General features: G+C 72.6%; 92 protein-coding genes, 3 tRNA genes and 3 pseudogenes (1 of these 98 running past the window's edge). 45 read left to right on the top strand and 53 right to left on the bottom strand.

Going from position 1 to position 115,343, the window contains the following annotated elements:
* On the top strand, window positions 1-175 hold the end of the coding sequence (locus tag ACWCP6_RS01925) for a response regulator transcription factor (protein WP_450930344.1). Its footprint begins 482 nt before the window's first position; only the last 175 of its 657 coding nucleotides appear in the window; its start codon lies off the left edge, out of view; it ends in the stop codon at window positions 173-175.
* Window positions 176-213: 38 nt separating this feature from the next.
* On the opposite strand, the gene ACWCP6_RS01920 is transcribed toward ACWCP6_RS01925, so the two are convergent.
* Complete coding sequence (locus ACWCP6_RS01920) at window positions 214-1,653, bottom strand: MFS transporter (protein WP_450930343.1); 1,440 nt, start codon at window positions 1,651-1,653, stop codon at window positions 214-216.
* 111 nt (window positions 1,654-1,764) lie between these two features.
* Here ACWCP6_RS01920 and ACWCP6_RS01915 point away from each other — a divergent pair, with 111 nt between their 5' ends.
* Entirely contained in the window at window positions 1,765-2,679 is a 915-nt protein-coding gene (locus tag ACWCP6_RS01915; protein WP_450930547.1) for a helix-turn-helix transcriptional regulator, read from the top strand.
* Between the two features lie 81 nt (window positions 2,680-2,760).
* Here ACWCP6_RS01915 and ACWCP6_RS01910 read toward each other — a convergent pair whose 3' ends face one another.
* On the bottom strand, window positions 2,761-4,224 hold the full coding sequence (locus ACWCP6_RS01910; RefSeq protein ID WP_450930342.1) for an MFS transporter: 1,464 nt from the start codon (window positions 4,222-4,224) through the stop codon (window positions 2,761-2,763).
* Window positions 4,225-4,304: 80 nt separating this feature from the next.
* On the opposite strand from ACWCP6_RS01910, the gene dusB reads away from it, so the two are divergent.
* Window positions 4,305-5,444, top strand: a complete 1,140-nt coding sequence (dusB, locus tag ACWCP6_RS01905) for a tRNA dihydrouridine synthase DusB (RefSeq protein ID WP_450930341.1) — start codon at window positions 4,305-4,307, stop codon at window positions 5,442-5,444.
* Window positions 5,445-5,602: 158 nt separating this feature from the next.
* Window positions 5,603-6,103, top strand: a complete 501-nt coding sequence (locus tag ACWCP6_RS01900) for a dirigent protein (protein ID WP_450930340.1) — start codon at window positions 5,603-5,605, stop codon at window positions 6,101-6,103.
* Here ACWCP6_RS01900 and ACWCP6_RS01895 read toward each other — a convergent pair.
* The 3 genes from ACWCP6_RS01895 to ACWCP6_RS01885 form a co-directional block, all read right to left on the bottom strand.
* The gene (locus tag ACWCP6_RS01895; protein ID WP_450930339.1) at window positions 6,096-7,070 is read right to left on the bottom strand and encodes a nucleoside hydrolase; all 975 of its coding nucleotides are present in this window, start codon (window positions 7,068-7,070) and stop codon (window positions 6,096-6,098) included. The genes ACWCP6_RS01900 and ACWCP6_RS01895 overlap by 8 nt on opposite strands.
* A 361-nt stretch (window positions 7,071-7,431) precedes the next feature.
* Window positions 7,432-9,366 carry an amylo-alpha-1,6-glucosidase gene (locus ACWCP6_RS01890; RefSeq protein ID WP_450930338.1) on the bottom strand — a complete coding sequence of 645 codons (1,935 nt, stop codon included), beginning with the start codon at window positions 9,364-9,366 and terminating at the stop codon, window positions 7,432-7,434.
* Window positions 9,359-10,927, bottom strand: coding sequence for an MGH1-like glycoside hydrolase domain-containing protein (locus ACWCP6_RS01885; protein WP_450930337.1), 1,569 nt, complete (start codon window positions 10,925-10,927; stop codon window positions 9,359-9,361). Before ACWCP6_RS01885 ends, ACWCP6_RS01890 begins: the two co-directional genes overlap by 8 nt.
* Before the next feature lie 129 nt (window positions 10,928-11,056).
* Between ACWCP6_RS01885 and ACWCP6_RS01880 the strand changes: the two genes are divergently transcribed.
* The 3 genes from ACWCP6_RS01880 to ACWCP6_RS01870 all read left to right on the top strand — a co-directional run bounded on the left by ACWCP6_RS01880 (window position 11,057) and on the right by ACWCP6_RS01870 (window position 16,545).
* Window positions 11,057-12,286 carry an ROK family protein gene (locus tag ACWCP6_RS01880; protein WP_450930336.1) on the top strand — a complete coding sequence of 410 codons (1,230 nt, stop codon included), beginning with the start codon at window positions 11,057-11,059 and terminating at the stop codon, window positions 12,284-12,286.
* A gap of 531 nt (window positions 12,287-12,817) precedes the next feature.
* Window positions 12,818-15,538: a pyruvate, phosphate dikinase gene (ppdK, locus tag ACWCP6_RS01875; protein ID WP_450930335.1), complete on the top strand. Its 2,721-nt coding sequence runs from the start codon at window positions 12,818-12,820 to the stop codon at window positions 15,536-15,538.
* Window positions 15,539-15,870: 332 nt separating this feature from the next.
* Window positions 15,871-16,545: a hypothetical protein gene (locus ACWCP6_RS01870; RefSeq protein WP_450930334.1), complete on the top strand. Its 675-nt coding sequence runs from the start codon at window positions 15,871-15,873 to the stop codon at window positions 16,543-16,545.
* Window positions 16,546-16,587: 42 nt separating this feature from the next.
* On the opposite strand, the gene ACWCP6_RS01865 is transcribed toward ACWCP6_RS01870, so the two are convergent.
* The 4 genes from ACWCP6_RS01865 to ACWCP6_RS01850 all read right to left on the bottom strand — a co-directional run bounded on the left by ACWCP6_RS01865 (window position 16,588) and on the right by ACWCP6_RS01850 (window position 21,864).
* On the bottom strand, window positions 16,588-17,520 hold the full coding sequence (locus ACWCP6_RS01865) for an oxidoreductase (protein WP_450930333.1): 933 nt from the start codon (window positions 17,518-17,520) through the stop codon (window positions 16,588-16,590).
* Between the two features lie 161 nt (window positions 17,521-17,681).
* Window positions 17,682-18,038, bottom strand: a complete 357-nt coding sequence (gene nirD, locus ACWCP6_RS01860; RefSeq protein WP_450930332.1) for a nitrite reductase small subunit NirD — start codon at window positions 18,036-18,038, stop codon at window positions 17,682-17,684.
* On the bottom strand, window positions 18,035-20,623 hold the full coding sequence (nirB, locus tag ACWCP6_RS01855) for a nitrite reductase large subunit NirB (RefSeq protein WP_450930331.1): 2,589 nt from the start codon (window positions 20,621-20,623) through the stop codon (window positions 18,035-18,037). The genes nirD and nirB overlap by 4 nt, the downstream gene beginning before the upstream one ends.
* A gap of 2 nt (window positions 20,624-20,625) precedes the next feature.
* Window positions 20,626-21,864 carry an NAD(P)/FAD-dependent oxidoreductase gene (locus ACWCP6_RS01850; protein WP_450930330.1) on the bottom strand — a complete coding sequence of 413 codons (1,239 nt, stop codon included), beginning with the start codon at window positions 21,862-21,864 and terminating at the stop codon, window positions 20,626-20,628.
* A 277-nt stretch (window positions 21,865-22,141) separates the two neighbouring features.
* On the opposite strand from ACWCP6_RS01850, the gene ACWCP6_RS01845 reads away from it, so the two are divergent.
* Complete coding sequence (locus tag ACWCP6_RS01845) at window positions 22,142-22,924, top strand: sulfite exporter TauE/SafE family protein (protein ID WP_450930329.1); 783 nt, start codon at window positions 22,142-22,144, stop codon at window positions 22,922-22,924.
* A gap of 28 nt (window positions 22,925-22,952) precedes the next feature.
* Here ACWCP6_RS01845 and ACWCP6_RS01840 read toward each other — a convergent pair whose 3' ends face one another.
* From ACWCP6_RS01840 to ACWCP6_RS01825, 4 genes are all read right to left on the bottom strand, one after another.
* A complete protein-coding gene (locus ACWCP6_RS01840) occupies window positions 22,953-23,591 on the bottom strand; it encodes a class F sortase (RefSeq protein WP_450930328.1) in 639 nt (212 codons plus the stop codon).
* Between the two features lie 34 nt (window positions 23,592-23,625).
* Window positions 23,626-24,141, bottom strand: a complete 516-nt coding sequence (locus tag ACWCP6_RS01835) for a hypothetical protein (RefSeq protein WP_450930327.1) — start codon at window positions 24,139-24,141, stop codon at window positions 23,626-23,628.
* Window positions 24,142-24,291: 150 nt separating this feature from the next.
* The gene (locus tag ACWCP6_RS01830) at window positions 24,292-25,776 is read right to left on the bottom strand and encodes a sensor histidine kinase (RefSeq protein WP_450930326.1); all 1,485 of its coding nucleotides are present in this window, start codon (window positions 25,774-25,776) and stop codon (window positions 24,292-24,294) included.
* A gap of 380 nt (window positions 25,777-26,156) precedes the next feature.
* Complete coding sequence (locus ACWCP6_RS01825; protein ID WP_450930325.1) at window positions 26,157-27,809, bottom strand: M4 family metallopeptidase; 1,653 nt, start codon at window positions 27,807-27,809, stop codon at window positions 26,157-26,159.
* A 487-nt stretch (window positions 27,810-28,296) separates the two neighbouring features.
* On the opposite strand from ACWCP6_RS01825, the gene cutA reads away from it, so the two are divergent.
* Both cutA and ACWCP6_RS01815 read left to right on the top strand, forming a co-directional pair.
* Window positions 28,297-28,632 carry a divalent-cation tolerance protein CutA gene (gene cutA / locus ACWCP6_RS01820; RefSeq protein ID WP_450930324.1) on the top strand — a complete coding sequence of 112 codons (336 nt, stop codon included), beginning with the start codon at window positions 28,297-28,299 and terminating at the stop codon, window positions 28,630-28,632.
* A complete protein-coding gene (locus ACWCP6_RS01815; protein ID WP_450930323.1) occupies window positions 28,629-29,039 on the top strand; it encodes a gamma-glutamylcyclotransferase family protein in 411 nt (136 codons plus the stop codon). The genes cutA and ACWCP6_RS01815 overlap by 4 nt, the downstream gene beginning before the upstream one ends.
* Window positions 29,040-29,076: 37 nt before the next feature.
* On the opposite strand, the gene ACWCP6_RS01810 is transcribed toward ACWCP6_RS01815, so the two are convergent.
* Window positions 29,077-31,296: a molybdopterin oxidoreductase family protein gene (locus ACWCP6_RS01810; protein ID WP_450930322.1), complete on the bottom strand. Its 2,220-nt coding sequence runs from the start codon at window positions 31,294-31,296 to the stop codon at window positions 29,077-29,079.
* 153 nt (window positions 31,297-31,449) lie between these two features.
* Complete coding sequence (locus tag ACWCP6_RS01805) at window positions 31,450-32,061, bottom strand: SanA/YdcF family protein (RefSeq protein WP_450930321.1); 612 nt, start codon at window positions 32,059-32,061, stop codon at window positions 31,450-31,452.
* A gap of 357 nt (window positions 32,062-32,418) precedes the next feature.
* Here ACWCP6_RS01805 and ACWCP6_RS01800 point away from each other — a divergent pair, with 357 nt between their 5' ends.
* From ACWCP6_RS01800 to ACWCP6_RS01780, 5 genes are all read left to right on the top strand, one after another.
* A complete protein-coding gene (locus tag ACWCP6_RS01800) occupies window positions 32,419-33,324 on the top strand; it encodes a sirohydrochlorin chelatase (protein ID WP_450930320.1) in 906 nt (301 codons plus the stop codon).
* 54 nt (window positions 33,325-33,378) lie between these two features.
* Entirely contained in the window at window positions 33,379-34,728 is a 1,350-nt protein-coding gene (locus tag ACWCP6_RS01795; RefSeq protein ID WP_450930319.1) for a deoxyguanosinetriphosphate triphosphohydrolase, read from the top strand.
* 182 nt (window positions 34,729-34,910) lie between these two features.
* A complete protein-coding gene (locus tag ACWCP6_RS01790; RefSeq protein ID WP_450930318.1) occupies window positions 34,911-36,173 on the top strand; it encodes an NAD(P)/FAD-dependent oxidoreductase in 1,263 nt (420 codons plus the stop codon).
* A 140-nt stretch (window positions 36,174-36,313) separates the two neighbouring features.
* Window positions 36,314-38,224 (top strand): DNA primase, encoded by a 1,911-nt coding sequence (gene dnaG / locus ACWCP6_RS01785; protein WP_450930317.1) that lies wholly within the window; start codon window positions 36,314-36,316, stop codon window positions 38,222-38,224.
* 477 nt (window positions 38,225-38,701) lie between these two features.
* Window positions 38,702-39,880 carry an RNA polymerase sigma factor gene (locus ACWCP6_RS01780; protein WP_450930316.1) on the top strand — a complete coding sequence of 393 codons (1,179 nt, stop codon included), beginning with the start codon at window positions 38,702-38,704 and terminating at the stop codon, window positions 39,878-39,880.
* Window positions 39,881-39,883: 3 nt separating this feature from the next.
* Here the strand turns inward: ACWCP6_RS01780 and ACWCP6_RS01775 are convergent, their stop codons facing one another.
* The 4 genes from ACWCP6_RS01775 to ACWCP6_RS01760 form a co-directional block, all read right to left on the bottom strand.
* Window positions 39,884-41,809, bottom strand: coding sequence for an ABC transporter ATP-binding protein (locus ACWCP6_RS01775; RefSeq protein WP_450930315.1), 1,926 nt, complete (start codon window positions 41,807-41,809; stop codon window positions 39,884-39,886).
* Window positions 41,809-43,542, bottom strand: coding sequence for an ABC transporter ATP-binding protein (locus ACWCP6_RS01770; protein WP_450930314.1), 1,734 nt, complete (start codon window positions 43,540-43,542; stop codon window positions 41,809-41,811). The genes ACWCP6_RS01775 and ACWCP6_RS01770 overlap by 1 nt, the downstream gene beginning before the upstream one ends.
* 318 nt (window positions 43,543-43,860) lie before the next feature.
* Complete coding sequence (locus tag ACWCP6_RS01765) at window positions 43,861-45,315, bottom strand: xylulokinase (protein ID WP_450930313.1); 1,455 nt, start codon at window positions 45,313-45,315, stop codon at window positions 43,861-43,863.
* Between the two features lie 87 nt (window positions 45,316-45,402).
* Entirely contained in the window at window positions 45,403-45,705 is a 303-nt protein-coding gene (locus tag ACWCP6_RS01760) for a YtxH domain-containing protein (protein WP_450930312.1), read from the bottom strand.
* 158 nt (window positions 45,706-45,863) lie between these two features.
* Between ACWCP6_RS01760 and ACWCP6_RS01755 the strand changes: the two genes are divergently transcribed.
* From ACWCP6_RS01755 to ACWCP6_RS01745, 3 genes are all read left to right on the top strand, one after another.
* Window positions 45,864-45,936: transfer RNA gene (locus ACWCP6_RS01755), tRNA-Asn, on the top strand.
* A 5-nt stretch (window positions 45,937-45,941) separates the two neighbouring features.
* Window positions 45,942-46,014, top strand: a tRNA-Asn gene (locus tag ACWCP6_RS01750).
* 197 nt (window positions 46,015-46,211) lie between these two features.
* Window positions 46,212-46,288: transfer RNA gene (locus ACWCP6_RS01745), tRNA-Ile, on the top strand.
* A 513-nt stretch (window positions 46,289-46,801) separates the two neighbouring features.
* On the opposite strand, the pseudogene ACWCP6_RS01740 reads toward ACWCP6_RS01745, so the two are convergent.
* Window positions 46,802-47,188: pseudogene (locus tag ACWCP6_RS01740) on the bottom strand (SRPBCC family protein); the annotation flags it as partial.
* 105 nt (window positions 47,189-47,293) lie between these two features.
* Here ACWCP6_RS01740 and ACWCP6_RS01735 point away from each other — a divergent pair.
* From ACWCP6_RS01735 to ACWCP6_RS01725, 3 genes are all read left to right on the top strand, one after another.
* Entirely contained in the window at window positions 47,294-47,623 is a 330-nt protein-coding gene (locus tag ACWCP6_RS01735; RefSeq protein ID WP_450930311.1) for an ArsR/SmtB family transcription factor, read from the top strand.
* Window positions 47,620-48,045 (top strand): SRPBCC family protein, encoded by a 426-nt coding sequence (locus ACWCP6_RS01730; RefSeq protein WP_450930310.1) that lies wholly within the window; start codon window positions 47,620-47,622, stop codon window positions 48,043-48,045. Before ACWCP6_RS01735 ends, ACWCP6_RS01730 begins: the two co-directional genes overlap by 4 nt.
* 91 nt (window positions 48,046-48,136) lie before the next feature.
* Complete coding sequence (locus ACWCP6_RS01725; RefSeq protein WP_450930309.1) at window positions 48,137-48,760, top strand: TetR-like C-terminal domain-containing protein; 624 nt, start codon at window positions 48,137-48,139, stop codon at window positions 48,758-48,760.
* Window positions 48,761-48,773: 13 nt separating this feature from the next.
* On the opposite strand, the gene ACWCP6_RS01720 is transcribed toward ACWCP6_RS01725, so the two are convergent.
* Together ACWCP6_RS01720 and ACWCP6_RS01715 are read right to left on the bottom strand one after the other, a co-directional pair.
* Window positions 48,774-50,411, bottom strand: coding sequence for a GAF domain-containing protein (locus tag ACWCP6_RS01720; protein ID WP_450930308.1), 1,638 nt, complete (start codon window positions 50,409-50,411; stop codon window positions 48,774-48,776).
* A complete protein-coding gene (locus ACWCP6_RS01715) occupies window positions 50,408-51,445 on the bottom strand; it encodes a rod shape-determining protein (RefSeq protein ID WP_450930307.1) in 1,038 nt (345 codons plus the stop codon). Before ACWCP6_RS01715 ends, ACWCP6_RS01720 begins: the two co-directional genes overlap by 4 nt.
* A 236-nt stretch (window positions 51,446-51,681) precedes the next feature.
* Here ACWCP6_RS01715 and ACWCP6_RS01710 point away from each other — a divergent pair, with 236 nt between their 5' ends.
* The 6 genes and pseudogenes from ACWCP6_RS01710 (at window position 51,682) to ACWCP6_RS01685 (ending at window position 62,021) form a co-directional block, all read left to right on the top strand.
* Complete coding sequence (locus ACWCP6_RS01710; RefSeq protein WP_450930546.1) at window positions 51,682-53,028, top strand: MFS transporter; 1,347 nt, start codon at window positions 51,682-51,684, stop codon at window positions 53,026-53,028.
* Between the two features lie 577 nt (window positions 53,029-53,605).
* Window positions 53,606-57,311 (top strand): annotated as a pseudogene (locus ACWCP6_RS01705) (S8 family serine peptidase).
* A 1,175-nt stretch (window positions 57,312-58,486) separates the two neighbouring features.
* Window positions 58,487-58,714 (top strand): hypothetical protein, encoded by a 228-nt coding sequence (locus ACWCP6_RS01700; RefSeq protein ID WP_450930306.1) that lies wholly within the window; start codon window positions 58,487-58,489, stop codon window positions 58,712-58,714.
* The gene (locus ACWCP6_RS01695) at window positions 58,714-59,283 is read left to right on the top strand and encodes a DUF6879 family protein (protein WP_450930305.1); all 570 of its coding nucleotides are present in this window, start codon (window positions 58,714-58,716) and stop codon (window positions 59,281-59,283) included. The genes ACWCP6_RS01700 and ACWCP6_RS01695 overlap by 1 nt, the downstream gene beginning before the upstream one ends.
* A gap of 37 nt (window positions 59,284-59,320) precedes the next feature.
* A complete protein-coding gene (locus ACWCP6_RS01690) occupies window positions 59,321-61,468 on the top strand; it encodes an ATP-binding protein (RefSeq protein WP_450930304.1) in 2,148 nt (715 codons plus the stop codon).
* The gene (locus ACWCP6_RS01685) at window positions 61,440-62,021 is read left to right on the top strand and encodes an N-acetyltransferase family protein (protein ID WP_450930303.1); all 582 of its coding nucleotides are present in this window, start codon (window positions 61,440-61,442) and stop codon (window positions 62,019-62,021) included. The genes ACWCP6_RS01690 and ACWCP6_RS01685 overlap by 29 nt, the downstream gene beginning before the upstream one ends.
* A gap of 27 nt (window positions 62,022-62,048) precedes the next feature.
* On the opposite strand, the gene ACWCP6_RS01680 is transcribed toward ACWCP6_RS01685, so the two are convergent.
* Both ACWCP6_RS01680 and ACWCP6_RS01675 read right to left on the bottom strand, forming a co-directional pair.
* Window positions 62,049-63,437, bottom strand: coding sequence for a carboxyl transferase domain-containing protein (locus tag ACWCP6_RS01680; RefSeq protein WP_450930302.1), 1,389 nt, complete (start codon window positions 63,435-63,437; stop codon window positions 62,049-62,051).
* A complete protein-coding gene (locus tag ACWCP6_RS01675; RefSeq protein ID WP_450930301.1) occupies window positions 63,430-64,959 on the bottom strand; it encodes an acyl-CoA synthetase in 1,530 nt (509 codons plus the stop codon). Before ACWCP6_RS01675 ends, ACWCP6_RS01680 begins: the two co-directional genes overlap by 8 nt.
* Window positions 64,960-65,274: 315 nt before the next feature.
* Here ACWCP6_RS01675 and ACWCP6_RS01670 point away from each other — a divergent pair, with 315 nt between their 5' ends.
* Window positions 65,275-66,180 (top strand): ATP-grasp domain-containing protein, encoded by a 906-nt coding sequence (locus ACWCP6_RS01670; RefSeq protein ID WP_450930300.1) that lies wholly within the window; start codon window positions 65,275-65,277, stop codon window positions 66,178-66,180.
* A gap of 19 nt (window positions 66,181-66,199) precedes the next feature.
* Here ACWCP6_RS01670 and ACWCP6_RS01665 read toward each other — a convergent pair whose 3' ends face one another.
* From ACWCP6_RS01665 to ACWCP6_RS01610, 12 genes and pseudogenes are all read right to left on the bottom strand, one after another.
* Complete coding sequence (locus ACWCP6_RS01665; protein ID WP_450930299.1) at window positions 66,200-68,083, bottom strand: asparagine synthase-related protein; 1,884 nt, start codon at window positions 68,081-68,083, stop codon at window positions 66,200-66,202.
* Complete coding sequence (locus tag ACWCP6_RS01660; protein ID WP_450930298.1) at window positions 68,068-68,220, bottom strand: hypothetical protein; 153 nt, start codon at window positions 68,218-68,220, stop codon at window positions 68,068-68,070. Before ACWCP6_RS01660 ends, ACWCP6_RS01665 begins: the two co-directional genes overlap by 16 nt.
* A gap of 280 nt (window positions 68,221-68,500) precedes the next feature.
* Complete coding sequence (locus ACWCP6_RS01655) at window positions 68,501-69,103, bottom strand: hypothetical protein (RefSeq protein ID WP_450930297.1); 603 nt, start codon at window positions 69,101-69,103, stop codon at window positions 68,501-68,503.
* Window positions 69,075-69,884, bottom strand: coding sequence for an FkbM family methyltransferase (locus ACWCP6_RS01650; protein WP_450930296.1), 810 nt, complete (start codon window positions 69,882-69,884; stop codon window positions 69,075-69,077). The genes ACWCP6_RS01655 and ACWCP6_RS01650 overlap by 29 nt, the downstream gene beginning before the upstream one ends.
* Window positions 69,881-70,153 (bottom strand): Trm112 family protein, encoded by a 273-nt coding sequence (locus ACWCP6_RS01645; protein ID WP_450930295.1) that lies wholly within the window; start codon window positions 70,151-70,153, stop codon window positions 69,881-69,883. Before ACWCP6_RS01645 ends, ACWCP6_RS01650 begins: the two co-directional genes overlap by 4 nt.
* A gap of 4 nt (window positions 70,154-70,157) precedes the next feature.
* A pseudogene (locus ACWCP6_RS01640) lies at window positions 70,158-71,072 on the bottom strand (hypothetical protein); the annotation flags it as partial.
* A gap of 17 nt (window positions 71,073-71,089) precedes the next feature.
* Window positions 71,090-71,821, bottom strand: coding sequence for a class I SAM-dependent methyltransferase (locus ACWCP6_RS01635; protein ID WP_450930294.1), 732 nt, complete (start codon window positions 71,819-71,821; stop codon window positions 71,090-71,092).
* Entirely contained in the window at window positions 71,815-73,119 is a 1,305-nt protein-coding gene (locus ACWCP6_RS01630) for a condensation protein (RefSeq protein ID WP_450930293.1), read from the bottom strand. Before ACWCP6_RS01630 ends, ACWCP6_RS01635 begins: the two co-directional genes overlap by 7 nt.
* The gene (locus tag ACWCP6_RS01625; RefSeq protein ID WP_450930545.1) at window positions 73,116-77,579 is read right to left on the bottom strand and encodes an alpha-(1->3)-arabinofuranosyltransferase domain-containing protein; all 4,464 of its coding nucleotides are present in this window, start codon (window positions 77,577-77,579) and stop codon (window positions 73,116-73,118) included. Before ACWCP6_RS01625 ends, ACWCP6_RS01630 begins: the two co-directional genes overlap by 4 nt.
* Complete coding sequence (locus ACWCP6_RS01620) at window positions 77,576-78,337, bottom strand: class I SAM-dependent methyltransferase (RefSeq protein ID WP_450930292.1); 762 nt, start codon at window positions 78,335-78,337, stop codon at window positions 77,576-77,578. The genes ACWCP6_RS01625 and ACWCP6_RS01620 overlap by 4 nt, the downstream gene beginning before the upstream one ends.
* Window positions 78,338-78,344: 7 nt before the next feature.
* A complete protein-coding gene (locus ACWCP6_RS01615; protein WP_450930291.1) occupies window positions 78,345-79,532 on the bottom strand; it encodes a glycosyltransferase family 4 protein in 1,188 nt (395 codons plus the stop codon).
* Between the two features lie 265 nt (window positions 79,533-79,797).
* A complete protein-coding gene (locus ACWCP6_RS01610; protein WP_450930290.1) occupies window positions 79,798-80,802 on the bottom strand; it encodes a DUF3068 domain-containing protein in 1,005 nt (334 codons plus the stop codon).
* A 281-nt stretch (window positions 80,803-81,083) separates the two neighbouring features.
* On the opposite strand from ACWCP6_RS01610, the gene ACWCP6_RS01605 reads away from it, so the two are divergent.
* From ACWCP6_RS01605 to ACWCP6_RS01595, 3 genes are all read left to right on the top strand, one after another.
* Window positions 81,084-81,236, top strand: coding sequence for a hypothetical protein (locus tag ACWCP6_RS01605; protein WP_450930289.1), 153 nt, complete (start codon window positions 81,084-81,086; stop codon window positions 81,234-81,236).
* A complete protein-coding gene (locus ACWCP6_RS01600) occupies window positions 81,233-82,507 on the top strand; it encodes a PucR family transcriptional regulator (protein ID WP_450930288.1) in 1,275 nt (424 codons plus the stop codon). The genes ACWCP6_RS01605 and ACWCP6_RS01600 overlap by 4 nt, the downstream gene beginning before the upstream one ends.
* A 360-nt stretch (window positions 82,508-82,867) precedes the next feature.
* Window positions 82,868-83,920 carry an SCO2400 family protein gene (locus ACWCP6_RS01595; RefSeq protein WP_450930287.1) on the top strand — a complete coding sequence of 351 codons (1,053 nt, stop codon included), beginning with the start codon at window positions 82,868-82,870 and terminating at the stop codon, window positions 83,918-83,920.
* Window positions 83,921-84,099: 179 nt separating this feature from the next.
* On the opposite strand, the gene ACWCP6_RS01590 is transcribed toward ACWCP6_RS01595, so the two are convergent.
* Entirely contained in the window at window positions 84,100-84,549 is a 450-nt protein-coding gene (locus tag ACWCP6_RS01590) for a MarR family winged helix-turn-helix transcriptional regulator (RefSeq protein ID WP_450930286.1), read from the bottom strand.
* A 103-nt stretch (window positions 84,550-84,652) separates the two neighbouring features.
* Between ACWCP6_RS01590 and ACWCP6_RS01585 the strand changes: the two genes are divergently transcribed.
* From ACWCP6_RS01585 to ACWCP6_RS01575, 3 genes are all read left to right on the top strand, one after another.
* Window positions 84,653-85,681 (top strand): NADP-dependent oxidoreductase, encoded by a 1,029-nt coding sequence (locus ACWCP6_RS01585; protein WP_450930285.1) that lies wholly within the window; start codon window positions 84,653-84,655, stop codon window positions 85,679-85,681.
* A gap of 133 nt (window positions 85,682-85,814) precedes the next feature.
* Window positions 85,815-86,240 (top strand): organic hydroperoxide resistance protein, encoded by a 426-nt coding sequence (locus tag ACWCP6_RS01580; RefSeq protein WP_450930284.1) that lies wholly within the window; start codon window positions 85,815-85,817, stop codon window positions 86,238-86,240.
* A gap of 69 nt (window positions 86,241-86,309) precedes the next feature.
* Window positions 86,310-87,158 (top strand): EI24 domain-containing protein, encoded by an 849-nt coding sequence (locus tag ACWCP6_RS01575; protein WP_450930283.1) that lies wholly within the window; start codon window positions 86,310-86,312, stop codon window positions 87,156-87,158.
* Here ACWCP6_RS01575 and ACWCP6_RS01570 read toward each other — a convergent pair.
* The gene (locus ACWCP6_RS01570; protein ID WP_450930282.1) at window positions 87,139-88,482 is read right to left on the bottom strand and encodes a pyroglutamyl-peptidase I family protein; all 1,344 of its coding nucleotides are present in this window, start codon (window positions 88,480-88,482) and stop codon (window positions 87,139-87,141) included. The two genes, ACWCP6_RS01575 and ACWCP6_RS01570, sit on opposite strands and share 20 nt — an antisense overlap.
* A gap of 147 nt (window positions 88,483-88,629) precedes the next feature.
* Between ACWCP6_RS01570 and ACWCP6_RS01565 the strand changes: the two genes are divergently transcribed.
* On the top strand, window positions 88,630-89,445 hold the full coding sequence (locus tag ACWCP6_RS01565; RefSeq protein ID WP_450930281.1) for an NAD(P)-dependent oxidoreductase: 816 nt from the start codon (window positions 88,630-88,632) through the stop codon (window positions 89,443-89,445).
* Between the two features lie 134 nt (window positions 89,446-89,579).
* Complete coding sequence (locus ACWCP6_RS01560; protein ID WP_450930280.1) at window positions 89,580-90,596, top strand: hypothetical protein; 1,017 nt, start codon at window positions 89,580-89,582, stop codon at window positions 90,594-90,596.
* 68 nt (window positions 90,597-90,664) lie between these two features.
* Here ACWCP6_RS01560 and ACWCP6_RS01555 read toward each other — a convergent pair whose 3' ends face one another.
* Both ACWCP6_RS01555 and ACWCP6_RS01550 read right to left on the bottom strand, forming a co-directional pair.
* Entirely contained in the window at window positions 90,665-91,648 is a 984-nt protein-coding gene (locus tag ACWCP6_RS01555; RefSeq protein WP_450930544.1) for an aldose epimerase family protein, read from the bottom strand.
* A 47-nt stretch (window positions 91,649-91,695) separates the two neighbouring features.
* The gene (locus ACWCP6_RS01550) at window positions 91,696-92,610 is read right to left on the bottom strand and encodes an SGNH/GDSL hydrolase family protein (RefSeq protein WP_450930279.1); all 915 of its coding nucleotides are present in this window, start codon (window positions 92,608-92,610) and stop codon (window positions 91,696-91,698) included.
* Between the two features lie 259 nt (window positions 92,611-92,869).
* On the opposite strand from ACWCP6_RS01550, the gene ACWCP6_RS01545 reads away from it, so the two are divergent.
* Window positions 92,870-93,364: a DUF3145 domain-containing protein gene (locus ACWCP6_RS01545; protein WP_450930278.1), complete on the top strand. Its 495-nt coding sequence runs from the start codon at window positions 92,870-92,872 to the stop codon at window positions 93,362-93,364.
* 142 nt (window positions 93,365-93,506) lie between these two features.
* Here the strand turns inward: ACWCP6_RS01545 and ACWCP6_RS01540 are convergent, their stop codons facing one another.
* From ACWCP6_RS01540 to ACWCP6_RS01520, 5 genes are all read right to left on the bottom strand, one after another.
* A complete protein-coding gene (locus tag ACWCP6_RS01540) occupies window positions 93,507-94,769 on the bottom strand; it encodes a beta-ketoacyl-[acyl-carrier-protein] synthase family protein (RefSeq protein WP_450930277.1) in 1,263 nt (420 codons plus the stop codon).
* Between the two features lie 79 nt (window positions 94,770-94,848).
* On the bottom strand, window positions 94,849-95,097 hold the full coding sequence (locus ACWCP6_RS01535; RefSeq protein ID WP_004931691.1) for an acyl carrier protein: 249 nt from the start codon (window positions 95,095-95,097) through the stop codon (window positions 94,849-94,851).
* Between the two features lie 66 nt (window positions 95,098-95,163).
* Window positions 95,164-96,165 carry a beta-ketoacyl-ACP synthase 3 gene (locus ACWCP6_RS01530; RefSeq protein ID WP_450930276.1) on the bottom strand — a complete coding sequence of 334 codons (1,002 nt, stop codon included), beginning with the start codon at window positions 96,163-96,165 and terminating at the stop codon, window positions 95,164-95,166.
* Between the two features lie 18 nt (window positions 96,166-96,183).
* Window positions 96,184-97,104, bottom strand: coding sequence for an ACP S-malonyltransferase (locus tag ACWCP6_RS01525; RefSeq protein ID WP_450930543.1), 921 nt, complete (start codon window positions 97,102-97,104; stop codon window positions 96,184-96,186).
* A gap of 89 nt (window positions 97,105-97,193) precedes the next feature.
* Window positions 97,194-98,393, bottom strand: coding sequence for a PucR family transcriptional regulator (locus ACWCP6_RS01520; protein ID WP_450930275.1), 1,200 nt, complete (start codon window positions 98,391-98,393; stop codon window positions 97,194-97,196).
* A 195-nt stretch (window positions 98,394-98,588) separates the two neighbouring features.
* Between ACWCP6_RS01520 and ACWCP6_RS01515 the strand changes: the two genes are divergently transcribed.
* Window positions 98,589-99,248 carry a pirin family protein gene (locus tag ACWCP6_RS01515; protein ID WP_450930542.1) on the top strand — a complete coding sequence of 220 codons (660 nt, stop codon included), beginning with the start codon at window positions 98,589-98,591 and terminating at the stop codon, window positions 99,246-99,248.
* 121 nt (window positions 99,249-99,369) lie between these two features.
* On the opposite strand, the gene ACWCP6_RS01510 is transcribed toward ACWCP6_RS01515, so the two are convergent.
* Window positions 99,370-100,194 carry a serine hydrolase domain-containing protein gene (locus ACWCP6_RS01510; protein WP_450930274.1) on the bottom strand — a complete coding sequence of 275 codons (825 nt, stop codon included), beginning with the start codon at window positions 100,192-100,194 and terminating at the stop codon, window positions 99,370-99,372.
* Between the two features lie 64 nt (window positions 100,195-100,258).
* Window positions 100,259-100,750 carry a GNAT family N-acetyltransferase gene (locus ACWCP6_RS01505; protein WP_450930273.1) on the bottom strand — a complete coding sequence of 164 codons (492 nt, stop codon included), beginning with the start codon at window positions 100,748-100,750 and terminating at the stop codon, window positions 100,259-100,261.
* A gap of 97 nt (window positions 100,751-100,847) precedes the next feature.
* Between ACWCP6_RS01505 and ACWCP6_RS01500 the strand changes: the two genes are divergently transcribed.
* Both ACWCP6_RS01500 and ACWCP6_RS01495 read left to right on the top strand, forming a co-directional pair.
* Window positions 100,848-101,357, top strand: coding sequence for a MerR family transcriptional regulator (locus ACWCP6_RS01500; RefSeq protein ID WP_450930272.1), 510 nt, complete (start codon window positions 100,848-100,850; stop codon window positions 101,355-101,357).
* A gap of 7 nt (window positions 101,358-101,364) precedes the next feature.
* Window positions 101,365-102,378, top strand: coding sequence for an aldo/keto reductase (locus ACWCP6_RS01495; protein ID WP_450930271.1), 1,014 nt, complete (start codon window positions 101,365-101,367; stop codon window positions 102,376-102,378).
* Between the two features lie 147 nt (window positions 102,379-102,525).
* Here the strand turns inward: ACWCP6_RS01495 and ACWCP6_RS01490 are convergent, their stop codons facing one another.
* The 5 genes from ACWCP6_RS01490 to ACWCP6_RS01470 all read right to left on the bottom strand — a co-directional run bounded on the left by ACWCP6_RS01490 (window position 102,526) and on the right by ACWCP6_RS01470 (window position 107,920).
* Window positions 102,526-103,203 (bottom strand): response regulator, encoded by a 678-nt coding sequence (locus ACWCP6_RS01490; RefSeq protein ID WP_450930270.1) that lies wholly within the window; start codon window positions 103,201-103,203, stop codon window positions 102,526-102,528.
* A gap of 32 nt (window positions 103,204-103,235) precedes the next feature.
* Window positions 103,236-104,525 carry a sensor histidine kinase gene (locus tag ACWCP6_RS01485; RefSeq protein WP_450930269.1) on the bottom strand — a complete coding sequence of 430 codons (1,290 nt, stop codon included), beginning with the start codon at window positions 104,523-104,525 and terminating at the stop codon, window positions 103,236-103,238.
* 259 nt (window positions 104,526-104,784) lie between these two features.
* Window positions 104,785-105,711, bottom strand: a complete 927-nt coding sequence (locus ACWCP6_RS01480; protein WP_450930268.1) for a DUF4429 domain-containing protein — start codon at window positions 105,709-105,711, stop codon at window positions 104,785-104,787.
* A gap of 175 nt (window positions 105,712-105,886) precedes the next feature.
* Window positions 105,887-107,101, bottom strand: a complete 1,215-nt coding sequence (locus tag ACWCP6_RS01475; RefSeq protein WP_450930267.1) for an alpha/beta hydrolase — start codon at window positions 107,099-107,101, stop codon at window positions 105,887-105,889.
* A 180-nt stretch (window positions 107,102-107,281) separates the two neighbouring features.
* Window positions 107,282-107,920 (bottom strand): TetR/AcrR family transcriptional regulator, encoded by a 639-nt coding sequence (locus tag ACWCP6_RS01470; RefSeq protein ID WP_450930266.1) that lies wholly within the window; start codon window positions 107,918-107,920, stop codon window positions 107,282-107,284.
* Window positions 107,921-108,033: 113 nt separating this feature from the next.
* On the opposite strand from ACWCP6_RS01470, the gene ACWCP6_RS01465 reads away from it, so the two are divergent.
* Window positions 108,034-109,650 carry an MFS transporter gene (locus ACWCP6_RS01465; protein WP_450930265.1) on the top strand — a complete coding sequence of 539 codons (1,617 nt, stop codon included), beginning with the start codon at window positions 108,034-108,036 and terminating at the stop codon, window positions 109,648-109,650.
* Between the two features lie 191 nt (window positions 109,651-109,841).
* Window positions 109,842-110,252, top strand: coding sequence for a peptidase inhibitor family I36 protein (locus ACWCP6_RS01460; protein ID WP_450930264.1), 411 nt, complete (start codon window positions 109,842-109,844; stop codon window positions 110,250-110,252).
* Between the two features lie 139 nt (window positions 110,253-110,391).
* Here ACWCP6_RS01460 and aceE read toward each other — a convergent pair whose 3' ends face one another.
* Complete coding sequence (aceE, locus tag ACWCP6_RS01455; RefSeq protein WP_450930263.1) at window positions 110,392-113,139, bottom strand: pyruvate dehydrogenase (acetyl-transferring), homodimeric type; 2,748 nt, start codon at window positions 113,137-113,139, stop codon at window positions 110,392-110,394.
* A gap of 375 nt (window positions 113,140-113,514) precedes the next feature.
* Here aceE and ACWCP6_RS01450 point away from each other — a divergent pair, with 375 nt between their 5' ends.
* From ACWCP6_RS01450 to ACWCP6_RS01440, 3 genes are all read left to right on the top strand, one after another.
* Window positions 113,515-113,937, top strand: coding sequence for a DUF3052 domain-containing protein (locus tag ACWCP6_RS01450; protein WP_450930262.1), 423 nt, complete (start codon window positions 113,515-113,517; stop codon window positions 113,935-113,937).
* A gap of 162 nt (window positions 113,938-114,099) precedes the next feature.
* Window positions 114,100-114,558, top strand: a complete 459-nt coding sequence (locus ACWCP6_RS01445) for a peroxiredoxin (RefSeq protein ID WP_450930541.1) — start codon at window positions 114,100-114,102, stop codon at window positions 114,556-114,558.
* Window positions 114,559-114,694: 136 nt separating this feature from the next.
* A complete protein-coding gene (locus tag ACWCP6_RS01440; protein WP_450930261.1) occupies window positions 114,695-115,270 on the top strand; it encodes a TerD family protein in 576 nt (191 codons plus the stop codon).
* Window positions 115,271-115,343 lie beyond the last annotated feature (73 nt).

The raw sequence follows: 115,343 nt of genomic DNA, 5'->3' as shown, positions 1-115,343 counted from the left end.
TCTCGCGTCGATGGCGGAGGGGCGGTCGAACGCCGGGATCGCGGAGCACCTGGTCGTCAGCGAGAGCGCGGTGGCCAAGCACATCAACAACATCTTCACCAAGCTCGGCCTGCCGCAGGCCGACGGCGACCACCGGCGGGTGCTGGCGGTGCTGCGGTACCTCGGGAAGGCGTGAGGGGGGCGGCGGGGGCGCCGCCCCGGGACGGGAAGGGGTCAGCTGATCGTCCGGGGCAGGCGCACACTCAGGAGTGCCGTCAGGGCTATGCCGCCCAGCTGGGCGAGGAGCGTGACGACGAACGCGTCGCGCATCCCCATGCCCGGGGCCAGGGAGAGGAAGAGCGACCCGAGCGTCGCGACCCCCAGGGCGAGGGCGGACTGCTGCGTGGTGATCATGACGCCGCTGCCCACCCCGGCCCGGGGCCCCGGCACCTCGGAGAGGATCACCCGGAAGAGCACGGGAAGCTGCAACGCCTGCCCGAGCCCCGCGAGCGACGCCCCCGGCAGCAGCGGGACGATTCCGAGGTGCGGCCAGTCCCGCAGCGCGGCCAGCGCGATGAGGGAGATGCCCACGCCCTGGATCAGACCGCCCGCGGTGACGACCCGGGTGCCGTACCGCGCGACCAGACGCGGACCCGCCAATGACGTCGCGAAGAAGACCGCCGCCATCGGCAGCAGCGTGAGACCCGCCGCGACCGGACCGAGCCGCGCGCCCTGCTGGAGCACCACGGCGATCACGAACATGAAGCCGCTGAACCCCATGGAGAACGGGACCACCAGGACCAGACCGCGCCGCAGCGACTTCAGCGCGAACAGGCTCGGCGGCACCAGCGGCGTACGGCCCTGCCGGTCGGCGCTGCGCTCCACGCGGTAGAAGGCGTACGCGGCGACGGGGAAGACCGCCAGGGCCACCCAGGTCCACAGCGGCCAGCCCGCCGCACGGCCCTCGGTCAGTGGCGCCAGGAGCGCCAGCAGCGTGACACCGAGCAGCACCGTGCCGGGCACGTCGATGGGCTCCGGGTGCTGGGAGCGGGTCTCCGGGACGGCGCGCGCCGCCAGGACGAGACCCGCGATCACGAAGGGGACGTTGACGAGGAACACGCTGCGCCAGCCGGTGCCGGCGATGTCCGCCGCCACGAGGACGCCGCCCAGGATCTGGCCGGCGACCATGGACAGGCCGGCCGTCGCGCCGTACAGGCCCATCGCACGCGCCCGGCGGGTCCCCTCCGTGGCGGACTGGATGGTGGCGAGCACCTGCGGCAGCATCAGCGCCGCCGCGGCGCCCTGCGCCACCCGCGCGGCCACCAGCGACCACGCGTCGGGCGCCAGGCCGCAGGCCAGCGAGGTCACGCCGAAGGCTGCCATCCCGGCGAGGAAGAGCCTGCGGCGGCCGAACATGTCGCCGAGCCGGCCGCCGAGGACCAGCAGCACCGCGTACGAGACGCCGTAGCCGGCGATGACCAGTTCCAGCAGCGCCTCGCCTGCGGCCAGATCGTGGCCGATCGTCGGCAGGGCGACGTTGACGATGAAGAAGTCGATGAGGGGCAGTGCCGCGCCGAGCAGCACCGTGAACAGTCCGAGCCCACCGAGGGCCGGAGCGGCGGTGCGGGCCGGGGCGCGGACCGCGAGGGTTTCGAGAGTTCCGGTTTCACTCACGTAGGTCAGCCTGCTGGTTCGCTCAGACTGGTACCAGAGTCTCTTTATCCTGGTAGAAGAAGTACCTGGAAACAGGCTCGGTGATACGGCACGCTGGGGGGCATGGCCACGATGACGGATCGGACGGGGACCGTGCAGAGCCCGACGGCGCGGGGCCCGGCGGCGCCGGGTGCGGAGCACCGCGCGGCGGTGGGCGCGGACCGGCGGCACGAGCTGGCCGCCTTTCTGCGCAGCCGCCGCGAGCGGATCAGCCCCGAGCAGGTCGGCCTGGAGCGGGGGCGGCGCCGGCGCACACCGGGGCTGCGCCGCGAGGAGGTCGCCCAGCTCTCCGCCGTCGGCGTCACCTGGTACACCTGGCTCGAACAGGCCCGGGACATCCAGGTCTCCGTCCAGGTCCTCGACGCCCTGGCCCGCACGCTGCTGCTCGACACCAGTGAGCGTGCCCATCTGTTCAACCTCGCGGGTGCCGCGGACCCGGCGCCGAACACGGCCTGCCCGTCGGTCACACCGGCGCTGCGGCAACTCCTGGAGCAGCTGGAGCCGCTGCCCGCCTGCATCCAGAACGGCCGGTACGACATCCTCGCCCACAACCGCACCTACGGCCGGCTGCTCTGCGACCTCGACCAGGTGCCGTCCGAGGACCGCAACTGCATGCTGCTCTGCTTCACGAACGAGCAGTGGCGTTCCACGATCGTGCTGCTGGAGGAGACCCAGCGGCTCATGGCCGCCAAGTTCCGCGCCGCCATGGCGGACCATCTCTCCGAGCCCGCCTGGAAGGTGCTCCTCCAGCGGCTCCAGACGGCGTCGCCGGAGTTCTGCGAGGCCTGGGAGCGGCACGAGGTGGTGAGCGCCCGCAGCAAGACGAAGAAGTTCAACAACGCCCATGTGGGGCTGCTCACCCTCGACCACACGGACCTGTGGCTCGGGCCCGTCAACGGACCGCGCATGGTGACGTACGCGCCGTCCGACGAGGTCTCCCGCGAACGCCTCGAAAAACTCCACGCCCTCGCCCTGACAGCGGTCTGACCCCCCGGCCCGGGGCGCCGCGGTGCCGGCTGGCCCGGAAGGTGACGCTCGGCCGCACCGGCGCCGGGGTACCCGGTGAGGTCAGTTCCGCGTACCCGCGGTCTGCCGTACCTCCGGCTCGGCGAGCCGCTCGGCCGTGCGCTCGGCCGTCCCCCGGGCCCACGCCCCGGTGGTCACCGCCCCGAGCACCAGCACGGCCACACCGCATCCGGCGATCACCCACCATGCGGGCACGCTCGCGTCGACGAAGCGCTCCCGGTACGTGCCCGCCGCCACTCCGGAAGCCAGCACCGCGCCGATCACGGCCACCCCGAGCGTCTGCCCGATCTGGCGGCTGGTCGAGGCGACCGCCGCGGCGACCCCGGCCTGGGCGCGCGGCATGCCGGAGACGGCGGTGTTGGTGATCGGGGCGTTCACGAAGCCGAACCCGAGGCCGAAGAGGACGTATCCGAGGGCCCGCGTACCCGTCGAGGTCTCGGCGTCGAACGCCGCGAAGAGCACCCCGCTCGCCGTCATCGCGACCCCCGCGATCAGCAGCGGCAGCCGCGGTCCCCGGCTGCCGACCAGCCGCCCGGACAGCGGCGCGCACACGAAGGTCATGGCCGCCATGGGGAGCATCCACAGCCCGGCGTGCAGCGCGTTCAGGCCGCGTACGCCCTGGAGGTACAGCGTGGCGAGGAAGAGGAAGCCGCCGAGCGAGGCGAACGCGCTGATCGCTATGCCGGTCGCACCGGAGAACGGCGCGCTGCGGAAGAAGCGCAGGTCGATCAGGGGCTCGGCGCGGCGCGGTTCGTACCGGCACAGGGCGATGAGCGAGAGCGCCGCGACCGCAGCGAAGCCCGCGGTCCTCGGCGAGGTCCAGCCCGCGTCCGGCGCCTCGATGATCGCGTACGTCAGGGAGCCGAGCAGCGCGATCACCAGCAGCTGGCCCACGGGGTCGGGGCGGCGCGGCTTCGGGGCACGGGACTCGGGGACGTACCGCATGGTCAGCAGCAGGGCGGCCAGGCCCACCGGCAGATTGATCCAGAAGATCGACCGCCAGCCGACCGCGTCCACGAGCAGGCCGCCCACGAGCGGTCCCGCGGCCATCGATATCCCGACGACACCGCCCCACGCGCCGATCGCACGGGCCCGCTCCCGCGGGTCCGTGAAGGTGTTGGTGATGATCGACATGGCGACCGGGTTCAGCATCGAACCGCCCACCGCCTGCACCATGCGGAACGCGATCAGCGAGTTCAGACCGGGCGCGAGGGAGCAGAGCAGGGAGCCGAGGGTGAAGACGACCAGACCCGCCTGGAAGACCCGGCGGCGTCCGATCCTGTCGGCCGTCGAGCCCGCCAGCATCAGCAGCGAGGCCAGGACGAGCGTGTAGGCGTCGATGGTCCACTGCAGACCGGCGACGTCCGCGTGCAGGTCCCGCTGGATCGACGGCAGCGCCACGTTGAGGACGGTGTTGTCGAGGCTCACGAGCAGCAGGCTCATGCAGCAGATCGCCAGGACCAGCAGACGTCGCCGCGGGCTGAGCTCGGGCGGCATGTCACGCATCCATCAATAGTACGCCTAACTAACGACTGTCGTGGGTCGGGTGGGGTCCGGCACGCCCGGCGGTACGCGACAATGGGGGAATGCCCATGCCCTCGTCGACCCTGACCATCGGACCGCACGCCGTCACGCCGCCCGTGGTGCTCGCACCCATGGCGGGTATCACCAACGCGCCGTTCCGCACCCTCTGCCGCGAGTTCAGCGGCGGCAAGGGGCTGTTCGTCAGCGAGATGATCACGACCCGGGCGCTGGTCGAGCGCAACGAGAAGACCATGCAGCTGGTCCACTTCGACCCGAGCGAGACGCCGCGGTCGATCCAGCTGTACGGCGTCGACCCGGCGACCGTCGGCAAGGCGGTCCGCATGATCGCGGACGAGGGCCTCGCCGACCACATCGATCTGAACTTCGGGTGCCCGGTGCCGAAGGTGACCCGCAAGGGCGGCGGGTCGGCGCTCCCGTACAAGCGGAACCTGCTGCGCGCGATCCTGCGGGAGGCCGTCACCGGCGCCGGTGACCTGCCCGTCACCATGAAGATGCGCAAGGGCATCGACGACGACCACATCACCTACCTCGACGCGGGCCGCATCGCCGTCGAGGAGGGCGTCACGGCCATCGCCCTGCACGGCCGCACCGCCGCCCAGCACTACGGCGGCACCGCCGACTGGGACGCCATCGCCCGGCTCAAGGAGCACGTCCCGGAGATCCCCGTGCTCGGCAACGGCGACATCTGGTCCGCGGCGGACGCGGTGCGGATGGTGCGCGAGACCGGCTGCGACGGCGTCGTCGTCGGGCGCGGATGCCTGGGCCGGCCCTGGCTCTTCGGCGACCTGGTGGCGGCCTTCGAGGGCGAGGGCCTGCCGGCGGCGCCGACGCTGCGGGAGGTCGTCGCCGTCATGGTGCGGCACGCCACCCTGCTCGGGGAGTGGATCGGCGACGAGTCGCGCGGCGTCATCGACTTCCGCAAGCACGTGGCCTGGTACCTGAAGGGCTTCGCCGTCGGCTCCGAGATGCGCAAGAAGCTCGCACTGACCTCGTCGCTGGCCGGTCTGGAGGAGGGGCTCGCCGAACTCGACCTCGACCAGGCGTGGCCCGTCGGGGCGGACGGCCCCCGCGGCCGCACGTCCGGCAACAACCGCGTGGTGCTGCCGGACGGATGGCTGAAGGACCCCTACGACTGTGCGGGGGTCGGCGAGGACGCGGAGTTGGACACCTCCGGCGGCTGACCCGGCAGCGGTCGCGCCCGGTCATCTCCCCCGACCGTGCGCTGATGTGGAAACCACACGAATGGCCTGGCGGGGCGGCCCGGCCGCCACGACGGCGGGTGCTCTACTCGTTGCACACAGTGATATTCCCCCCTTGTGCACGCAGAGGAGACATCCCCATGCGCCGTCTGACGCTGTCCGCCCTCGGTGTGGTGACCGGACTCGGTGCTCTCGCCACCGGCTTCGCCGCCCCGGCCTCGGCCGCGGACACCGCCTCCGGTCCCGGCCCGTACCACGAGACCGTCTTCAGCCTCACCGCCCACCAGACCCAGGTCAACTCCCTGGACCTCGACGGCGCGGGGACGACCCAGGGTGACGAGATCGTCGTCAGCGGGGAGCTGCTGCAGAGCAGCACGCAGGTCGGTACGTTCGGCGAGGTCTGCACCCTCACAAGGACCGCGCCCGGCGACGAGGCCGACCTCCTGTGCCAGGGTTCCCTCGCCCTGCCGCAGGGGCAGCTCACCATCCAGGGACGGTTCACCATCACCGGCAGCGGCCCGGGCAACATCGACCTGGCGATCACCGGGGGCACGGGCCTGTTCCGCAGCGCGCGCGGATACATCCACGCCGTGAACACCGACGCCACGCACACGAATCTCACCGTCCACCTGCTCACCTGACGGACCGCGCGGGCCCCGGTGCGCCGGGGCCCGCGTCAGCCGTACGAGGCGATCGCTCCCACGACCAGGTCCCAGAAGCGGTCCTGGTCCAGCTCCATGCCGACGGTGGCGTTGTCCGCGCGGCCCGTCCGGTGGTGCAGTCGACCGCGGTGGCGCCGCTCGTGTACGTACCCGCCGTCTCGATCGCCACCGGGGCCCGGACCGTCGTGGCGACGGCGGGGTCGATGACGTACGCCACCGCCACCGGATCGTGCAACGGCGGCGCGGAGAAACCGAAGTTGGCCCGGTAGGCGTCGGCGAAGAAGGTCATCAGACCGACGCAGGTCCGGGCCAGCGGCGTGCCGAGGGCGCGCAGCCGCTCGGTGATCTCCGGTGTGACCAGCGCCTGGTGGGTGATGTTCAGGCCGAACATCGCCACGGGAAGCCCGCTGGAGAAGACGATGTCCGCGGCCTCCGGGTCGGTGTGGATGTTGAACTCCGCGTAGGGGGTGGTGTTTCCGCGCCCCGTCGAGCCGCCCATCAGCACGATCCGTTCGATGCGGTCGCGTACATGCGGGTGGTTGTGCAGCAGCAGCGCCACATTGGTGAGCGGGCCCGTCGCGACGAGGGTGACCGGGCGGTCGCTGTCGTGCAGCACCGCCCGCATCAGATCCACGGCGTGCCGCCCGTCCACGTCCACCGTCGGCGCGGGGAAGTCGGCGCCGTCCAGCCCGCTCTCCCCGTGCACATCGGCCGCCACGACGAGCGGCCGGCTCAGCGGCGCCTCGGCGCCCGCGCCGATCGGCACGCCTTTGATCCCGGCGACCGTGCACACGCGACGGGCGTTGAGCGTGGTCCTGGCGACGACGTTGTTCCCCGCGACCGTGGTGATGGCCCGCAGCTCCACGGCGGGATGGGACGCGGCCAGCAGAATGGCGATCGCGTCGTCGTGCCCCGGATCGCAGTCCAGCATGATCGGTACGGCCATCCCCTGCCTCCGTCCCCGGCCTCCCGGCCCGCCCGTCCATGGCGGGCGCGTTCGGCCGGCTCGTCCGCGGTCGTCGTGTTGTGCGGTCGTCGTGTGGTGTCGTCCCCGTGTCGCTCGGTCGTCGCGTGCGCGCCCCTCGTGGGGCGCGGACCCGTGGTGTGCGGCCCTCGTGGTGCGCGGTCGTCCGACGGTTCCGCCGCTCGCCCGTGCCGTGGCCGGGCGCTTCCATCGTCCATCCGTCCGCGGCCGGGTGCGAGACCGTCCCGCCGTACGGGTGGGGATCCGGTCACGGCCGCCCGGCGTCACCCGGGCGGTCCCCGCGGACCGTCGCCCCGCCACCGCCGGGCAGGACGCACGCTCGCTACGTCCCGCCCACGGCGGTGAGCAGGGCGAGCGGCGCGGCCGCCGAACGGGCCTCACGGGTGCAGGCGTGCGGATACGGCACCGGCGTGGGATGGGTGTCGCGCGGATAGCCCGCGAGCACCTCCGGCAGCCGGTGCGCGTCGGCCGCGGCCGCGTCGACCAGGGCGCGGGCGACCGTCCGTGCCTCGTCGTGCAGGCCGTAGCGGGACAGTCCCAGCGCGATCAGCGCGTTGTCGTGCGGCCACACCGAACCCCGGTGGTAGGAGAGGGGGTGGTACGCGGCCTGGCCCGACGCCAGGGTGCGTACTCCCCAGCCGGAGAAGAAGTCCGCCTCCAGCAGCCTCCGGCCCACGGCCTCCCCGTACTCCTTGTCCAGCAGCCCCGACCACAGCAGATGGCCGGCGTCCGAGGCGAGCGCGTCCACATGACGGCCTTCGCCGTCGAGCGCCAGCGCCGGGAAGTTCCGGCCCGCCATCCAGAAGTCCCGCTGGAACCGGTCCCGCAGGTCCGCCGCGGTCTGCGTCAGCAGATCCGCGTAGACCGCGTCGCCCCACACCGTCCGCGCCAGCCATGCGGTGCGGCGCAGCGCGTCGTACGCGTACCCCTGCGCGCCCGCCGCCATCACCGGGCCCGACGGGCGTTCCCCGTCCGCCGAACAGATCGCGCCCGGCGAGTCCTTCCAGTTCTGGTTGGCGAGCCCGCCCTCGTCCGCTCGGTAGACGAGATAGCCCCGCGCGGTGAGACCGCCGTGGTCCAGCATCCAGCCGACGGCGGCCCGGGCGTTCGGCTCCAGCCGGGTGGCGAGCGTGGTGTCGCCGGTCCGCTCGGTGTACGCGCCGAGCAGCACCAGGAACAGCGGGGTCGCGTCGACCGAACCGTAGTAGCGGCCGAACGGCACCTGGCCGAAGTGCGCCAGCTCGCCGTGGCGCACCTCGTGCACGATCTTGCCGGGCTGGGCCACGGGGCCCCGGGTGCCCTCCGTCGCCTGGGTCGCGGCGAGCGCGGGCAGCGTCGCGGCGGCCAGCCGGGGCAGGTACGGCAGCGCGAACAGCGAGGTCAGCAGGGCGTCGCGGCCCAGCATGGTCAGGAACCACGGCACGCCGGCCGCCGGCACCCGCAGCCGCTCGCCCTCCGGCCCCGTCGCCGCGACCCGCAGCACCGCCAGATCGGAGAGGCCCAGCGAGCAGGCGGCGGCGAGCTCCGGCCAGCCGGACGGCAGCGGCACCGCCTCACTGAACTCCTCTTCCAGAGCAGCGAGTTCGGACGCGGCGGCCTCGGGCGACGCGGGTACGTCGGCCGGCGGAGCGCCGTGCGGCCGGGCCGTCACGCGCAGTGTCAGTTCGCTGCGGCCGTGCGGCGGCAGCCGCAGCGTCCAGACCAGCCGCCGGGCGCCCGTGCCCGTCTCCTCGACGTGGTCCGGGGCGGGGTCGGCGGTCACGGTGGTGCAGGAACGCCACTCACCGCGCCGGTAGCCGAACTCCACGCCGTCGTCGCGGATCTCGCGGGAGCGCACGGCGCCCGCCTTGCTGTACGTACGGTGGTCCGAGCGCAGCTCGAACTGGTCCGTGAAGTCGGCGTCCGCGGTGACGGCGATCCGCACCTCGGTCGGCACGGGCCGGTTGCCCGCCACCCGCAATGTCTCCACCAGGCCGCTCTCCGCAACGGCCTGCTCCCGGAACACCGTGTACGCGGGCGGCTCCTGCCGTCCCCCGCGCGGCACCAGCACGCAGCGCGCGGTGCTCCCCTCGGCCACCGGCGTCAGCACCTCCGGCACGGCGCCGTCCACGGTCAGCTGCCACCGGCTCAGATGCCGGGCGTCGCGGACGAACAGCCCACCGGGCACGGTGTTTCCCCGTGCTCCGGTGATGTCGCCCCCGGCCCCGAGGGCCGCGAAGGTCCCCCCGTACACGAACACGCAGTGCCGCTCACTCATCCCCGTATCCCTCCCTGGCGGTGCCGCCGCCCCGACTGTGGTGCGCGGCGCCCGGCCGCGCCTGCCGATGACCGCCGCGGGCGGCCGTACCGCCGGAGCGATCCGCGTCCGCGCCGTGCGCATCGCTCCCGGCCCCCGGCAGCGGGTGGTCCCCGCCCCCGCTGCCGGGGGCCCCGACGTGCATGTCCGGCTCCCGCGGCGCCGGGCCGGCCGGGTCCGCCGGGTCGTCCAGCAGATCCAGGACGAGGGCCGCGGTCCAGCCGAACCCCCGGGCTCCGCACCCCTCGCCCGTGTACGGGTGCACGTACTCGGCGAAGTCCGAGGACGCCGCGGTCGTCAGCATCGCCGCGCGCAGCGTCCCCGCGAGCGCCCGCTCCCCGTGCAGCCGCAGACCCCGCTCCAGCAGCCAGTTGATGTTGAACCAGGCAGGGCCCCGCCAGTACCGGTGCGGATCGAAGGCCCGCCCTGTGAGGTCGTAGCTCGGCACGAGCCGGGCCGGACCGCCGAGCCCGAAGCGGGGCCCGCACGCCGTGCGTACCAGCGCCGCCGCGATCCCGCCCGGCAGCGCGGGCAGGATCAGCGGGACCAGCCCCGCGACCCCCCGCTCGGGAACGAGCCGCCCGGTGTTCGCGTCCCGGCAGAGGAACATCCCGTCGGCGGGATCCCAGAGCCGCTCGACCAGCGCCGCCGTCAGCCGTTCGGCCCGGGCGTGCCGGGCCGTACCCGTGGCTCCCAGCTCCCCGGCGATTCGGGCCAGTGCGTGCTCGGACGCGATGAGCAGCGCGTTGAACGCGGGGTCCTCCACCGCGAAGGACGTGAAGGCCGCGGCCCCGTCGGCGTACCCCCGCTCGCGGTAGTCCGTCGCGAGCCGTACGTACCGCCCGTAGTCCAGGTCCGTCGGCCTGTCGCCGGCCGAGCCGTGGTCGAGGTCGGCACGGCGGAAGGAGTGCGGCGCGGCGGGCCGGACCCGCGCGAGCGGCGCGTCCCAGCAGGGGCTGTTGTCCATGCCCTGCTCCCACGGGTGCACGATCGACGCGAGGCCGTGCCCGCCCGCGTCGCGCCGGTGCAGCAGATAGCGGTGCCAGGCCGCGAGCCGCGGATGGACCCGGGCCAGGAAGGAGCGGGCGCGGGAGAGCTCGGGGTCGGCCCGGTGCACGAGCCATGCGGCCAGTGCGTGCACCGGGGGCTGCACGATCCCCGACGTCTGCACCCCGCGCGGCGACCCGGCAGCGCGCCCCGCAACGGACGACCGCCAGAAGTCGGGGCTCGGGAAGTAGGCGTCCAGCGGCACGGCGGGGTTGAACACGATGTGCGGCACGCGCCCGTCGCCCCACTGCGCGTCGAGCAGCGTCTCCAGCTCGATCTGGGCCCGCAGCGGCGACACATGGCGCAGCCCGATCGCGATGAACGCCGAGTCCCACGACCACTGGTGCGGGTACAGGCCGCGGGACGGCACCGTGGACGATCCCGTCCAGTTGGCGTGCAGCACCCGGGCGGCCCGCTCGTGGAGCGGGGTGCGCCGGGCGGTGCGGCGCCGGGGATGATCGGTGGTGCGGTGCACGGAGGTCTCCCGTGAGTCTCCCGAGTGGCGACATCCCGTCAGTTCCGCACTCGGCACTGTGGAGTTACGTCTATTTAACACGCACAACTCACTATGTAACGTGGGTTCGGTCGACACAAGGGGGTAGGGATGGCCGGGAATCAGGGAGTACGGTCGGCCGGGGTCCCGGCGAGCGCCGGGGATCTGCTCCATCTGGTGCGCAGTGGACGCGCGACGACACGCGGGGCGATCCAGCAGGTCACCGGACTCTCCCGGGCCACCGTCGGCCAGCGCCTCGACCGGCTCTTCCGCGCGGGCTGGCTGCGCGAGGGCGCCGCGGGCCCGGTGGACTCGCCGCTCGGCGGCCGTCCCGCCGTCCACCTCGAATTCGACGACGCCCACGCGGTGGTCCTCGCCGCCGACCTCGACACCCGGCACGCCCGGGCCGCCCTTCTCACGCTCACCGGTGATCTCCTCGCCGAACACGCGGGCCCGCTTCTCGTCGAGGACGGTCCCGAGGCGGTGCTCGGCGAGCTCGGCCAGTGGTTCGGCGCGCTGCTGAACGAGACGGGGCGTGCCCCGGACACGGTCTGCGGGATCGGCCTCGCGGTGCCGGGCCCGGTCGACAGCGCATCGGGCCGTGTCGTGCAGCCGCCGATCATGCCGGGCTGGGACGGCTACGACATACGGGGCCGAGTGCGTCGCGCCTTCGCCGGGCACACGCGCGGCGCCCGCACCGAGGTCCCGGTGTTCGTGGACAACGACGCCAACCTCATGGCGTACGGCGAGCAGCGCACCGGATTCCCCGGCTGCGCGGCCTTCGCGCTGGTCAAGGTCTCCACCGGCATCGGCGCCGGCGTCGTCGTGGACGGCGCGATCTACCGCGGCATCGACGGAGGAGCCGGCGACATCGGCCACATCCGGGTCCCCGAGGGCGCCGGGGCGCTGTGCCGCTGCGGCGCGTACGGCTGCCTCGCCGCCGTCGCCAGCGGGCGCGCCCTCGCGCGGCGGCTGACGGAGGCCGGTGTCCCCGCGGCGTCCGGCTCCGATGTGCGCGGGCTGCTCGCGGCCGGGCATCCCGAGGCGGTGCGGCTGGCCCGGGAGGCGGGGCGCACGGTCGGCGAGGTGCTGGCCACCGTCGTCACGCTCCTCAACCCCGGCGTGCTGATGATCGCCGGGGACCTCGCCGGGACCCCGTTCCTCACCGGTGTGCGGGAGCTGCTGTACCAGCGGGCCCTGCCGCGCTCCACCGCTCATCTGGAGGTCGTCACCTCACGGCTGGGGGAGCGGGCCGGGCTGATCGGGGCGGGGGCCCTGGTCGTGGAGCAGCTGTATGCACCGGAGCGGGTGGAGGAGCGGCTGCTCGCCCTGGGCGTCTGAGCAGGGACCTTCCGCGGCGCCGAGGGCGGTGAGGGCCCCGGTGGACACCGCGGGACCGGCGTCCCGGGCATCCGCCGGTCCTCGCTCAGGTGAGCGCCGGTGACCTGCCCCGGTGTCGCCCGCGGCAATGTTTCGCGGACCGTCGCGGGCGTCCGTATGGTGAAATTCAGCCGGTCCCCCCGGCGTGATTCTCGCCACCCTTGATAAGGGTTGCGCTCAGATGAGCGGAAGGAGGGCGATTGCACTTCTCCAAGTCGTGGCACTCAGTGCCACCTCTCTCGCATTCAAAAACTGAACACACTTGCGTGACACCTCCGCTCAGATGAGCGCGTAGGGGCGTCTACGGGCGTTGATTCATTCAAGTAATGAAGATCGCGGGATGTTCGGCGACGAAGCCCGTCGACTTTCGATCCGGTGGCTGACGGTTGGTTACGGCCGTATGACGCGCAAGTGGACGTACCCAGGTGCCTTCGATCTGGGTATGTTCCTCGCCGTCAGGGCAGCCACGTCGTCCTCGAGGAGTCGAGACCCGTGTCGGAAAACAAAGAACCCCACGTAGCGAAGTTCGTTTACGACTTCACCGAGGGCAACAAGGACCTCAAGGACCTCCTCGGCGGCAAGGGTGCGAACCTCGCCGAGATGACCAACCTCGGTCTCCCGGTGCCTCCGGGCTTCACCATCACCACCGAGGCCTGCAAGGTCTACCTCGACAGCGGCGAGGAGCCCGCGGCACTGCGTGACGAGGTGAGCGCGCACCTCGAGGCACTCGAGACGAAGATGGGCAAGAAGCTCGGCCAGGCCGACAACCCGCTGCTCGTCTCCGTCCGCTCCGGGGCGAAGTTCTCGATGCCGGGCATGATGGACACGGTCCTGAACATCGGCCTCTCCGACAAGTCCGTGAAGGGCCTCGCCGACCAGGCCGGCGACGAGCGCTTCGCGTGGGACTCCTACCGGCGCCTCATCCAGATGTTCGGCAAGACCGTCCTCGGCGTCGACGGCGAGCTCTTCGAGGAGGAGCTGGAGAAGGCCAAGGCCGCCAAGAAGGTCACGGTCGACACCGACCTCGAGGCCGCCGACCTCAAGAAGCTGGTCACCCGGTTCAAGAAGATCGTCAAGACCGAGGCCGGCCGCGACTTCCCGCAGGACCCGCGCGAGCAGATGGACCTCGCCATCGAGGCGGTCTTCAACTCCTGGAACACCGACCGCGCGAAGCTGTACCGCCGCCAGGAGCGCATCCCGCACGACCTGGGCACGGCCGTCAACGTCTGCTCCATGGTCTTCGGCAACCTCGGCCCGGACTCCGGCACCGGTGTCGCCTTCACCCGCGACCCCGCCTCCGGCCACCAGGGCGTGTACGGCGACTACCTGCAGAACGCACAGGGCGAGGACGTCGTCGCGGGCATCCGCAACACCGTCCCGCTCGCCGAGCTGGAGCAGATCGACAAGAAGTCGTACGACCAGCTCATGCAGATCATGGAGACGCTGGAGACCCACTACAAGGATCTCTGCGACATCGAGTTCACGATCGAGCGCGGCCAGCTGTGGATGCTCCAGACCCGCGTCGGCAAGCGCACCGCGGGCGCGGCCTTCCGCATCGCCACGCAGCTCGTGGACCAGGGCCTCATCGACGAGGCCGAGGCGCTTCAGCGCGTCAACGGCGCCCAGCTCGCGCAGCTGATGTTCCCGCGCTTCGACGAGAAGGCCAAGGTCGAGCAGATCGGCCGCGGTATCGCCGCGTCGCCGGGTGCCGCCGTCGGCAAGGCCGTCTTCGACTCGTACACCGCCGTGAAGTGGTCCCGTTCCGGCGAGAAGGTCATCCTGATCCGCCGCGAGACCAACCCGGACGACCTGGACGGCATGATCGCCGCCGAGGGCATCCTCACCTCCCGCGGTGGCAAGACCTCGCACGCGGCCGTCGTCGCGCGCGGCATGGGCAAGACCTGTGTCTGCGGCGCCGAGGAGCTGGAGGTCGACACCAAGCGGCGCCGGCTGACCACCGCCGACGGCACCGTCGTCGAAGAGGGCGACCTCGTCTCCATCGACGGCTCGACGGGCAAGGTGTACCTGGGCGAGGTCCCGGTCGTGCCCTCGCCGGTCGTCGAGTACTTCGAGGGCCGTATGCACGCCGGCGCCGACGACGCCGACGAGCTGGTCGCGGCCGTGCACCGGATCATGGCGTACGCGGACCGGGTCCGCCGTCTGCGGGTGCGTGCCAACGCCGACAACGCCGAGGACGCGCTGCGGGCCCGCCGCTTCGGCGCCCAGGGCATCGGCCTGTGCCGCACCGAGCACATGTTCCTCGGTGAGCGCCGTGAGTACGTCGAGCGGCTGATCCTCGCCGACACGGACGAGGAGCGCGAGGAGTCCCTCAAGGCGCTCCTGCCGCTCCAGAGGCAGGACTTCGTCGACCTCTTCGAGGCGATGGACGGCCTGCCGGTGACGGTCCGCCTGCTGGACCCGCCGCTGCACGAGTTCCTGCCCGACATCACCGAGCTGTCGGTCCGGGTGGCACTCGCGGAGTCCCGCCAGGAGCACCACGAGAACGAGCTGCGTCTGCTTCAGGCGGTGCACCGCCTCCACGAGCAGAACCCGATGCTCGGTCTGCGCGGCGTCCGCCTCGGCCTGGTCATCCCCGGCCTGTTCACCATGCAGGTCCGTGCCATCGCGGAGGCCGCCGCGCAGCGCATCACCGCCAACGGTGACCCGCGTGCCGAGATCATGATCCCGCTCGTCGGCACCGTCCAGGAGCTGGAGATCGTCCGCGACGACGCCGAGAAGGTCATCGCCGAGGTCCAGGCCTCCACCGGCGTCGAGCTGAAGCTGGCGCTCGGCACGATGATCGAGCTGCCGCGTGCCGCGGTGACCGCGGGCCAGATCGCCGAGGCCGCGGAGTTCTTCTCCTTCGGCACGAACGACCTGACCCAGACGGTCTGGGGCTTCAGCCGGGACGACGTGGAGGCCTCGTTCTTCACGGCGTACCTCGAGAAGGGCATCTTCGGCGTCAGCCCCTTCGAGACCATCGACAAGGACGGCGTGGGCGCGCTGGTCCGCAGCGCCGTGGAGGCGGGCCGGGCCACCCGGCCCGACATCAAGCTCGGCGTCTGCGGCGAGCACGGCGGTGACCCGGAGTCGGTGCACTTCTTCCACGAGGTGGGCCTCGACTACGTGTCCTGCTCCCCGTTCCGCATCCCCGTCGCCCGCCTCGAGGCGGGCCGGGCGGCGGCCCAGTCGCGGGGCAGCGACAGCCGCTGACGCACTGGTCCGCCGGGCACGAAACCGGCGGACCGCAGCGACAGCAGCTGACGCGTCGGTCCACCGGGCACGAAACCGGTGGACCGGCCCCGATCCGGGGCCGTTGCCGATTTACCCTCACCGACCCGGCAACGGCCCCGGCACTTGAAGAAGGACGGCACCCTGTGCGGGGGTGTCGTCCTTCTTGTGTTCGGGGGCTTGTGCGAGGGGCGCCGGGGCGGCGCGCCGGGCAGGGCCCCGGGTATCAAAGGTGCGTCAACGCGGTGCCTGTTCCGGTCAGGGGGGTGTCAACGCGGGGGACCGGGCGGCGGGGCGGCGATACCGTGCGGCTCATGGGACGCGACAGGCGCGAACGGGCAGGGCGGGACGTCGGCGGCGCGGCGCGGGAGGGCGTACGCGCCGCGGGCGGGAGCGAGGGCGTGAAGGCCGCGGGCGGGAGCGAGGAGCGGGGCGCCGTCTCCCGGGACGCCGGCCGGGGGCCCGCACTCCCGGGGGCAGCGGCCGGGCGGGACGTCGCGGTGGACCGGCGGTGGGCGTCGGACCTGCGGTCCGCCCTGTTCTGCGCGCTCGCCCTCTTCGCACTGATCGTCCTCATCGACCGGGCCAACGGCACGCTCACCCCGGCGCGCACCGTGCTGTGGGCCGCGCTGTCGGTGCTGCTGTACCTGGTGCTGCACCCGCCCCGGGTGACCGCGGGCCGCGGCTGGCTCGAGGTCCGGGGCGTATGGCGCACCCGCCGGGTGACGACGGGGCTGCTCACGGCCGTACGGCACAGCGAGGGCGTGGCGCAGCGGCTCACCCTGCGCGACGCCCTGGGCAACCGCGTGGAGCTGGACCCCAGGGTGCTGGTGGACAACCCGCTGCTGTGGCACCGCCTGGAGACGGGGGCCCGTACGGCCCGGGCGAACGGGTTCCTGCGGACAGGCGAGGAGACCCTGCGCCGTCTCGGCGAGCGGATCGACACGGAGACCACGCGCGCGCTGTTCGAGGCCTCGGACCTGCGCTGACGGCGTGACACGAGGGCGGCGTACGGCTCGGCCGCCCTCGCCTCACACCTTCAGCGCGTCGTACGTCACCCCGGTGAGCCGCTCCGACTCCGTCCACAGCCGGTCGCCCGCCGTGTCGTTCAGCGTCCAGGCGGCGCGCCACGACGGCGCCGGGGCGCCGCGCCAGCCCTGGAAGCGGGGTCCGGTGAAGGAGTCCGGGCGGACGCCGGGCGCGGTCGCCGCGTACAGGGTGGGCAGCGCACCGTCCTCGGCCGACTGGGCGAGTACGCGGTTGCCGAACTCCGCGACCCGCTCGGCGAACCGCCGGCCCTCCATGCGGACGCCCGCGGTCTGGAGGTTCGTGGCGGCGTAGCCCGGATGCGCCGCCGCGGCCACGACGTCGGCGCCCGCGGCGTCGAGCCGGCGCGCCAGCTCGTGGACGAAGAGCAGATTCGCCGTCTTGGAGCGCCCGTACGCGATCCAGCGGCGGTAGCGCCGCTCGCTGTTGAGGTCGTGGATGTCGATGTTGGCGAGCGCGTGGAACCCGCTCGACACGCTGACCACACGCGCACCCGGAGTGGCGAGCAGCGCGGGCAGCAGCAGCCCGGTCAGCGCGAAGTGCCCCAGGTGGTTGACCCCGAACTGGGTCTCGAACCCGTCCTCGGTCGTCCCGTACGGCAGGGCCATCACCCCGGCGTTGTTGACCAGCAGGTCGAGCGAGCCGTGATCACGCGCGTACGAGGCCGCGAACTCCCGTACGGAGGACAGCGATCCCAGGTCCAGTGGGGCGAAGGCGACCTCCGCCCCCGGCACCTCGGAACGGATGCGGTCGGCCGCCGCCGTGCCGCGTGCCTCGCTGCGGCAGGCGAGGACCACCGTGGCGCCCTTGCGGGCCAGCTCGCGTGCCGTGACCAGACCGATGCCGCTGTTGGCGCCGGTGACGACGGCGGTACGGCCCTTCTGGCCAGGGATGTCGCTCGCGTTCCAGCCCGTCATGACGGAACTCCCTCGGGAGACTGCGGATACCGCACAGTATGCCGTCGGGACCCGGCGCCCGTACGCCCCTCCCGGCAGGGCACCCGGGCACCGCACCCCACGTCCGCCTGCGTCCGCCCTCACCGACCGGTACGCGAGCACCGCAGGGGCCGGGGACCCCGTCACCCCTGGGACAGGCTCACCCGGTAGGTGGCCACCGACACCGACTCGTCGTCCAGGCAGCGCCCCGTCGCCAGGTCGAAGCGCTGCTTCAGCAGGGGCGACGCGACGAACGGACGGCCCTCGTGGCTGCCCATCAGGCCCCGTGCCAGCACCGCGGCGCCCGTGAACGGATCGCGGTTGTCCACGGCGTACAGCCCGCCCGCGCGGTCCTGGAAGACCGCCGCCTGGCTTCCGTCGGGGAGGAGGGCGGCGACACCCCGGCCGGGGGTGAGCCGGGACGGGTCGCACACGGGGATCCAGGCGTTCTCCACCAGGACCTTCACCACAACAGCGGTCTTCTCGACGGCCATGGTCATCGGGACGGGGTTCCTTCCAGCAGACGGGGGGTGCCGAGCGTGAGCAGCGGCAGGTCCGGCTTGATCTGGTCGCGTTCGGGGACGAACCTGACCAGCGGGTCGGGTGTGTCGGGTGCGTTGACGAAGGAGACGAAGCGGGCCAGGCGCTCGGGGTCCCGGACGGTGTCGGCCCACTCGTCGCGGTAGTTCGCGACGTGCTCGGCCATCAGGGCCTCCAGCTCCGCGCAGATGCCGAGGCTGTCGTGGACCACCACGTCCCGTACGTGGTCGAGACCGCCCTCGATGCGCTCCAGCCAGGCCGACGTCCGCTCCAGGCGGTCCGCCGTACGGATGTAGAACATCAGGAAGCGGTCGATCAGGCGGACCAGTTCGGCGTCCGACAGGTCCTGGGCCAGCAGGTCCGCGTGGCGCGGGGTCGCGCCGCCGTTGCCGCCGACGTAGAGGTTCCAGCCGCCCGCCGTGGCGATGACGCCGAAGTCCTTCGACTGGGCCTCCGCGCACTCGCGCTGGCACCCGGAGACCGCCGACTTGAGCTTGTGCGGGGAGCGCAGGCCCCGGTAGCGCAGCTCCAGGTCGATCGCCATGCGGACCGAGTCCTGGACGCCGTAGCGGCACCAGGTCTCGCCCACACAGGACTTGACGGTGCGCAGCGCCTTTCCGTACGCATGTCCCGACTCGAAGCCCGCCTCCACCAGGCGCGCCCAGATCAGCGGCAGCTGCTCCACCCGGGCGCCGAACATGTCGATGCGCTGGCCGCCCGTGATCTTCGTGTAGAGGCCGAAGTCGCGGGCCACCTCACCGATCACGATCAGCTTCTCCGGGGTGATCTCACCGCCGGGCACCCGTGGGACGACCGAGTACGAGCCGTTCTTCTGGAGGTTGGCGAGGAAGTGGTCGTTGGTGTCCTGGAGCGCGGCCTGTTCGCCGTCCAGCACATGGCCCTCCGCGCCGATGCTCGGGGCGAGCGAGGCGAGGATGGACGCCACGGCCGGCTTGCAGATCTCGCAGCCGTCGCCGCCGCGCGCCGCGTCACGGCCGTGCTCGTCGAGGAGCGTGCGGTACGAGGTGATGCGCAGGGCGAGCACGATCTCGTACAACTCCTGCCGTGTCTGCGCGAAGCAGCCGCACAGGCCCTTGTCGACCTCGACGCCGGACGCCTCCAGCTCCGCGTCCACCAGCTGCCCCAGCACCTTGACGCAACTGCCGCATCCGGTACCGGCCTTGGTGCACTTCTTCACCTCGGGAACCGTCGTGCAGGAGTGCTCCGTCACCGCCGCGCGGATGGTGCCCTTGGCGACGTTGTGGCACGAGCAGATCACCGCCGAGTCCGGCAGCGCGGAGGGGCCGAGGGTCACGGGCGCGCCGGCGCCCGCCGGGAGGACCAGCTGCTCGGGGGAGAGCGGCGGCACCGTGCCGGTGAGCGGGCGCAGCGTGCCGTACGCCTCCGCGTCACCGACGAGGATGCCGCCCAGCAGCTCACCGCCCGGGCCGATGACGAGCTTCTTGTACGTCCCCGACCGCGAGTCCGCGTAGACGACGTCCAGGCAGCCATCCGCGGTGCCGTGCGCATCGCCGAACGACGCCACGTCCACGCCGAGCAGCTTGAGCTTCGTCGACAGATCGGCGCCGGTGAAGGCCGAGGCCTCGCCGGCGATCGCGGCGGCCGCCGTCTCGGCCATCTCGTAGCCCGGCGCGACCAGTCCGTACACCCGGCCGTCGGACGCCTGCGCGCACTCACCGATCGCGTACACGTGCGGGTCGGCGGTGCGGCACCGCTCGTCCACGGTGACGCCGCCGCGCTCCCCGACGGGCAGCTCGCAGGCGCGCGCCAGGGCGTCCTGGGGGCGCACCCCGGCCGAGAACACCACCAGATCGGTGGCGAGTTCGGAGCCGTCGGACAGCTTCACACCGACGACCGTGCCGTCCTCGCCCGTCACGACCTCCTGGGTGCCGGTGCCCGTGTGCACGGTCAGACCGCGCTCCTCGATCGTCCGCAGCAGCGCCGCGCCGCCGCCCTCGTCGACCTGCACAGGCATCAGACGCGGCGCGAACTCGACGATGTGCGTGCCGAGCCCGAGGCCCTGCAGCGCGCCCGCCGCCTCCAGCCCCAGCAGTCCGCCGCCGACGACCACACCCGTGGTGGCACGCTCCCCGGCGTACCTCTCGATGGCGAGCAGGTCCTCGATCGTGCGGTAGACGAAGCAGCCCTCGGCGTCCTTGCCCGGCACGGGCGGCACGAAGGGGTACGAGCCGGTCGCGAGGACCAGCGTGTCGTAGCCGACGACGTGCCCCGAGCGGGTTGTCACCGTCCGCGCCGCGCGGTCGATGTGCTCGGCCGGGTCCCCGAGCCGCAGTTCGATGCCGTGCAGGGCGAGGAAATCCGGGTCGGTGAGGGAGAGGTCGTCCGGCGTCCGCCCCGAGAAGTACGAGGTGAGCGCGACCCTGTCGTACGCGGGGCGGGGCTCCTCGGCGAGCACGACGATGTCGTGCGTCGCGGTGAGCCCGCGATCGGCGACGGCTTCGAGGAAGCGCTGGCCGACCATGCCGTGGCCGATCAGGACGATGGTGGGGGCGGAGACGGCCATAGTCAGGAGCCTTCCTCGTGGGTGAGCAGGTGCAGCAGGGGGGCGCCGCCCGGCGGCAGCGGCTCGGCGTCCTCCCAGGCGCGGGCGAGCGTGCCCACGGTGCCGAGTTCGCCGAGCAGGACGCCCCCGACGAGCCGGTCCCCGCGGACGACGACCTTCCGGTACGTGCCGCGGGTGGCGTCGGTCAGCCGGACGACGTCGTCGCCGGGGCGCTCGTCCGGCTCGCCGAAGACGGCGAGGTCGAGCGGGTCGGTGCCGGCCAGGGTCAGCCGGGTCAGGGCGCGGGTGCCGGCGTAGCGGCGGCCGGAGCCCTCCGTGAGCAGGCCGGCGACGACCTCGGCCTGTTCCAGGGCGGGTGCCGCGAGGCCGTAACTGCGGCCCGCGTGCTCCGCGCAGTCGCCGACCGCGAAGATGTGCGGGTCCGAGGTGCGCAGTTCGTCGTCGACGACGACACCCGAGCGCACCCGGAGACCGGCGGCCTCGGCGAGCCCGGTCCGCGGGCGCACCCCGCAGGCCAGCACCACCAGGTCGGCGCCGAGGAAGTAACCGTCCGCCAGTTCGACCGAGCGGACCGCGCCCTCGACGCAGCGCACGCCGCGCACCCGGCACTCCGTGTGCACCTCGACGCCCAGGGACGTCAGATGCCGGTGCACCAGCCGGGAGGACGCCGGGTCCAGATGGCGCTCCATCAGGCGCTCCGCCTGCTGTGCGAGCACCACCGAGGCGCCGCGCAGCGCCAGCGAGCGCGCCGCCGACACCCCGAGGAGACCGCCACCGATGACCAGGGCGCGGATCCCCGGACGTATCGCGTCCGACAGCGCCAGGCAGTCGTCGAGCGTGCGGAAGGCGTGCACACCGCCCGGCAGCGCGGTGGCTCCCGGGCTGAGCAGGCCGCGCAGGGGCGGCAGCACCGGGTTGGAGCCGGTCGCCAGGACGAGTTCGTCGTACGGCACTTCGGTGCCGTCGGCGCAGTGCACCACGCGGGCGGAGCGGTCGACGGCGACGGCGCGCGAGGCGACGTAACGGCCGGGCGGGACCGGCAGGGCGATGACGTCGGGGCCGTAGCGTCCGGCCAGGACCTCGGCGAGCAGGACGCGGTTGTACGGGGGGTGCGGCTCGTCGCCCACGAGCACCGCTGCGGTGCCGCGCGCGGCGAGCCGCTCGGCGACACGCGTGCCGGCGAGGCCTGCGCCGATCACCACGACGCGGGCCGACCCGGTGTTCGAGGCGGAAGAGGTCATGCACGGCAGCGTGCGCGGTGGGTGTTACCCGGTCGCATCCGATCCGTTTCTCCCGGGGAACGCTGCCCTCAGCGGGGGACGGGGGGAGGTGTGAGGGTCCGCGCCACGCCCACGGTGCCGCCTGTGCGTGCCCCGGGCACCGCCGCGCGCCCGCCCCTGTCCGAGGCCGCCCGCCCTCTTGCCGCCCCGGCCTCCGGGCCGCCCCAACCTCAGAAGTCACTCAACTCCGACAGAGATGGATGGACGGCGCACACATCTTGTCCTTAGGGTCGCGGCCATGCCCGACATATCTCTGACCACGGTGATTCTGCTGTGCCTCGCCGCGGCCGCGGCCGGCTGGATCGACGCCGTGGTGGGCGGCGGGGGACTGATCCTGCTGCCCGCGATGCTGCTCGGCCTGCCCCCGAGCACGCCCGCCGCGTACGCACTCGGCACGAACAAGGCCGTCGCCATCGTCGGCACCACCGGCGCGGCCGTGACCTATGTGCGCAAGGCCCCCGTGGACCTGTGGACGGCGGTACGGATCGGGCTCGCGGCGCTCGCCGGTTCCATGGGCGGCGCGTTCTTCGCGGCGGGCATGAGCAGCGCGGTGCTGCGGCCGGTCATCATGGTCGTCCTGCTCGGAGTCGCCGCGTTCGTGATCCTCAGGCCCGCGTTCGGCACCGCGCCCGCGCCGGGGCCGGTCACGCGCCGCCGTGTCCTCGCGGCGATCGGCCTCGCCGGCCTCGGCATCGGCTTCTACGACGGCCTGATCGGGCCCGGCACGGGCACCTTCCTGGTACTCGCGCTGACCGCGGTGCTCCACCTCGACCTGGTGACCGCATCCGCCACCGCGAAGATCGTCAACTGCTGCACCAACGCCGGCGCCCTCGCCATGTTCGCCTGGCAGGGCACCGTGCTGTGGCAACTGGCCGCCCTGCTCGCGGTGTTCAACCTGGCCGGTGGCACCTTCGGCGCCCGCACCGCCCTCAAGAAGGGCTCCGGATTCGTCCGCGGCGTCCTGCTGACGGTGGTCTTCGCCCTCGTCGCGAACCTGGCGTACCAGCAGTGGCTGGCCTGAGCCGGCCGCCGACCCGCGGCCGGCCGCCTCACTCCCGGGCCGAGGCCTTCGTGCCGGTGAGATGGGCGAAGACCACGACATTGCCCTGATAGCCCGTCGACCTGGAGTAGGGGCCGCCGCAGGTGATCACCCGCAGCTCGGGGCGCGGCGCAGCGCCGTACACCTTCTCGTCCGGGAACTTCCGGGCGTCGTAGACCTCCACCGCGTCGATCGTGAACACCGCGTCGGCGCCGTCCCGGCGTTCGATCTCGACGGTCGCTCCCTTGCGCAGTGCACCCAGGTCGTAGAAGACGGCGGGCCCCTGCGCGTTGTCGACGTGTCCGGCGACGATCGCGGTGCCCTTCTCGCCGGGCGTGACCCCGTCCTCGTACCACCCGGCGACCTGCGGCTCGTCCGCGGGCGGCACGTCGAGGCTGCCCTGCCGGGTCAGGCCGAGCCCGACCAGCGGAGCGTCCACGCGGATCGAGGGGATACGGATCCGGTGGGGCGCCGATGCGGGCAGCGCGGCGGCCCCCTTCCGGTCCCCGCCGGAGCCCGGCGACGCGGCCTGCTCGGCGGAGGGCTGCGGCGGAGTGTGCTCGCCGGGGCCGCCGCCCAGCAGCCAGACGGCCGAGCACAGGGCGAGCACACTCGCCGCGGCTATGGCGGAGTCGCTGAGCTTGCGCACGGTTCCCCCTCGGGGCCGTCGGGAGCCGGACGGATCAGAACCCTTCGCCCCGGGCACGGCGGTGGAGCAGCCAGGTGCCGCCCGCCGCGGCGACGGCGAGGGCGGCGACGCCGGCCGCGGTGTGCAGGGGGTCCGGTCCGAGCGCTCCGCCGACACCGGTCTTCAGGCTGCCCCTGGGCTGCACCTGCTGGCCCCCGGCGACCATCGTGACGACCAGATCGCCGGCCACCTGTCTGCCGTCGGTGCACTTCGCGACGATCTCGTAGGTGCCCGGCTGCGCGGACGGCGGCACCTTGAACTGGCCGGTGGCCTGGTCCTCGTGCGCGCTCGGCGCCAGCGAGAACAGCCCTGCACCGACCGCGCTCGCATCGCCCTGCGCCGTTCCGCCCGCCCCGCACGCCGCCGTGTTCACGCTCACCGTCGTACCCGGTGTGGCGGTGCCGGGAAGGACCTCCAGGGCGCTCGTGTCACTCGCCGACGCGGCACTCCCGGCCAGTCCGACCGCGGCCACGGCCAGCGCGGTACCGGTGAGCAGACGGGCAGTGCGCATGGTGGTCGCTCCTCCGAGAGGGCACGGCCCGCGGCACCCCCAAGTGCCGCTGCGTCGGTCGCACCCCTGCACCTCCGAGGTAAGCGGGGGCGGGCGGGGGGCGCCTCCTGGAGACCGGTGAACGGGTGACTTGGGCCCCGGGTCACCCGTTCACCGGGCGCGGTCCGCCTCCCCCTCGCAGCCCGCACCTCCCGGTGGCCCACAGCCCGCGGCCCGCGGGACCTGCCCGGCCTCGGGCAGCCGGACGACGGCCACTGCGCCGCCGTCCCGGGCGTTGTGCAGGGAGACCGTCGCGCCGACGACATGCGCCTGCCCGAACGCGATGGTCAGCCCCAGCCCCGTGCCCTGCCCGCGCTCCCGGGCCCCCGTCACGAACCGTCGCGGACCCTCCCGCAGCAGCCGCTCCGGGAACCCGGACCCGTGGTCCCGCACCACGACCGAGGCCCCCTCGACCCGGACCTCGACGGGTCCGTCCCCGTGCGTGCGCGCGTTGGCCACGAGATTGGCCAGGATCCGCTCCAGACGGCGCGCGTCGGTGCGTACGAAGGTGTCGGGCCCCTCCCCTCCCGGGGCCCCGGCGCAGGCGACCCGGCCTGCGCCCACTCTCCGCACGATCCGCTCCATCAGCGCCCCCAGCGGGTGGACGTCGAGGTCGGGCCGCTCCACGGCCGCGTCGAGCCGGGCCACCTCCAGCAGGTCCTCGGTGAGGTTGCGGAGCGCGGCGACACGGTCGCGTACGAGCTCCGCCGGCCGCCCCTCCGGCAGCAGCTCCGCGGCCATGTGCAGCCCCGTCAGCGGTGTACGCAGCTCGTGCGCGACGTCCGCGGTGAACCGCTGCTCCGCCTCCAGGCGCCGCTGGAGCGTGGTGGCCATGGTGTCCAGGGCGGCGGCCAGTTCGGCGACCTCGTCGCGTGCCCCGGGCGGCCTCGGGCGGCCGATCCGGGCGTCGAGGTCTCCGCGGCTGATACGGCGGGCGATGGCGGCGGCGGCCCGCAGCTCCCGGCTGAGCCGGGTCGCGATGCCGAACCCGCCGAGCGCGGCCAGTCCGACGACGGCGGCACCGGACACCAGCAGCCGCCGGTCGAACTCGGCCATGTCGGCGGTCTGCTCGCGCAGCGACTCCCGTACCGAGAGCACATGGCCGCCGACCTGCCGGGCCGCCCACACGCTCGGCTCGTCGCCCGACATGTCCAGGCAGGTCGTGCGGCGGCCGTCGAGCGCCGCCTTCCGCAGCGCGCGCGGCACCTCCGGCGAGTCGACCGCGGCGTCGACGGAGGCGTCGCGCCGGTCGACCTGCCCGGTCAGCTCGTACAGCTGGCGCACCCGCACCAGTTGCTGGGTCGCGGATTCCCGCGCGTCCCTCTCGACCTCGGCGAGACGGGCCTGATGGACCAGCAGCCCGATGGCCACGGCCACCAGGGAACAGCCGATGGCGAGCGCCGCGGCGATCTTCCAGCGCAGCCCGAGCCCGCCGACGGCGTCCCGGACGCGACGGAGCCCCGCCGAGCAGGCACGGGCCGGACCGCGGCCCGGGCGGCGGGCCGCAGCCGCGGGCGGCGCCGGGGCGGGCGCGGGCGTCCGGGGCCGGGCGGGTGCCGGAATCCCGGTCGAGTCCGGGGTGCGGGGCGGGCTCACGAGCCGGTCCCCTCCGTGGTGCCCACGCAGGCCGGCCCGTCCGGGCTGCCGCAGCCCGCGAGCCCGGCGGACGCGGCCGCAGCGGCGCGGCCGCCGAGCGGGCGAAGACGGTGGCGACGATTCATGACCCGAACGACAGTAGGAACGTTCCATCACAGAAATCCGGAGATTCTGTAACAGAAAACTCCGAAACGGGGTAGGAAGCGTGAATCGGGACCAAAGGCCTGTCCGATGGCCCCTGTCCGTCCCGGGAAAAGCGACGGTCGCCTCGGCCGAATGACCGAGGCGACCGATGTGACGGCTGTGCGAGGCAGGACCTGGGCGGCCCTGGACCGGCGGTGCCGGGCCGGCCCGCTCCGGGGAGTGGGCCGGCCGCGGTGCTAACCGACGGAGACCGCGGACCAGGTGGCCGCCACCGCGTTGTACTCGGCGCTGCCGGCCCCGTACAGGTCCTTCGCCGCGTTGAGCGTCGCGGTCCGCGCGCCCGCGTAGTTCGTCGACGAGGTCATGTACACGGTCAGTGCCCGGTACCAGATCTTGCCGAGCTTGTCCCTGCCGATGCCGCTGAGCGTGGCGCCGTTGCAGGTGGTGCCGTTGTGCTGGACGCCGCCGATCACCTTCGGGCCGCTGCCCTCGGCGAGCAGATACGCGAAGTGGTTGGCGACACCGGACGAGTAGTGCACGTCGAGGTTGCCGACGCCCGAGCTCCAGCAGTCCGCGGACTTGCCGTCCTTGGACGGCTGGTCCATGTACCGCAGCGCGCTCTTGCCGAAGCCGGGCCGGACGATCTTCTCGCCGATCAGGTAGTCCCCGGGGTCGGACGCGTTGTCCGCGTAGAACTCCACGAGCGTGCCGAAGATGTCCGAGGTCGCCTCGTTGAGGCCGCCGGACTCGCCGGAGTAGGTGAGGCCGGCCGTCTTGGACGTCACTCCGTGGGACATCTCGTGCCCGGCGACGTCGAGCGCGACGAGCGGCCCGAAGGTGTTCCCGTCACCGTCCCCGTACGTCATGCAGAAGCAGCTGTCGTCCCAGAAGGCGTTGTTGTAGTTGGTGCCGTAGTGGACGCGGTTGTACGAGCCCTTGCCGTCCCCGCCGATGCCGTTCCGGCCGTGGACGTTCTTGTAGTAGTCCCACGTCTTGTCCGTGCCGTACTGGGCGTCGACGGCTGCGGACGAGCGGTCGCTGTTCGCGCCGCTGCCCCAGTGGTTGTCGGCGTCCGTGAAGAGCACGGCGGGTGCCCGCTGGAAGCAGATGCCGAGGAAGCACAGGTCGGTCTTGTTCTGTGCGTCGCCGGTGTAGGTGCCGCCGCGCGTGGCGTCCTTCAGCTGGTACGTCGATCCCGACTGGGTGCTCTCCAGCGGGACCGTACCGCTGTAGAGCGACTTGCCGTCGCCGGACGCCGTCTCGATGCCGTCCCAGGCGTCGATCTGCTTGCCGGTGCGGGCGTCGACGAGGACGACGCGGGCGACGGGGTTGCCCAGCGAGTCCTTGCCGACGGCGCTGGTGCGCCAGGCCAGCCTGGGGGCGCCGTGCAGGGCGTCGACGACCAGTCGCGGTTTGGCGACGACCGAGCGCAGCAACTCGCCTTGGTTGGCGGCCCGCAGGGCGGCGGCGCCGAGGTCGGCGGCCTGCGTCGCGGGCACCGTGGGCGTCACGCTCGGTACGGCCAGGTCGCCGCGGACGGCCCGGTCGGCCCCGTGGTAGGCGCCGCTCGGGGTCATGTGGACGACGAAGTCGCCGCCGAGCACCGGAAGGTGACGGTAGGTCCGGTCGTATCTGACGTGCTGGGCGCCGTTGTGGTCGACGATCACGTCGCGGACGGAGGTGCCCTGGGCGGAGGTGATGTCCAGGCGCCGGGCCAGGTCCGCGACGACCTTCTGTGCGTTCTGGATTGCGGTGGCCCGGCTGGGCAGCGGGCGGTCGGCCGCATCGGCTTGCGGCGCGAGTGCGGCGGCGAGCAGGGCGGCGGCCGTCGCGGCGGTACCGGCGGTGGCGAGGCGGGAAGCACCTCGTATGTGCCGTGTCCGACTCATCGATCTCCTCGGGGTGGGGGTGCCCCCTGCTCCCGGGGGTGTCTCCCCCTGCACAGGGGCTCCCGCCGCCCGGGGCGTTCCCGTGCCCGGGCGAGGCCGGAAGCGCGGGAGGAGCCGAGGGCTTGGGGAGACGCCAGGAGGGTGAGGGAGACGCCGGGAACGTGGGGGAGCCGGTGAGGCGCGGGTGGGGGGTGCTCTTGCTGACAGAGATTTAAAGGTCCATGACATGTCATGTCCATAGGCTTCACAGGGTTGGTCCTGCACCGGAGGTGAGGATCATGTGACTGCTGCGTGCCGGTGGGACGGGTGACCACCACCGGGCCGACCGGGCACGGCCGCAGGGGAGTTCACGGCCCCCGCTCCGTGCCGCGAAGGGCGCACCCGGTGGCCGGGTCGTGGCGCGGGGCGCGGCCGGGTGAGAATCGTCCGCGCAGCGGTTCCGTCATCGGGTCCGCATGGGTGCATCGGTGTGCAGAGGGAGGCGACGATGACCACGACCACGTCGGCCGGCTGGCTGACCGTCCTGACGACGACCGACGCCGCGGACAAGGCCGAGGCGTTGGCGCGCGGTGCGGTCGAGGCGCGGGCCGCGGCCTGCGCGCAGATCTCCGGGCCGGTCACCTCCGTCTACCGCTGGCAGGGCGCCGTCGAGACCGCGTCGGAGTGGCAGGTTCTGTTCAAGACGACGGAGGCCAGGTACGAGCAGCTGGAGGTGTATCTGCGCACGGCGCACGACTACGTCACGCCCGAGATCATCGCGACGCCCGTCGTACGGGGCAGCGCGGACTACCTGCGGTGGCTCCAGGAGGAGACGGCCCGGTGAGACTGCCGTTCTTCGTCTACGGCACCCTGCGTCCCGGTGAGGTGAACCACGACCTCTTCCTGCGCGGGCGCACGGCGTCCGAGGAGCCGGGCCGCCTCGGCGGCGCGGTGCTGTACGACGGCCCCGGCTACCCGTACGTGGTGGAGGAGCCCGGCGGCTCCGTGGTGCGCGGCGAGTTGGTCACCGCGCTGCCCGAGGTCTACGGGGAACTGCTCGGTGCCCTCGACCGGCTGGAGGAGTACGCACCCGGCGACCCCCGCAATCTGTACGAACGCGTGGCCCGGGACGTGACCCGCCCGGACGGGACGGCCGTTCGCGCCTGGGTGTACGTCGCCGCCCCCGGCGTCGCCGTGCGCCTGCGCGCCCACGGCCACCCGATCGGGAGCGGGGACTGGCTGGACCGGTAGGGGGTGTCTTGCCGATCGGGCCCCGCGAGTCCGGGCTTCACGGTGTGACGTGGGGCTTCACGACCTCCACGCGTACCGCGCACGTCTTGAACTCCGGCATGCGCGAGGTCGGGTCGAGGGCCGGATTGGTCAGCGTGTTCGCGCGGCCCTCGCCCGCCCAGTGGAACGGCATGAAGACGGTGTCCGGGCGGATCGCCGTGGTGATGCGCGCCGGAGCGACGGCGCGCCCACGCCGGGAGACGACCGCCACTGCGTCGCCCTCCTCGGCGCCCAGCCGCTCGGCCAGCCGTGGATGCATCTGGACGAAGGGCCCGGGCGCGGCCGCGTTCAGCTCCGCCACCCGGCGCGTCTGCGCCCCCGACTGGTACTGCGCCAGCACCCGGCCGGTGGTCAGCAGCAGCGGGAACTCCGCGTCCGGCTCCTCGGCGGCGGGCCGGTGCACCACGGCGGCGAACCTCGCCCGCCCGTCCTCCGTGGCGAACCGGTCGAGGAACAGCCGCGGACTCCCGAGGCCTTCGCCCCCGTCCGCAGCGGGCGGCGCATCCGGACCGGAGGGGCCGGCGGGACAGGGCCAGAAGACCGGCCGGCCCAGGGCCAGATCGCGGTAGGTGATGCCCGAGTAGTCCGCGGGGCCACCGGCGGAGGCGGCGCGGAGTTCGGTGAAGACCTCCTCCGGGTCCGTGGGGAAGCCGTGGGCGACGCCGAGCCGCGCGGCCAGCGCCGACAGCAGCTCCAGATCGCTGCGTACCCCCGGGGGAGCCGTCACCGCCTGACGGCGCAACAGCACCCGCCCCTCCAGATTGGTGACCGTGCCGGTCTCCTCGGCCCACTGCGTGACGGGCAGGACGACGTCCGCCAGGGCGGCCGTCTCCGACAGGACCACGTCCGCCACCGCGAGGAAGTCCAGCGCCCGCAGCCGCTCCTCGATGTGCGCGGCACGCGGCGCGGACACGACGGGGTTGGACCCCATGACGAGCAGCGCCCGCACCTCGCCGCCCAGCGCGTCCAGCAGCTCGTACGCACTGCGCCCGGGACCGGGGAGCGCATCGGGGTCGACCCCCCACACCCCGGCCACATGCCGTCGCGCCTCCGGGTCGGTCAGCTTCCGGTATCCCGGCAGCTGGTCGGCCTTCTGCCCGTGTTCGCGGCCCCCCTGCCCGTTGCCCTGCCCGGTCAGGCACCCGTACCCGGACAGCGGTCGCCCGGCGCGCCCCGTGGCCAGGCACAGGTCGATCCAGGCGCCCACGGTGTCCGTGCCCTTCGACTGCTGCTCGGGCCCCCGTGCCGTGAGCACCATCGACGAACCGGCGTCGCAGAACAGCCGCACGGCCTCCCGCAGCAATGGAACGGACACCCCCGTGATCCGCTCCACGTACTCCGGCCAGTGGGCCATCGCCGCCGCCCGGGCCTCCGCCCAGCCGGTCGTCCGCTCCCGGATGAACGCCTCGTCGGTGCGCCCCTCCGCCACCACCAGGTGCAGCAGGCCCAGGGCGAGGGCGAGATCGGTGCCCGGGCGCGGCGCGAGATGGAGGTCCGCCTGTTCGGCGGTGCGGGTGCGGCGCGGGTCGACGACGATCAGCCGGCCGCCGTTCTCCTTCAGCTCGGTGAGGTACCGCAGGGCGGGCGGCATCGTCTCGGCGAGGTTGGAGCCGACCAGGATCAGACAGCCGGTGCGCGGAATGTCCTCCAGCGGGAACGGCAGTCCCCGGTCGAGCCCGAACGCACGCTGCTGTCCGGCCGCCGCCGACGACATGCAGAAGCGGCCGTTGTAGTCGATCTGCGAGGTGCCGAGCGCGACCCGTGCGAACTTCCCGAGCGTGTAGGCCTTTTCGTTGGTCAGCCCGCCCCCGCCGAACACCCCGCACGCGTCCGGGCCATGCTCCGTGCGCGTGCGGGACAACCCGTCGGCGATCCGGTCGAGCGCCTCCTCCCAGGTGGCGGGCGCGAGTTCGCCGGACACGCGGTCGCGCACCAGTGGCTCGGTCAGCCGTACCGCCGAGGACAGCAGCGCGGGCGCCGTACGGCCCTTGCCGCACAGGGCGCCCCGGTTCACCGGGAACTCCCTGCGCTCCACCACCTCGACGCCCGACGGCCCCACGGCCAGTCCCATCCCGCACTGGAGGGCGCAGTAGGGACAGTGGGTCGGCGTGGGCGCCGCGGCTCCCGCCCCGGCCGCATCGCCGGGCGTGCCCCCGGGCGCGGGTGTCGGGGTCGGCGCGGACGTCTGCGCCGGGGCGGAGGTCGCGGTGGAGTGCATGCCGCCAGCGTGCGACGGGCGTGTTACACGCCACCCGCAGCCCCGTTACGCTCCCGGTACGCGCGTCTCCCCGCCCCGGACCCTCGACTGTGAGGCGCCCAGGACCGGCGTCCGCCGGGGTGCGGGACGGGGCCCCGCCGTGCCCCGTCGGACTCAGCGCTCCGAGGCCAGCGCCCGCGCCACGCCCGGCTCCTTCGGCCCCAGGAACCGGGGATCCGGCCGGAACAGGGCGTCCAGCGCGGCCTTGCCCGCGGCGAACATCTCCCGCGTCGCCCCGTAGTACCAGGTCACGTCGTGCTTGTTCTCGACCCCGACGCCGTACGACGTCACGCCCGCGGCCCGGCACAGGGCGACCGCCCTGCGTATGTGGAACTCCTGGCTGATGAGCACCGCCCGGTCGACGCCGAAGATCTTCCGGGCCCGTACGCACGAGTCCCAGGTGTCGAAGCCGGCGTAGTCGCTGACGATCCGGCGGCCGGGCACCCCGTGCCGGACCAGGTACGCGCGCATCGCGTCCGGCTCGTCGTACTCCCTGCGGCTGTTGTCACCGGTCACCAGCACCACGTCGATCCGGTGCGCACGGTACAGCTCGGCGGCGGCGTCCAGACGGCGGGCGAGGTACGGCGACGGCTCGCCCTTCCACAGGCCCGCGCCGAAGACCACGGCGACCGGGGTGCGCGGCACGTCCGCCGTCGTCCGCAGCCGGCCGTCCGCCACCACGAACATCCAGGTGGCCGGCAGCAGCGCCAGCACGCACAGAGCCATGAGGGCCTGCACCGCCCTGCGGCGGCCCGTCCGCGTGCGCGGCAGCCGCAGCCACCGCCGCCCCGGCGGGGCCTGCGTCGCCCCCGGCCCGCCCGGAGACGCCGGTCCACTCCCCGGGTCCGGCCCACCCGAAGACCGCGGTCCGTCCGGCCCCCCGGGCCCCTCCGGCTCCGCGCCGCGCGCCTCTTCCACCCGCCCCATCGCTTCCCCCGTACCCCTCCCCGGCCGTCCCGGCCGATGGAGATCAACCGTAGGACACCGCACTGACACGGTCCCACCCCGGACCGTGAGGCAGGGGGAAAGGAGCTGTCATCGACGCGCAACGACGCGGCAACCTGACGCGGCCAGGATCGGTTCATGACGGCGTCGAACCCTCCTCGCGACGAGTCCACACTCCGACCCGGCGGTGCGCACCCCCTCGGAAGCGCCCCCCTCGACACGACGGCCCAGATCATGCACCGGATCACCAGCCAGCTCGGCGACCAGCTCAGCCTCGTCGCCCTCGACGGCAGCCGCCGCCCCATGCCGCCGCTCGTGGTCGTGGCCCACGGCAGCCGCGACCCCCGGGCCCTGGCCACCGCCGAGACCCTGCTCGAACGCGTCCGCGAGCTCCGGCCCGGACTGCGCGTCCACCTCGGACACATCGAGCTGAACGCGCCCCTGCTCACCGACACGCTGGCCGCTCTCGCACCGGGCCGGGCCGTGATCGTGCCGCTGATGCTCGGACGCGGACACCATGTGAAGCACGACATTCCCGAGGCCGTCGCGGGGGCGCCCCACCTCGACGTACGGGTGGCGCCGCCCCTCGGACCGCACCCGCTGCTGGTCGAGACGCTGTACGCGCGCCTGGTCGAGGCCGGGTGGCCCGAGCGTGAGGGTGCGGCCGGCCGGAGGGGGAGCGGCGTGGTGCTGGCCGCCGCCGGATCGCGGGATCCGGAGGCCGCCGTCGACGCGCGGCGCACAGCCGAACTGCTCGCCGAGCGGCTCGGGGTGCCGGTCGTCCCGGCGTATGCGTCGGCCGTGGCGCCGACCGTGCCGGCCGCCCTGCGGGCGCTGGCCGCCCGGGGACGGCACCGGGTGGGCATCGCCTCGTACTTCGCGGCGCCCGGCCGCTTCGCCGCGCAGTGCGCCGCCGCCGCGCCGTGGTCGGCCGCCGAGCCCCTCGGCGCGCACCCCGCGATGGCCCGCCTGGTGCTGCACCGGTACGACGGCGCACGGCACACGGCGGCGGACTCCGGCCACCGGCTGCTGGCCTCGGCCTGACGGCACCCGCCCCGGTGCGGCCGGTACGGCACGCCCAGGGCTTACTGTCGGTGCATGGAAGGCTCTGCGCGGGACGGTTACGAGGCCCATTACGACGACGCCGATGTCGAGCGGTATGCGGGGGAGCCCGACAAACGCGCCGGGCGAACGGCGTTCCAGCGGGACCGGGCACGGGTGCTGCACTCCGGAGCGCTGCGCAGGCTCGCGGGGAAGACGCAGGTCGTGACGCCCGGGACGCTGCCCCAGGCGCCCGGCGCACGGGCCGGGGACACCCCGGGCCAGGCGTGGGACCCGAGCCCCCGGACGCGGCTGACCCACTCGCTGGAGTGCGCCCAGGTCGGCCGTGAACTGGGCGAGGCGCTGGGCTGCGACCCGGACCTCGTGGAGACGGCCTGTCTCTCGCACGACCTGGGGCACCCGCCGTTCGGCCACAACGGCGAGCAGGCGCTGAACGAGGTCGCCGAGGACTGCGGAGGCTTCGAGGGCAACGCCCAGTCGCTGCGGCTGCTGACCCGGATCGAACCGAAGCGGTTCGTGCTCGACGAGGGCAGCGGCGACATGGTCAGCGTGGGACTCAATCTGACGCGGGCCGCGCTCGACGCCGCCACCAAGTACCCGTGGCCCCGGGGCGGCCATCCGACCGATCCCCGGTCGCAGAAGTTCGGGGTCTACGAGGACGACCGTCCCGTCTTCGACTGGGTGAGGAAGGGCTCCCCGGCCCACCGCATCTGCTTCGAGGCGCAGGTCATGGACTGGTCCGACGACGTGGCGTACTCCGTGCACGACCTGGAGGACGGGCTGCACGCCGGGCACATCGACCCCGAGGCGCTGCGCTCGGAGCCCGAGCGCCGTGACGTCTACGACGTGGCGATCGGCCGGTACGTCCCCGCCGACACCGACCCGGCGGAGCTGGCCGCGGCGCTGGACCGGCTCCTGGACCAGGAGTGGTGGCCGCACGGATACGACGGCTCCGCGGTCGCGCAGGCCCGTCTGAAGGACGCGACGAGCCAGCTCATCGGCCGGTTCTGCCTCGCCGCCGAGACCGCCACGCGGGAGCGCTGGGGCGGTCCCGGCGGCGGGCGCCTGACCCGGTACGCCGCCGAGCTCGTCGTACCGCAGGAGGCGCGGCTCGAATGTGCGGTGCTCAAGGCCGTCGCCGACCGCTATGTGATGCAGCGTGCCGAGCAGGAGCGGCTGCGCGCCGACCAGCGGGTCGTCGTCGCCGAGCTGGCCGCCGCGCTCACGGCCCGCGCGCCCGACGGTCTCGACCCGCAGTTCCGGGCGCTGTTCGACGCGGCCCCCGACGACCGTGCACGCAAACGGGTGATCGTCGATCAGATCGCCTCCCTCACGGACGCCTCCGCGGGATCGCTGCACGCCCGGCTCACCGGCCGCGGAGCGTGACGAAGGACGGCCACGGGGTGTGACGGGGACTGGCCTGATCGGGCCACTCCCTCTTCCCGCATCACGCTCCGTGCGGGACGCTCGCAAGGGCGACAGGACTATGTGACACGACTAGGTTCAGCCGGGCAGCCCGTCCCAGCGGTCCCCACCGCTGTCCCCGGACCCCGGCGAGGAGGCATCAAGTGGTCGACGCGGATCAGACGTTCGTCATCGTCGGGGGAGGGCTGGCCGGCGCGAAGGCGGCCGAGACACTCCGTGCGGAGGGCTTCACCGGCCGGGTGATCCTCGTCTGTGACGAGCGTGACCACCCGTACGAGCGCCCGCCGCTGTCCAAGGGCTATCTCCTCGGCAAGGAGGAACGCGACAGCGTCTTCGTGCACGAGCCCGCCTGGTACGCGCAGAACGACATCGAGCTGCACCTCGGCCAGACCGCCGTGCACATCGACCGCGAGGGCAAGGCCGTGCGCCTGGGCGACGGCGCCGTCCTGCACTACGACAAGCTGCTGCTGGCCACCGGGGCCGAACCGCGCCGTCTCGACATCCCCGGCACGGATCTGGCGGGCGTGCACCACCTGCGGCGGCTCGCGCACGCCGAGCGGCTGCGCGGGGTGCTCGCCTCGCTCGGGCGGGACAACGGCCACCTGGTCATCGCGGGCGCGGGCTGGATCGGCCTGGAGGTGGCGGCGGCGGCCCGGTCGTACGGCGCCGAGGTCACCGTCGTGGAGCCGCTGGCGACGCCGCTGCACGCCGTCCTGGGCCCCGAACTGGGCGAGCTCTTCGCCGATCTGCACCGGGAGCACGGCGTCCGCTTCCACTTCGGCGCGAAGCTCACGGAGATCACCGGACAGGACGGCATGGTGCTGGCGGCCCGCACCGACGTAGGCGAGGAGCACCCGGCGCACGCCGTGCTCGCCGCGATCGGCGCCGCCCCGCGCACCTCGCTCGCCGAGTCCGCCGGGCTCGCGCTCGTCGACCGGGCGCACGGCGGCGGGGTCGCCGTCGACGAGTCCCTGCGCACGTCGGACCCGGACATCTTCGCCGCGGGCGACGTGGCCGCCCACCACCACCCGCTCTTCGACACCCGGCTGCGCGTCGAGCACTGGGCGAACGCCCTGAACGGCGGGCCGGCCGCGGCCCGGGCCATGCTGGGCCGGGAGGTCAGGTACGACCGGGTCCCCTACTTCTTCTCCGACCAGTACGACCTCGGCATGGAGTACTCGGGCTGGGCGCCCCCGGGGGCGTACGACCAGGTGGTGGTCCGCGGGGACACGGGCCGGCGCGAGTTCATCGCCTTCTGGCTGAAGGAGGGCCGGGTGCTGGCCGGGATGAACGTGAACGTGTGGGACGTCACGGACCCGATCCAGAAGCTCATCCGGGCCCGCAAGCAGGTGGACGCCGAGGCGCTGACGGACCCGTCCGTCGCCCTGGAGTCGCTGGTCCCGTGACAGGAGGCCCGGCAACGCGCGCCGCGTGAACCGTGCTCCGGGGCGCTCGTCCCCGGAGCGGCGGCCGGGCGCAGGCGCCCCGTCAGCCGCAGCCGGGGCAGGCGCCCACGACTGTCTCTGCTCCCCCGTAGAATTCACGCGTGGCAGGCAGGATCAACGACGACGACGTGAAGGCGGTACGGGACGCGGTCCCGATCGACGCCGTCGTCTCCGAGTACCTCCAGCTGCGCAACGCCGGCGGCGGCAATCTGAAGGGCCTGTGCCCCTTCCACGACGAGAAGTCACCGTCCTTCCAGGTCAGCCCGAGCAAGGGGCTCTTCCACTGCTTCGGCTGCCAGGAGGGCGGCGACACCATCACCTTCGTGATGAAGGTGGACCACCTCTCCTTCTCGGAGGCGGTCGAGCGGCTCGCCGCGCAGGCGGGCATCACGCTGCGGTACGAGGAGGGCGGGTACAACCCCAGCCACCAGCGCGGCGAGCGCATCCGTCTGGTCGAGGCGCACAAGATCGCCGCACAGTTCTATGTGGAGCAGCTGGACGCGAGCCCCGAGGCGGAGATCGGCCGGAAGTTCCTCGCCGAGCGCGGCTTCGACCAGGCCGCGGCGGCGCACTTCGGCGTGGGCTACAGCCCGGCGGGCTGGGACCACCTGACCCGCTATCTGCGCGGGAAGGGGTTCAGCGACAAGGAGCTGCTGCTCTCCGGACTCGCCCAGGAGGGCCGCCGCGGCCCCATCGACCGCTTCCGCGGCCGCCTCATGTGGCCCATCCGCGACATCGGCGGCGAGGTCGTCGGCTTCGGCGCGCGCAAGCTGCGCGACGACGACAACGGCCCCAAGTACCTGAACACCCCCGACACGGCGATCTACAAGAAGTCCCAGGTCCTGTACGGCATCGACCTCGCCAAGAAGGAGATCGCCAAGTCCAGCAGGGCCGTCGTCGTCGAGGGCTACACGGATGTGATGGCCTGCCATCTCGCCGGTGTCCCGACCGCCATCGCGACCTGTGGCACCGCCTTCGGCGGCGACCACATCAAGATCCTGCGACGGCTGCTGATGGACAACGGCTCCGCCCGTGTGATCTTCACCTTCGACGGCGACGCGGCGGGCCAGAAGGCAGCGCTGCGGGCCTTCGAGGACGACCAGAAGTTCGCCGCCGAGACGTACATCGCGATCGCCCCGGACGGCATGGACCCCTGCGAGCTGCGGCTCGCCAAGGGCGACGAGGCGGTCGCCGACCTCGTCGAACCGCGCACGCCGCTCTTCGAGTTCGCCCTGCGGCAGATCGTGCAGCGGTACGACCTGGAGACGCCGGCCGGCCGCGCCGCCGCACTGGACGAGGCGGCACCGGTCGTGGCGCGCATCAAGAACAGCGCCTCGCAGCACGAGGTCGCGGTGCAGCTCGCGGGCATGCTCGGCATCCTGGACACCCAGTTCGTGGTGAAGCGCGTCGCCCAGCTCGCGCGCTGGGCCAGGGACCGGGGCGGACGCGGACCGGCAGCCCCGCAGCGGCCGAACCAGCAGCCGTCGTACGAGGCGTCCGCGCCCCGGGCCGCCGCCTCCGGCCCCGCCCTGAACCTCCGCAACCCGGTGCACGCCACCGAGCGCGAGCTCCTCAAGCTCGCACTCCAGCGCCCCGAACTGGTCTCGCCGGCGTTCGACGCGTACGGCGTCGACGAGTTCACGGCCCCGCCCTACGCGGCGGTCCGGCAGGCCGTCATCGAGGCCGGCGGCGCCGAGCTCGGCGCCCAGGACTCCCAGGCCTATCTGGTGCGCGTCCGCGAGGCCGCACCCGATGACACGGTCCGCGCCATGGTCACGGAACTCGCCGTCGAGGCGATCCTGCGCAAGACGGTCGACGAGGTCTACGCGGGTGACCAGCTCGTCGCGGTCCGCCGCCGTGCCGTCGACCGCCGCATCCGCGACATCCAGGGCACCCTCTCCCGGCTCGGCCAGCACGCCGACCCGGCCCACCTGGCCGCCGTCCAGAACGAGCTGTGGGTGCTCCAGCAGTACGGCCAGGCCCTGCGCGTACGCGGGGCCGACGCGCTCTAGGAGTCGCCGCCAGGCTCCTGCGCGACGTCACGGACAGCACATCGTGGTCCACGAGCGCCGCCGGCAGCTCCGCCGGGGCGCGACCGGCGTCCTCGACGCCGCACCCCGTGGCAGCGCCGGGTCACGAACCGCTCGTGGCGCACGGGCACACGGGTGTCGTACAGGGAATCGGGCACCGCGCGATCGGCACAGGGCGGGCACGAACACGCACTCGGGTTTCCCGGGAGGGTAACCACGCGGTCACGGACCGGACTCAAAAAGTCACCGCACGCCCCTCGTGGCAGCGATGTGTCGTACTCCACACTGGGTTCCGGTGCCTGAGTCCTCGGAGCGCGGCCGGTCCGTCCCTGGCGGGCCCGACACCCCCGCGGTTCCGCTCACTGCGTACGGGACGGACAGCGGCGAGGCCGCCGATGCCGGTCCCGCCGTACCGCTGTCGCACGCCTCAGCAGCGCGATCACCCTGGAGGTCGCCCCCGTGCAGACCCAGACCCTGAGCCAGACGACGCCCGCCCCCGCCCGGGACCGCACCGGTCCGGACGCCGATGCGGAGTCCGAGATCCTTTCCGCGGTGCCCGCGCAGAGCCGGGCCGCACACCATCCCGAGGCGGAAGCGGAACCCCGGGCCGAGGCCATCGACGAGGACGCGGCCCCGGATTCCGACGAAGCCGGCCCCGACGGGCCCGAGTCCGACGCGGGCGGGTCCGTCGAGCTGCCCGTCCCGCGCGCCCGCGCCGACACCAGCGGGCCGTCCTCCGATCTGTTCCGTCAGTACCTGCGCGAGATCGGCCGGATCCCGCTGCTCTCCGCGGAGGAGGAGGTGGAGCTGGCCCGCCGGGTCGAGGCCGGTCTCTTCGCCGAGGAGAAACTGGGCAGCACCCCCGACCTGGACTCCCAGCTCGCCCTCGACCTCGACCGGCTCGTCGTCATGGGGCGGATGGCCAAGCGGCGCCTGATCGAGGCGAACCTGCGGCTCGTGGTGTCGGTGGCCAAGCGGTACGTGGGACGCGGGCTGACCATGCTCGACCTGGTCCAGGAGGGCAACCTCGGGCTCATCCGGGCCGTCGAGAAGTTCGACTACGCGCGCGGCTACAAGTTCTCCACGTACGCGACCTGGTGGATCCGCCAGGCCATGTCCCGCGCCCTCGCGGACCAGGCCCGCACGATCCGCGTCCCGGTCCATGTCGTCGAGCTCATCAACCGGGTCATCAGAGTGCAGCGGCGGATGCTCCAGGAACGGGGGTACGAGCCGACCCCCGAGGAGGTCGGTGCCCAGCTCGACCTGCCGCACGAGCGGGTCAGCGAAGTCCTGCGGCTCGCCCAGGAACCCGTGTCGCTGCACGCGCCCGTCGGCGAGGAGGACGACGTCGCGCTCGGCGACCTCATCGAGGACGGGGACGCGGCCAGCCCCGTGGAGTCCGCGGCCTTCCTGCTGCTGCGCCAGCATCTGGAGGCCGTGCTGTCCACGCTGGGCGAGCGCGAGCGCAAGGTGGTGCAGCTGCGCTACGGACTGGCCGACGGCAGGCCCCGCACCCTGGAGGAGATAGGACGGATCTTCGGCGTGACGCGTGAACGCATCCGCCAGATCGAGTCCAAGACCCTCAACAAGCTGCGGGACCATGCCTTCGCCGACCAGCTCCGCGGTTATCTCGACTGAGGCTCAGTCGACCTCGGCCACCGCCTGCGCGAACTGGGCCTTGTAGAGCCGCGCGTACGCGCCCTGCGCCGCCAGCAGCTCCGTATGCGTGCCCTGCTCAACGATCGAGCCGTTCTCCATCACCAGGATCGTGTCCGCGTCCCGGATGGTGGAGAGCCGGTGCGCGATGACGAAGCTGGTGCGCCCGTGCGCGAGCTGGGCCATGGCCTTCTGGATGAGGACCTCGGTCCGGGTGTCGACCGAGCTGGTCGCCTCGTCCAGGACGAGGATGACCGGATCGGACAGGAACGCCCGCGCGATGGTGATGAGCTGCTTCTCGCCCGCGCTGACGCCCGTGCCCTCGTCGTCGATGACGGTGTCGTAGCCATCCGGCAGCGTACGGATGAACCGGTCCGCGTGCGCGGCGCGCGCGGCCGCCTCGATCTCCTCGCGGGTGATGTCGCGCGAGGCGCCGTAGGCGATGTTCTCCGCGATGGTGCCGCCGAACAGCCAGGTGTCCTGGAGCACCATGCCGATCCCGGAGCGCAGTTCGTCCCGGGACATCCTGGCGATGTCGACGCCGTCCAGGGCGATCGTGCCGCCGGTGACCTCGTAGAACCGCATCAGCAGATTCACCAGCGTGGTCTTTCCGGCGCCCGTCGGGCCGACGATGGCGACCGTGTGGCCCGGTTCGACCTTCAGCGACAGGTTCTCGATGAGTGGCATGTCCTCCTCGTAGCGGAAGGACACGTTCTCCAGCTCGACCCGGCCGCGCAGTTCGTCCGGGCGCTCGCCCTGCACCGGGTCCGCCCCCTGCTCGGGAGCGTCGAGGAGTTCGAACACGCGCTCCGCCGACGCGACACCGGACTGCACGAGGTTCGCCATCGAGGCGACCTGGGTGAGCGGCATCGAGAACTGGCGCGAGTACTGTATGAACGCCTGCACGTCACCGATGGACAGGGCGCCGGACGCCACGCGCAGACCGCCGACCACGGCGACCAGTACGTAGTTCAGGTTCGACACGAAGAACATCAGCGGCTGCATGATGCCGCTGTTGAACTGCGCCTTGAACGCGGCGTCGTAGAGCGCCTCGTTCTGCTCGGCGAACAGCTTCGCCGACTCCTGCTGGCGGCCGAAGACCTTCACCAGCGTGTGGCCGGTGTACATCTCCTCGATGTGCGCGTTCAGCTTGCCGGTGGTGCGCCACTGCTGCACGAACTGCGGCTGCGACCTCTTGCCGACCTTCGTCGCGATGAGGAACGACATCGGGACGGTGACGAGTGCCACCAGTGCGAGCAGCGGCGAGATCCAGAACATCATCACCAGCACGCCGATGATCGTCAGCAGCGAGTTGATGAGCTGACCCATCGTCTGCTGAAGGGTCTGGCCGATGTTGTCGAGGTCGTTCGTGGCGCGGCTCAGCACCTCGCCGCGCTGGCGCTTGTCGAAGTACGACAGCGGCAGCCGCGACAGCTTCGCCTGCACCTCGCCGCGCATCCGGAACACCGTCTTGTTGATGGCGCGGTTCGACAGCCGGGTCGCCACCGCCATCAGCAGGCCCGCCACCAGGAACGTGACCAGTGCGAGGCCCAGCACCGAACCGACGGAACCGAAGTCGATGCCCTTGCCGGGCGTGAAGTCGAGCCCCGACAGCATGTCCGCCATGCCGCCCTGACCCCGCCTGCGCAGCCCCTCGATCGCCTGGTCCCTGGTGATACCGCCGGGCATCTGCCGTCCGACGATGCCCGCGAAGACCAGGTCGGTCGCCCGGCCCAGGATCTTCGGGCCCACCACGGACAGCGCGACGCTCAGCACACCGCAGACCAGCATTCCGTACATCGTCAGCCGCTCGGGCCGGAACTGTCCGAGCAGCCGTTTGCCCGAGCCCTTGAAATCCATCGAGCGCTGGTCCGGGCCGCCCCCGGCCATCCACCTCGCCGGCCCCGCCATCAGGCAGCCTCCGCTTCCGTCAGCTGGGAGAGCACGATCTCCCGGTAGGTCTCGTTGCCCGCCATCAGCTCGTGATGGCGACCGGTGCCGACGACCCGGCCCTCGTCGAGGACGACGATCCGGTCCGCGTCACGGATGGTGGAGACGCGCTGCGCGACGATCACGACCGTCGCCCGGGAGGTCTCCTCGGCGAGCGCGGCACGCAGCGCCGCGTCCGTCGCGTAGTCCAGCGCCGAGAACGAGTCGTCGAAGAGGTAGATCTCCGGCCGCTGCACCAGCGTCCGCGCGATCGCGAGCCGCTGCCGCTGGCCGCCCGACACATTCGTGCCGCCCTGGGAGATGGGCGCCCCGAGGCCGCCTTCGAGCCGCTCCACGAAGTCCTTGGCCTGCGCCACCTCCAGCGCGTGCCACAGCTCCTCGTCCGTCGCGTCCGGGTTTCCGTAGCGCAGGTTCGTCGCCACCGTCCCGGCGAACAGATAGGGCTTCTGCGGTACGAGCCCGACCGTGCGTGCCAGCAACTGCGGTTCGAGCGTCTGCACGTCCACGCCGTCGACCCGGACCGATCCCTCCGTCGCGTCGAACAGCCGCGGCACCAGGCCGAGCAGCGTCGACTTGCCGCTGCCCGTCGAGCCGATGACGGCGGTGGTCTCGCCGGGCCGCGCGACCAGGTCGACCGCCTTCAGGACGGGCTCCTCGGCACCCGGATAGCGGAATCCCGCCTCACGGAGTTCCAGATGGCCGTGAGCGCGCAGCTCCCGCACCGGCTCCGCCGGCGGCACGACGCTGCTCTCGGTGGACAGGACCTCCTGGATGCGCTCGGCACAGACCTCCGCGCGCGGCACCATCATGAACATGAAGGTGGCCATCATCACGGACATCACGATCTGCATCAGATAGGCGAGGAACGCCGTCAGCGCACCGATCTGCATGCCGCCGCTGTCGATGCGGTGCGCACCGAACCACACCACGGCGATCGACGACACGTTCACGACGGTCATCACGATCGGGAACATCAGGGCGAGCATCCGGCCGGTGCCCAGGGACACCTCGGTCAGCTGCCCGTTGGCGCCGCGGAAGCGCTCCTTCTCGTAGTCGTCGCGGACGAACGCGCGGATGACGCGGTTGCCCGTGATCTGCTCGCGCAGCACGCGGTTCACCGTGTCGAGCCGCTCCTGCATGGTGCGGAACAGCGGCCGCAGCCGGCGCACGATCAGGCTCACACAGATGCCGAGGAACGGCACCACGGCGAGCAGCACCCCGGACAGCGGCACGTCCTGGCCGAGGGCCATCACGATGCCGCCGACGCACATGATGGGCGCCGAGGCCATCAGGGTGAACGTCATCAGCGCGAGCATCTGGACCTGCTGCACGTCGTTCGTGGTCCTCGTGATGAGCGACGGCGCGCCGAAGTTCCCGACCTCGCGCGCCGAGAACGACTGGACCCGGTCGAAGACGGCGGCCCGCAGGTCCCGGCCGAGCGCGGCGGCGGTACGCGCGCCGAAGTAGACGGCTCCGATGTTGCACACCATCTGGACGACGGTGATGCCGATCATCAGTGCGCCGAAGGAGAGGATGTAGCCCGTGTCGCCCTTCACGACACCGTTGTCGATGATGTCGGCGTTGAGGGTGGGCAGATAGAGGGTGGCGCACGTCTGCAGGAGCTGCAGCAGCACCAGGAGGGCTATGGGTTTCCGGTACGGACTCAGGTGGGTCCGTAGAAGTCGTATGAGCACACTCGAACTTTCGGGATCGTGAGGCGGTCGGCAGATCTGTGCACCACCCCCTATCGTCCGACACTCCACCCGTGTTACCTCAAGCGAATAAGCCAAGAGGGAACCGGATGGACCCCGGTGGAGACCCCGGACGCGGGACCGGAAGCTCCGGTCCCGGATCTGTGCATCCATCAGGTTCGATGTGTACGTGTATGGGCGCTGTTGTCCTTGTATGTCCCGCAGGAGCGGGTCACGGGTTCCCCGCGGGTCCGTGTGCCGGGCGCCCCGTGCGCCGGGTGCTCGAGGGGGCGTGCGCCGGGATTCCGGGTCCGCCCCGGGTCAGGCCCCGAACGCGCCCGGGTGCGTCTGCTCCCGCACCGCCGTGAACTGCTGGCGCACCGCCTGTCCGACGGGCAGATCGTCGCCGGCTTCGAACACCTGGACGGCGGCGCTGTGCCACACGGGTGGTGTCCGCGGGTCGACGGTGTTCTGCGCGGCGCCTAGCGCCCAGGCCGCCTGCCGGGCCGCGCCGAGCGCCGCGTAGTCCGCGGGCTGCGGCACGACGACCTGCGCCCCGAACAGTGCGGGCGCCGCTGCCTGGACGGCGGACAGCCCCGCCGCGGCCCCGAGCAGGAACACCCGGCGCACCTCGACCCCGCGGCCGCGCAGCACGTCGAGCGCGTCCCCGAGCCCGCACAGCATGCCCTCGAACGCGGCCCGTGCCAGATGCTCCGGCTTCATCGACTCGCGCCGCAGCCCCGCCAACGTACCGGCGGTGTGCGGCAGGTTCGGTGTCCGCTCGCCCTCCAGGTACGGCAGCAGGACGAGCCCGTGCGAGCCGGGCGTGGACTTCATCGCGAGGTCCGACAGCGTCTCCAGGTCCGGCACCCCGAGCAGTTCGGCCGTGCCGCGCAGCACGCGGGTCGCGTTGAGGGTGTGCACGACGGGCAGGTGCATACCGGTGGCATCGGCCAGCGAGGTGATCATCCCGCTGGAGTCGACGAGTGCCTCGCGGTGCACGGCCATCACCGAGCCGGAGGCGCCGAGCGAGACCACCGCGTCGCCGAGCCCGATGCCGAGCCCGAAGGCGGCGGCCATCGTCTCGCCGGTGCCCGCGGAGATCAGCAGCCCCTCCGGCGTGGTGCCCGCGGCCTCGGCCGGACCGATCACCTCGGGGAGCATCGCCTGGTGGCCGAGCGCCAGCTCCACCAGATCGGGGCGGTACGCGCCGGTGGCCGCCGACCAGTAGCCGGTGCCGGAGGCTCCGCCGCGGTCGGTCGTGCGGCGCGCCGGACGGCCCAGGAGCTGCCACACCAGCCAGTCGTGGGCCTGCAGCACGAGCCCGACGCGCCGGGCGGACTCCGGTTCGCACTTCGCCAGCCAGCGCAGCTTGGTCACGGGCTGCGCGGCCCCCGGGACGCTGCCGACCGCGGAGGCCCAGGCCTCGCGGCTGCCGAGTCCGTCGATCAGATCGGCGGCGGCGACCTGGGCACGCCGGTCGTTGCCGACGAGGGCGGGCCGCACGGTGGCGCCCTGCGTGTCGAGCGGCACGACCGCGTTCTGCTGTGCGGACACGCCGATCGCCTGCACGCCTTCGAGCAGCCCGCCCGTGGCTGCCTCGCCCAGGGACAGCAGCCACGCCTGCGGATCGACGTCGGAGGGGCGGCCTCCGTCGGGGCCGGCCTCGAGGGGATGCGGGGCATAGCCCTGCCTGAGCACGGCCCCCGTCTCCGTGTCACAGACCACAATGCGCGTGAAATCGGGCGAACTGTCCAACCCGGCGACTATCCCCATGCCGGGCATTCTGCCGTATGGGTGAGGCGGGATGGTGTCGGTGTGACGTACGTCGGGTGCTGTTCTCCGCAGCCCCGCGGCGCGGGGTCAGGTGTTGCTCGTGCCCCAGTCGTCCTCGCCGCCGTTCCGGCTTCGCTCACGCAGGGAGCGGACGCGGTCGGCCACCGAGTCGGGCATACGGTCACCCACCTTGTCGCTCACCGAGTGGTACGCCTCGCCGGCGATCCGGCGCCCCTGCTGGGCGGCGGTCTCGGCGGCGTTGCGCACGGCCGGGTTCTGGGCGAAGTCGCGGAACGACTTCTTCAGCTGCTCGTAGCGCTCCCGCCCGGCCCGTGCCCCGAGCACATAGCCGAGGCCCAGTCCGGCGACGAATGTGAGCCGGTAGCGCATGGCTGCCACCCTTTCCCTTGGGTTCGCTTGCGTCGACGACGGTCGCGGGGGATACCGATTGGCGGAGCACCCCCCTGCTTGCGCTAATGTATGTGTCGCAGCGAACGTCCGCCGCCCGGCGAAGTTCCAGGTAGGTACGTTCGGTGCAATCGAGGCAATCCTCCGTAGCTCAATTGGCAGAGCAGCCGGCTGTTAACCGGCAGGTTACTGGTTCGAGTCCAGTCGGGGGAGCTCGATCCTCCGTAGCTCAATTGGCAGAGCAGCCGGCTGTTAACCGGCAGGTTACTGGTTCGAGTCCAGTCGGGGGAGCAGCCGAGAAGGACGATGAAGGGCCCCTCCGGGGTCCTTTTTCATGTCCCGGTCCCTGTTCATTCGCGTTCCCGGGAACCGTGCGGGCACGCCTGAAGTCCTCATGGTCGGCGAAGCCGGCCACGTGAAGCAGGAGATCGTATGAGCGGCTATGCTGCGGCACACGGCGCGCACACTTGTACGCGACACGCCGCTATGGGGCGGTAGCTCAGCCGGTTAGAGCAGCGGACTCATAATCCGTCGGCCGTGGGTTCGAGTCCCACCCGCCCCACCATGACACCCTCGGTGCAGGAACGTTTCCAGCTGCACGAACAGTGTGTCCCCGCCCACTGAGGGTGCGGGGAGCGACACGCCAGGGATCGTTGTCCGGCCCCGCGACCCGCCCGGGATTCCCACGACCGCAACGCGCAATGACCCCTCGGCCGGTCGTCCGCCGCGGCCCGCGCTCCGTGCTCACCCGCGCCGGTCACCGCCGGGCGCACCGCCGCCCTCCGCCGGCCCCGGCCGCACCGGAGCAGCCGCGCCGACGAGCGGCCGTGCAGCCGGGCATCCCTGCAGCGTCGCCCGTCGCCGTCGCCCGCTTGCCCGGAACGGTCCGGTCCGTCTGCCCGACCCGTGATGCCACCGCCCCGCGGGCGGAATCGCGCCGCCCCGCATCGACGCGGACCGATCCCCGGTCACGCCGACGAGCCCCCTGAACGGCCCATGAGGACCGCAGGGGGCTGTGCCGTCCGGACGTGAACGGGGCCGGGGCGGCGTCCGGTTGGCCCCGGCCGCCGCGCGACGGTCAGGCCCGCGCCGCCGACGGCCCCAGCAGGTTGCGCTCCAGATCGCGCAGGTCCTTGCCGATGGACGAACGGACCTGTCTCGCCATCACGGGCGCGGCCAGGCGGTAGAGGCGGCCGGCGTCGCCCCGCACCCGGATACGGGCGACGGTGCCCCGGGGGTGCGCGGTGAAGCCGTACGTGACGTGCATGGGCATCGGGCCCGCCACGGACACCATGTCCAGCAGCTCCGGAGGGTCGTACGCCGCGACGCGCAGGACGTAGTCGATGCGCCTGCCGAGGAAGTGCGCGGTGCGGGTGACTTCGGCGCCGACGCCGAATCCGCCGGTGTCCGCCTCCCGGGTGAGTTCGGCCGTGCGGATGCCCTGGGTCCACTCGGGATCGTTCCGTCACTCCATGGCGTACCCGGTACCCGTCCGGGCGGCGTTCGTTTTGGCCGAGACTAAAATGACGGCGCTGGATCGCAAGCTGTAGCGGCGACTAAAATGAGCTCCATGGATGCGGTACGAGCGGTCGCCGAACCCAGACGGCGCGAGATCCTCCGCCTGGTCTGGGACGCGGAGCTGTCCGCGGGCGAGATCGCCGACCGGTTCGACATCACCTTCGGCGCGGTCTCCCAGCACCTCAAGGTGCTCCGGGACTCGGGTCTGGTTACGCTGCGCCAGGAAGGCAGGAAACGCTTCTACCGCGCCGACCGCGAAGCCCTGGGGCCGCTGGCCGACTATCTCCAGTCCATGTGGGCGGCCAGGCTGGACACGCTCGCCGAGCTGGCGGAAGCGGCCGGGCGGGACGAGCCCGAGGACTCCGAGGGGGCGCGCCCTTGAACACGAACGTGGTCACCGTGGAACGGCACATCGCCGCCCGGCCCGAGACGGTGTTCTCCTTCTTCACCGACCGGGACAAGTGGCTGTCCTGGATGGGCGAGGACGGCGAGTTCGACTTCCGGCCCGGGGGCGCCTACCGGACGACCGTCACCGGCGGGAACGTCGCCGAGGGCCGCTTCGTCGAGGTCGACCCGCCCACACGGCTCGTCTTCACCTGGGGCTGGGCGGAGGGCTCGATGCCCGTGCCGTCCGGTTCGAGCACCGTCGAACCGGTCGCGGACGGCGCCCTGTTGCGCCTGGTCCACCGCGACCTGCCGTCCCCGGAGGCCTGCGCCGCGCACGAGGAGGGCTGGGTGCACCACACGGACCGGCTCGCCACGGCGGCGGCGGGCGGCGATCCGGGACCCGACGACTGGATGTGATGCGCCGGGAGGCGTCGTCGGGCACCGAGATGCGGCGAAACCGTGGATCCGGTGACTGTTGCCCCATACAAGCGCATTACATTGGGCGCCGATGACTGAGCGACCCCCACCCGGCTCCACCCGCCCCGGCGGGCGCACGGCCCGTACCCGCGCGGCCGTCCTCGCGGCGACCATGGAGGAGCTCGAGGAGGTGGGGTTCGGCGCGCTGACCCTGGACAGGCTCGCCGTGCGCTCCGGCGTCCACATATCGACCATCCGGCGCCGCTGGCGCACCGTCGAGGGCGTCGTCGCCGACCTGCTGGCGCAGCACAGCAAGACGCTCCCCACGCCGGACTCCGGCGACTTCCGGCGGGACCTGCACCAACTGGCCCAGGCCATCGCCGACTTCCACGCCATGCCGCGCAACCGGAACCTCGTCGAGTCCCTGGTGGCGTCGGCCGCGCACGACCCACTCGTGTCGGAGATCGTGCGGGGTGCGTTCCTCGCGCGCGTCGAGCACGTGACACTGCTCGTGAGCCGCGCCGTCGCCCGGGGCGAACTGGCGCCGGACACCGACGCCATGGAGGTCATCGCGGCCCTCGGCGCCCCCTTCTACTACCGGCTGCTCATCCTGCGCCGGCCCATCGACGGTCGCCTGGTCCACATGAGCGCCGAGGCGGCGTACGAGGCGGCACGCGCCGGAGCGTTCCGCCCCGGCGAGGAGGCGAACGGCTGACGGACCGGCGGTGTCACAGGGGCGACTGCCAGGTCATCGTCGTGCCCGTGCCGCCCGTCCGGGTCGTACCGTCGTCCCGGACCGTCAGCCGGACGGCGGGGCGGCCGTCCGCGAGAGCGGCCTCGGCGTCGACGGTGACGTCGATCCGCGTCGTGCCGGTACGCCGGGACGCGGCGGCGAGGGCGCGCCGCAGGGTGGCCAGGAGGTGCCCGGCCGTGGGGTCGCCGATCCGGGCGTCGACGGCCCCCGTGAACCGTACCGAGGGCCGGAACCCCAGCACCGCCGCGGCGCCCGCCGTCTCGCGCAGCACCTTGCCGCGTACGGTCGTCGGCGCATCCGCCGGGGGCTGCTGGAGTGCGAAGATCGCCGTCCGCACCTCCTGGATGGTGGCCTCGAGTTCCTCGACGGCCTGTTCGAGCATCCCGCCGACCGCGTCCCCGGCGTCCCCCGTGTCTCCCGTGTCTCCCGCGCCCCCGGCATGCCTGTCGTCCCCGTCGTCCGCCCGACGGCGGGTGGACTCCAGCATCATGCCCGTCGCGAACAGGCGTTGGACGACCAGGTCGTGCAGGTCGCGGGCGATCCGGTCGCGGTCCTCCAGGACGGCCAGCCGCTCCCGGCTCTGCTGGGCGTCGGCCAGGACGAGCGCGAGTGCCGCCTGGGACGCGAACTGTGTGGCGAGCAGCCGCTCCACCGGCGTGTACGGGCGGCCCCCGCGGCCTCGCGGCAGCGCGAGCGTACCGATGAGACGGCCCGCCGCCTGGAGAGGCAGCATCATGCTCGGTCCGAAGCGGGTCCGTACGTGCGTCGTCATCCGCGGGTCGGTCGCCGAGTCGTCCACGAACACCGGCTCTCCGCCGAGCAGTTGCTCCAGGACCGGGCTGCCCGGCCGGATCGTGGTCCCCACCAGGTCGCCCGGGTCGTCGAGCGGAGAGGTGGACGCCGTGACGATCTGCATGCCGCCCTCGTCGGTGGGCTGGAGGATCACTCCCGCGGCGGCGTCCGCGAGCAGCCGGGCCCGCTCGGCGACCGTCATCAGCGCGTCCTCCGCCGCGTCGCCGGAGAGCAGCGCGGTGGTGACGGCGGCGGCTCCCTCGATCCAGCGTTCGCGCTGCCTGGCCGTCTCGTACAGCCGCGCGTTGCCGATGGCGATGCCCGCCTGCGCGGCCAGCACGCGCAGCAGCTGCTCGTGCTCCTCGGTGAACGGCCCGCCGCTCCGCCCCGCGAGGTACAGGCTCCCGAAGACCTCCTCCTGCACATGGATCGGGACGCCGAGGAAACTGCCCGTCTCCGGATGGCCGGGCGGTACGCCGGACGAGCGCGGGTCCTGGGCGAGGTCGGCCACCCGCAGGGGCCGTGCCTCGCGGATCAGCACGCCGAGCAGCCCGTGCCCCTCGGGCAGCGGGCCGATGCGGTCCCGCTCGGACTCGGACAGACCCGTCGTGTACAGGTCGGTGACATGGCGGCCGTCAGGACCGACCACGCCGAGCGCGGCGTAGTGGGCACCGGTCAGCTCGGCCGCGCTCTCCACGAGGTGCTGGAGCGTGGCGCCCACGGTGGGATCGGCGCCGACACGGAGCACGGCCTCCAGGAGGCGGGGGAGGAGACCGGACGGGAGCGGCTGCTCCCTCCCGTCCCCGCCTGCCGGGGTCACAGCGACAGCGGGTCCAGGACCATGGGCTGGATGGTGCCCTCCAGCATGGCGCCGAGCCCCAGGATCACGCAGACGTCGGGCCGGTCGGCGATGGACACCGGCATGCCCGTGGCCTCGCGCAGCATCTCGTCGAGGCCGGGCAGCAGCGCGCTGCCGCCGACCATCATGATGCCGCGGTCGGCGAGGTCGGCCACCAGGTCGGGCGGGCAGTTCCGCAGCACCTTCCCGATGCCGTCGAGCACCGCGGTCAGCGGCCGGCTGACCGCGTCGCGCACCGTGGCCGTGTCCACGCGCACCGACCGGGCCAGCCCCGTGGCGACGTCCCGGCCGTGGATCTCGGTGGACGAGGGGCCGTTCAGGGTGAGCCCGTTGCCGTGCAGCGCGATCTGCAACGGCCGCACCGACTGGGACGGCAGTATCAGCTCGTGCTGGGTGCGCAGATGCTGCACGATCGCGCTGTCGATGGCCTCGCCGCCGACCGGGATCCGCTGCGCGGTCACGATCGAGCCCAGCGACAGCACCGCGACCTGCGTGGTGGCCGCCCCGCACACCAGGATCATCGTCGCCTCGGGCTGCTCCACGGGCAGCCCGCAGCCGACACCGGCGGCGATCAGCGTGTCCACCAGCTCCACGCGCCGTGCGCCGAGCCCCACCATCGTCTCGACCGCGGCGCGCTGCGCCAGCGGATCCGCGTCGTGCGGGGTCGCTGCGGCGGCACGCAGCCAGGGCTTGCGGCGCAGGGACCTGCGCAGCTTCTCACCGAGCAGGTGCCGCAGCATCCGCTGCGCCATCTCGATGTCGACGACCGTCCCGCCGGACACCGGGCGCATCACACGGATGTACGCGGGCGTGCGCCCCGTCATGCGCTCCGCGAACTCGCCGACCGCGATCAGCGAACCGGTCCGCGTGTTCACCGCCGCGGCGCTCGGTTCGTCCACGACGAGTCCGGAGCCGCGCACGAAGACACGGGTGCGCGCGGCCCCCATGTCCACGGCGATGTGGCAGCGGCGCAGCTGCTCCAGACTCGCGGTCATGGCAGTTCCTCCAGAGCGCGGACCGACGGACCGCCGGATGACGGTCCTGTTCTGCATCGTCCGCCGCCCCACGGCGACCCGCACGGCGGAATGAGCCGCGTGGGGCAGCGCCGCACGGGTGGTTCCGGTGAGGTCCACTGTGATGAGTCCGCCGTGCCACTCGCCGATGATCTTGACACTGGCGAAAATCCGGTCGGCGGGTTCCGGGGCCGTTGTTAGCATCCCGTGTGACCAGCATGACCTCGGACGAAGAAGACAGGACGGCGGCCGGACGGGCCGCCGGGACCACGGAGCGGACGGACGGCGACGGGGACGAGCCCCGGATACCCGGCGGGCCCGCCGCCGCGGACCGGCGGCGTATCCTCGCCGATCTGACCCCGCTGCGCACCTCGGCCGACTACCGCCGGCTGTGGACCGGCAACACCATCTCCTGGATCGGCCAGGCGATGACCGCGCTCGCGGTCTCCCTCCAGGTGTACGACATCACCCGCTCCTCGTTCTCGGTCGGGCTCGTCGGGCTGTTCTCGCTCGTCCCGCTGGTCGTGTTCGGTCTGTACGGCGGTGCGATCGCCGACACCGTCGACCGGCGCAAGCTCGGCCTGTACTCGGCCGTCGGCTCCTGCGTCCTCTCCGTCGCCCTTGCCGTGGCCGCCTTCGCCGGCTTCCACCATGTCTGGTACCTGTACGGGATCGTCGCGCTGCAAGCGGTCTGCGGGGCCCTGAACTCGCCGGCCCGGACCTCGATGGTGCCCCGGCTGCTGCCGCCCGAACAGCTGCCCGCCGCCAATGCGCTGCAGTCCATGACGACGACGTCCGGCACGATGTTCGGCCCCATGCTGGGCGGCGTCGTCGTCGGCCTGTGGGGCTACCAGGCCGCGTACACCATCGACGCGATCGCCTTCAGCACCGCCCTGTACGCGATGTGGCGGCTGCCCTCGATGCGGCCGGACGGCGCGTCGGACCGTTCGAAGCGCGCGTCGGTCGTCGACGGCCTGCGCTTCCTCGCGACCCGGCCGAACATCCGGATGACGTTCTTCTCCGACATGTGCGCCATGGTGCTGGCGCAGCCGCGGGCGCTGTTCCCCGCGATCGCCGTCCTCTGGTACGGCGGCGACGCCCGGACCACCGGCCTGCTGGTCGCCGCGCCCGCGGTCGGGGCGCTCCTCGGCAGCGTCTTCTCCGGCTGGCTGGGCCGTATCCGGCGGCACGGGCTCGCCATCCTGATCGCGGTCGCCGGCTGGGGCGGCGCCGTCGCCGTCTTCGGTCTGACCCGGAACCTCTGGCTGGGGGTGCTCTTCCTGGCGCTCGCCGGCGCCTCCGACACCGTCTCCATGGTGTTCCGCTCGACGATGCTCCAGGCGGCCACGCCGGACGAGATGCGGGGGCGCCTGCAGGGCGTCTTCATCGTCGTGGTCGCGGGCGGCCCGCGGCTCGGCGACTTCATCGCCGGCTCGGCCGCCGACCTCACCTCCCCGGCGACCGCCGTGACCGGCGGCGGCGTCGCCTGCGTGGTCGCCGTGGCCCTGCTCGCCCTGAAGTGGCGCCGTTTCGCGCGCTACGACGCGAGGTCGCCGGAGGCGTAGCCGGGGAGGCATCCGTCCCGGAGCCGCGCGGCCCTGGGGGCGCCCCTCCTGACACGCACGGCCCGGGAACGCGGGCCCCGGCACGCGGGGTCCCGAACACGGCGCCCACCGCGGCGTGTTCGGCCGCGGGCCGGCGGCCATCTGCGACTGTGCCGGGTCCGCGGCCATCTGCGACTGTGCCCGGTCCGGCGGCCATCTGCGACTGTGCCCGGACCGCGGCCATCTGCGACTGTGCCCGGACCGCGGCCAACCGCGACTGTGCCGGGTCCTCGGTCCCCCGCGGCCGCGCCGGTCCTCGGCCACGAGTGACGCGGGCGACCCACTCCGGACGCCCGCGGCCGCGCGCCCGGCCCACGGCCGCGAGTGACTCCGCCGCCCGGCTCTCGGCCGCAGGCAACTCCTCGACTCCGCCCGGCCGGTGGCCCGCGCCTCGCCCCACCCGGTCCCGCCCCGCCCGGGTCCGGGCGTCGGCTGGCGGGAAGCCGCCAGGGCAGCTTCCCGCCAGGTTCTCCCCACAGCCGTACGGCATCGGCCCCGCGAAACTCTTCGCAGCACTCCGACGAAGAGAGGGCACCGAATGAAGAGGGCTCTGACAGCGGGGCTCGTGCTCGCGCTGCTCCCCATCGGAACGGCGAGCGCGGCGGGGGCGGCTCCGGCCGCCGACGACCGTCCCCCGCGCACCGCCCACGCCGCCCGCGCGGCCCACACCGTGACCCTGGTGACCGGCGACAAGGTGACCGTCACCGACCTCGGCGGCGGCAGGAAGACGGTCACCGTCGACCGCCCCGAGGGTGCGACCGGAGCCGTCTGCACGCTCCGGTCCAACGGCCGCATCACCGTCGTACCGGACGAGGCGCTGCCGTATCTGCGGGCGGGCACCGCTCGACGAGCGGCTGTTCGACGTGAGCGGGCTGATACGCCAAGGGATCGGCGGTGACGGCGAGAAGGGCCGACTGCCGCTGATCGTCACGTACCGGAAGAGCGCGCGGGACACGGCGGGGGTGCCGCGCGGCACGAGCAGGGTGCGGTCGCTGCCGAGCGTCGGCGGGGCCGCGGTGCGCGCCGGCGCGGGGCCGACCTTCTGGAGGACGGTGGCCCCGAGGAGCGCCGCGCCGACGGCGAAGGCGGCCGACGCGAACGGAGCCTTCGCCGACGGCATCGGCAGGATCTGGCTCGACGGGCGCGTGCACGGCGACATGGCCGAGTCGAACGCGCAGATCGGCACGGAGCGGGCCTGGCAGGCCGGGCTGACCGGCAAGGGCGTGAAGGTCGCGGTCCTGGACACCGGCTTCGACGCCGGCCACCCGGACCTGGAGGGACGCGTCGCCGATTCGAAGAGCTTCATCGACGGCCAGGAGGTCACCGACCGCAACGGCCACGGCACCCATGTCACCTCGACCGTCGGCGGCAGCGGAGCCGCGTCCGACGGCAAGGAGAAGGGCGTGGCGCCCGAGGCGACGCTCGCCGTCGGCAAGGTGCTCAGCGACGAGGGCTTCGGCTCCGAGTCGCAGATCATCGCGGGCATGGAGTGGGCCGCCCGCGACGTGCACGCGAAGGTCGTGTCGATGAGCCTCGGCTCGACGGAGCCCAGCGACGGCACCGACCCGATGGCACAGGCCGTGAACACCCTCTCCCAGGAGACCGGCGCCCTGTTCGTCGTCGCGGCCGGGAACTCCGGCGCCCCCGGTTCCATCGGCTCGCCCGGCGCCGCCGACTCCGCCCTGACCGTCGGCGCCGTCGACTCCTCCGACCGGGCGGCCTATTTCACCAGCCAGGGCCCCCGGTACGGCGACAACGCCCTCAAGCCCGACATCTCCGCGCCCGGCGTCGACATCCTCGCCGCCCGCTCCCAGTACGTGAGCGGCACCGGCCCGTACACCGCCATGAGCGGTACGTCGATGGCGACCCCGCACATCGCGGGCGTGGCCGCGCTGCTCGCCCAGAAGCACCCCGACTGGAGCGGCACCCAGCTGAAGAACGCGCTGATGTCGACGTCGAAGGAGCTCGACGCCTCCGCGTACGAGCTGGGTGCGGGCCGGGTGTCCGTGCCCGACGCGGTCGACGCGACGGTCACCGCGACGGGCGGCGTCGACTTCGGCTTCACTTCCTGGCCGTACGACGGCCACAAGCCCGTGACGAGGACGCTCACCTACACCAACTCCTCCGATGACCCGGTCGAGTTGACCCTTGCCGCGCAGGGCGCGGCCGACGGCGTCGTGTCGCTCGCCGACAGCGGGCTGACCGTCCCGGCACACGGCACCGCCTCCACCACCGTCACCGGCGACGGCGCGCACGCGCCGGTCGGGAACACCTCCGGCCGGATCGTCGCATCGTCCGACGGCAGACCCGTCGCACACACCGCCTTCGGGCTCGTCAAGGAGGACGAGCGGTACACGCTCACCGTCCACGTCAAGGACCGCGACGGCGCCGCGACCGGCGCGAACCTGGCGGTGCAACAGCTCGCCGCGGGCGTGGACGCCGTCCCGGCCCGGGTCGGCGACTCCGGCACCCTCGCACTGCGGCTGAAGCCGGGCACGTACAGCCTGACCTCGTTCCTCGACGTGCGCGGCAGCCACGGCAAGGACTCGCTCGGCCTCGGCTTCCTGGCCGCGCCCGAGATCACCCTCGACCGCGACCGCGAGGTCACCCTCGACGCGCGGACGCTGCGCGAGGTCAGGGCCCGCGTCGACCGCCGCACCGAGACCCGTCAGCTGCTGATGGAGTACAACCGCAGTGGCAACGGCAACACGCTGTTCGACGCGGTCCAGGTGCCCGTGAAGTACGACAGCCTCTTCGCCGCGCCCACCCCGAAGGTGAGCCGGGGCAGCTTCGAGTACCGCACCGTCTGGCGGCTCGGCAAGCCGCAGCTCATGGTCGACGGCGTGCGCGACGCGCTCGTCACCCTCGGCGGCACGCTCGCCGAAGGCCGCAGCAGCCTGCGCATCACGGACGCCGGGAACGGCGCACCCGCCGACTACGCGGGCAAGGACGTGCGCGGCCGCGCCGTACTCGCGCGCCTCGCCGACGGGGCCGACCCCGTGGCGCTCGCCCAGGCCGCCCAGGACGCCGGCGCCAAGGCCCTGTTCGTCACCGACGACCGGCCCGGCCGCCTCAACACCTGGTTCGGCACCGCCGACTACACGGACCGCCCGATGCAGATCGCCACGGTGGACACGGCCGACGCCGCGGTGCTGCGCACGGCGGCACGCACCGGCAAGCGCATCACGATGACCGGCACCGCCAACTCGCCGTACATGTACGACCTGTCCGACGGGCACAAGGGCGCGGTCCCGGACCGCGACCTCACCTACGCTCCGGGCGACGGCGAGCTGGCCGCCCTGAGCACCGCCTTCCACGGCGACCGGCCCGCCGATGGCGGCGAGTTCCGCTACTCGATCACCGACGCCTTCCCGATCGGCCTCGGCTTCCTCGAGCGGATCGACTACCCGGCCGAGCGGACCGACTACGTCTCCACGGAGCCCGGCCAGCTGTGGCACGAGTCCGTGCAGAACGGGCCGTTCGCCCTGGAGGAGCGCAGCGGGCTGATCCGCTACCGGGGCGGAACGCACCGGCGGCTCGACTGGTTCAAGCCGGTCTGGCACCCGTGGCTGGGCACCGGCCTCGGCTGGGGCCAGCAGCGGGCGGGCAACGACCTGCAGTTCAACACCCCCGGCTGGGGCGACTCGGGGCCCGACCACACCGGCTTCGGCGATGTGTGGACCCCGGAGAACGGCATGACCCAGACCACCGAGGCCTACTTGGACGGAAAGCTGGTCCAGCGGCGCACCGGCTCCGGGGTCTATGTGTGGGACGCACCCGCCGACGAGCACACCTACGAGGTGGTCACGGACACCGCCCTCGACCCGGAGAAGTGGCGGCTGTCGGCCAGGGGCCACTCCGAGTGGACCTTCAGGTCGGCGAAGACGCCGGACGACCGGTGGACGTTCCTGCCGCTGATCAACCTCGGCTTCGACGTGGACACCGACCTCGCGGGCGACGTCCGCGACGGGCGGGTGCCGATCGGCATCTCCGCCGCGTACGTGAAGGGAGCGGCCGGCACCGGCACCATCGGCGGCGGCGCCCTGGAGGTGTCGTACGACGACGGCAGGACCTGGCGGTCGGTCCCCCTGGACCGGAACGGCGGACGTGACGGCCGGACCGCCTGGCGCGGCGCCCTGAAGGTGCCCCACGGCACCGGTTTCGTCTCGCTGCGCGCGTCGGCGGGCGACGACCGTGGCGGCAGGGTGACACAGGAGATCATCCGCGCGGTGGGCGTGCGGTAGCCCCGACACCACCGGGCACACAAGGGCGCCGCCACCCCGGGACGGGGGAGGCGGCGCCCGGCGTACGCCCCGGCCGGTCCCACTGGCGAACGCGGCGTCACACCGGCCGACTTCGCTGCCGCTCGAACGGCGAACTGCACATGCAGCGAGCGCCGCGCGGAGGGCTCGCCATTCTCACCTCTTGTAGATCTGCGTAGCCACAGCAGCAGTCAAGGCGCGTCAGCAGTCTCAGAGTCGCGCATCACTTAGCGTGTCAGTGGCCTTGAGGGCTCTCCTGCCGCCACGGGGCAATGGTGTTCATGACCGAGCCCCCAGAGTGATGAAGCGGCGAGCGGTGCCGCCGTGCGGGGCAAGGTGTCAGCACCTTCAGGTTCATCGACGAGGCGCACCCAGGGAGCTTCGCTGGTTCGGGAGACAGGGGACCTACCAACTGCTATACAACACTTACGGTCTGTAGTGGCGCTCGGGGGTGGGACCGAGTGGACCCGATTTCAGCAGGGCTTCTGGTGGCATTGGCCAGCGGCGCGGGAGGTGCCGCAGGGGCGCAAGCCTGGACGGGACTCGGTGCGTTGATGCGCCGGCCGTTCCAGCGTGGCGATCGGCTGGTGACGGGAGAGTCGACTCCGGGACTGCGGGAACTGACGGCTCTTGAAGTCAATCCTTACGTGACGGGTGCGGCGCGAGCGCTTGCCGATGCGCTCAAGGAGCGAGCGGAGGACGACTCGGACTTTGGTCGATCTCTGGTTGCCTGGCTGGAACAGGCCAAGGTCGGCCGGCTGAGGATGGGCGGGTCAACAACATCAGTGGTGAGGCACAGGGGAACGTTCTTCAGGCCAGCGACCTTCACGGCGACGTTTCTTTCGGGCCTACGTCACCTCCCCGGTCCATGGATGCGGATCAAGGTTGAGCATGTATGCAGGAGCCTCGATCGCTGCTCATGTTGTTGACAAGCGCCGCATCAAATATCTGCACCGGCAACTGCGACCCCAGTGCTCACTCTCATGTGCCGAATTCGATGTCATCTCCGGCGAGTTAGCGTTCCTTTTCGGCGGTCGACGAAATAAATCAGCCAAGAGTAGCGTAATACGCTATCTCGTCCGTGGCATCCTTGACGGACTTCACGCTACGCCCCTAGCCTTTCACGGAACGGGATTGTCGCCCAGAAGGGGGCAAGAATGAAGCTCACCAAGCTGTACAAAGATCAGGGGTCCGGCGGAAATGGCTGCCCGACGGTCTATCTCGGTGAGACTGGAGAGCTGGTCGTGCAGGGCCACATAGTGGACAGTGCCACGTTCGAAGAGCTGGAGAATGTCCTGCCGGGAGAAGGTGCCGTTCGCATCGCCGCAGACGTCGTGGCCGGCGCCATGGAGCGGTACTACAGTCAGCAGAGTGAGGGGCGCTAGTGGGGCGCAAGTTCTACTCCTTGGCGGATGAGGAATTCAACCGCCTCTTCACCGAGTTCAAGTTCACGGCCTACCGCTTGGAATCTCTTCAACGGTATGACGTGTCCTATGAGCAAGATGAATTCGCACGATTCCTCTCCGGTGAATCGAGAGGAGAATTTCCCGGCATCGCAGAGTGGATCGACGGCACTGTCGCCAAGGCGGTAGCGGCCGGAAAGAGCCTGAGCCGGGTTCACGTGGTCGAGCTTCCGGCATCCGACTACGTTCGCTTTGAATGCGCTTGGGCCTACGAGCATACGACAGAGGCGGGCGAAGACGTACGGATTCTGCCGGTCACGAATCAGGAGTGGCCGTCAGAGCTGCCGCACTACGACTACTGGCTCTTCGACTCCAATCAGCTCGTTGCCATGTTCTACGACGACGACGGTAGCTTCTCGGCCGCCGAGATCATCGACGATCCGCGACGAGTCGTCGAGGCCAACTACTGGCGTGACGTTGCTCAAGCGTCTGCTATCCCGTATCGGGAGTTCGTTCGCACATATCCGGATCAACTCGGGATTTCAGGCTGAACAAAAACGCGCCGTCACCGGAAATAGGACTGGATAAATGGCCAACGAGCCGAAATCTGTCTCGAACAAATTTTCAGGTGGCGACAGCGGTGCAGTGGTTCAGGCTGGCATCGTGCATGGCGATTCCTTCCCTCCACCTCGCCAGCTTCCTTACGAAGTCCCGGGGTTCGTCAACCGCCTGAACGAGTTGACTGTACTGGACGCCCTGTACCCGCAACCCTCCGAGGGGAGTCAGGATAATACGCCGGCCGTAGTGACGGCAATTACCGGAGGGCCGGGCGTCGGGAAGACCGCGCTCGCGCTGCGCTGGGCTCACAAAGTGCGCAGTCGTTTCGTAGATGGCGATCTGTACATCGACATGCGTGGATTCAACTCCAGCGATGCCCTGCGCCCTGATCAGGCCCTGGATTCCTTCCTGCGGGCGCTTGGTGTGGAGGCAGACCGTATCCCGTTCGATGAGCAGGAGCGGGCTGCGCTGTTCCGCTCACTACTCTACGGGAAGAAAGTCCTATTATTCATCGACAATGTTTCGTCGGTGGCTCAAATTAGACAGGTAATCCCCGCCTCGCCCTCTAGCCTTGTATTGATCACCAGCCGTAGTACGTTGTCTGGCTTAGTGGCGCGGGAGGGAGCAGCGCGTGTGACGCTCGATGTACTGTCGCCGGAGGAGTCGGTCCACCTCCTACGTGAAGTGCTCGGTGGAGCAAGGGTCGATTCGGAACCCGAAGCGGCCCGGCGAGTGGCGCAGCTCTGTGGTTGCCTGCCTCTGGCTCTGCGGGTCGTGGCTGAACGAGCGGCCAGTAGACCGCTTCTTTCGCTGACGGAACTTGTTGATGAGCTCGTTGACGAGCAGGACTTTCTCGATGCATTGGCCGATCGAGAAGACGAACTCAGCGATGTGCGCGCGGTCTTCTCTTGGTCTTACAGAGCGCTCTCGGAGCAGACGAGGAAAGCGTTTCGCCTGCTGGGCCTGCATGAAGGGAAGGCTCTGGGCGGCAGTTCTGCGGCAGCACTTCTCACAGTTAGTCCGGCAGTGGCTCGGCGTAGGATCCGTGAGCTGACCGAGGTCCATCTTCTGCATGAAATTTCCAGGGACCGGTACCGCATGCACGATCTACTACGCTCATATTCACTGGAGCGGGCTGTTGCTGAGGATCCTCAGGAGGAGAGAACCCGTGCCGTTCGTCGGGGTCTCACCTGGTACTTGCTGAGCGCCGAAGCCGGCCGGAAGGCCATCCTTCCGCATTCACACGCAATTCCTTTGGTGCCTCCCGGTGAGGTGCGTGCGATCGAATCCTTCGATAATGCTGCTGAGGCAATGCAGTGGTTTGAAACCGAGCGTGAGAACTTGGTCTCCGCGCTACGGCAAGCAGTTAAATGGGGTCAGTACGACATTGCCTGGATGCTTCCTGTGGTCACCGACGGATTTTTCGAGTTGGGATCGCATTGGGTGGATTGGAAGTATGTTCACGAAGTGGGGCTGGACGCTGCCCGTCTCATTGGGGATGATCTGGGTGAAGCGTCAAATCTTCTGTGTCTTGGGGATGTGAGTTGGCGGTCCAAATCATACGACGACGCCGCTGGGAATTATCGACGCGCAATCGAACTCAGTCGAAACATCGATGATGCGTGGCTTCTGGGCTTTTCGCTCAGGGGCCTGGGGCTGGTGGCGGTGGAGCAGGGTGACCCTGCGGCTGAGGGGCACTTTGAATCCGCACTGGCCGTGTTCAGGACGCATGGAATCAGGCGTGGGGAGGGCATGAGCATGCTGAGCCTCGCCGAGTGTGAGCGTGCCCGGAATGATCACGCTGAATCCGCTTCCCACTGTCGGCAAGCTCTGGATATCTTTCGCGAAATCGGTGACAGGTGGAGTGAAGCGTGGGGCTCACTTCCTCTTGCTGTAAGCCCTATGGCATTGGGTGATGCCCATGCTGCTGAAGATTACCTTGTGCGGGCTATCGGGATATTCCACGAGTTCACAGATCGACGCAGTGAGGCGTTGGCGCTTACGCAACTTGGTGAGTCGTTTCTGGTGCGCCATGAATCAGCAAGTGCCCGTGATTGCTGGGAAAAGGCCGTGATCATCTACGACGATCTGGGGGATCCGCTTGCTGATCAACTTCGAAGGCGGATCGACGACAGTGTGCGCATGGAGAATGGAGATCAGAGCGGTGGGCGCGAATAAAGTCATATTCGAAACGGGTGGCCCTGATTTGGCCAGTGCTTGGTTCTCCCGGATCTGCGGCGTACATGACGACGTCTTTTCGCGAGAGCCTTTCGCGTGGGTTCCGGAGATGTCGCCGCAACATGAAAAGGAGCTTTCAGGTCTTGCGAACAATCCAGGGTTTAAAGTTGTTGTAGTCAGGCGCGGGGATCATCTTATTGGGTATATCTACGGCCATCCGCTCGCTGTGAACCACGGTTGGTGGCACGACTTCTTGGAGCCGCTTCCCGTCGAATTTGTCCGTGAATGGAACGGGAGAACTTTCGCCGCCATCAGTATGGGGGTCCGCCCCGAATGGCGCGGACGCGGACTCGGGAGGCGTCTGATGGACGCGCTGCTGGACGGCCGCCAAGAGCAGCGTGCTGTCCTCTCTGTGCAACCAACAGCCCTCTCCACGCAGGAATTTTACCGGCATTTGGGGTGGCGTACTGTCGGCAGAAAGGGGCCTCTGGCGGGCGTCACGCCGCCCTTCTGGGACATCTACGTACGTGAACTCGGGATTCAAGGGGCCTGAGAGGCGTCATGAATGGCGGCGGACCTGCTATCGCTCCCCCGGCCCCACGATTCCCCGTACGACGCCCAGTTCCACCAGGTCCTGGGGGCGCAGTCGGAGTTGGTCGGCCGTTGCTCGGGTCTCGTCGGGGGCGCGTTTGAGGATGGCGGCCGCGAGCTCCGGGGCGATGACGGAGAAGTAACTGTCCGGTGTGGCCCAGGTGTTGCCGGGCGCCGCCAGGGCCAGCGCGCCGCCGGAGCCGCCCTCGCCGATGACGAGTGTCGTCACCGGGGTGCGGGCGGTGGCCACCGCGTCGAAGACGTCGGCGATCGCGGCGCCCGCGCCGGCGTGTTCCGCCGCCGCGTCGTTCGCCGCGCCGGGCGTGTCCACCAGTGTCAGCACCGGGATGCCGAGCCGCCCGGCCAGCCGGATCAGCCGCGCCGCCGTGCGGTACCCGGCGGGCCGGGTCGCCGTTCCGCGCTGCGCGGCGAAGGCCACCGTACGTCCGTCGTGGCGGCCGAAACCGCAGAGCATGCCGTCGTCGGCGGCGCCACCGGAGCGAGCGCCGTGGAGGGCCACCCTCCGGTCGAAGTAGGCATCCAGATAGGCCTCGGCGCGCGGGCGGCGCGGGTCCCGGGCCCGGAGCACGGCGTCCCAGCCGGTGGCCGGCAGGCCGGAGTGCGCGCCCAGGGCGGCCGGGGGCGGCGCGGCGGCGGGCCGGCCTGCCGGGGCGTCCGGCACGGCGGCAGCGGGCGGTCCGACCGTCAGCAGGCCGAGCCACAGGCCGAGCACCTGGGGCAGCTCCTGCGCCGGCACCACCCCGTCGACCGAGCCCACCGCGTACTGCGACTCCGCGGTGTATGCCGCCGGGTCCGCGTCGGGCGGGCGGACCCGGGAGCCCGCGAAGCCGATCTGGGCGGACGGCAGTGCCAGGGTGACATCGGCGCCGGCGCCGAGGGTCGCCCAGCCGCCGCCCGTGGTCGGGTCGCGCAGCACGGCGATCTGCGGCAGCCCCGCCTCACGCGTCAGCGCCGAGGCGCGGGCCACCCGTTGCAACTGGACGAGCGCGCGCATGCCCTCCTGCATCCGGCTGCCGCCCGTCGCGACGAACGAGACGACGGGCAGCCGCTGTTCGCGCGCATACGCATGGGCCGCCTCCAGCCGGTCCCCGGTGCGCTCGCCCAACGAGCCCCCGAGGAAGCCGAACTCGAACACGATCAGCACCGCCCGGGTGCCGCCCACCGTCGCGGTCCCGCAGACGACGGACTCGCTCTCGCCGGTGCGGGACGATGCTCGGGCGTGTGCCGCGTCGTATCCCGCCCAGCCGAGCGGACCGTCGGGCGGGACCGCCCGCCCGGGTATCGGCAGGTCGTCGAAGTCGGCGGCGACGAGCGCGATCACGTCACGCGCCGTGATCCGCCGCGCGGCCTCAGGCATGCAGCGCCCGCTTCATGACCTTGCCCATGTCGTTGCGGGGCAGCGCCTCCAGATAGCGCACCGTGCGCGGGCGCTTGTGCGGGGCGAGCCGTTCGGCGACATGGTCCGCCAGCTCCTCGGCGGAGGGAGCGGCGCCGGGTGACGCGGGGACGATCCACGCGACGATCCGCTCGCCCAGATCCTCGTCGGGCTCGCCGGTCACCGCCGCCTCGCGCACACCGGGGTGTTCGAGGAGCGCGTTCTCGATCTCCCCCGCGCCGATCTTGTAGCCGCCGCTCTTGATCAGGTCGGTGGCCTTGCGCCCCACGATCCGTAGGGAGCCGTCCGGGTCGCGGACCGCCATGTCCCCGGTCCGGAACCAGCCGTCCTCCGCGAACGCCGCAGCCGTCGCGTCCGGCCGGTTCAGATACTCGGTGAACAGATTCGTCCCGCGCACCTGGATCTCGCCGACGCTCTCCCCGTCGTACGTCCCGATCGGCGCCCCCGCCTCGTCGACGAGCCGCAGGTCGACACCGGGCAGCGGCACCCCGACCGTGCCGGGACGGGCCCCGCCGTCCGCGCGGCCGCCCGGCCGGGAGCCCGGGGGTGTCCACCGGACCGAGCACAGCATCAGCGTCTCCGTCATGCCGTACCGCTCGATGACGGGTCGCCCGGTCGCCGCTTCGATCCGCTCGTGGTCGTGCACGGGCAGCGCGGCGGAGCCGGACACGAGCAGCCGCGCCCCGGAGAGCGCCCGCGCCAGCTCCGGGTCCCCGGGCAGTGTCTCGGCGATGCGGTGGTACATCGTCGGCACCCCGAACAGCATGGTTGCCCCGCAGGCCAGTTCCCGCGCCACGCCCTTCGTGGAGAACCGGCCCAGGTGCCGCACCTCGCCGCCCCGCCTCAGCGGTCCGAGGATCCCGAGGATCAGACCGTGCACATGGAACAGCGGCAGGCCGTGCACGAGCACGTCGTCGCCGGTCCACCGCCAGGCGTCCGCGAGCGCGTCCAGGGTGGCGGCGATCGCACGGCGCGGGATGACGACCCCCTTCGGCGGGCCGGTGGTGCCGGAGGTGTAGACGATGAACGCGGGGGCCGACTCGTCCTCGGGCTCGGCGGGCGCAGCCGCCGCCCCGGAGCCGGCGGCGGCCACGTCCGCGTGCACGGCCACATCCGTGTCCGTGTCCACGACCACGTCCACGCGCTTCACGTCGCCGAGGGCCGGCGGCAGGGCGTCGCCCGGCGCGGTGAGCACGAGAGCCGGGGCGCTGTCGGAGACGATGTGCGTCAGCTCGCTCCCGCCGGACTTGGGGTTGAGCGGCACGACCGGCACCCCGGCCCGCAGCGCGGCCACCACGGCGACGGCGGTCTCCAGGCCGGGCGTGGCCCAGACGGCGACCCGCGGCGCGCCGTCGAGGCGGGCGGCGAGGGCCGCGGTCGCATGTGCGAGCCGGCCGTACGTCAGTGCTCGGTCGCCGAAGCGCAGGGCACACCGGTCGGCGCCGGGGCCCCCGCTCGTCAGGGCCGGGAAGAGAGAGGACACGCGTCGCACTCCTTGCGCACGAGGGATCGACTGCTCCCAACCTACGCGCGCCCGGGCGGCGCAGCCACGGCGCCGGGCCGCCCCCGGCCCGCCCGCCGTCGCGGTGCTCCCGGCCGGGCGACGGGCGTCGTCCGGGCGCCCCGACCAGGGCGCGGGTGCGCGGAGTTCAGGGGTGGCGGCGCACGGTGCGGCCACCCCGGTGCCGCTCCCCGCCCCGGGCGGTGGCCTGCCCCGTGGCGGTTCCCGGGGCGGAGGGCGAGGCTCCGGGGGCGGGGTTGTTAGCCTGCGCGCGGAGCCCCGAGACGAGGAGACGCCATGCCAGGCACCGCCCGTAAGCCCTGCCGGATCGCGCTGGTCACCAGCCGCCCCGGCCCGGGAGCGAGCGAGGACCGCGATCTGCCCCTGCTCGTGGCCGCGCTCGTCGCCGCGGGGGCCGAGGCACAGGCCGTGTACTGGGACGACGCCGAGGCCGACTGGGGCGGCTACGACCTGGCCGTGATCAGGTCCACCTGGGACTACAGCTGGCGCACGGCCGAATTCGTGGCCTGGGCCGAGCGGTGCGCCGCGCGGACCACGCTCGCCAACCCGGCGGGGGTGGTGCGCTGGAACAGCGACAAGAGGTACCTGGGGGATCTCGCGGCGGCCGGCGTGCCGGTGGTGCCCACCCGCTATCTCGCCCCGGGCGACCCGCTCGAACTGCCGGACGGCGACGGCGAGTACGTGGTGAAGCCCACGGCGGGCGCGGGCGCCCGGTTCGCCGCCCGGTACACGGCGGGGGAGCGGGAGACGGCGAGGCGACAGCTGGAGCGCATGCACGCCGAGGGGCTGACGGCGATGGTGCAGCCGTACATGCGCCGCATCGACGCGGCGGGCGAACGTGCGCTGCTGTTCTTCGGCGGCCGCTTCCTGCACGCGATACGCAAGGGTGCGGTCCTCGCGTCCGGCACCGCCTACGACGCGGAGAAGGTCCCGCACCCCGACGCCCGGCCCTGGGACCCCACCCCCGGCGAACTGGCCGTCGCCCGGCAGGCACTCGCCGCCGTCCCCGGCACACCGGAGCTGCTGTACGCCCGCGTGGACCTCGTCGACGGCGACGACGGCGAACCGCTGGTCATGGAGCTGGAACTCCTGGAGCCCAACCTCTTCCTGGGTGTCCACCCGGGCTCGCTGCCCGCGGTCACCGAGGCGATCCTCGGGGCCGCCACGCTCGCGGCAGGGTGAGCGGCTGCCGACGCGGGCTTCACGGGGATCCCTCCGTCGTGGTCAGGGGATGGGCGCCGGGCGGCCGGGCCCCGTCCGTCAGCGACCTCAGCCACACCTCGCAGGCCAGCGTCGGCTCCAGGGCCGTCAGGAACGCCGGCGGCGCGTCGGTGACGTGGGCCGCGCGCAGTCCCGCCTGCACGGCGGCGTCGTCGACGAGGCCGCGGCGGGCCAGCTCGGAGCCGTCGAACAGCCCCAGCAGCGCCCCGAGGTTCCGGCGCATCCCGTCGTGGACGTCCTCGCCGTAGCCGTAGCCGTAGCTGCCCCCGGCCCCACGGCCGAGGAGGTCGTCGGGAACCAGACCGCGCATCGCCTCCGCGAGCAGCGGTGCGCGGCGGCCGCCCGCGGTGCGCTCCGTGAGCCGTACCGCGAGAGCGGCCTCGACGACCCGGTCGTCGAGATAGGGGGCGGCGACATGCACGCCGTGCGCGGCCATCAGCCGCTCGGCATAGCGGACCGCGGCGCCCGCCCGGCGCACGGAGTCCAGCACGGCGTGCGCCCCGCATCCCGCGGCGAGCGGTTCGGGCCTTCGCCCCGCCGCGTCCAGCAGCAGGCCGCGCACCGCCCCGGCGGCCTCCGCGGTGGCCCAGGCCGGCATACGCAGCGGTGGGGTCCAGCCGAGTGCCGCACGGCCCGGTGACGGCGGCGGGGCACCCAGCCGCTCCGCGCTGCGCGCCAGCCAGGCAGGGAACGTCCGGGATCCGGCGAGTGCCCGCCCGGGAGCGGCGAGCGGTCCGCGCGCCAGAGCGCGCCGCGCGCGCACGAGGGGATGCCATACGTCCGGGCGGGGCCCGGTGACGGTGGGCGCGGGCGCCGCCGGGGCGGGGAACAGTTCGTCCCCGCCGTGCCCGCACAGGTGCAGACGCGATCCGCGGGCCGCGACGGTCCGGCCGGCGTCGGCGAAGCGGGCGGCGGACCGCACCCGGTAGGGAGGCTCGGAGGCCAGGACCGTCCCTTCGGTCCGTCCGCCGAGACGGGCGAACAGCGTCGGCGCGTTCTCGTACGCCGTCACCACGTGCTCGGCGTCCGGCAGCAGGGCGGCGCTGCGGTCCGTCCACACCGCGTCGTCGCCCCCGGGGCCGAACTGCGGTGTGCGGACGGTGATCAGATGGGGTCTCGCACGGGCCGCGAGATGGGCCACCGCGCCCTGGGCCGTCCCGCCCGACAGCTCGGCGCTGACCACGTCGCCCGCGCCGACCCGCCCGAACACCGCCTCGGTCAGGGCCTCGCGCACCGCCGCCGTGCCCTGCGCCCGCGTCGGTGCGGGCTCGGGTGGGGACCACCAACGGGCCGTGGTGGCCGTCCCGTCGGGCTCCAGCTGCAGACAGTGGTCGGGCGGCACCTGCGCCACACCCTGCCACAGCGGCCGCTCCCGCAGCGGATGGGGAACCCCCGGTGCGAGCAGCCGCGCCGCGAGCAGGTCCTCGTCGATGTCCGCGCCGGTGAGCGCCGCGAGCGTGTCGGGGCGGTCGGCGGCCACCGTGACCCCGCCGAACAGGGTGTGGAACACGGCCCGCACCCCGGACGCCGTCCCGTGCACCCGGACCCGGCCGCCGACCGAGGCGATCAGGTGGGCGCTGCCGTGCAGCCGGCGCGCCAGGTCCGCCGGTTCGGCCAGGTCCCGCAACTCGGCCGCCATCGCGTCGAGCCGGCGGGCGGTGACGGGGCAGAACCCGGCCACCGCCACCCGGGCGCGGCCCGCCCCGGCCACCCGCACCGCGCCGGTCGGCCAGTGCCCCACGAGCCAGGGCCGCCCCGACGCATGGGGGATCACCCGGACACCGGGCACCGCGCACAGGGCGAGGGCGGCGGTACGGGCGCCGTGGGTGTCCGGGAGGACCGTGAACGTCAGCTCGGCAGACACGGGTTGTCCCGGATGCCGCGGAGCCCGAGGGGACCGGGCCCCAGGGAGCCGCCGGTGGACGGCCCGGTGGCGACGTCGGCGGCCGCGGCTCCAAGGGAGCCGTACGCCGCCTTCCGCGCCGAGTCGCGTTCCTCCATGCCGACGTCCCTCCTGTCGCGCCGCGGGCGAAGGAGATCGCCGACGGACAGCAACAGTGTGTAGTTGATCCAATACCCAGAGCAATGGGGCGCGGGTGGTGCGACGGCGATCGGGGCGCGCCCGGTCCGCCCCCGTGGTGCATCGATGGAGACGTTTGCCCGTGCGGCATCCCGTGCCGGGCCCGGTGGCGGGTCCGCTCGACGGTCACGGTGCGGTCCGCCGTCGGCACGCTCCCGAGGAGCGCCGCTCGCACGCCGGTGGCGTGTGTCCCCGGGTGCGTCAGCCGTCCACCGCGACCCGCTGCAACAGCCCCCAGGTGAACTCCGCCACGCACCGGTGCGGCACCCCCTTCTCGTCCGGGGCCGTGAAGGACAGGCCCCAGCGGGTGGGAGCGGTGCCCTCCAGGGGCCGGGCGGGGGCGAAGGCGCGGGCCGCCTCGTCGACCGTGCAGGACCAGGGGGTGAGGTCGCCGATGGTGCTGAGCCCGGGCGCGGGCGCGCCCGGGGCGCGGACCAGCCACTCGTTCCACACCGCGCGGTTCGGGCCCAGCAGCACCTCGAAGCGGAGGTCCGGCCACAGCGGTACGGGCCACAGCAGCGCCTCGCATTCGAGATCGCCGATGCGGCGCGGGGCGGTCGACTCGGGCGGGCCGAGCACCGAGCGGTACCGGCCGGCGGCGCCGCGGGCGCGCGGGGAACGGGCCATCGCCTGCCAGCGGCGGTTGGCCTCGCGCATCCCGGCGACCGACACACCGAGCGTGCGCCGGGCGGCCTCGACCAGGTCGGGGTTGTGGTCGGCCATGCGGCGCAGCAGCACCAGCTGGAAGTCCAGCGGGGTGAAGGGGCCGCTCGGCCTACGTGCGGGATCCGGCATGGACCCCATGGTGGCCCACGGGGCGGGGCCCGGGGCGGCGGCCGTCCGGCAGGAACAGCACCGAGTTGACGTAGCGGACGGCGCGCGGGGTGAGGACCCGGCGGAGCAGTCCGTGCGTGGCGACGTACGCCGTGCGCTTCTGGTGGGCCGTCAGGTCGAAGGCGTCGAGGGGCAGCCAGGTGCGGTCCGGCAGCACCCAGCCCCGGTAGCCGTGCCGGGCCAGCAGCTCGACGACCGGGGCGACGGGCTGGATACGGGACTCCAGCTCGACGAAGAGCGCGGGCCGGTCCCGGTCGAGCAGCCGGACGGCGCCGCGCAGCACCGGCAGTTCATGGCCGTCCACGTCGATCTTGACGAAGCCGACACCGCGCAGCCCGAGCCCGTCGAGGGTCACGCACGGCACCTCGACGGCGTGGGCGTGGATGTCCCGGCGGACCAGCGACGACACCCCGCGCTCGCCCCGGTCACCGTCGGGCAGCCAGAGCCGCGCGGTGCCGGTCCGGTCGCCCGCCGCCGCCCGGATCACGCGCACATTGCCGGGCGAGGCGGCCGCGAGGCGGCGGGCGAGGCGCGGCGCGGGTTCCAGCGCGACCACCTGCCGGGCCCGGCCCGCCAGCCGCACCGTCCACGGCCCGTACCACCCGCCGACGTCCACGGCCGTGCCGCAGTCCGCCGGGCACAGATCGCCGATGCGGGCCAGCTCCGGTTCGAAGCGCGGATAGACCAGCCGCGCCGCCGCGGCCACGACCCGGTCGGGGACGTACCGGGCGAGCCGGGCCGGCCAGGTCACGGTGCGGCTCCCGGCCCCGGCGGCGGCCCGCCGTCCGGGTCCGTGCCGGGCCCGGACGCCGGGGCCGCGGCGCGTCGCAGCAGCCGCTCGTGCTCCTCCTGCGCGACCTGCTCGCCGGAGGACGGCAGCAGCTGGGGGATGCCGTCGACGATCGGATAGCGGCGGCGCAGCCGCGGGTTGTACAGGGCCTGGTCCGGTACGAGGAGGTGCAGTGGGCCCTTGTCGAGCGGGCAGGCCAGGATCCGCAGCAGCGGGTCGTCGGGTGTCACCTCAGGTCAACTCCTTGACGCCGGTGGGGGGTCGGGTGGGTGCGGCGTCGTGCTTCGGCATCGTCAGCAGGACGCACACGGCGAGGGCGGTGCCCGCGAGGCGCAGTGCCAGCCGTACCGGCTCGTGCGGCAGCGCCTCGCCGAACGCGAGCGTGCCGGCCACGGCCGAGAACAGGCTCGTCACCGTCGTGCACACGGGGACGATCAGGGAGGCCCGGCAGCGCTGCAGCGCGGCCTGCGACATGACCAGGCCGAACACGCCGGTGCACACGAGCAGATAGGGGTACGGAGAGGCGAGCAGCCCGAGTGCGGCGGCGCCCGGCCGGTGGAGGAACTCCGCGAGGCGGCCCGACACGCCCTTGATGGCGAGCGAGCTCACCCCGTACAGCAGACCCACCGCCACCCCGTACTCGACGCCGGCCGTCGGCATCCGGTGCCGGTGGCGGGCCCGGCGCTCCGCCGCGCCGTACAGCAGCAGCCCCGCCACCAGCGACGGCACGCTCACCAGCAGGAGCAGCGGCACCGGTGCGCCCCGGCCCACCGTGTCCGCGTCCCCCGGCCCGTGGCGCAGCGACAGCACGACCATCAGCAGCGCGGCGAGGATCGCCCCGATCGCGTACCGCTCGCGGCCGGAGGTCTGCTCGCCGAGCAGCACCGACGACAGCAGCAGGAGCAGCACCAGACCGGACACGAAGATGCCCTGGGCCGCCGCGATCGGCAGGGTGCGGTAGACGGCGAGCTGTGCGCCGAAGCCGGCGGCGAGCGCCAGCGAACCCCCGATCCACAGCGGGCTGCCGAGCACCAGGCGCAGCAGCCGTGCCGGGCGGCGTACGCTCACCGACGGCAGCGCGGCGAGTGCCCGTTTCTCCAGGACGAAGCCGGTGCTGTACAGGACGTTCGCCAGCAGTGCCGCCGCCACACCCCACCACATCGGCGTCACGTCCTGCGGGCGTGCAGCAGCAGGATCGAGGCCAGCGAAGGGACGCGGCAGGCGAGCCGGTCGAGTGGGCGCAACGCCCGCGGCACGCCGTGGAAGGGAGCGCCGGACAGCCGCACCACCTCGAACCCCGCGGCGGCGACGAACTCCCTCAGCGCGCGGGCCGTGTACAGCCGCAGATGGCCGACGACCTCCGTGCCGGGGCGGCCGTGCACCGCGCGCAGACTCACCTCCGAGAAGACGGGCTGCACACCGGCGAGCAGCAGCGCCCGGTTGTACCAGGCGGCGAGGTTCGGCGTGGACAGCATCAGATGCCCGCCGGGGCGCAGCACGCGCCGCAGCTCGTCGAGCGCGGAGTCCGGGTCGACGAGATGCTCGACGACCTCGCCGAACAGCACCGCGTCGACGGTGCCCGTGGCGAACGGCAGCCCGCCGTCGGTCAGTTCGCCGCGCACCACGTACGGCAGCCGGGTGTGGGCGCGGCGCAGGGCGTCCTGGGACCAGTCGACGCCGACCATGCGGTGCCCGGCGAGGAGCGGTGCGGCGGTGGCCGCGGCCGAGCCGTCGCCGCAGCCGACGTCCAGGACGGTCGCCGGCCCGGCCGCGGCCGGGCCCAGCACCGCGGCGAGCATCCGCGCCTGGCGCAGGCTGCGGGCGTCGCCCGACGCGACCGGCACGGCCGGGTCCTCGTAGAAGTCGCGCAGCCCGCGCGGGACGGTGCTCGTCACCACGGTCCCTCCGTCGCGCGCAGATACCGTTCGAACAGCTCCCGCAGCCGCGCCGCGTCGCCCTCGCCCAGCAGCGCCCGTGACCAGCGCAGCGCCAGATGCAGCCGCCCCCCGGTCGAGGCCGTCGTCACGGTGAGCCCGCGCGGCATGCGCGCCGGGGCCGAGAACCACACGGCGTGCGCGCGGCCCGCGTCCCCGAAGTCCAGCGGGTACGGGATCCGGCCGATGTTGCTGAGCAGCGTCGTCGACGTCCACGGTCCGGCGGCCCTGCGCAGCGCCCGGGTTGCCGCGCCCCGCCAGGCCACGGGGACGACGGGCGCGGTGAGCAGCGCGGCTCCGCGTCCGAGCTGGGGGCGGTCGAGGGCCTTGAGGGCGCGGGTGCGCTCGGCGGTGCGCCGCAGCAGCTCCGCGAGGTCCGGCGGGTCCGACTCGGCCGCGGTGAACGGCACTTCGACGAGCCGGGTTCCGTTGCCGATCGGCATGTCCGCGCCGCGCGGGCGGTCGTCGACGGGCATGGTGATCCGCAGCGGGCGGGGCCGCCGGCCGTGCTCGCGGTTCCAGTGCGCGAGCATCAGGGCGGTGGCGACCATGAGCTGGTCGTTCACCGTGTACGGGGCGCCCGAAGGCCGGTGCGGAACGGGCAGTTCGGCGACCAGGAGGCCGTTGCCCCGGCCGGCTTCCGGTGCGCCGCGAGCGACCCGGGCGGGCAGGGCCCAGCCCGCGGGGGCGTCGACGGGCGCGGGAGGGGTCTCGGGGGCGCGGCGGACGGGGGCCGCGGCGGGCGCGTTGTCGCGGCCCCCGTACAGCTCGGCCGCGGTCGCCAGCACACGCAGGCATGCGGGCCCGTCGAGCGCGGTGTGGTTGATGGTGAGGAAGAGCACCGAGCCGCCGGGGTGTTCCGGGTCCCGGACGACCTCCAGCCGCACCGGCGGCGACAGCTCCAGCGGGGGCGCGAAGGCGAGCGCACGGGCCCGGGCCCTGGCCGGTGCCTCGGGCTCCGGCGCCGGGAAGGACACGACCTCCACATCCGGTTCCGGTGTCAGCTCCCACAGGTACTGCCTCCGGTACCACCTGCGCGGCGCCTCCCTCATGAGGACCCGCGGGTGGCGCCGCAGCGCCTCGCCGAACGCCGCCTTCAGCCTCTCCTCCTCGGGCCGCCCCGGCAGATGGACCTCGATGTGGACGGTCTCCGGCTCCTCCTCCTGGAGACAGTGCCGCGCGATCTCGTCGACGACGGGGAACGGCACCCGTCCGGGCCGCCGGGCCGGCGTGCGGTGCGCCGGATGCTCAAGTGCGGTCATGGTGCGGTGCCTTTCCGCGTCGGGGGAGGCGGTACGTCGGGCGGGGCGCCGTCGTCCGGCGGTCCGGGTTCCGGCCGGGTCGCCCTGAGCCGCGGCCCGGCCGGGAAGGCTCCGGCGGACCGCGGGGCCGGGCCGGGCCGGTCGGGGGCGGGGCCGCGCGCCGACACGGTCGGACCGCTGACGCGCGCGGGCGTGGCCGCCGTGGGACCGCCCTCGGGTGCGCGCCGCCGCCGCGGCAGGGGAGCCGGCGGCGGGCCGGTGTCCGGGGCCCGGCCCGTCGCCGGCCCCGCCGACCCCCGGGCACCCGGGTCCTCCTCGCTCCGTGCCGCCCGTACCACCGGTGTCGCATGCCCCGCGTCCCGTGCGGTCACCAGCGCCGCGAACAGCGCGATCAGGGCGCAGAGCTGGGCGGTCCGCCCGAAGGCCCCCGCGCCCGCCGCCGGCGCACTGCCCGCACCGGTGGCCGCTGCGATGCCCGCCGCCGCCATCGCGAGGAAGGCGAGAGGGACGAGTACGGCGTGGCGGCGCCGGGCCACCAGGGCGAGGACCGGGACGAGGAGCGCGAACGGGCCCGCGACGACCGCGGCAACCAGCGTCAGTGCCACCGTGCCGAGGAGCGGGCCGGGTGCGGCGGGCACCGGGGGCGCTCCGGCCGGGGGCCGCTCACGGCGGCGGAGCCACAGCACGAGGGCCGCGAGCGCCACGACCCCGGCACCGCCGGCGACCAGCCCGGCGTCGTACCACCGCGCGGGCTCGTACGACAGCGTCACCGTGCCGCCCCGACCCGCCGGGACCAGCCAGCCCTGCTGCCAGCCGTCGAGCCGGACCGGGGTGAGCTCCTTGCCGTTCAGCGCGGCCTTCCAGCCGTCGTTGACGTTCTCGTACGTCGACAGGTAGGCGGCCCCGCCGGAGCCGACGGTCACCGCGCGGCGGTCGCCGAGCCAGTCCCGCACGCCGAGGTGCCGGCCGGCGCCGGCGGGCGGGGCGGCCGAGCCCCGGGTGAGCGTCACATCGGTGACCGCGAGGGGCCCCGCGTCGCCCGCCTCGACCCGGTGCGTGCCGGAGCCGAGGGAGAGGGTGGGGGCCGGGCACAGGGTCACCGCGACCGGGCGCCGCTCCACCAGGTCCCGGACCGTGCCCCGCGCGCCCGTCGCGTACAGCGTCCCGTCGACGGCCACGTCGGGGCCCTTGCCGCACGGCAGGGTGAAGCTCCGCGAGGGCGACGGCTGCGGCGTGCGGTACCGGTCGAGCGCCGGGACGTACACCTCGGACAGGCCGACCGGGAGCTGCAACTGCCCGTCGGCGACCGGGTTGTGCAGGGTCATCGGGGCCGTCCCGGTGACGGTGATGTCCAGCCGGTCCGTCGTGATCGGGTCGAAGCGTGCGACGCCGTTCTCGTCGACCCCGGCGACCGCCGCGCCGTCGGGTGAGCCGATCTCGACCTTCGTGGGGCGGGTGGACAGGCCGCCGGCGGCCGCGAGCACGACCTCGCCGACCGGCCGCTTGTCCGGCCAGCGCAGATGGATCACCGGGCGGTCGCCCGCGATCCACGCCGTCGTCAGATCACCGTCGGTGAGATTGCGCGGCGACAGGCCGGTGCCGAGCGGGGCCGTCGAGTCGGCGGTCGCCACGACACGGCGCCGCTGCTCGGGGGCGACCCGGTAGAGGAGTTCGTCGAGCGCGGCACCGGGGACGGGGACCGCCCGCGCTGCCACCCGGTACGAGCCCGCGGCGCCCTCGAAGGTCCGGTGCAGGCCCGACTCGGTGCCCGTGGGGGACAGTCCGCCCGGGTCGGACGCGCGGTGCAGCGAGAAGACCTCGGCGCCGGCCTCCGTGTCCGCGGCGTCCGACGGCAGTCCCAGCATCCGGGTGACCTGCACCCCGGGCACGGAGATCTCCGAGAAGCCCGCGCCTGTCAGCCCGCGGTGCGCGGCCTGTGCGTCCAGCACGGTGATCCTCAGCCAGCGCGTCGTGCCGGCCCGGACCTTCACCGGCTGGGTCATGCCGTTCGGGGCCAGCGCGCTCGTCGCGGCGCCCCGCTCGGTCTCCACACGGACACGGGTGGGCGCGGCCCGCACCCCGTCCTGGGGGAGCGGGGTGACCTTCAGCGCCCCGGGCAGCCGGATCGATCGCGTGAACACGATCCGCAGCCACTGGCCCCTGGGCGAGCCGGGGCTGCCCACGGCCCAGGCGGTGTCCGGGGCGCCGTCGAAGGCGTTCACCGGGTCGAACTGCGGCAGCTGGAAGAGCCAGTTGCCGCTCGACGACGCGGTCACCGCCTGCGCCCCGCGCAGCCGCGCCACGGTCTGGTGCGCGAGCCCCGTCGTCGGCAGGATCTGCCGCGGTGCCCGGCCCGGGTCCTGCAGGCTCCCGGACGGGTTCCGCTCGGTCGCCGTGTACGTGTACGACGTGTTGGCGTTCACCAGCCCGAAACGCGTGTCGGCGCGCCGCATGCCGTCGCCGACGATCTGCAGCGGCGGGGCGCCGACGCCCGGGTGGTTGTCGCCGGTGAGCACGGTCGGCCGGTCCCGCAGCGAAGGGTCGGCGGACAGCGGCAGCAGCGACTCGGGGCCGCCCGACACCACGGCGGTGGCGGCGGCCGGCCACAGCCCGGCCCGGCCCGGCGGCCGGGCGTCCGCCCCCTGCGGCCCGTAGACCTCCACCGCCCGCTGCCGCGGATACAGCCCCTCGACCTGCACGGGCGTGCCGTGCGCGATCCGGCCGCCCGTCACCACGGGCCCGAAGCCGGTGATCCGCCGGTACCCGGACTGCTCCAGCGTCCGCTTCACCGTCGCGGTCGGCACGTAGCCCAGCTGGTCGGGGTCGAGGTCGTTGCGTACGACGACGTAGTACAGCCCGGCCCGGCCCAGGTAGTCCCGCAGCCCCGGCACGGCGCCGCCCGTCATCAGCGCCTGCTCGACGGCGTCCAGGGCGCGCCGGTTGCCGGGCGCGCCGAACGGGACGTAGTCGCGCTGGGCCCAGGGGGACCGGGCGAGCACGTCCAGGGGCTCGTCGATGGGCGAGCCCCAGGTGTAGATGCCGTGCGCGGTGGCGGGCACGACGAGGGCGCGGCTGTCCGACGCGTGCGTGTGCAGCCAGTCCGCCGTGGTCCGCCAGTACGCCGGCAGCGCTTGGAACGAACCGGGCTGGAGGACCGAGCCGTTGAGATACGGCCAGGCGAGGCCGGGCAGGACGAGGACTGCGGCGAGCAGCGGCGCGAAGCGGCGCCCGCGCACCGGCCGGGCGCCCTGGGGGTCGGCGGCGACGCCCGCGAGGTGGGCGAGGCCGAGGGCGAGCACGAGGGCGAGGCCCGTCTGGAACTTGTAGACGTTGCGGAAGGGGGCCAGCGGGCCGTCCAGCAGGTCCTGCACGAAGCCGTGGAAGGGGGCGCCGAACGAGCCGCCGTAGCCTGCCAGGGTGAGCAGCGCCGCCGTCAGCGCCGTCAGCACCAGCCAGCGCCGCTCCGGCAGGTCCCGGCGCGCCAGGCCCGCGAGGCCCAGGGCCGCCGCGAGCGCCGAGCAGACGATCACCGGGACCGAGGCCGCCACCGCCCAGCCCGCGGGCAGCCACGCCTCGCCGAAGTGCAGATACGCCACCCAGTTCCCGGCCCCGCGCAGCGTCTCCGTCGCCGACATGGTGGCCGTGGTGGTCTGTGCGGTCTCCACGTAGGGCAGGAAGTTCGCGCCGTACGTGCCGAGCAGCAGCAGCGGCACCACCCACCAGAGCGTGGCGAGGACGACGCCCGGTACCCACCAGAGGATCAGCGCACGGCGCCGGCCCGGCGGCCGGGACAGCAGATACAGGGCGACGGGCAGCAGCGAGGCGAGGGTGGCGGCGGCGTTGACCCCGCCCATGAAGGGGATGAGGAGGGCGGACCGGAGCGCCGCGAGCCGGGCGCTCGCGCGGTCGTTCGTCAGCGGCAGCAGCACCCAGGGCAGCAGCGCGCCGGGCAGGGCGGCCGCCGACGTGGAGCCGACGACGATCGTGAACGTCGGCCACAGCGCGTACGCGGCCGCGCCGAGCAGCCGGGTCGGTCCGCTGCCGGTCCGCAGCCGCTCGGCCAGCCGCAGCGCGCCCCAGAAGGCGGTGGACACGACGAGGGACAGCCACAGGCGCTCGGCCAGCCACACCGGGAGATGGACGAGGCGGGCGGCTGCGTGGAAGGGCAGCATCGGGAAGGCGTAGCCGACGTACTGGTCGGCGAGTCCGCCGAAGCCGCCCCGGTCGTGCCAGAGCCGGCCCAGGTCGGCCAGGAACCGCCAGGGGTCCAGCGCCACACCGAGCTTGGTCTCGAACGTCTCGCGCCCTGGCGCGGCGGCCGTGAACAGGACGAACACCACGGCCCAGAAGCCGAGCAGCCAGCGCCGTGACCGGGGGCCGTCCGGCGGTCCCTGCGCACCGCCGGCGCGCCGGCCGGCCGCCGGAGGGGGAGCCTGCACCGTGGGGGCCGTACTGGTCATGGACACCGCCTGAGGATGAGGAGGAGGTTCCAGGTGGCGAACTCGCGCAGGACCGGCACCTTCGTGACGGCGCCCGCGAGGAACGGCCAGTACCGGGACCGTGCCGCCACGACCGTCACGTCGGAGCGGGCCCGGACCTGGCGCAGGGTCGGGCCGACGTGCACGGCGAACAGGTTCTCGCCGAGCGCGTGCTTGGCGTCGCGGCCGGTGCGGCGCCGGTACCGGGCGCGCGCCCGGTCGGCGCCGAAGTAGTGCCAGGGCGCCCATTCGTGGCCGCCCCACGGGGACAGCCAGTTCGTGAAGGACACGTAGATCAGGCCGCCGGGCCGGGTCACCCGGATCATCTCGCTGACGAAGGTCTGCGGGTCGTCCACGTGCTCCAGCACGTTCGAGGAGAAGCACACGTCGGCGGCCCCGTCCGCGAGGGGCAGCAGATACCCGTCCGCGACGACGGCGCCGCCCGGCGGTCCGGCCCCCAACTCGCCCACGTCGGGCTCGAACAGCAGCCCGTGGGCACCGCGCCGGCGGAACTCCTCGGTGAAGTACCCGGCGCCCCCGCCGACATCGACGACGACCCGGCCCCGTACCGGTCCGCCGTACGCCTCCACCTGGTCGACGGCGTCGCGGGCGAGGAGGCGGTAGCACGCCCGAGGGTCGTGCTGCTCGCGCAGAAAGGCACGGAACAGGGCCAGGGAGCGGCGCAGGGAGGGGTCCTTGAGGGCGGGGCGGGCGGCGTCCCCGGTCAGTGCGCGGGCCATGCGCCGCTCACCTCCGGGGCAGGGCGGCTGCCGTCCCGGTGTCCGCCGCATGGGCGGCCACCGCCTCCGCCGCGACGTCGCGGAAGCGCTGGACGGTGGCCGGCCAGCGGTAGCGCACGGCGTGTTCGGCGGCGGCCCCGGCCATCCGGGCGCGGCGCTCCGTGCTGAGGGCGAGGGTGCACCAGGCGGCGGCGAAGGAGGACTCGCCGTGGGCGAGCAGCCCGGTCACACCGTCGTGGACGGAGTCGCGCACCCCGGGGACGTCGAAGCCGATCGCGGGGGTGCCGCGGGCCGCCGCCTCGGTGATGACCAGCCCCCAGCCCTCGACGGCCGAGGGGTGCAGCAGCAGCCAGGCCGAGCTGAGCAGACGGTGCTTCTCGGCCTCGGGCACATGCCCGGTGAACTCCACGTCAGGCCCGGCGAGTCGGCGCAGCCGCTCGCGCTCCGGCCCGTCGCCCACGATCACCAGCCGGCCGCCCGTCACCGGCCTGACCCGCTCCCACAGCCGTAACAGCAGGTCGATCCGTTTGTACTCGACGAGCCGGCCCATCGCGAGGAACAGCGGCTCGGGGGAGGCCGGGGCGGGCGGCCCCGGCTCCTCGACGCCGTTGTGCACGACCCGGATGCGTTCGCGTTCCACGCCGATCGCCTGCAGCGCGTGGGCCGTCGACGGGGAGACGGCCACCAGCAGATTGCCGCGCTGCGGGGCACCCGACAGTGCCCAGTGCTCCAGCCGCCGGCCGAGCCGTGCCGCGGGTGCCAGCGGCCCGCGCAGCCGCATGCCCCACAGGTCCGTGTGCACATGGTTGACCAGGCAGACCGTCGGTCCGCGGTGCCACAGCGGCGCCAGATAGGGCATGCCGTCGCACACCTCGACCAGCAGATCGCAGTCCCCGACCTGGCGGGCGAACGCGGAGGGGGCGCGCAGGTAGTGGGCGAGGTCCCCGCCCGCCGACACGACCCGGTAGCCGCGGTACGACGCGGTCCCGCCGCACAGCAGCGTGACCTGGTGCCCGAGCCGGGTCAGCCCGTCCGCGAGCCGGTCGATCAGGATCTCGGAGCCTCCAGCGGCCGGATGGCCGAGATCGCGGTGGGCGAGGAAGACGATCCGGCGCGGATGCGGGGGGAGCGCCGGGGGGTGCTGCGTCGCCGGTGGGCGAGCGGTGCGCAGCGGTGCAGGCACGTGCTGGGGCATGGGTGCTCCAACTCGTCGGGGGCGGAACCGTGGGGGGCGGTGTGAAAGGCGCCTGGCTCCGTGGCGTGTGGGGGTCGGCGGGGCGTGCGGGGACGGTTCGGGGATGCGCGCGGGCGGTGCCGGGGTGTGCGGGACTGTGCGGGGGATGTGGGCGGTCTGTGTTCGGGTGGGTGGATAGTTTTCGCCGCGGTGTTCGATGCGGCTACTCACCGGCGTGACAATTTCCGGGCTTTCTTGACCTGACGTCTCGTCATGTCGTGGGGAATTACAGGGATGTCGGGGACACACCGGGATGCGGGCGGCGTCGTACGACAAGCACGGCACCCGCCGTCGCCAGCACCAGGCCGGCGGCTCCCGCCCCCACCGGCAGCGTCCGCCCCAGCAGTCGCAGCCGTCCGCTGTCCGTGCGGGCGAGACCCACCTGCTGCTTCTGCGTGGCCGTGGTGAACGCGATGCGCCTGCTGTCGAGCAGCACCACCGCGTTCTTGTGCGTCCCGGGTGCGCGCAGCGTCTTGCGGGGGCCGATCGCCGCGTAGATGATCCGCCCGGTGCGCTGGTCGGCGACCAGGTCGATGCCGTGGTTGGCGTACCACTCCTCGGCGAGCACCTGGCTCCGCTCCGGCTCGCCGACGAGCCGCCCCGGCACCAGCCGCGTGCCCGTCCTCGTCGGGGCGACGGTCCCGGTGAACCGGTAGCCCTCGTAGCCCTGGACCCGTCGGGTGCCCCGGTAGGTCAGCTCGACCGTCGCGCCGAGTGTGTCGTCCCACCAGCGGTAGGCGCGTTTGCGCAGGTCGAACGGGAACTTCAGATAGGCCTCGCCCTCGAAGTACGGGTGCTCGGCACAGCAGTGCACCGGCGCGTTGGTGCTCCGGTCGGTGACCCAGCGTTCCAGCGTCCACTGGAGCGCGGTGTGCGGATCGGCGGTCGCCTTCGTCCCGTCGGTGGTCACGGACGTCGACACGTCCCAGACGGCGTGCCCGCTGCGCACGCCGTCGGCGACGTCGCCCCGCACCTGCTGGGTGACGGTGATCCGCCGGTGGTGCAGCGTGCTGACGCTCCGGGTGTCGAAGTAGCTTCCGGTGCCGGTGAACACGGCGGTGGTGTCCACGCCGACCGGTGTGCGCGCGGCACGCGGCTCGACGTACCGGGCGAGCAGCGGGGACAGCACCAGCAGGAACACTCCCAGACCGAGCAGGACGAACGGGAGCGAGGGCGGCAGCTGCGGCCGCGAGGGCCGGGGTCCCGAAGAGGGGTGGGCGGTACGTCGCATGCGGGCACTCCTGGGGTTTCGAGGCCTGTCGACCCGTGGGGGACCGGTGGTGGGAACCGGCGGGAACCGTGCGCGTGCGGTACGGGCCGGGACCGTAGGCGCACCCTTGACGGAGTGTCAATGCGTTGTCGAAACTGGGCAGGTGCCGGACGGGGCCGGTACGGGACGCGACCACGGCACCTGCTGACCACGGGTCCGCGGGGGTCCCCGCGCTCGAGCGATGCCGAGGGCCCGGGGCCCCAGGGGTGGGGGACGACCTCCTACAGAGAGGCTGCCCTGCGATGTCCAGACTGCTCGTCGCCGCACTGACCGTTGCCGCCGCCGCGGCCCTCGCCGTCGGCGCCGCGTTCGGTATCGCCGCGGTCGTCGGCGCCGCACCGGAACAGCCGAACACCCCGCTCATCCACTACGGGGCCCCGGCCGGACAGCGATGACCGTGGCCACCGGATCCCCGCCCACGAACCGCTCCGCCTGGCACGACGTGCCCCGTGCCCAGGTCCGCAGGTTCACCTCGCTCGCCCTCGCGGACGCACCCGCGCTCGCCGAGCGGATACTCGCCGAGATCCGCCGCGAGCATCCCCGCTTACCCCTCGTCCTGGACGAATCGGGCGAGCCCATCGCCCTGGTCGGCATCCGTCGCGCCATCGAGGTGTTCCTGCAGAACCTGGAGACCGCCGAGGGCCGCCCGCGGGTCCACCCCGAGGTCTTCCAGGAGTTCGGCCGCGGCGAGAACCTCTACGGCCGCAGCCTCGACTCGCTCCAGGCCATGTACCGGCTCGGGGTGCGCCTCGCCTGGCGCCGCTTCGCCGAGATCGGCCAGCACGTCCGGATTCCGCCGCCGGCCATGTACGAACTCGTCGACGCCGGTTACGAATACCTCGACGGCCTCGTCGACCAGACCGTGCGCGGCTATGCCGAGGCCGCAGCACGGCAGGCCGGCGAGCGGCTGCGGCTGCAACGCGGCCTCATGGAGCTGCTGCTCGCCGAGCACCGCCCCCGTGCGGCCGCCCCCGAGCGGCCCGGCCGGCAGGGGGTCGCGGACGCGCTCGCCGAACGCGCCGCCCGCGTCGGCTGGCCGCTGCCCGGCACGGTCGCCGTGGGTGTCCTGCTGCGCCCGGCCCGCGAAGCCGTCGCACCCGCCGTCGGACCGGACGTGCTGCTCGACATGGACACCGAACAGCCCCGCATGGTGGTGCCCGACCCCGACGCGGCGGGCCGTCCCGAACTGCTGCGCCGCGCCATGACCGGCTGGTCCGGCGCGATCGGGCCGCCGGTGCCGCTGGCCGACGCGGCGAAGTCGCTGCGCTGGGCCGATGCCGCCGTAGGCCTCATGGAGCGCGGGCTGCTGCCCGCCGGCGAGGTGCTGCACTGCACCGAACACACCGAGGCACTGGTCCTGCTGCAGCCCGAGGAACTGGTCGACGACCTCGCGCGCCGCTGCCTCGCACCGCTCGGCCACTGCGGCCCCACGCACGGCCGCCGTCTCGCCGAGACCCTGCTCGCCTGGCTGGAGACCCGTGGCGGCGCCCCCGAGGTGGCGGCCCGCCTCGGCGTCCACCCGCAGACCGTCCGCTACCGGCTGCGCCAGATCCGCGAGTTGTGGGGCGACGAGATCGACGACCCCGACCGCCGCTTCGAACTGGAGCTGGTCCTGCGGGCCAGGCGGCTGCGGGGCGAGCTGGGCGGGTACCGCGGACGGCGGTGACGCTCGCACGGGGTGGCCGATGCGCACTCGGGCGGTGCGACGGCCGAGTGGGGTGCCCGAGCCGTACGCGGGGCGGCGATTGCACGCGCCCGGGTGCCACCGCCACGGGGCGGTGACTGCGTCCGTCCGGGGTGTCCGACGCGTGCCCGGGACGGTGCCGACGGCCGACGAACCGGTGCCGGCGTGCAGTCGGGGCTGCCGCCTGCCGGGTCCGGCGGCGCGAGCTCGCGGGTGGCACAGCGGTGAGCGATGGTGCGCACACGTGTCGTGCGCGGCGCGCCCGGAACGGCAGCTTCCGCACACAACCTTCACAGGCGTGGCTTTCTCCGTTACCGGCGTCCGGCCTAGCCTTCCTGCGTCATGGACTACTGCCACCCGTGCCGCAGGCACCTCAACGGCGCCCTTGCCTGCCCGGGGTGCGGAACGCCCGTCGTGCCGTCCGCCGCGCACACGGGCACGGTGGCGGGCGCGGGAGCGGCGGCCGCCGGACAGCCGGGCGGGAGCCCTGCCCAACAGCACACGGCGTCCGGCGGGTACGGGCAGCACGTCGGGTACCCGGGGCCCGGTCACCCCGCATACGCCGTCGTCCATCAAGGAGCCGGCCCGTACGCGGGGTCCGGACAGGTCGGCGGGGCCTACGCGGAGCCCCGACGGTCGGAGCAGCAGCACCCGGAGGCGGGCGCGCCCGGGGAGCCGGACGCGTTCGGTGAGTCCGCGGGCTACGAGGACGGCATCGTCGACACCGACGGGTACGACGACGCCGACGGCTACGACGACACCGACGGCTACGACGACGCCGACGGGTACGAAGACTCCGCCGACGCGGACGAGTTCGAGGACGCGGACGAGTTCGACGAGGGCGACGACGGCGGCGGCGCCGGTCCGCGCCCGCGCGCGGGCGGCCGTCGCGCGGACCGGCGGGCGCGCACCAACCGACGGGCCCACCGCCGCAAACGGCGCCGGGTGCTGCTCGTCACGGCGGGCGCCGTCCTCGCCGCCGGCACCCTGAGCTACGTCGAACTCGGCACGGACGCGCCCTGGCAGCTGCCCAACAGCAACGCGGCGCCCGACTCGGCGGACACCTCCGGAGACGACGCCACCCCGACGCCGGGGGCGAGCGCGGTGACGGTGAGCGACGCCACCAGGCCCTCCGCCTCCGCCGACCCGCACGCGTCCGCCTCCCCGTCCCCCTCGGCGTCGAAGTCCGGGAAACCCGAGAAGAAGGACGAGGAGAAGGCGAGCCCGGCGTCCTCCGGGCAGCCTGCAACCACGGGGCCCACCGCGGCGCCCGCGCCCTCGAACACCGCTGGGCCCCGCACTCCGCCGCCCGCGCCCCGGCCGTCCACGGCGGATCCCACGCCGACGCCCGCCCCGACGAAGACCTGCAACCGTTTCCTGTGGTGGTGCACCTGACGCCGGGGTCCGGCGCGCCCGGTGCGCCGGGAGCGGGAGTGCTTTCCGGAGCCGCTCGGTCCTGAGGGGGGCCTTTCTCCGAGCCGCTCGGTCCGAGGGGGCCTTTCCCCGAGCCGCTCAGTCCGAGAGGGCCCCGTCCCCGAGCCGCTCAGTCCGAGAGGGCCCCGTCCCCGAGCCGCTCAGTCCTGAGGGGCCCCGTCCCCGAGCATCCGTCGCAGCAGATCGCGCAGGACGAGCTGCTCGTCCCGGGACAGCCCGGCGAGCGGCTCGCGCGCGAAGTCCAGCGACTCGCTCAGACTGCCCGCGATCCGTCTGCCCTCGGCGGTGGCGGCCGCCAGCTTCACCCGGCGGTCGGCCGCGCCGGGGCGCCGCTCGACGAGACCACGGGCCTCCAGCCGGTCGACGATCCCCGTGATGTTCGACGGTTCACACTTCAGCTTCCGCGCGATGTGCCGCATCGGCGTCGGCTCCAGCGCCAGCAGGCCCAGGACCCGCGCCTGGACGCCGGTCAGCGCGTGCTCGGCCGCCGCCTGCTCGTACTCCTCGTGATAGCGCGCCACGACGTCGCCGATGAGCTCGACGACCTCGAGGGTCAGCGGGTCGGTACGGGGCATCCGGGTGGTGGCCATGCTCTCAGGATACCCAGTTACTTGACATCATTAACTATTGGGGTCCATGGTTGTTTCAGGTCATGAAGTAATTGCACGAACAGCAAGCCGCAGGAGGGCTCCCATGTCCGTCACCCCCCAGATTCCCGCCACCGGCCGTGAGTGGCACCTCCTCTCCCGCCCGCACGGCTGGCCCCAGCCCGAGAACTTCGCCCTGCGCGAGGTGGAGATCCCGAAGCCCGGCCCCGGGCAGATCCTCGTACGCAACGAGTACCTCTCCGTGGACCCGTACATGCGCGGCCGGATGAGTGCGGCGAAGTCGTACGTCGCTCCCTACGAGCTGGACCAGCCGATGCAGGGCGGTGCCGTCGGCCGGGTGATCGCGTCGGAGGCCGAGGGCTTCCAGGCCGGCGACCACGTGCTGCACTTCCTCGGCTGGCGCGAGTACGCGGTCGTGGACGCGAAGACCGCGGTCAAGGTCGACCCCGAGCTGGCCCCGCTGAGCACCTACCTCGGCGTCCTCGGCATGACCGGCCTCACGGCCTACGCGGGCCTGCTGCGCACCGCCTCCTTCAAGGAGGGCGACACGGTCTTCGTCTCCGGCGCCGCGGGTGCGGTCGGCAGCCAGGTCGGCCAGATCGCCAAGCTCAAGGGCGCCGCGCGGGTCATCGGCTCCGCGGGCTCGGACGAGAAGGTCAAGCTGCTCACGGAGGAGTACGGCTTCGACGCCGCCTTCAACTACAAGAACGGCCCCGTGGCCGAGCAGCTGCGCGCCGCCGCCCCCGAGGGCATCGACGTCTACTTCGACAACGTCGGAGGCGAGCACCTCGAAGCCGCCATCGACTCCCTCAGGCAGGGCGGCCGTATCGCGATCTGCGGCATGATCTCGATCTACAACAACACCGAGGCCGCCCCCGGCCCGCGCAACCTGGTCCGTCTGATCCAGACCCGCGGCCGTATCGAGGGCCTCCTCGTCGGCGACCACTACGACCTCCAGCCGGAGTTCGTCCGGGAGGTCGGCGGGATGATCGGCTCCGGCAGGCTGAAGTACCGCGAGACGGTCGTCGAGGGCATCGAGAACAACCTCGAGGCGTTCCTCGGTGTGCTGCGCGGCGACAACACCGGAAAGATGGTCGTGAAGCTGGAGGCCTGAGCGGCGGGAACCGGTGCGCCCCGGCGCCCGGCTCCGACGGCCCTGCTGCGCCATTCCACCATCCGGTAATCTCTTTCCGAACCGCCGCGACCGTGGGTGCGAGTCGCGGCGCACCACAGGAGGAATGCGCAGTATGGCCATCCAGCAGTCCGACGTCCTGTACACCGCCGTCGCCACCGCCGAGAACGGCCGCGACGGCCGCGTCGCCACCGACGACGGCAGGCTCGACGTCGTCGTCAATCCGCCCAAGGAGATGGGCGGCAGCGGCGCCGGTACCAACCCCGAGCAGCTCTTCGCGGCCGGCTACAGCGCCTGCTTCCAGGGCGCACTCGCCGTCGTCGCCCGTCAGGAGAACGCCGACGTCTCCGGCTCGACCGTCACCGTCGAGGTCGGCATCGGCAAGAACGACGAGGGGTTCGGCATCACCGCCGCGATCAGGGCGAACATCCCGAACGTCGACGCCGGCACCGCGCAGGCCCTCCTGGAGAAGGCCCACCAGGTGTGCCCCTACTCCAAGGCCACACGGGGCAACATCGAGGTCACGCTGGCGCTGGTCTGAGCGGCGGACGGCCCGGCTCCCCACGGGGGCCGGGCCGTGCCCGTCCACCGGCCCCGATACAGTGCGCGCATGCGTGATCTAGGGGTGGGCCTCCGCTATCTGGCCAGAGGACAACGATGGGCGGCCGGCAACGGAAGGACGTTCGGCCTCGGGCTGCTGCCCGGTCTGATCACCCTCGTGCTGTACGTCGCCGCGCTCGTCGCCCTGGCCCTCCACGGCAGCGACGTCGTCGGCTGGGCCACGCCCTTCGCCGACGACTGGCAGGACCCGTGGCTCGGCCTGTTCCGCGGCTTCCTCACGGTGGTCCTGTTCGCGCTCGCCCTCCTTCTCGCCGTGGTCACGTTCACCGCGGTCACACTGCTGATCGGCCAGCCCTTCTACGAGTCGCTGTCGGAGCGGGCCGACCGCTCGGCCTCCCCGGACGGCACCGCCCCCGAGTCCGCCCTGCCGCTCTGGCGCGAGCTGTGGATCTCGGCCCGGGACAGCCTCCGTATCGTCGTCCGCGCGGCGCTCTGGGGCGTGCTCCTCTTCGCGCTCGGCTTCGTCCCCTTCCTCGGCCAGACGGTCGTCCCGGTGCTCGGCTTCTTCGTCACCGGCTTCTTCCTCACCGAGGAGCTCACCGCCGTGGCCCTCCAGCGCCGCGGGGTCGAACTGCGGGAACGCCTTGCGCTGCTGCGCTCCCGCAGGACCCTGGTCTGGGGCTTCGGCACCCCGCTCGCGGTCGCCTTCCTGGTCCCGTTCGTCGCCGTCTTCCTGATGCCCGGTGCGGTCGCCGGCGCCACCTTCCTCGCCCGGGACCTGCTCGGCGAGGACACCAGGGAGGACACGGACGACACCGACGACACCGGGGACGGCGTAGCCGCCTACGGTGCTGCGGCCGGCGGAGCGGCCGCCCCGGCTACTCCGTACGCGGGCTGACGTCCGGGGCCGCCGCCACCTGGAGAATGCTCCGCACCTGGGCGATGATGTCCAGCCGGTTGCGCACGAACTCGGGGTCCGTGACCGACCCGGTCGCCGGGTCCGTGTTGCCCGCGCCGAACTGGAGCACCGGGGTGTGCACATGCCCGCCCGGCAGCCGGTCGTGCAGCCCGAGCCGGTCCCGCAGCAGGGTCGCCCGGTAGGCGATCTCGTTGGAGAGGTAGTCCCCGCCGCCGCCCGCCCGGGCCGTGGACCCCTGGGTGGGGCCGTCGGGCCGGTCCACCGGTTCGGTGCCGCCCGCCGGGATCTCCGTCACGTCCGTGTGGTCGTACACGGGAAAGCGCCCCGTCCGCGCCGCCACGATCCGCTGGTACGGCAGGGTCGTCGTCGTCCACTGCGGCTGTGACGCCGGGTCGGCGACCGGGACGGTCTCCAGGCGCGAGACGTTGTCGTTGTCGGGGAAGCCGCCCCGCCAGGCGCCGTTGGTCCGCTCGATGTCGAAGCGTCCGACCCGGCCCTGGCTGACCGTGGTGAACAGGTCGACGTGCGGCAGGTGCGGGCGCAGCGCCTCCTCGACCGTGCCCCCAGCGAAGTCCTGCCAGCGCACCGGGAAGACGACGGCCTCCACCCGGGCCGGCCCGTCCGCCGTATCGATGACCGTTCCGTCCAGCGCGAGCGCCGCCGCGCCCGACGGATTGCTGATCCGCACGTCCCGGTCCAGCGTGAACGGGTCGAACCCGGTCACCAGGATGCGCTTCACCCCGCGGTCCTTCGGATAGCGGACCGCGTCCTGCCCCCGCGACGCCCGCTCCAGCGCCCGCGACAGCCGGGCCCGGGCATCCTCGCCGAGGCCGAACCGCGGCTCCCACCGCCGCAGTTCCCGCGTCATGCCCAGCCGTGCCCAGTACAGCGGCCGGTCGTCGTCCCGGCTGAGGCCGTCCCCGTCCCCGCCCTCGCGGGGCAGTGCCGCGCATCCGCCGCATCCCGCGGGCCCCCGCCCCTGCGCCCGGTCCACCGCCCGCCGCCAGAGCCGGTCCCCCTCCCGTACGACGATGCGGGCCGCGTCCTCGTACGACCCGGCCCGGCCCAGCGCCCGCGCGAACTGCGGTGCCACGGAGTCGAACCCGCTGCGGCGCAGGATCTCCTGGGGCGCCGCCCGGTCGAGGCGCTGCTCCTCCGCCGTGGGCGGCGGCGCCGGTTCCGCCGCGGCGGAACCGGCGCGGGCGGGGACGCTCGCGAACCCGAGCAGCAGCGCCGCGCCGAGGACGGCGAGACGAGCGCGGGGCGTCGTGTTCCGGGTGCGTATCGGGGCCTGAGGGATCACCTGGGTCCTTCCGTCGCCGGTGCGGCTGCATGACCACGCGTGGGGCAGGAGCGCGGTGGCCGCAGTATCGCGGGGCGGGAGTGACGTCCGCTACGGCGCATGGCGCGCGTGCTTGCGGGGTTCCGGGCCCGCACCTAGCGTCGGTGTATGCAGAAGATCGCATTCCTCGGTCTCGGACACATGGGCGCCCCGATGGCCCGTCAACTGCTGCGCGCCGGACATCCGCTGACGGTCTGGAACCGGACGCCGGCCAAGGCCGAGCCGCTGGCCGCCGAGGGCGCCACGGCGGCGGCCGACCCGGCCGAGGCGGTGCGCGGGGCGGATGTCGTCATCACGATGCTCGCCGACCCCGCGGCGGTCGCCCACATCGCCGACACCATCGTTCCCGAGCTCCGCCCCGGGGCGTACTGGGTGGAGATGTCCACGATCGGGCCCGACGCCGTGGAGGCGTTGGCGGCACGGCTGGGGCACGACGCGCACCTCGTCGACGCGCCCGTGGTGGGCAGCACCGACCGGGCGGAGGCCGGGGAGCTCAGGATCCTCGCGGGCGGTGACGCCGACGGCGTCGAGGAGGTGCTGTCGCGCTTCGGCACCGTCACGCGCACCGGGCCCCTCGGCTCGGGAGCGGCGCTCAAACTCGTCGTCAACACCGCCATCCTGGGCGGGGTCACCCTGGTCGCCGAGGCGATGACGCTCGCCGACCGCCTCGGGATCGAAGAGAACGTGGCCCGCGAGACGCTGGCGAACGGGCCGCTCGGCGGCGCCGTCCACCGTGCCTTCGCGCGGGACCTCCACTTCGCCACGGCCCTCGCGGTCAAGGACATGCACCTGGCCACGTCCACCGCGAGCCTGCCGGTGCTGGAAGCCATGCGTGCCCACTACGCCGCGGCCGCCACCGATCCGGGCCTCGCCCACGAGGACATCTCCGAGGTGGTGGCCCACATCGGTGCGACGCAGGGGTAGCGGCGCCGGGCGCGGCTCACGGAGCGACAAGAGCCCTTTCCGGTCCGGGACATGACAGCGGGACCGGGGTTCGTGCGGTGTCGGTGCGGTGTGGCAGACTCGCGGGCCGACAACAGCAGTTCGGGGGAGAGTACATGTATCCGGGCCAGCAGCAAGGTCAGCCGGGGCCGCAGGGACCCTATCCGCAGGGGCCGTACCCGCAAGGGGCGCAGGGCTCGTACCCACAGGGTCCTCAGGGCCCGTACCCGCAGGGGCCGTACCAGGGGCAGCAGCCCTATCCGCAGCAGCAGGACCCGTACGGGCAGCAGCCCTATCCGCAGCAGCAGGGCCCGTACGGGCAGCAGCCCCACCCGCAGCAGCAGGGCTACCCGCAGCCGCAGCAGGGGTATCCGCAGCCCCAGCAGCCGCAGCCGGGACATCCGCAGCCCCACGCCCCCGGTGACCAGAACCTCGGCGAGGGCCGGATGCGGCTCGACCCGAATCTGACCCCCGAGCAGCGCGCGCTCGTGCTCCAGATCCAGGAGAAGACGAAGGGGTTCGCGTTCGGCTTCGTGCTGGGCATCCCCCTCACCTTCGGCGGCGTCCACTTCGGCATCACCAGCAACCCGATCGGCTTCGCCGCCGCGCTCCTGGGCCTGGTCGGCCTCGCGGTCGGCGTCCTCTTCCTCGTGAAGTCGAACGCCCTCAAGCGGCAGCTGCGCCTGATCACCCCGGACGCCTGGCGCTCCCCGGCCGCGCATCTGCCCGGCGCCCGCAAGGCCGCCACCCAGGCCGCGTACATCAACGGCCTGCTGGTCGTCATCTCCCTGGCCGCCGCGGGCTATCTGCTGGTCAAGGGCGCGGACTGGGGTGCGTACGGCAATTCGTTCGGCTTCGGGGCGCTGATGCTCGGCGCGTTCATCCCCTTCGGCATGGGCATCGCCGCGGCGACCACCATCCCGCAGCTGCTCCAGGTGATTCCGGCGGGCGCGCGCGTCGGCCGGAGCCTGTACTCGATCATCCTCCTGCTCGCCGCCACGGTGACCTGGAACGGCATCAAGTCGTCCGACGCGACGGGCGCGATCGCCGGCGCCGCGGTGACGCTGATCTGCCTGGGTGCCGTCGCGGCGCTCGGCAAGGCCACCCAGAGGATGCGCGGCGAGAGCGGCTGACCCGCCCCGGGGCGCCGGACACCCCCGGGCGCCGGACACCCCCGGGTGCACGGCCGCCGGGGCCGGCCTCAGCCGCGGACGGCGAAGCCGTACACCGTCTCCGACCGGTACGTCTCACCCGGCCGCAGTTCCGTGCTCGGGAACTCCGGGCGGTTGGGGGAGTCGGGGAAGTGCTGGGTCTCCAGCGCGACACCGTCGCCGGGACGGTAGGGGTCGCCGGCGAAGTGGTCCGCGGTGTACACCTGGAGGCCCGGCTCGGTCGTCGCGACGGTGAGCACCCGGCCGCTGCCCGGGTCGTGGAGCTCGGCGACCGGCTCCGGTGTGGGCGTCACACCCTTGTCGAGCACGAAGTTGTGGTCGTATCCGGTGCCCACCGTCCGGGCCCGCCGGAAGTCGAAGCGGGTCCCGTCCACGGGCGCGAACTCTCCGGTGGGGATCAGATCGGCGTCCACCGGGGTCGTCCGGGACGCCGCGATCCGCAGCTCCTGCCCGCCCGCTCCGCGTGAGCCGGCTCCGCCCAGGTTCCAGTAGGTGTGGTTCGTCAGGTTCACCACGGTCGGCGCGTCGGTGGCCGCCTCGTAGGCGATGCGCAGCGATCCGTCCTCGTCCAGCGTGTACGTCACCGAGACCTCGAGGCGCCCGGGGAAGCCCTCCTCGCCGTGCGGGCTCACCCGCGACAGCCGCACCCCGTGGGGAACGTGCTCCGCGTCCCACACCCGGCGGTCGAAGCCGTACTCGCCGCCGTGCAGGCTGTTCGGACCGCTGTTCTGCACCAGATGAAGGACATGGGCGTCGAGCGGGAAGCGGCCGCCGGCGATCCGGTTCGCATACCGGCCCACCAGCGCACCGAAGTACTCCGCCGGGTGCTCGACATAGCCGTCCAGTTCGTCGAACCCCAGCGCGATCCCCGCAGGACGCCCGTCCCGGTCCGGCACCTCGACCGACTGGACGATCCCGCCGTACGTGAGCACCCGCACCCGCACGCCGCCGCGCTCGAGGGTCCAGCGGTGGACGCGGGTGAGGTCGGGGAGCCTGCCGAAGAGTTCGCCGATCATGCTGCCGACGATACGCGAGGAAGGGGCGCCGGAGCGTCCGGCGCTCAGAGGGTCTCCGGCTTCCGGGCGGTGACCTCCCGGTAGGCGATCTCGGCGAGCCGCGACTGCCCGTCCCTGCTCGGGTGGAACCAGTCCCACTGGCTCAACTGCTCCCCGTCGAAGCGGTAGTCGAACACCGCCCCCTCGTCGTACCGGCAGCGCGCGTCCTTCGCGCACACGTCCCGCAGCACCTTGTTGTACGCGACCACACGGTCGCGCACCTTGGAGCGGCGGGCGTTCGCCGCCGGGTCCACCGCGTCCGCGTCCTGCAGCATCGACGGGCAGATGCCCAGCTTCCACACCTGCCGGCCGAGCGGGTTGGTGCGCCCCTGCGACCAGAGCCGCAGCAGGTCCGGCACGCTCGCGACGTACACCTGGGACTTCGGCAGCCGGCGGCGCAGTGTGTGCAGCGCGTCCTCGAACTCCGAGCGGAACGCGTCCACCGACGTCATCGCCCGCGCCGACGAGCGACACGCGTCGTTCGCGCCGACCATCACCGTGACCAGCTGCGGGCGGTGGCCCGCGGCCTGCGCCATCTGGGCGGGCAGGTCCGCCATGCGCGCGCCCGTCACCGCGTGGTTCCAACTGTGCTCGGCCGCACCCTGCTTCCCGAGCAGCCGGACGGCCAGGCTGCGCACCCGGTCGTCGCTGCCGGTCGCCCACGACACCTCCGGGCAGTCGGACAGCACCGTGCAGGCGTCGAAGCCGCGGGTGATGGAGTCGCCCACGGCGGCGATCGACGAGGGGCTGCGATTCCACACCGGGGCCCGCCGCGGCTTCTGCTTGCCGTGTGCCGAGCTGCTCTGCGTGCTGCGGGAGTTGTCGGATTCCGTGTCACAGCCCGTGAGACCGGTGACGCCGAGCAGCGCCGCCGACACGACGGCGACCACGCCGCGTGAGCGGAGGCTTCGTTTCCGCATCCCCTGGTTCCCCTCTGTCCTCGCTCGCGTCGTCCACACGCATCCCCGCGAGTGAAAGCTCGGTGTTTCCGCACCTCCGGACCGACGGTACGTCACACTCCTTGCGCCGCCGCACGGTAGCCTCGGCCTCGAGTGACAACCCCGCTGTACCGGTTCCGCTAAATTACATCACGTCACATCTGTCCTATTTGTATAAAATGCTCGGCACGGGCGCGAGGCCGCAGGGGAAGGCGAACCTCGTCCCACACTGGAGGTCCCGGTGACGACACGTGGAGTTCTGTACGTGCACTCCGCGCCGCGCGCGCTGTGCCCGCACGTCGAATGGGCGGTCGCAGGCGTGCTCGGTACGCGCGTCAGCCTCGACTGGATCCGGCAGCCCGCCGCCTCGGGCACCTGGAGATCCGAATTCTCCTGGCAGGGCAGGGCCGGCACTGCCTCCCAACTGGCCTCCGCGCTACGCGGCTGGCACCTGCTGCGCTTCGAGGTCACCGCGGAGCCCAGCACCACCGCTGAGGGCGAGCGCTACAGCGCCACGCCCGACCTGGGCATCTTCCACGCCGTCACCGGCATCCACGGCGACATCCTGATCCCCGAGGACCGGCTGCGCGCCGCCCTCGCCCGCTCCCAGCGCGGTGAGAGCGATCTGGAGGCGGAGCTGTGCAAACTCCTGGGCAAGCCCTGGGACGACGAGCTGGAGCCGTTCCGGTACGCGGGGGAGGGCGCACCGGTGCGCTGGCTCCACCAGGTCGTCTAGGGGAGCAGCGAGGACGGAGCCCGGGCGCGCGGCGGCGCGCCGGTACGTACGGCGCCAGGCCGGGCCTGCGGGCGGTGCCGAGTACGCCGAAGGGGCCCCCACCGGACGGTGGGAGCCCCTTTCGTGGCTGTGTGACGGCCTGTCAGACGGTCCGGAACGCCAGCACGACGTTGTGGCCGCCGAAGCCGAACGAGTCGTTCAGCGCGGCGATCGTGCCCTCGGGAAGCTTCTTCGGCTCGTCGCGGACGATCTCCACGCAGGCCTCGGGGTCGAGGTCCTTGATGTTGATCGTCGGCGGGGCGATCCGGTTCGTCAGCGCCAGGATCGACGCCACGGTCTCCACACCGCCGGCGCCGCCGAGCAGGTGACCCGTCATCGACTTGGTGGCGGACACCACCATGTGGTCCGCGTCGTCGCCGAACACCTTGCGCAGGGCCTTCAGCTCCGCGATGTCACCGGCCGGCGTCGAGGTGGCGTGCGCGTTGACGTGCACGATCTCGGCGGGCTTCAGATCGGTGTTGTCGAGCAGGTTCTGCAGGGCGTGCGAGATGCCGTTGCCCGCGGGCTCCGGCTGCACGATGTCGTGGCTGTCCGCGGAGATGCCCTGGCCGACGGCCTCGACGTAGATCTTCGCGCCGCGGGCCTTCGCGTGCTCCTCCGACTCCAGGACGATCACGCCGGCGCCCTCACCGAGGACGAAGCCGTTGCGCTCCACGTCGTAGGGGCGGGAGGCACCCTGCGGGTCCTCGTTGTTCTTGGACATCGCCATCATGTTGCCGAACGCGGCGATGGGCAGCGGATGGATCGCCGCCTCCGTACCGCCCGCGACGACGACGTCGGCACGGCCGCTGCGGATCATCTCGATGGCGTAGCCGATGGCCTCGGCGCCCGAGGCGCAGGCGGAGACCGGGGTGTGCACACCGGCGCGGGCGCCCACAGCGAGGCCCACGTTGGCCGACGGGCCGTTCGGCATCAGCATCGGCACGGTGTGCGGGGAGACCCGGCGTACGCCCTTCTCCTTCAGCACGTCGTACTGATCGAGCAGGGTGGTCACCCCGCCGATGCCGGACGCGATCACCGCGCCGAGCCGGTCCGGGTCCACGGCCGGGTCCTCGCCCGCCTTGCCGGTGAAACCGGCGTCCTGCCACGCCTCCTGGGCGGCGATCAGCGCGAACTGCGCCGAGCGGTCCAGACGGCGGGCCTGCGGACGGGCGATGACCTCGCCCGGGTCCACGGCGGCGCGAGCGGCGATTCGGACGGGCAGATCAGCGGCCCAGTCCTCTTCGAGAAGGCCCACGCCGGAACGGCCGGCGAGCAGTCCTTCCCAGGTGGAAGCAACGTCGCCACCCAGCGGTGTGGTTGCGCCGATACCGGTGACGACCACGGTGCGATTGGTCGAGCTCACAGGAAATTTCTCCACGGTTACGAGGGATTCAGCGGCGCCACCGCCGGGTGGCGGCTGGCACAAGCCTTTCGGCCTGGAATCAGGCCTGGTGCTTGAGGATGTAGTCGGTCGCGTCGCCGACGGTCTTGAGGTTCTTGACGTCGTCGTCCGGGATCTTGACGTCGAAGCGCTCTTCAGCGGCGACGACGACCTCGACCATGGACAGCGAGTCGACGTCCAGGTCGTCGGTGAAGGACTTGTCCAGCTGGACGTCCTCGACCGGGATGCCGGCGATCTCGTTCACGATCTCGGCGAGACCGGCGACGATCTCTTCCTGAGTGGCGGCCATGTTGGCGCTCCTTCGGTATGTATCCAGAGGGTGTGGCGTTTGCTGCCGGAAGATCCCGACTGCTGCCTAAGGGAGGGTAACGACCGTGGCGGCGTACACGAGACCCGCCCCGAAGCCGATGACGAGCGCGGTGTCACCGCTCTTCGCCTCGCCGGTCGCCAGAAGCCGCTCCATCGCGAGCGGAATCGAGGCGGCCGAGGTGTTGCCGGTGGTCTCGACGTCACGGGCGACCGTGACGTGCGCCGGCAGCTTGAGGGTCTTCACCATCGAGTCGATGATCCGCATGTTGGCCTGGTGCGGGATGAAGACATCCAGGTCGTTCGCGCTGATTCCGGCCGCGTCCAGCGCCTGCTGGGCAACCTTCGCCATCTCGAACACGGCCCAGCGGAACACCGCCTGGCCCTCCTGCGTGATCGCAGGGAACTTCTCGACCTCGCCGTCGCGGTAGTCCGTCCACGGCACGGTCTGCTTGATGGTCTCGGACTTGTCGCCCTCCGAACCCCACACGGTGGGGCCGATCATGGGCTCGTCGGCGGGGCCGACGACGACCGCGCCGGCACCGTCACCGAACAGGAACGCCGTCGCGCGGTCCTCCAGGTCGGTCAGGTCGCTCAGCCGCTCCACGCCGATGACGAGGACGTACCGGGCGGAGCCCTCCACGACCATGCCCTTGGCGAGCGTCAGACCGTAGCCGAAGCCCGCGCAGCCGGCCGAGATGTCGAAGGCGGCCGCCTTGTCCGTCCCGAGCTTGTCCGCGATCTCCGTGGCGACGGCCGGGGTCTGCTTGAAGTGCGAGACCGTCGACACGACCACGGCACCGATCTGCTCCGGCGTGATGCCCGCGTCGGCGATCGCCTTGCCGGAGGCCTCCAGCGACATCGCCGCCACGGTCTCCTGGTCGTTCGCCCAGTGACGCGTCGCGATCCCGGAGCGGGAGCGGATCCATTCGTCGGACGAGTCGATCGTCTCGAGGATGACCTCGTTCGGGACGACCCGCGAGGGCCGGTAGCCGCCGACGCCGAGGATCCGCGCGTACGGAGCGCCCTTGCTGGGCTTGATCTTCGACATACTGCTCGGAACTCCTTGTCAGACCGTGGCCGACGCGTGCTCGTCGATGAGCGCGCGAGCCGCGTCGAGGTCGTCGGGGGTCTTCAGCGCCAGGGTCTGCACACCAGGCAGCGCCCGCTTGGCCAGACCGGTCAGGGTGCCGCCCGGGCACACCTCGATGAGAGCCGTCGCGCCCAGCTCCTTGAACGTCTCCATGCACAGGTCCCAGCGGACCGGGTTGGCGACCTGGCCGACCAGACGCTGCAGGACCTCGGCGCCCGTGGCGACGGTGCTGCCGTCCTTGTTGGAGACGTAGACGACGGCCGGGTCGGCGGGCGTCAGGTCACCGGCGGCAACGGCGAGCTTCTCCACGGCCGGGGCCATGTGGTGCGTGTGGAACGCGCCCGCGACCTTCAGCGGCACGACGCGGCGTACGCCCTCGGGCTTGTCGTCGTTCAGCGCGGCGAGCTGCTCGGCGGTGCCGGCGGCCACGATCTGGCCCGCGCCGTTCACGTTCGCCGGCGTCAGGCCGAGCTTCTCCAGGTGCGGGACCACGGTCTCCGGTTCGCCGCCGAGCAGGGCGGACATGCCGGTCTCGGTGACGGAGGCGGCCTCGGCCATCGCCAGGCCGCGCTTGCGTACCAGCCGGAGCGCGGCGGCGTCGTCGAGGACACCCGCGAAGACGGCGGCGGTGATCTCGCCGACGCTGTGGCCCGCGACGGCGTCCGGCCGTGCGTCCAGGGCGGCGGCGGACAGGAGGCCGGCGGCCACGAGCAGCGGCTGCGCCACGGCGGTGTCGCGGATCTCGTCCGCGTCGGCCTGCGTGCCGTAGTGGGCGAGGTCGAGTCCGATGGCGTCCGACCATGCGGCGAGGCGGTCGGCGGCGCCGGGCAGTTCGAGCCAGGGGGTCAGGAAGCCGGGCGTCTGGGCGCCTTGGCCGGGAGCGACGAGTACGAGCACTCTCACACTCTCTCTTGGGGACGGCTGACGCCGCCCGTGGGGACAGGGACGAAGAACCGCAGGGGGAATTGTAGGTCCCCGACAAACACTTAGAGCTGGGCCTCGCCGTCGGCCAGGCGCCCGAGGATCAGTGCGATCCGCAGCGTGAAGGCGGAGCGGACGTCGGAGGGTGACCAGCCGGTGACGTCCGTCACACGTCGAAGCCGGTAGCGGACGGTGTTGGGATGGACAAAAAGCATCCTGGCGGCTCCTTCGAGACTGCTGGCCTGCTCCAGGTAGACGCTCAGCGTCTCCAGGAGAGCGGAGCCCGCCTCCTCCAGTGGTCTGTAGATCTCCTCCACCAGCTGTTCCCGCGCGGAGGGGTCTCCGGCGATCGCACGCTCCGGCAGCAGATCGTCCGCCAGAACGGGCCGCGGCGCGTCCTGCCACGCCGAGCAGGCCTTGAGTCCGGCGGCCGCGGCCTGCGCGGAGCGGGTCGCGGCCAGCAGGTCGGGGACGATCGGGCCGGCCACCACGGGCCCGGCGGCATACGGTCCGATCAGGGACTTCGCGACCGCCAGCGGGTTCGGATTGCCGCCCGCGATCACCACGAGCCGGTCGCCGAGCACACCCGTGAGCACCTGGACCTTGGCGTGCCGGGCGGCCCGCCGGATCGCCTCCACGGTCAGCTCGCTGTCGCCGTCGGGCGCCGTGCCCAGCACCACGCACACATGGTCGGGGGAGTTCCAGCCGAGCGCGGCGGCCCGCGAGACGGCGCCCTCGTCGGCCTCCCCGGACAGCACCGCATTGACCACCAGGGACTCCAGTCGCGCGTCCCAGGCGCCGCGGGCCTCGGCGGCCTGCGCGTACACCTGGGCGGTCGCGAAGGCGATCTCCCGGGCGTACACGAGCAGCGCCTCGCGCAGCACGGACTCGTCACCGGGAGCCGCGACCTCGTCGATCGCGCTCTCCATGACCTCGATCGTCGTGCGCACCATCTCGACGGTCTGGCGCAGCGTGATCGCCCTGGTCAGCTCGCGCGGCGCGGTGCCGAAGACGTCGGTGGAGATCGCCTGCGGTGCGTCCGGGTGCCGGAACCACTCCGTGAAGGCGGCGATACCGGCCTGCGCGACCAGACCGATCCAGGAACGGTTCTCCGGAGGCATCGCCCGGTACCACGGCAATGTCTCGTCCATGCGCGCGATCGCCTGCGCGGCGAGGCTGCCGGACGACTTCTCCAGTCGTTTCAGCGTCGCGGCATGCGCATGGACCTGGTGCACTGCGGGCTCGGTCTTCTCTGGTTCGGGCACGGGGACAAGAGTGCCTTATCGGGACGGGTGTGTGGGGCGGCGGGTCTCGGGAGGGGTGCGGAGCGGGGTGCGGGTGACCCGCGAGCGTCCGCCCGGGGCGCCGCTGCGCGGGGCCGGCCGCGCCCCGGGAACGGGCCGCGGCCGGGTCCCGGGGGCACCGGGAACGGGGACGGCGGGACTACCGTGGGGCCCGTGATGGATGTACGGCGTGACGCCGAGCGCTACCGCGGCGGGGACCCCTCGGCCGGGATCGAGTCCCGGCACGCCTTCTCCTTCGGGCCGCACTACGACCCGGACAATCTGCGCTTCGGTGCGGTCATCGCCTGCAACGAGGAGCGGCTCGCGCCCGGCGCCGGCTTCGACGAGCACCCGCACAGCCACACGGAGATCGTGACCTGGGTGGTCCGGGGCGAGCTCACGCACCGCGACTCGCGTGGCAACGCCACCCTCGTCCGCCCCGGCGACGTCCAGCGCCTGAGCGCGGGCGGCGGCGTCCGGCACGTCGAACGCAACGACGGCCCCGAGCCCCTGGTCTTCGTCCAGATGTGGCTCGCCCCGCTGGAGCCGGGCGGCGACCCCGTCTACGAGACCGTCCGCGGCATCGCCGACTCCACGCCGTACGCCCTCCCCGGGGCGGGCGCGATGCTCCATGTGCGCCGACTGGGCCCGGGCGAGCGCACCGCGGTCCCCGACGCGCCCTTCGTCTACGTCCACGTGGTGCGCGGCGAGGTGCGGCTCGACGGCACGGAGCTGGGGCCGGGCGACGCGGCCCGCATCACGGACGCGCGGAGCCTGGAAGCCCTTGCCGTCACCGGGGCGGAACTCCTGCTGTGGGAGATGGCCGGGACGGCATAGCCACGGGCACGTGATCCGGCACGGGCGGAACGGGCCGGGCGCCGCGGCACCCCGGACCGAGGGACCGCCCACCGGCCCCGGGCCGCGCCGCACCGCGGCCGTGCGGCCCGATGCGCACCGGTCAGAGCTCGGCGAGCACCGCATCCGTGAAGGCGGGCCACACCTCGACCGCCCAGGGGCCGAACGCCCGGTCCGTCAGGGCGACGCACGCCGCCTCCGCATCCGGGTCCACCCAGAGGAACGTGCCCGACTGCCCGAAGTGCCCGAAGGTCCGCGGCGAGGACGAACTGCCCGTCCAGTGCGGCGACTTGGTGCCCCGGATCTCGAAGCCCAGCCCCCAGTCGTTCGGGTTCTGGTGCCCGTACCCCGGCAACACGCCCTTCGTGCCCGGATACTGCACGCTCATCGCCTCGGCGACGGTCCGCGGGTCGAGCAGCCGCGGCGCCTGCACCTCCGCGGCGAACCGCACCAGGTCGTCCACCGTGGACACCCCGTCCCTGGCGGGCGAGAGGTCGCCCTCCAGGGCCGTGTCCGCCATCCCGAGCGGCTCCAGCACGGCCTGCCGCAGATACTCGGCGAACGGGATGTCCGTCGCCTTGGCGATGTGATCGCCCAGTACCTCGAACCCGGCGTTCGAGTACAGCCGCCGCGTCCCCGGCGCCGACATCACCCGGTGCTCGTCGAACGCGAGCCCGCTGGTGTGCGCCAGCAGATGCCGCACGGTCGCCCCCTCGGGCCCGGCCGGCTCGTCCAGATCGACCGCGCCCTCCTCGTAGGCGACCAGCGCCGCGTACGCCGCGAGCGGCTTGGTGACCGAGGCCAGCGGGAAACGGTGGCCGACCGCCCCGTGCGCCCCGGCGACCGTGCCGTCCGCGCGCACCACGGCGGCGGCCGCGTTCGGCACCGGCCAGCTGTCGATCAGGGCCAGACTCTGCAAGCTGTGCATGCAACCGAGCGTACGGTCCGCGCGACGCGGGCCGCACCGAGGGGTCGCACCGGCGGCCGGTGCCTCAGAAGGTGAGCCGCATGGCGGGGTCGGGCTTGCGCACGAACCCGAGCGACGCGTAGAGCGCCTCCCCCTCGATGGAGGCGTTGAGGTCGACGGAGCCCGCGCCGCGCTCCCGGAACCAGTCCAGCAGCACCTCCATGCACGCCCGCGCATACCCCCGGCGCCGCATGTCGGGGTCGGTGGCCACGCTGAACACATGGCCGTTCACACCGTGCGGGTTGCCCGCCCGGCCGATGCGGTACTCCAGCGTGCCCACCACGAGTGCCGCCAGGCGTCCCGGCCGCTCCGGATGGTCCACCACGAACGCGGCGAGCGTGTCCGCGGCGGCGCCCTCCGCCAGCCTCCGGCGCAGGACCGGCAGGGAATCGGCGTGCCAGGAGGTCGAACTCTCCGTGGAGAACACCGAATCGATCATGACTTGGCGCAGCCGCAGGACCTCGGGGGCATCCTCGGGGGTGGCGCGGCGTACCGGGCAGTGGCGTGGCTCCGACATGCCAGGCACCGTAGTCAAGGGTGCGGGCGAGCGTCGTGCGGATTTCCCGCCGGAACCGCTTGCTTGGAGTGCACTCCAGGGTCATAGCGTGGTGGTCATGACGGTGATGGAGACCACCACGGCGATCGCGCCGGACCGATCCGCAGGCACCGGGAGGGCGGGCCGCACCCAGCGGAACACGCCCGACGTCTGCGCCGCGCCGAGTCCTGCGCACCCACGCCCCGAGGGGGAGGACCGCTACACGATCAGCGAGGTGGCCGACCTCACCGGACTGACCGCGCACACCCTGCGCTGGTACGAGCGCATCGGGCTGATGCCGCACGTCGACCGCTCGCACACCGGGCAGCGCCGGTACACCAACCGCGACCTCGACTGGCTCGGCCTCGTCGGCAAGCTCCGGCTCACCGGCATGCCCGTCGCCGACATGGTGCGCTACGCCGAGCTGGTGCGCGCGGGCGAGACCACCTTCCCCGAGCGCCGGGAGCTGCTGGAGGCCACCCGCCGGGACGTGCTGTCCCGGATCGCGGAACTCCAGGACACCCTGGCCGTACTCGACCGGAAGATCGACCATTACGCCGACGCCCCCGCGCCGGCGGAGAGGGTGTGACGACCTGATGAGCAGCACCATCACGAAGGTCCGGCTGGGAGCCACCGGCCCCGAGGTCGGGGTGCAGGGCCTCGGCTGCATGGGGATGAGCTGGGCGTACGGACCCACCGACGCGGACGAGGCGCGCGCCACGCTGGAGCGCGCGCTCGAACTGGGCATCACCCTGTTCGACACCGCCGATGCCTACGGCGCGGGTGAGAACGAGGAGTTCCTCGCTCCCTTCGTCGCCGCCCACCGTGACGACATCGTCCTCGCCACCAAGTTCGCCCTGGCCGTGGACCCCGCCGACCCGACGCGGCGGTTGATCAACAACGACCCCGACTACATCCGCGCCTGTGTCGACGGCAGCCTCCGCCGGCTCGGCGTCGACACGATCGACCTGTACTACATGCACCGCCGCGACCCCCGGGTGCCGATCGAGGAGTCCGTCGGCGCCATGTCCGAACTCGTCGCCGCCGGCAAGGTCCGCCACCTCGGCCTCAGCGAGGTCAGCGGCGGGGAACTGAGGGCCGCCCAGGCCGTACACCCCATCGCAGCCGTGCAGTCCGAGTGGTCGCTGTTCAGCCGTGACATCGAGGCGAACGTGGTGGGCGTGGCCGCCGAACTCGGCGTCGCACTCGTCCCCTACTCGCCGCTCGGCCGGGGCTTCCTCACCGGCTCCTTCGTCGCCGCGGACAAGGAGCTCACCGACGACGACTTCCGCCGCCAGCAGCCTCGGTTCACCGGCGACAACGCAGCCTCCAACGCCGCGCTCCTGGAGCCCGTCCGCACGATCGCCGACGCCCATGGCGCCACTCCGGCGCAGATCGCCCTGGCCTGGGTGCAGCAGCAGGCGGCGCAGCACGGCCTCTCCGTCGTGCCCATCCCGGGCACCCGCAAGCGGGGCCGTGTCGAGGAGAACGCCGCCGCCACGAGGATCGTCCTCACCGCGGACGAGCTGGCCCTCCTCGACCCCATCGCGGCGAAGGTGTCCGGCGACCGGTACGCGGACATGTCGTTCACGTCCGCCGGGCGGGAATGACGCGCAGGGCGGGAGCGGCGCGCGCAAGGGGGACGTCCGGGCCGGAGTGACGTCCGGGCCCGAGTGACATCCGGGCAGCCGTGGCTCACCGGCCGGAGGGAACCCGGGCGGGCGGGCCGGCGGCGCCGGCCGGACCGGCCTCGCGGGCTACCGGTCCCCCGGTGTGACCAGCCCCGACTCGTACGCGAAGATCACGGCCTGCGCCCGGTCGCGCAGGCCCAACTTCGCCAGCACCTTGCCGACATGGGTCTTCACGGTCTGCTCGGCCAGCACCAGACTGTCCGCGATCTCCTGGTTCGACAGCCCGCGGGCGATGAGCTCCAGCACCTCGGTCTCGCGCGCCGTCAGACCGTGGAGACCGGCCGACCTGCTCCGGTGGGGAGCCTTGCGGGTCCGGGCGAACTCACTGATCAGACGGCGTGTCACCGACGGTGCCAGCAGGGCCTCGCCGTCCGCCACCACCCGTACCGCCGAGATCAGGTCCGCGGGCGGGGCGTCCTTCAGCAGAAAACCGGACGCGCCCACCCGCAGGGCCTCGAAGACGTAGTCGTCCGCGTCGAAGGTCGTGAGCATCAGCACCTTCGGCAGATGCAACACGCCCGGCGGCGGGTCGAGGAGCAGACGCGCGGCGGCCAGCCCGTCCATCTCCGGCATGCGCACGTCCATCAGCACCACATCGGGGCGGGTCGTGCGGCCGGCCTCGACTCCCTCCCTGCCGTTCGACGCCTCGCCGACGACGTCGATGTCGCTCTGCGCGTTCAGCAGAGCGGCGAAGCCCGCCCGGACCATGGCCTGGTCGTCGACGATGAGCACGCGGATGGTCATGGCGAGCGGGACTCCTTCGCGGGAGCGGGGGGTTACGTACCGGCCACCGCGGCGCCGTCGCGCTCGACGACCGGTATGCGCGCCGCGACGCGGAAGCCCCCGTCGGGCAGCGGCCCCACGTCGAGGGTGCCGCCGATCAACCGTACGCGCTCGCTCATGCCGACCAGACCATGACCGGTCCCGGTGCTCTCCAGCGAGGCGGTCTGCTTCGAGGCCGGGCCGTTGACCACGAGGACCATCAGATGCTCCCGGTCCGAGGAGACCGACACCTCGGTCCGCGCGCCGGGTGCGTGCCGCACCACGTTCGCCAGCGCCTCCTGGACGATGCGGTACGCGGACAGGTCGACCGTGGGGGAGGCCTGCACCAACTCCGCGACGGCCGCTGCCCCGGGCATGGACAGGCCGACCGGCACGCCCGCCCGCACCGTCGCCTCCACGAGCTGCTGGAGACGGCCGAGGCCCGGCTGCGGCGCGCGCTCCCCGTCCGTGCCCTCACTGCGCAGCACCGACAGCAGACGCCGCATCTCGCCCAGCGACTCGCGGGCGCCTGCCGCGATGGACGCGAACTCCTCGCGGGCTTCGTCGGACAGCTCGCCCAGCCGGTACGGGGCGGAGTCCGCCTGCACCGTGATCACGGACATGTGGTGCGCCACCACGTCGTGCAACTCGCGTGCGATTCTGGCCCGTTCCTCCAGGAGCGTGTTCCGGGCCCGCTCCTCCTCGCTGATCGTCTCCTGCTCGACGAGCCGCCGCTGCTGCTCCCCGCGCTCGCGCAGCAGGGCGCCGAGCAGCAGGACGACACCGCTGAGAACGACCATCACCGCGTCGGTGCTCTGCCCGTCGTCCACCCGTGCGCCCACGAGGAGGGTCGCGGTCACCGTGGCCAGCCAGACACCGACGACGGTGCCGCGCCGTGCGCGCAGCGACAGCGCGAGGCAGAGCGCCAGATAGCCCACGATCACCGTGGGGGTCCAGGGCACGGGGCGGTCCGCGACCGGGGAGGCCGTGACCACGAGCGCACCGATGACATCGGCGGGGAAGACGATCCACCACGCCAGCACCGGGCGCCTGACCGCCAGCAGCAGCGGGGCGGCCTGGGCGACGCCCAGCACGAACGCGTCCTCGCCGCTCACGCGGTAGTCGTGGCTGAGGAGCTGGGTCGTGACCGGGAGCAGTATCGCGACCAGTGCGACCGCGACCGCGTACGGCAGCAGGCGCACCCAGCGTCGCGGTGACCGGGCAAGCAGCGGCTCGGCGCGGCGGCGCGTCGGCGGACGGGCGCCGGTGCCGGGGTGTTCGGGAGAGATGTGTGCGGTGCTCATGGCCCGTTCAGCGTAGGCAACGGACCTGCCCCCGGGCCTCATACCGGGGAGCCGTCCGGCACCTCATACCCAGGTATGAACGGGGCCGGGTGCCGCACCACCCGCTGCGGCCCTGCACCGCGTCCCGCCCCCGGCTCCCGCAGGGGGCGCCGTACTCTCCCGCTCCGCTCTTCCGCCCCGCGGCCGGCGCCCGGTAACCCCTCCGCGGCCGGACCCTGGTGGCCGGTCGGGAGCCCCGTGGCCGGACCCCGGCGGCCGGTCAGAGCTCCGCGAGCAGTTCCGCCTTCTTCGTCGTGAACTCCTCGTCCGTGAGCAGTCCCGCCTGGTGCAGCTCGCCCAGGTGCCGGATGCGGTCGGCGATGTCGGCCGGGTCCCGGCGCACGGCGGTCCCGTCGACCACGAGTGCCCCGACGGCCGCGGCCCCGCCGCTCACGGCCGTCGCGGCAGCGCCGCCCCCGACCGCCGTCGCCCCGGTGCCGCCGGAGGCGCGGACCGCCGCGAGCACGGACGCCGCGAACGGCAGCGACTCGTGCACCGGCCCGTATCCCAGCCCGAACACGACCGCCGCCGGGTCCTGGTCGGCCTGCGCCCGCCGAGTGTCCGGCAGATCGCGCCGCAGCAGCCGCAGATGGCCCTCGAAGACCTCCGGCGAGCGCCATTCGACGCCGCTCAGGTCGGCGACGGGAAAGCTCTGGTCGCCGGCCTTCCACTTCGCCGACGAGGCCCCGGTCCAGGACCAGCGGTAGGACACGGACTTTCCGTCGAAGGACGCCTTGCCGTCGTACGCCTTGAACTGCAGCGGTGCGGCGGGCGGTTCGACCAGATAGGCGTCCGCGGCCCGGTCGGCGTCGCGCGCGAGCCGGCCGCGCAGCTCGTCCGCGTAGTACTCGGCGAGCGTCTCCCGCTCCGCGGGAAGCACCAGCCGGTACGGGTCGCAGCTGTCTCTGAGCTGTCCGGAGGCCGCCTCCATGAGCGGATCGGCGCCGGGTCTGGGCACGGCGTGCAGCACCGTGGTGCCCCGCTTCCCCGGGGTCAGTGTCACCGCTGCCAACGCTTCCAGGGGGATGCGGCGCTCGCCGAGCGCCTGGAACAGCTTCGGCGTGCGGATTCCCCGTTCGAAGCGGATGAGCACGGAGTCGGTCTCGAACTCCCAGGCGGCATGAAATCCGGCCAGTACGTCACCCATGCGGCTCATCGTATGCGGCGCACGCCTCTCCGTCCCCTCCCGGGACAAGCCGCTGTTTCTCCGATTTCTACGCGCGTTCCCCTACTTCTCTGCTTCTTCTGTCCGATTCTGCGCGCGTCGGACCGAGGATTTCCCGTGCGGACGCACGGCCTCCGGGCAGGCGGAGCCGCCCGTTTCAGGCCGCGGACGCGCCCGCGGGCAGATCGCCGTTGCAGGCGTGGTCGGCCTGCTCGCACCGTACGCGCTCGTACGCGCCCGCGCCGATGTCTGCGAAGTTGGCGAGGCTGTCGGTGCCCGGCACGAAGTAGCCGGCGTGCCCCTGCGCGCCGCGCGCGGAGAGCAGACGGGCCCCGAAGCCGGCGGACACCGGGTCGGCGCCGTGGCCGAGCCCGCCGACCTCCATGTGCGGCACGTCCTGGATCCAGTCGTCGCCGTCCCGCATCGCCCACACGCGCGCGCGGGTGTGCAGGGCGGAGACCGTCTCGGCACGCATGCCGGGGCTGCCGGCGACGGCGATGTCGGTCACCCGGGCGGGCAGCCGGGAGGCGGCGACCCCACAGACCACCGAGCCGTAGCTGTGACAGACCAGGGCGACGGTGGACCGGCCCGGCAGGGCGCCGAGCACGCCGTTGAGCCGGACGGCGCCGTCCTCCGCGCGCATCGCGGTGGCCGCGTCCATACCGAGCCCGCTGGGCGCGGTGTAATCGGCCCAGGCGATCACGGCGGTCCGCGTGCCGGGGCTCACGGAGCGCTCCTGGCGGTAGAGGGACCTCGCCATGCCCACGGGCGCCGAGTACGGGCGGTAGGTCTTCTGGAACGTCAGCAGGTCGGTGTCGACCCCGGGGACCACGACCGAGACGCGCTGGGCCCGGTCGAGGTCGCCGAAGACCTCGGCGACCCGTCCGCCGCCCATCGGGTCGAAGGCGAGGATCCGGCGGTCGGGGCGCAGCAGCGCCTCGAAGCGGTGCATGCGCCTGCCCGCGTCCTGCTGCCCGACGAGCGACAGCCTCGGGTCGTGCATCCGCCGCTTCTCGACCTTGCGGGCCGTGTCGAGGGCGACGCGGTTCGCGCGGTAGCGCAGCTCCACCGGGGCGCCGTTCATGTTGCCGACCGCCAGCGGGTACCTGGCCGCCAGCCGTGTGCGCTGCTGCGGGGTGAGGGACGCGAAGAACTGTGCGAGCCGGACCGACGAGGAGTGGGGGTCCGGCAGCCGGCGGCCGTCCACCTGTCCGTGGTCCCAGGCGGAGAGTGCCGAGCCGAGTGGTGTGTCGACGCCTCGGTGGCTGCGTACGACGGTCCAGCCCGTGGTCGCCAGCATGACGAACACGATGGACAGCGCGAGCAGGGCGCGCCAGACGTTCAGCGGTGAGGAGGAGTCGAAGGAAGTCACTGGGGGACACCCTAGGAGAAGCGCCCTCCCTCCTGTGCTCTGGGTGAGGCACATCACGTTTCCTGCGGGCTATTTGTGGCAAAGGCGACACACTACCGGTGCGTCAATCACACTCCGTGCGCGGTCAGTTCGATTCGATCGCACCGGAGTGCGACCCCGGGCGCAACCCCCGAGGCGCGGTCACCGCGCGCGCCAGTCCTTCGCGAGTGCGGGGCCCACCTGATCGAGGTACGCCTCCGTCAGCGCCCGCATGGACGCGATGCTGAGATCCCCTTGTGCGCCCCACAGATGACCGGTGACGCGCATCACACCACTGAACGCGGCGACGGCCACCCGGGGCCGGGGATCGGCATCCACGTCGAGGCCCTCGCGTTCGGCGATGATGCGCGCGATCTCCTCCTCGAGCTCCATGGTCCGGCGCAGATGGACGGCGAGCAGGGCGGGGGTCGACTCGATGAGCTGGAAGGTGCGCAGGTGCAGCTCCACCGGCACGGTCTGCTCGATGGCCTCGCCGATGGTGTCCCAGGAGTCCAGCACAGCGCGCCGCAGCGCCTCCAGGGGGGCCTCGTCGGCCGGCCGGGTGCGCAGCTCGTCCACGAACCGCGACTCGACCATCCGCTGCATGGCGAAGGCGGTCTCCTCCTTGTTCGCGAAGTAGCGGAAGAAGGTGCGCTGCGAGACCTCGGCGGCCTCGGCGATCTCGTCGACGGTGGTCCGCTCGTAGCCCTGTGCGCAGAACAGTTCGAGCGCCGCACGCAGCAGTGCATCACGGGTGCGCCGCTTCTTGCGTTCGCGCAGCCCGGGGTGGGGTGTCGTCACTCCATGGTCCTCTTTCGTGTTTCCGCAGCTCAGGTTAGCTGTGAGCGACATGACAGTCAGCGACATGTGAAATGGTTTGTCAACTGTCAGAGGCTGTCACTAGCCTCGGCCGTATGACTAGTCAGACCACCGTCGACGCGGCCGGACCGGCCGACAAGGTCCCGGCCCCGCCCGCCCCGGCTCCGGCCAGGGGGCTGCGCGGCCACCCTTGGCTGACGCTGTTCAGTGTGGCGATCGGCGTGATGATGGTCGCCCTCGACGGCACCATCGTCGCCATCGCCAACCCCGCCATCCAGAAGGACCTCGGCGCCACCTTCGCCCAGGTCCAGTGGATCACCAACGGCTACTTCCTCGCTCTCGCGGTCACGCTGATCACCGCGGGCAAGCTCGGCGACCGCTTCGGCCACCGGCAGACCTTCCTGCTCGGCGTGGTCGGCTTCGCCGCGGCCTCCGGGGCCATCGGCCTCTCCGACAGCATCGCCCTCGTCGTCACCTTCCGCGTGTTCCAGGGGTTGTTCGGCGCGCTGCTCATGCCGGCCGCGCTCGGCCTGCTGCGCGCCACGTTCCCCGCCGAGAAGCTCAACATGGCCATCGGCATCTGGGGCATGGTCATCGGCGCGTCCACGGCGGGCGGCCCGATCCTCGGCGGTCTGCTCGTCCAGCACGTCAGCTGGCAGTCGGTGTTCTTCATCAACGTGCCCGTCGGCGTCGCCGCCCTGGTGCTCGGCGTCCTCATCCTCAGGGACCACCGCGCCGAGAACGCTCCGCGGTCCTTCGACGTCCCCGGCATCGTGCTGCTCTCCGCGGCCATGTTCTTCCTGGTCTGGGCGCTCATCAAGGCCCCGGCCTGGGGCTGGGGCGACACCTGGACCTGGGGCTTCATCGGCCTCTCCGCGCTGTCCTTCCTCGTCTTCGGCGTCTGGGAGACACGCGTGAAGGAGCCGCTGATCCCGCTGGGCCTGTTCCGCTCGGTGCCGTTCTCGGCCGGCGCGGTCCTGATGGTCCTCATGGCCATCGCCTTCATGGGCGGCCTGTTCTTCGTGACGTTCTACCTCCAGAACGTGCACGGCATGAGCCCCGTCGACGCGGGCCTCCACCTCCTGCCGCTCACCGGCATGATGATCGTCGGCTCGCCGCTCGCCGGCGCGGTCATCACCAAGGCGGGGCCGCGTATTCCGCTGGCCGGCGGCATGATCCTCACGGCCGTCGCCATGTACGGCATGTCGACGCTGGAGACGGGCACGGGCAGCCTTGCGATGTCCGTCTGGTTCGCCCTGCTCGGCCTCGGTCTCGCGCCCGTCATGGTCGGCGCCACCGAGGTCATCGTGGGCAACGCCCCGATGGAGCTGTCCGGTGTCGCGGGCGGCCTCCAGCAGGCCGCGATGCAGATCGGCGGCAGCCTGGGCACGGCCGTGCTCGGCGCGGTCATGGCCTCCAGGGTCGACAGCGACCTCGCCGGCAACTGGACGGGTGCCGGCCTGCCGCCGCTCACCCCGCACCAGCTCGACCAGGTGTCCGAGGCGGTCCAGGTCGGCGTGGCCCCGGTGCCGCCGCACACCCCGGCCCCGATCGCCGAGAAGATCACCGGCGTCGCGCACGACACGTTCATCTCCGGGATGAGCCTCGCCTGTCTGGTCGCGGCCGGCGTCGCCGCCGTCGCGGTCCTCGTGGCCCTGCTGACCAAGCGGGGCGAGAACGCCGAGGCGGCCGCGGGCGGCGCCCACATCTAGGGCCCCGCACCTCGCCCGCGCGAAGAGCCCCCGCCGCACCGGCGGGGGCTCTTCGCGCGTGAGGCGTCGGGGATCGCCCCCAGGGGCGATTTCCCCTATTCGAGTGGCCCGTCCCGGCACCCCTTCCGTCACCCCCGCACCGCACGCCACAGTGCAAGCAAGTGATCAGTACGACACGGGGGTTGATCCACATGCGTACCACCACGCGTACCAGGAGGACCTGCACGACGACCGCCGCGACGGTCGCCGCGGCCCTGACCGCGGTCCTGCTCGCCCCGGCCCACGCCGGGGCCGTCGAGGCCAGGGCCGCGGCACCACCGCTCGGACGGTGCGGCCCCGGGGAGCTGTGCCTCTGGGGGAAGGCCGGGTTCAAGGGCGCCCGGCACACCTACGAACTCGCCGGGATCGACATCGAGAGCTGCGTCGCGCTGCCGGAGGGGGACAGCGCGGAGGCTCTCGCCAACCGCACCGGACGACCGGTGACGACCTATCAGTCCGCCCAGTGCGCCGAGACCGGCGAGTTCGCGACCTACCCCGGAGGCGGCACCTGGGTGCCGGAGTCCCCGTACCGCGTACGGGCCTTCAAGGTGTGGGAGCGCTGAAGGGCGGCCGGGCGAGGCGCAGGGCCCTCCGTCCGGCGTTGCCGCACGACGGACCGCCGCCCGTCGTCGGCCGGGCGGTCACGCACGGCGAAGGGCGGCCGGGACCCGGTCCCGGCCGCCCCTGCGCCTGTGGACGGCCCTACGCGTCGCCCCCGGCCGCACCGGGGTCGGCCGCCGAGACGTCGAGCAGCTGATAGCGGTCGATCGCCTGCTTCAGGACCGACCGGTCGACCTTGCCCTCGCGCGCCAGCTCGGTGAGCACCGCGACCACGATCGACTGCGCGTCGATGTGGAAGAAGCGCCGCGCCGCGCCGCGCGTGTCCGCGAAGCCGAATCCGTCCGCGCCCAGCGACTGGTAGGTGCCGGGCACCCAGCGTGCGATCTGGTCCGGCACGGACCGCATCCAGTCGGAGACCGCCACGAACGGCCCCTCCGAGCCGGACAGCTTCTGCGTCACGTACGGGACGCGCTGCTCCTCCTCGGGGTGCAGCAGGTTGTGCCGCTCCACCTCAACGGCATCGCGGCGCAGCTCGTTCCAGGAGGTGGCCGACCAGACGTCCGCACGGACGTTCCACTCCTCGGCGAGGAGTCGCTGCGCCTCCACGGCCCACGGCACGGCGACTCCCGAGGCGAGGATCTGCGCGGGGATCGCGCCCTGCTCGCCGGCCTGGAAGCGGTAGACGCCCCTGAGGATGCCCTCGACGTCGACGTTCGGCGGCTCGGCCGGGTGCTGGATGGGCTCGTTGTAGACGGTCAGGTAGTAGAAGACGTCCTCGCCGTGCGGGTGTTCGCCGGAGGAGCCGTACATGCGGCGCAGGCCGTCCTGGACGATGTACGCGATCTCGTACCCGAAGGCCGGGTCGTACGCGACGCAGGCCGGGTTGGTCGAGGCGAGCAGCTGCGAGTGGCCGTCCGCGTGCTGGAGGCCCTCACCGGTCAGCGTGGTGCGCCCCGCGGTCGCACCCAGGACGAAGCCGCGCGCCAGCTGGTCGGCCATCTGCCAGAACTGGTCGCCGGTGCGCTGGAAACCGAACATCGAGTAGAAGACGTACACCGGGATCAGCGGCTGGCCGTGCGTCGCGTACGCCGAGCCGGCGGCGATCAGCGAGGCCGTGCAGCCCGCCTCCGAGATGCCGTCGTGCAGCAGCTGACCGGTCGGCGACTCCTTGTAGGCGAGCAGCAGCTCCCGGTCCACGGACTCGTACTGCTGGCCGAGCGGGTTGTAGATCTTCGCGCTCGGGAAGAAGGAGTCCATGCCGAAGGTGCGGTACTCGTCGGGTGCGATCAGTACGAAGCGCCGCCCGATCTCCTTGTCCCGCATGAGGTCCTTCAGCAGCCGGACGAACGCCATGGTCGTCGCAATGGCCTGCTGACCGGTGCCCTTCTTCACGCTCGCGTACGTCTTGTCGTCGGGCAGGGTCAGCGGCTCCGAGCGCACGACACGGGTCGGTACGTACCCGCCCAGGCCCTTGCGCCGGTCGTGCATGTACTGGATTTCCTCCGAGTCGCGGCCCGGGTGGTAGTACGGCGGCGGGCCGTCCTCCAGCTGCTTGTCGGTGATCGGCAGGTGCAGCCGGTCCCGGAAGCCCTTGAGGTCGTCGACCGTGAGCTTCTTCATCTGGTGGGTGGCGTTGCGGCCCTCGAAGTTCGGGCCGAGCGTCCAGCCCTTGATCGTCTTGGCGAGGATCACCGTCGGCTGGCCCTTGTGCGCCTTGGCCGCGGAGAACGCCGCGAAGATCTTCTTGTGGTCGTGACCGCCGCGGCCCAGGTGCAGGATCTGGTCGTCCGTCATGCCCTCGACCATCGCGCGCAGCCGGTGGTCGTCACCGAAGAAGTGGTCGCGGATGTAGGCGCCGGTCTCCGTCGCGTACGTCTGGAACTGCCCGTCGGGCGTGGTGTTCATCTTGTTGACCAGGACGCCGTCGCGGTCCTGTGCCAGCAGCGGGTCCCAGCTGCGGTCCCAGACGAGCTTGATCACGTTCCAGCCGGCGCCCCGGAAGACCGACTCCAGCTCCTGGATGATCTTGCCGTTGCCGCGCACCGGGCCGTCGAGCCGCTGGAGGTTGCAGTTCACCACGAAGGTCAGGTTGTCCAGCCCCTCGCGCGCGGCGATGGTCAGCTGGCCGAGCGACTCCGGCTCGTCCATCTCGCCGTCGCCGAGGAAGGCCCACACGTGCGACGAGGAGGTGTCGGCGATCCCGCGTGCCTCCATGTAACGGTTCATGCGCGCCTGGTAGATCGCGCCGATGGGGCCGAGGCCCATGGACACCGTCGGGAACTCCCAGAAGTCCGGCATCAGCCGCGGGTGCGGATAGCTGGACAGCCCGTAGGGGGCCTTCGACTTCTCCTGGCGGAACGCGTCGAGCCGCTGCTCGGAGAGCCGGTCCAGGAGGTAGGCGCGCGCATAGATGCCCGGCGAGGCGTGCCCCTGGAAGAAGACCTGGTCCCCGCCGTCGCCCTCGTCCTTGCCGCGGAAGAAGTGGTTGAAGCCCACGTCGTACAGCGACGCCGAGGACGCGAAGGTCGCGATGTGGCCTCCGACGCCGATCCCGGGGCGCTGGGCGCGCGAGACCATCACGGCCGCGTTCCAGCGGGTCGCGTTGAGGATCCTGCGCTCGATGTCCTCGTTGCCCGGGAAGAAGGGCTCGTCCCTGGTGGCGATGGTGTTGACGTAGTCGGTGCTGCGCATTTCGGGCACGGCCACGCGCTTCTCCCGCGCGCGCTCGATCAGCCGCAGCATGAGATAGCGGGCCCGCTCGCGGCCCCGCTCGTCGACCGCGGAGTCGAGGGAGGCGAGCCACTCCTCGGTTTCCTCCGGATCGAAGTCCGGGACCTGGCTGGGAAGGCCGCCAATGATGATCGGGTTGCGATCGGATGCGGAAGCCACGCTGTTCCTTCGCTCTCGAGGAGGTACGTGCGATGTCGGGGCGGTACGCCGGGGGAGTACACCGATCCCCATCGTGTACCCCGGGCGTCGATACGTCATCTCTACTGTGAGGTAATGGAGACGCACAGGGATGTGCATATGGGTACACATCGCCGTGGTGTGTGTCGGCGGATACCGTGATTTGATGCCTGGAGTTGCGGCGACACGGCCGGGAACGTCACCGTTTCGGCGGTCTCGGCGGCCAGGTACTTGCGCGATCCGTCCCGCCCGTGTGGACTACGCCCAAGCTTCGCGTACACGTGAGGCCGCACTTCCCCCAGCTCCGGGCGAGCCGGGGGAGACCCGAGAACTCGAAACATGATCAGGAGGCAACCCGTGAGCGCGACCGCGGACCACGCGGAGGAGCGGACGAACCCTGCCGCGAGGCTGGGGTTCCAGCCCGGACAGGTGGTCCAGGAGATCGGCTTCGACGACGACGCCGACCAGGAGCTCCGCGAGGCCATCGAGGAGACCATCGGCAGTGAGCTCGCCGACGAGGACTACGACGACGTCGCCGACGCCGTGCTGCTGTGGTTCCGCGAGGACGACGGTGACCTGACGGACGCGCTGGTCGACGCCATCGGGCTGATCGACGACGGCAACATCTGGCTGCTGACGCCGAAGACCGGCCGTGGCGGCTACGTCGAGCCGAGCGACATCAGCGACGCCGCTCAGACCGCGGGTCTGTCCCAGACCAAGAGCATCAGCGTCGGCAAGGACTGGAGCGCCACCCGTCTCGCCACGCCGAAGAAGCGCTGACAGGCGCCGAAGCGCCGACTGCGGGCCACGCCCCGTACCGTCGCCCGTGAGGCCCCCGCCGGACGTGAGAACGTCCCCGGCGGGGGCCTCACGCGTGGGCGGGCGCATTCCACTGCGTAGGGTGGGCATCACCTGAACAGACCCAGGAAGGGAAGCGTGACCATGGCGATCGAGGTCGGCACCAAGGCCCCGGACTTCGAGCTGAAGAACCAGCACGGCGAGACCGTGCGGCTCTCGGACTACCGCGGCGAGAAGAACGTGGTGCTGCTCTTCTACCCGTTCGCGTTCACCGGCGTCTGCACCGGCGAGCTGTGCGCCCTCCGTGACGAGCTGCCGAAGTTCGTCAACGACGACGTCCAGCTGCTCGCCGTCTCCAACGACTCGCCGTTCAGCCTGCGTGTCTTCGCCGAGCAGGAGGGTCTCGAGTACCCGCTGCTGTCCGACTTCTGGCCGCACGGCGAGACGTCGCGCGCGTACGGCGTCTTCGACGAGGAGAAGGGCTGCGCGGTGCGCGGCACCTTCATCATCGACAAGGAGGGCGTGGTCCGCTGGACCGTCGTCAACGGACTGCCGGACGCCCGTGACCTGGACGAGTACGCCAAGGCCCTCGAAACCCTGTGACGCGTCGGGGCAACACCCCGAAAACGTTCGGGGTCAACCCCTGAACGGGGCGGGAACCCGTCACTAGGATCGATTCGTTGATCCGATGCCAACGCACGACGGGGCTCCCCGCCCCCGAAGACCAATGGGAGGACTCGTGGGAGTCAGCCTCAGCAAGGGCGGCAATGTATCGCTGACCAAGGAGGCGCCCGGCCTGACCGCGGTCCTGGTCGGCCTGGGGTGGGACGTCCGTACCACCACCGGTGCCGACTTCGACCTCGACGCCAGTGCCATCCTGTTGAACGAGCAGGGCAAGGTCAGCAATGACCAGAACTTCGTGTTCTTCAACAACCTCAAGAGCCCGGACGGTTCGGTGGAGCACACCGGCGACAACGTCACGGGTGAGGGCGAGGGCGACGACGAGGCGATCAAGGTGAACCTGGCCGGTGTCCCGGCCGACGTCGAGAAGATCGTCTTCCCGGTGTCCATCTACGACGCCGAGAGCCGCCAGCAGTCCTTCGGCCAGGTGCGCAACGCGTTCATCCGCGTGGTCAACCAGGCCAACAACCAGGAGATCGCGCGGTACGACCTCTCCGAGGACGCCTCCACGGAGACCGCGATGGTCTTCGGCGAGCTGTACCGCAACGGCGCGGAGTGGAAGTTCCGCGCCATCGGCCAGGGCTACGCGTCCGGCCTGCGCGGCATCGCGCAGGACTTCGGCGTCAACGTCTGACGGCCTGCACGCACCACCCCAACCGGGGGGGGGGGGGCGCCCCGGGGGGGGCCCCGCCGCGCGCGGCGCGGTT

Source organism: Streptomyces sp. NPDC002004, assembly GCF_053593975.1.
This window is presented reverse-complemented; position numbering and strand designations above follow the sequence as displayed.

Excerpts from the sequence above, each read along its gene's own strand:
- ACWCP6_RS01915 (WP_450930547.1), top strand. The coding sequence starts at position 1,765 with ATGACGGATCGGACGGGGACCGTGCAGAGCCCGACGGCGCGGGGCCCG.
- ACWCP6_RS01910 (WP_450930342.1), bottom strand. The coding sequence starts at position 4,224 with ATGCGTGACATGCCGCCCGAGCTCAGCCCGCGGCGACGTCTGCTGGTC.
- dusB (WP_450930341.1), top strand. The coding sequence starts at position 4,305 with ATGCCCATGCCCTCGTCGACCCTGACCATCGGACCGCACGCCGTCACG.
- ACWCP6_RS01900 (WP_450930340.1), top strand. The coding sequence starts at position 5,603 with ATGCGCCGTCTGACGCTGTCCGCCCTCGGTGTGGTGACCGGACTCGGT.
- ACWCP6_RS01895 (WP_450930339.1), bottom strand. The coding sequence starts at position 7,070 with ATGGCCGTACCGATCATGCTGGACTGCGATCCGGGGCACGACGACGCG.
- ACWCP6_RS01890 (WP_450930338.1), bottom strand. The coding sequence starts at position 9,366 with ATGAGTGAGCGGCACTGCGTGTTCGTGTACGGGGGGACCTTCGCGGCC.
- ACWCP6_RS01880 (WP_450930336.1), top strand. The coding sequence starts at position 11,057 with ATGGCCGGGAATCAGGGAGTACGGTCGGCCGGGGTCCCGGCGAGCGCC.
- ACWCP6_RS01870 (WP_450930334.1), top strand. The coding sequence starts at position 15,871 with ATGGGACGCGACAGGCGCGAACGGGCAGGGCGGGACGTCGGCGGCGCG.
- ACWCP6_RS01865 (WP_450930333.1), bottom strand. The coding sequence starts at position 17,520 with ATGACGGGCTGGAACGCGAGCGACATCCCTGGCCAGAAGGGCCGTACC.
- nirD (WP_450930332.1), bottom strand. The coding sequence starts at position 18,038 with ATGACCATGGCCGTCGAGAAGACCGCTGTTGTGGTGAAGGTCCTGGTG.
- nirB (WP_450930331.1), bottom strand. The coding sequence starts at position 20,623 with ATGGCCGTCTCCGCCCCCACCATCGTCCTGATCGGCCACGGCATGGTC.
- ACWCP6_RS01850 (WP_450930330.1), bottom strand. The coding sequence starts at position 21,864 with ATGACCTCTTCCGCCTCGAACACCGGGTCGGCCCGCGTCGTGGTGATC.
- ACWCP6_RS01845 (WP_450930329.1), top strand. The coding sequence starts at position 22,142 with ATGCCCGACATATCTCTGACCACGGTGATTCTGCTGTGCCTCGCCGCG.
- ACWCP6_RS01835 (WP_450930327.1), bottom strand. The coding sequence starts at position 24,141 with ATGCGCACTGCCCGTCTGCTCACCGGTACCGCGCTGGCCGTGGCCGCG.
- ACWCP6_RS01825 (WP_450930325.1), bottom strand. The coding sequence starts at position 27,809 with ATGAGTCGGACACGGCACATACGAGGTGCTTCCCGCCTCGCCACCGCC.
- cutA (WP_450930324.1), top strand. The coding sequence starts at position 28,297 with ATGACCACGACCACGTCGGCCGGCTGGCTGACCGTCCTGACGACGACC.
- ACWCP6_RS01810 (WP_450930322.1), bottom strand. The coding sequence starts at position 31,296 with ATGCACTCCACCGCGACCTCCGCCCCGGCGCAGACGTCCGCGCCGACC.
- ACWCP6_RS01805 (WP_450930321.1), bottom strand. The coding sequence starts at position 32,061 with ATGGCTCTGTGCGTGCTGGCGCTGCTGCCGGCCACCTGGATGTTCGTG.
- ACWCP6_RS01800 (WP_450930320.1), top strand. The coding sequence starts at position 32,419 with ATGACGGCGTCGAACCCTCCTCGCGACGAGTCCACACTCCGACCCGGC.
- ACWCP6_RS01795 (WP_450930319.1), top strand. The coding sequence starts at position 33,379 with ATGGAAGGCTCTGCGCGGGACGGTTACGAGGCCCATTACGACGACGCC.
- ACWCP6_RS01775 (WP_450930315.1), bottom strand. The coding sequence starts at position 41,809 with ATGGCGGGGCCGGCGAGGTGGATGGCCGGGGGCGGCCCGGACCAGCGC.
- ACWCP6_RS01765 (WP_450930313.1), bottom strand. The coding sequence starts at position 45,315 with ATGGGGATAGTCGCCGGGTTGGACAGTTCGCCCGATTTCACGCGCATT.
- ACWCP6_RS01760 (WP_450930312.1), bottom strand. The coding sequence starts at position 45,705 with ATGCGCTACCGGCTCACATTCGTCGCCGGACTGGGCCTCGGCTATGTG.
- ACWCP6_RS01735 (WP_450930311.1), top strand. The coding sequence starts at position 47,294 with ATGGATGCGGTACGAGCGGTCGCCGAACCCAGACGGCGCGAGATCCTC.
- ACWCP6_RS01725 (WP_450930309.1), top strand. The coding sequence starts at position 48,137 with ATGACTGAGCGACCCCCACCCGGCTCCACCCGCCCCGGCGGGCGCACG.
- ACWCP6_RS01715 (WP_450930307.1), bottom strand. The coding sequence starts at position 51,445 with ATGACCGCGAGTCTGGAGCAGCTGCGCCGCTGCCACATCGCCGTGGAC.
- ACWCP6_RS01710 (WP_450930546.1), top strand. The coding sequence starts at position 51,682 with ATGACCTCGGACGAAGAAGACAGGACGGCGGCCGGACGGGCCGCCGGG.
- ACWCP6_RS01700 (WP_450930306.1), top strand. The coding sequence starts at position 58,487 with ATGAAGCTCACCAAGCTGTACAAAGATCAGGGGTCCGGCGGAAATGGC.
- ACWCP6_RS01690 (WP_450930304.1), top strand. The coding sequence starts at position 59,321 with ATGGCCAACGAGCCGAAATCTGTCTCGAACAAATTTTCAGGTGGCGAC.
- ACWCP6_RS01685 (WP_450930303.1), top strand. The coding sequence starts at position 61,440 with ATGGAGATCAGAGCGGTGGGCGCGAATAAAGTCATATTCGAAACGGGT.
- ACWCP6_RS01680 (WP_450930302.1), bottom strand. The coding sequence starts at position 63,437 with ATGCCTGAGGCCGCGCGGCGGATCACGGCGCGTGACGTGATCGCGCTC.
- ACWCP6_RS01670 (WP_450930300.1), top strand. The coding sequence starts at position 65,275 with ATGCCAGGCACCGCCCGTAAGCCCTGCCGGATCGCGCTGGTCACCAGC.
- ACWCP6_RS01660 (WP_450930298.1), bottom strand. The coding sequence starts at position 68,220 with ATGGAGGAACGCGACTCGGCGCGGAAGGCGGCGTACGGCTCCCTTGGA.
- ACWCP6_RS01655 (WP_450930297.1), bottom strand. The coding sequence starts at position 69,103 with ATGGGGTCCATGCCGGATCCCGCACGTAGGCCGAGCGGCCCCTTCACC.
- ACWCP6_RS01630 (WP_450930293.1), bottom strand. The coding sequence starts at position 73,119 with ATGACCGCACTTGAGCATCCGGCGCACCGCACGCCGGCCCGGCGGCCC.
- ACWCP6_RS01625 (WP_450930545.1), bottom strand. The coding sequence starts at position 77,579 with ATGACCAGTACGGCCCCCACGGTGCAGGCTCCCCCTCCGGCGGCCGGC.
- ACWCP6_RS01620 (WP_450930292.1), bottom strand. The coding sequence starts at position 78,337 with ATGGCCCGCGCACTGACCGGGGACGCCGCCCGCCCCGCCCTCAAGGAC.
- ACWCP6_RS01615 (WP_450930291.1), bottom strand. The coding sequence starts at position 79,532 with ATGCCCCAGCACGTGCCTGCACCGCTGCGCACCGCTCGCCCACCGGCG.
- ACWCP6_RS01610 (WP_450930290.1), bottom strand. The coding sequence starts at position 80,802 with ATGCGACGTACCGCCCACCCCTCTTCGGGACCCCGGCCCTCGCGGCCG.
- ACWCP6_RS01605 (WP_450930289.1), top strand. The coding sequence starts at position 81,084 with ATGTCCAGACTGCTCGTCGCCGCACTGACCGTTGCCGCCGCCGCGGCC.
- ACWCP6_RS01600 (WP_450930288.1), top strand. The coding sequence starts at position 81,233 with ATGACCGTGGCCACCGGATCCCCGCCCACGAACCGCTCCGCCTGGCAC.
- ACWCP6_RS01595 (WP_450930287.1), top strand. The coding sequence starts at position 82,868 with ATGGACTACTGCCACCCGTGCCGCAGGCACCTCAACGGCGCCCTTGCC.
- ACWCP6_RS01590 (WP_450930286.1), bottom strand. The coding sequence starts at position 84,549 with ATGGCCACCACCCGGATGCCCCGTACCGACCCGCTGACCCTCGAGGTC.
- ACWCP6_RS01585 (WP_450930285.1), top strand. The coding sequence starts at position 84,653 with ATGTCCGTCACCCCCCAGATTCCCGCCACCGGCCGTGAGTGGCACCTC.
- ACWCP6_RS01580 (WP_450930284.1), top strand. The coding sequence starts at position 85,815 with ATGGCCATCCAGCAGTCCGACGTCCTGTACACCGCCGTCGCCACCGCC.
- ACWCP6_RS01575 (WP_450930283.1), top strand. The coding sequence starts at position 86,310 with ATGCGTGATCTAGGGGTGGGCCTCCGCTATCTGGCCAGAGGACAACGA.
- ACWCP6_RS01565 (WP_450930281.1), top strand. The coding sequence starts at position 88,630 with ATGCAGAAGATCGCATTCCTCGGTCTCGGACACATGGGCGCCCCGATG.
- ACWCP6_RS01560 (WP_450930280.1), top strand. The coding sequence starts at position 89,580 with ATGTATCCGGGCCAGCAGCAAGGTCAGCCGGGGCCGCAGGGACCCTAT.
- ACWCP6_RS01550 (WP_450930279.1), bottom strand. The coding sequence starts at position 92,610 with ATGCGGAAACGAAGCCTCCGCTCACGCGGCGTGGTCGCCGTCGTGTCG.
- ACWCP6_RS01535 (WP_004931691.1), bottom strand. The coding sequence starts at position 95,097 with ATGGCCGCCACTCAGGAAGAGATCGTCGCCGGTCTCGCCGAGATCGTG.
- ACWCP6_RS01530 (WP_450930276.1), bottom strand. The coding sequence starts at position 96,165 with ATGTCGAAGATCAAGCCCAGCAAGGGCGCTCCGTACGCGCGGATCCTC.
- ACWCP6_RS01515 (WP_450930542.1), top strand. The coding sequence starts at position 98,589 with ATGGATGTACGGCGTGACGCCGAGCGCTACCGCGGCGGGGACCCCTCG.
- ACWCP6_RS01510 (WP_450930274.1), bottom strand. The coding sequence starts at position 100,194 with ATGCACAGCTTGCAGAGTCTGGCCCTGATCGACAGCTGGCCGGTGCCG.
- ACWCP6_RS01505 (WP_450930273.1), bottom strand. The coding sequence starts at position 100,750 with ATGTCGGAGCCACGCCACTGCCCGGTACGCCGCGCCACCCCCGAGGAT.
- ACWCP6_RS01500 (WP_450930272.1), top strand. The coding sequence starts at position 100,848 with ATGACGGTGATGGAGACCACCACGGCGATCGCGCCGGACCGATCCGCA.
- ACWCP6_RS01495 (WP_450930271.1), top strand. The coding sequence starts at position 101,365 with ATGAGCAGCACCATCACGAAGGTCCGGCTGGGAGCCACCGGCCCCGAG.
- ACWCP6_RS01490 (WP_450930270.1), bottom strand. The coding sequence starts at position 103,203 with ATGACCATCCGCGTGCTCATCGTCGACGACCAGGCCATGGTCCGGGCG.
- ACWCP6_RS01485 (WP_450930269.1), bottom strand. The coding sequence starts at position 104,525 with ATGAGCACCGCACACATCTCTCCCGAACACCCCGGCACCGGCGCCCGT.
- ACWCP6_RS01480 (WP_450930268.1), bottom strand. The coding sequence starts at position 105,711 with ATGGGTGACGTACTGGCCGGATTTCATGCCGCCTGGGAGTTCGAGACC.
- ACWCP6_RS01465 (WP_450930265.1), top strand. The coding sequence starts at position 108,034 with ATGACTAGTCAGACCACCGTCGACGCGGCCGGACCGGCCGACAAGGTC.
- ACWCP6_RS01460 (WP_450930264.1), top strand. The coding sequence starts at position 109,842 with ATGCGTACCACCACGCGTACCAGGAGGACCTGCACGACGACCGCCGCG.
- ACWCP6_RS01445 (WP_450930541.1), top strand. The coding sequence starts at position 114,100 with ATGGCGATCGAGGTCGGCACCAAGGCCCCGGACTTCGAGCTGAAGAAC.